General features: G+C 70.7%; 104 protein-coding genes, 3 tRNA genes and 1 pseudogene (2 of these 108 cut by a window edge). 52 read left to right on the forward strand and 56 right to left on the reverse strand.

Annotated features, from left to right (window positions below; translation table 11 throughout):
- The 3 genes from BN4251_RS08240 to BN4251_RS08250 form a co-directional block, all read left to right on the forward strand.
- Window positions 1-1353, forward strand: the 3' portion of a protein-coding gene (locus tag BN4251_RS08240) for a DEAD/DEAH box helicase (RefSeq protein WP_087484626.1). 249 nt of this gene lie to the left of the window's left edge; the window shows 1353 of its 1602 coding nt (coding positions 250-1602); its start codon lies beyond the left edge, outside the window; the stop codon is at window positions 1351-1353.
- Window positions 1350-1793, forward strand: coding sequence for a rhodanese-like domain-containing protein (locus BN4251_RS08245; RefSeq protein WP_087484627.1), 444 nt, complete (start codon window positions 1350-1352; stop codon window positions 1791-1793). Before BN4251_RS08240 ends, BN4251_RS08245 begins: the two co-directional genes overlap by 4 nt.
- 123 nt (window positions 1794-1916) lie before the next feature.
- Complete coding sequence (locus BN4251_RS08250) at window positions 1917-2813, forward strand: cation diffusion facilitator family transporter (RefSeq protein ID WP_483861826.1); 897 nt, start codon at window positions 1917-1919, stop codon at window positions 2811-2813.
- Between the two features lie 67 nt (window positions 2814-2880).
- Here the strand turns inward: BN4251_RS08250 and BN4251_RS08255 are convergent, their stop codons facing one another.
- The gene (locus BN4251_RS08255) at window positions 2881-3849 is read right to left on the reverse strand and encodes an MsnO8 family LLM class oxidoreductase (protein ID WP_087484629.1); all 969 of its coding nucleotides are present in this window, start codon (window positions 3847-3849) and stop codon (window positions 2881-2883) included.
- A 106-nt stretch (window positions 3850-3955) separates the two neighbouring features.
- On the opposite strand from BN4251_RS08255, the gene BN4251_RS08260 reads away from it, so the two are divergent.
- Window positions 3956-4960, forward strand: coding sequence for an LLM class flavin-dependent oxidoreductase (locus tag BN4251_RS08260; protein ID WP_087484630.1), 1005 nt, complete (start codon window positions 3956-3958; stop codon window positions 4958-4960).
- 71 nt (window positions 4961-5031) lie between these two features.
- Here BN4251_RS08260 and BN4251_RS08265 read toward each other — a convergent pair whose 3' ends face one another.
- From BN4251_RS08265 to BN4251_RS08275, 3 genes are read right to left on the reverse strand one after another with little or no spacing between them, the layout of a single operon-like run.
- On the reverse strand, window positions 5032-6360 hold the full coding sequence (locus BN4251_RS08265) for a TRAP transporter large permease (protein WP_087484631.1): 1329 nt from the start codon (window positions 6358-6360) through the stop codon (window positions 5032-5034).
- 2 nt (window positions 6361-6362) lie between these two features.
- Window positions 6363-6968, reverse strand: a complete 606-nt coding sequence (locus tag BN4251_RS08270) for a TRAP transporter small permease (protein WP_087484632.1) — start codon at window positions 6966-6968, stop codon at window positions 6363-6365.
- Window positions 6968-8068, reverse strand: coding sequence for a TRAP transporter substrate-binding protein (locus BN4251_RS08275; RefSeq protein ID WP_245810257.1), 1101 nt, complete (start codon window positions 8066-8068; stop codon window positions 6968-6970). The genes BN4251_RS08270 and BN4251_RS08275 overlap by 1 nt, the downstream gene beginning before the upstream one ends.
- A 325-nt stretch (window positions 8069-8393) precedes the next feature.
- Here BN4251_RS08275 and BN4251_RS08280 point away from each other — a divergent pair, with 325 nt between their 5' ends.
- Window positions 8394-9224 carry a CPBP family intramembrane glutamic endopeptidase gene (locus BN4251_RS08280; RefSeq protein WP_087484633.1) on the forward strand — a complete coding sequence of 277 codons (831 nt, stop codon included), beginning with the start codon at window positions 8394-8396 and terminating at the stop codon, window positions 9222-9224.
- Window positions 9225-9353: 129 nt separating this feature from the next.
- Here BN4251_RS08280 and groL read toward each other — a convergent pair whose 3' ends face one another.
- The 3 genes from groL to BN4251_RS08295 form a co-directional block, all read right to left on the reverse strand.
- Window positions 9354-10997 carry a chaperonin GroEL gene (gene groL / locus BN4251_RS08285; protein WP_087484634.1) on the reverse strand — a complete coding sequence of 548 codons (1644 nt, stop codon included), beginning with the start codon at window positions 10995-10997 and terminating at the stop codon, window positions 9354-9356.
- Window positions 10998-11290: 293 nt separating this feature from the next.
- On the reverse strand, window positions 11291-11887 hold the full coding sequence (locus BN4251_RS08290; protein WP_087484635.1) for a LytR C-terminal domain-containing protein: 597 nt from the start codon (window positions 11885-11887) through the stop codon (window positions 11291-11293).
- 62 nt (window positions 11888-11949) lie between these two features.
- Complete coding sequence (locus tag BN4251_RS08295) at window positions 11950-12273, reverse strand: DUF3263 domain-containing protein (protein ID WP_170931892.1); 324 nt, start codon at window positions 12271-12273, stop codon at window positions 11950-11952.
- A gap of 76 nt (window positions 12274-12349) precedes the next feature.
- Here BN4251_RS08295 and BN4251_RS08300 point away from each other — a divergent pair, with 76 nt between their 5' ends.
- A complete protein-coding gene (locus tag BN4251_RS08300; RefSeq protein ID WP_087484636.1) occupies window positions 12350-13057 on the forward strand; it encodes a uracil-DNA glycosylase in 708 nt (235 codons plus the stop codon).
- Between the two features lie 22 nt (window positions 13058-13079).
- Here the strand turns inward: BN4251_RS08300 and BN4251_RS08305 are convergent, their stop codons facing one another.
- Window positions 13080-13541 (reverse strand): hypothetical protein, encoded by a 462-nt coding sequence (locus tag BN4251_RS08305; protein ID WP_087484637.1) that lies wholly within the window; start codon window positions 13539-13541, stop codon window positions 13080-13082.
- A 299-nt stretch (window positions 13542-13840) separates the two neighbouring features.
- Here BN4251_RS08305 and BN4251_RS08310 point away from each other — a divergent pair, with 299 nt between their 5' ends.
- Window positions 13841-15097 (forward strand): variant leucine-rich repeat-containing protein, encoded by a 1257-nt coding sequence (locus tag BN4251_RS08310; RefSeq protein WP_087484638.1) that lies wholly within the window; start codon window positions 13841-13843, stop codon window positions 15095-15097.
- Window positions 15098-15452: 355 nt separating this feature from the next.
- On the opposite strand, the gene BN4251_RS08315 is transcribed toward BN4251_RS08310, so the two are convergent.
- Entirely contained in the window at window positions 15453-15719 is a 267-nt protein-coding gene (locus BN4251_RS08315; protein WP_087484639.1) for a hypothetical protein, read from the reverse strand.
- A 707-nt stretch (window positions 15720-16426) separates the two neighbouring features.
- Between BN4251_RS08315 and BN4251_RS08320 the strand changes: the two genes are divergently transcribed.
- From BN4251_RS08320 to BN4251_RS08360, 9 genes are all read left to right on the forward strand, one after another.
- Window positions 16427-16639 carry a helix-turn-helix transcriptional regulator gene (locus BN4251_RS08320; protein ID WP_087484640.1) on the forward strand — a complete coding sequence of 71 codons (213 nt, stop codon included), beginning with the start codon at window positions 16427-16429 and terminating at the stop codon, window positions 16637-16639.
- A gap of 185 nt (window positions 16640-16824) precedes the next feature.
- The gene (locus BN4251_RS18985; protein WP_425426202.1) at window positions 16825-17277 is read left to right on the forward strand and encodes an FDXHR family putative zinc-binding protein; all 453 of its coding nucleotides are present in this window, start codon (window positions 16825-16827) and stop codon (window positions 17275-17277) included.
- 131 nt (window positions 17278-17408) lie between these two features.
- The gene (locus tag BN4251_RS08330) at window positions 17409-17714 is read left to right on the forward strand and encodes a hypothetical protein (RefSeq protein WP_087484642.1); all 306 of its coding nucleotides are present in this window, start codon (window positions 17409-17411) and stop codon (window positions 17712-17714) included.
- Window positions 17711-18280, forward strand: a complete 570-nt coding sequence (locus tag BN4251_RS08335) for a hypothetical protein (protein ID WP_087484643.1) — start codon at window positions 17711-17713, stop codon at window positions 18278-18280. The genes BN4251_RS08330 and BN4251_RS08335 overlap by 4 nt, the downstream gene beginning before the upstream one ends.
- Complete coding sequence (locus BN4251_RS08340) at window positions 18277-19002, forward strand: hypothetical protein (RefSeq protein WP_087484644.1); 726 nt, start codon at window positions 18277-18279, stop codon at window positions 19000-19002. Before BN4251_RS08335 ends, BN4251_RS08340 begins: the two co-directional genes overlap by 4 nt.
- Complete coding sequence (locus BN4251_RS08345; protein WP_087484645.1) at window positions 18999-19280, forward strand: hypothetical protein; 282 nt, start codon at window positions 18999-19001, stop codon at window positions 19278-19280. Before BN4251_RS08340 ends, BN4251_RS08345 begins: the two co-directional genes overlap by 4 nt.
- Window positions 19277-19528 (forward strand): helix-turn-helix domain-containing protein, encoded by a 252-nt coding sequence (locus BN4251_RS08350; protein WP_087484646.1) that lies wholly within the window; start codon window positions 19277-19279, stop codon window positions 19526-19528. The genes BN4251_RS08345 and BN4251_RS08350 overlap by 4 nt, the downstream gene beginning before the upstream one ends.
- A gap of 3 nt (window positions 19529-19531) precedes the next feature.
- A complete protein-coding gene (locus BN4251_RS08355; RefSeq protein WP_087484647.1) occupies window positions 19532-20128 on the forward strand; it encodes a hypothetical protein in 597 nt (198 codons plus the stop codon).
- A gap of 977 nt (window positions 20129-21105) precedes the next feature.
- Complete coding sequence (locus BN4251_RS08360) at window positions 21106-22509, forward strand: tyrosine-type recombinase/integrase (protein WP_087484648.1); 1404 nt, start codon at window positions 21106-21108, stop codon at window positions 22507-22509.
- A gap of 13 nt (window positions 22510-22522) precedes the next feature.
- Here BN4251_RS08360 and BN4251_RS08365 read toward each other — a convergent pair.
- The 4 genes from BN4251_RS08365 to BN4251_RS08375 form a co-directional block, all read right to left on the reverse strand.
- A tRNA-Thr gene (locus tag BN4251_RS08365) sits at window positions 22523-22594 on the reverse strand.
- 83 nt (window positions 22595-22677) lie between these two features.
- Window positions 22678-23505: a DsbA family protein gene (locus BN4251_RS08370; protein ID WP_087484649.1), complete on the reverse strand. Its 828-nt coding sequence runs from the start codon at window positions 23503-23505 to the stop codon at window positions 22678-22680.
- Window positions 23506-23627: 122 nt separating this feature from the next.
- Window positions 23628-24200, reverse strand: a complete 573-nt coding sequence (locus BN4251_RS18685) for a hypothetical protein (RefSeq protein ID WP_245810258.1) — start codon at window positions 24198-24200, stop codon at window positions 23628-23630.
- Complete coding sequence (locus BN4251_RS08375) at window positions 24179-25600, reverse strand: serine/threonine-protein kinase (protein WP_245810259.1); 1422 nt, start codon at window positions 25598-25600, stop codon at window positions 24179-24181. Before BN4251_RS08375 ends, BN4251_RS18685 begins: the two co-directional genes overlap by 22 nt.
- Before the next feature lie 267 nt (window positions 25601-25867).
- On the opposite strand from BN4251_RS08375, the gene BN4251_RS08380 reads away from it, so the two are divergent.
- The 4 genes from BN4251_RS08380 (at window position 25868) to BN4251_RS08395 (ending at window position 31591) form a co-directional block, all read left to right on the forward strand.
- Window positions 25868-26545 (forward strand): AIM24 family protein, encoded by a 678-nt coding sequence (locus BN4251_RS08380; protein WP_087484650.1) that lies wholly within the window; start codon window positions 25868-25870, stop codon window positions 26543-26545.
- 34 nt (window positions 26546-26579) lie between these two features.
- Window positions 26580-28889: a circularly permuted type 2 ATP-grasp protein gene (locus BN4251_RS08385; protein WP_170931893.1), complete on the forward strand. Its 2310-nt coding sequence runs from the start codon at window positions 26580-26582 to the stop codon at window positions 28887-28889.
- Window positions 28882-29889 carry a transglutaminase family protein gene (locus BN4251_RS08390; protein WP_087484651.1) on the forward strand — a complete coding sequence of 336 codons (1008 nt, stop codon included), beginning with the start codon at window positions 28882-28884 and terminating at the stop codon, window positions 29887-29889. The genes BN4251_RS08385 and BN4251_RS08390 overlap by 8 nt, the downstream gene beginning before the upstream one ends.
- 235 nt (window positions 29890-30124) lie before the next feature.
- Window positions 30125-31591: an FAD-dependent oxidoreductase gene (locus BN4251_RS08395; protein WP_087484652.1), complete on the forward strand. Its 1467-nt coding sequence runs from the start codon at window positions 30125-30127 to the stop codon at window positions 31589-31591.
- A gap of 28 nt (window positions 31592-31619) precedes the next feature.
- Here the strand turns inward: BN4251_RS08395 and BN4251_RS08400 are convergent, their stop codons facing one another.
- Entirely contained in the window at window positions 31620-32831 is a 1212-nt protein-coding gene (locus BN4251_RS08400) for a pyridoxal phosphate-dependent aminotransferase (RefSeq protein ID WP_087484653.1), read from the reverse strand.
- Window positions 32832-32994: 163 nt separating this feature from the next.
- On the opposite strand from BN4251_RS08400, the gene BN4251_RS08405 reads away from it, so the two are divergent.
- From BN4251_RS08405 to BN4251_RS08420, 4 genes are read left to right on the forward strand one after another with little or no spacing between them, the layout of a single operon-like run.
- Complete coding sequence (locus tag BN4251_RS08405) at window positions 32995-35247, forward strand: alpha-galactosidase (RefSeq protein ID WP_087484654.1); 2253 nt, start codon at window positions 32995-32997, stop codon at window positions 35245-35247.
- Between the two features lie 39 nt (window positions 35248-35286).
- The gene (locus tag BN4251_RS08410; protein ID WP_087484655.1) at window positions 35287-36201 is read left to right on the forward strand and encodes a carbohydrate ABC transporter permease; all 915 of its coding nucleotides are present in this window, start codon (window positions 35287-35289) and stop codon (window positions 36199-36201) included.
- A 13-nt stretch (window positions 36202-36214) separates the two neighbouring features.
- Window positions 36215-37183, forward strand: a complete 969-nt coding sequence (locus BN4251_RS08415) for a carbohydrate ABC transporter permease (protein WP_245810260.1) — start codon at window positions 36215-36217, stop codon at window positions 37181-37183.
- A gap of 10 nt (window positions 37184-37193) precedes the next feature.
- A complete protein-coding gene (locus BN4251_RS08420; protein ID WP_087484656.1) occupies window positions 37194-38594 on the forward strand; it encodes an ABC transporter substrate-binding protein in 1401 nt (466 codons plus the stop codon).
- Between the two features lie 39 nt (window positions 38595-38633).
- On the opposite strand, the gene BN4251_RS08425 is transcribed toward BN4251_RS08420, so the two are convergent.
- Window positions 38634-39794: an ROK family protein gene (locus BN4251_RS08425; protein WP_087484657.1), complete on the reverse strand. Its 1161-nt coding sequence runs from the start codon at window positions 39792-39794 to the stop codon at window positions 38634-38636.
- Window positions 39795-39905: 111 nt separating this feature from the next.
- Here BN4251_RS08425 and BN4251_RS08430 point away from each other — a divergent pair, with 111 nt between their 5' ends.
- Window positions 39906-40583: a hypothetical protein gene (locus BN4251_RS08430; protein ID WP_087484658.1), complete on the forward strand. Its 678-nt coding sequence runs from the start codon at window positions 39906-39908 to the stop codon at window positions 40581-40583.
- 11 nt (window positions 40584-40594) lie between these two features.
- Here BN4251_RS08430 and BN4251_RS08435 read toward each other — a convergent pair whose 3' ends face one another.
- On the reverse strand, window positions 40595-41248 hold the full coding sequence (locus tag BN4251_RS08435) for a PH domain-containing protein (RefSeq protein ID WP_087484659.1): 654 nt from the start codon (window positions 41246-41248) through the stop codon (window positions 40595-40597).
- 64 nt (window positions 41249-41312) lie between these two features.
- On the opposite strand from BN4251_RS08435, the gene BN4251_RS08440 reads away from it, so the two are divergent.
- The 6 genes from BN4251_RS08440 (at window position 41313) to BN4251_RS08465 (ending at window position 48191) form a co-directional block, all read left to right on the forward strand.
- Window positions 41313-41945 (forward strand): hypothetical protein, encoded by a 633-nt coding sequence (locus BN4251_RS08440; RefSeq protein ID WP_087484660.1) that lies wholly within the window; start codon window positions 41313-41315, stop codon window positions 41943-41945.
- A 233-nt stretch (window positions 41946-42178) separates the two neighbouring features.
- Entirely contained in the window at window positions 42179-42811 is a 633-nt protein-coding gene (locus BN4251_RS08445) for a DUF47 family protein (protein WP_245810261.1), read from the forward strand.
- On the forward strand, window positions 42812-43828 hold the full coding sequence (locus BN4251_RS08450; RefSeq protein ID WP_087484662.1) for an inorganic phosphate transporter: 1017 nt from the start codon (window positions 42812-42814) through the stop codon (window positions 43826-43828).
- 102 nt (window positions 43829-43930) lie between these two features.
- On the forward strand, window positions 43931-44821 hold the full coding sequence (locus tag BN4251_RS08455) for a hypothetical protein (protein ID WP_087484663.1): 891 nt from the start codon (window positions 43931-43933) through the stop codon (window positions 44819-44821).
- Between the two features lie 127 nt (window positions 44822-44948).
- Window positions 44949-46589 (forward strand): phosphoglucomutase (alpha-D-glucose-1,6-bisphosphate-dependent), encoded by a 1641-nt coding sequence (pgm, locus tag BN4251_RS08460; protein ID WP_170931894.1) that lies wholly within the window; start codon window positions 44949-44951, stop codon window positions 46587-46589.
- 375 nt (window positions 46590-46964) lie between these two features.
- Entirely contained in the window at window positions 46965-48191 is a 1227-nt protein-coding gene (locus tag BN4251_RS08465; RefSeq protein WP_087484664.1) for a hypothetical protein, read from the forward strand.
- A 45-nt stretch (window positions 48192-48236) separates the two neighbouring features.
- Here BN4251_RS08465 and BN4251_RS08470 read toward each other — a convergent pair whose 3' ends face one another.
- Window positions 48237-48755 (reverse strand): arsenate reductase/protein-tyrosine-phosphatase family protein, encoded by a 519-nt coding sequence (locus tag BN4251_RS08470; RefSeq protein WP_087484665.1) that lies wholly within the window; start codon window positions 48753-48755, stop codon window positions 48237-48239.
- A gap of 157 nt (window positions 48756-48912) precedes the next feature.
- Between BN4251_RS08470 and BN4251_RS08475 the strand changes: the two genes are divergently transcribed.
- The 4 genes from BN4251_RS08475 to BN4251_RS08490 all read left to right on the forward strand — a co-directional run bounded on the left by BN4251_RS08475 (window position 48913) and on the right by BN4251_RS08490 (window position 52107).
- The gene (locus BN4251_RS08475) at window positions 48913-49398 is read left to right on the forward strand and encodes a GNAT family N-acetyltransferase (protein WP_087484666.1); all 486 of its coding nucleotides are present in this window, start codon (window positions 48913-48915) and stop codon (window positions 49396-49398) included.
- A 6-nt stretch (window positions 49399-49404) separates the two neighbouring features.
- The gene (locus tag BN4251_RS08480; RefSeq protein WP_087484667.1) at window positions 49405-50469 is read left to right on the forward strand and encodes an App1 family protein phosphatidate phosphatase; all 1065 of its coding nucleotides are present in this window, start codon (window positions 49405-49407) and stop codon (window positions 50467-50469) included.
- On the forward strand, window positions 50466-51026 hold the full coding sequence (locus BN4251_RS08485) for a GNAT family N-acetyltransferase (protein ID WP_087484668.1): 561 nt from the start codon (window positions 50466-50468) through the stop codon (window positions 51024-51026). Before BN4251_RS08480 ends, BN4251_RS08485 begins: the two co-directional genes overlap by 4 nt.
- Before the next feature lie 61 nt (window positions 51027-51087).
- Window positions 51088-52107: an aldo/keto reductase gene (locus tag BN4251_RS08490; RefSeq protein ID WP_087484669.1), complete on the forward strand. Its 1020-nt coding sequence runs from the start codon at window positions 51088-51090 to the stop codon at window positions 52105-52107.
- Window positions 52108-52214: 107 nt separating this feature from the next.
- Here BN4251_RS08490 and ppc read toward each other — a convergent pair whose 3' ends face one another.
- The 5 genes from ppc to BN4251_RS08515 all read right to left on the reverse strand — a co-directional run bounded on the left by ppc (window position 52215) and on the right by BN4251_RS08515 (window position 58477).
- Window positions 52215-55043 (reverse strand): phosphoenolpyruvate carboxylase, encoded by a 2829-nt coding sequence (gene ppc / locus BN4251_RS08495; RefSeq protein WP_087484670.1) that lies wholly within the window; start codon window positions 55041-55043, stop codon window positions 52215-52217.
- A 145-nt stretch (window positions 55044-55188) separates the two neighbouring features.
- Complete coding sequence (locus BN4251_RS08500; RefSeq protein ID WP_245810262.1) at window positions 55189-55986, reverse strand: amino acid ABC transporter ATP-binding protein; 798 nt, start codon at window positions 55984-55986, stop codon at window positions 55189-55191.
- Window positions 55979-56641 (reverse strand): ectoine/hydroxyectoine ABC transporter permease subunit EhuD, encoded by a 663-nt coding sequence (gene ehuD, locus BN4251_RS08505; protein WP_087484671.1) that lies wholly within the window; start codon window positions 56639-56641, stop codon window positions 55979-55981. Before ehuD ends, BN4251_RS08500 begins: the two co-directional genes overlap by 8 nt.
- Window positions 56638-57468: an ectoine/hydroxyectoine ABC transporter permease subunit EhuC gene (gene ehuC / locus BN4251_RS08510; RefSeq protein ID WP_087484672.1), complete on the reverse strand. Its 831-nt coding sequence runs from the start codon at window positions 57466-57468 to the stop codon at window positions 56638-56640. Before ehuC ends, ehuD begins: the two co-directional genes overlap by 4 nt.
- A gap of 85 nt (window positions 57469-57553) precedes the next feature.
- Window positions 57554-58477 carry a transporter substrate-binding domain-containing protein gene (locus BN4251_RS08515; protein WP_087484673.1) on the reverse strand — a complete coding sequence of 308 codons (924 nt, stop codon included), beginning with the start codon at window positions 58475-58477 and terminating at the stop codon, window positions 57554-57556.
- A gap of 288 nt (window positions 58478-58765) precedes the next feature.
- Here BN4251_RS08515 and BN4251_RS08520 point away from each other — a divergent pair, with 288 nt between their 5' ends.
- The gene (locus BN4251_RS08520) at window positions 58766-59563 is read left to right on the forward strand and encodes a GntR family transcriptional regulator (RefSeq protein ID WP_087484674.1); all 798 of its coding nucleotides are present in this window, start codon (window positions 58766-58768) and stop codon (window positions 59561-59563) included.
- A 115-nt stretch (window positions 59564-59678) separates the two neighbouring features.
- Here BN4251_RS08520 and BN4251_RS08525 read toward each other — a convergent pair.
- From BN4251_RS08525 to BN4251_RS08545, 5 genes are all read right to left on the reverse strand, one after another.
- A tRNA-Ser gene (locus tag BN4251_RS08525) sits at window positions 59679-59768 on the reverse strand.
- Between the two features lie 103 nt (window positions 59769-59871).
- Window positions 59872-60345 carry a peroxiredoxin gene (locus BN4251_RS08530; protein ID WP_087484675.1) on the reverse strand — a complete coding sequence of 158 codons (474 nt, stop codon included), beginning with the start codon at window positions 60343-60345 and terminating at the stop codon, window positions 59872-59874.
- A gap of 36 nt (window positions 60346-60381) precedes the next feature.
- Window positions 60382-62136, reverse strand: a complete 1755-nt coding sequence (locus tag BN4251_RS08535) for a potassium channel family protein (RefSeq protein WP_342744516.1) — start codon at window positions 62134-62136, stop codon at window positions 60382-60384.
- A gap of 127 nt (window positions 62137-62263) precedes the next feature.
- Window positions 62264-62932, reverse strand: coding sequence for a helix-hairpin-helix domain-containing protein (locus BN4251_RS08540; RefSeq protein ID WP_087484677.1), 669 nt, complete (start codon window positions 62930-62932; stop codon window positions 62264-62266).
- 19 nt (window positions 62933-62951) lie between these two features.
- Window positions 62952-63974, reverse strand: coding sequence for a LacI family DNA-binding transcriptional regulator (locus BN4251_RS08545; protein ID WP_087484678.1), 1023 nt, complete (start codon window positions 63972-63974; stop codon window positions 62952-62954).
- A 184-nt stretch (window positions 63975-64158) separates the two neighbouring features.
- Between BN4251_RS08545 and BN4251_RS08550 the strand changes: the two genes are divergently transcribed.
- Window positions 64159-65592, forward strand: a complete 1434-nt coding sequence (locus BN4251_RS08550) for a tagaturonate epimerase family protein (RefSeq protein ID WP_087484679.1) — start codon at window positions 64159-64161, stop codon at window positions 65590-65592.
- Window positions 65593-65642: 50 nt separating this feature from the next.
- Here the strand turns inward: BN4251_RS08550 and BN4251_RS08555 are convergent, their stop codons facing one another.
- Entirely contained in the window at window positions 65643-66152 is a 510-nt protein-coding gene (locus BN4251_RS08555; protein WP_087484680.1) for a DUF6328 family protein, read from the reverse strand.
- An 84-nt stretch (window positions 66153-66236) separates the two neighbouring features.
- On the opposite strand from BN4251_RS08555, the gene BN4251_RS08560 reads away from it, so the two are divergent.
- The gene (locus BN4251_RS08560; protein WP_087484681.1) at window positions 66237-67253 is read left to right on the forward strand and encodes a YdcF family protein; all 1017 of its coding nucleotides are present in this window, start codon (window positions 66237-66239) and stop codon (window positions 67251-67253) included.
- A 27-nt stretch (window positions 67254-67280) separates the two neighbouring features.
- On the opposite strand, the gene BN4251_RS08565 is transcribed toward BN4251_RS08560, so the two are convergent.
- On the reverse strand, window positions 67281-67898 hold the full coding sequence (locus BN4251_RS08565; RefSeq protein ID WP_087484682.1) for a biotin transporter BioY: 618 nt from the start codon (window positions 67896-67898) through the stop codon (window positions 67281-67283).
- 156 nt (window positions 67899-68054) lie between these two features.
- On the opposite strand from BN4251_RS08565, the gene BN4251_RS08570 reads away from it, so the two are divergent.
- Window positions 68055-69077: a zinc-binding alcohol dehydrogenase family protein gene (locus BN4251_RS08570; protein WP_087484683.1), complete on the forward strand. Its 1023-nt coding sequence runs from the start codon at window positions 68055-68057 to the stop codon at window positions 69075-69077.
- Between the two features lie 24 nt (window positions 69078-69101).
- Here the strand turns inward: BN4251_RS08570 and BN4251_RS08575 are convergent, their stop codons facing one another.
- Entirely contained in the window at window positions 69102-69857 is a 756-nt protein-coding gene (locus BN4251_RS08575) for a M50 family metallopeptidase (protein WP_342744517.1), read from the reverse strand.
- A 76-nt stretch (window positions 69858-69933) separates the two neighbouring features.
- On the opposite strand from BN4251_RS08575, the gene BN4251_RS08580 reads away from it, so the two are divergent.
- Window positions 69934-72201, forward strand: a complete 2268-nt coding sequence (locus BN4251_RS08580; RefSeq protein ID WP_087484685.1) for a family 78 glycoside hydrolase catalytic domain — start codon at window positions 69934-69936, stop codon at window positions 72199-72201.
- A 103-nt stretch (window positions 72202-72304) separates the two neighbouring features.
- Here the strand turns inward: BN4251_RS08580 and BN4251_RS08585 are convergent, their stop codons facing one another.
- From BN4251_RS08585 to BN4251_RS08620, 7 genes and pseudogenes are all read right to left on the reverse strand, one after another.
- A complete protein-coding gene (locus BN4251_RS08585; RefSeq protein ID WP_087484686.1) occupies window positions 72305-72508 on the reverse strand; it encodes a cold-shock protein in 204 nt (67 codons plus the stop codon).
- Between the two features lie 501 nt (window positions 72509-73009).
- A pseudogene (locus BN4251_RS08595) lies at window positions 73010-75489 on the reverse strand (ATP-dependent DNA ligase).
- 19 nt (window positions 75490-75508) lie between these two features.
- Complete coding sequence (locus BN4251_RS08600; protein ID WP_087484688.1) at window positions 75509-76498, reverse strand: IS481 family transposase; 990 nt, start codon at window positions 76496-76498, stop codon at window positions 75509-75511.
- Entirely contained in the window at window positions 76495-77247 is a 753-nt protein-coding gene (locus BN4251_RS08605; RefSeq protein ID WP_087484689.1) for an ABC transporter permease, read from the reverse strand. The genes BN4251_RS08600 and BN4251_RS08605 overlap by 4 nt, the downstream gene beginning before the upstream one ends.
- Entirely contained in the window at window positions 77244-78173 is a 930-nt protein-coding gene (locus BN4251_RS08610) for an ABC transporter ATP-binding protein (RefSeq protein WP_087484690.1), read from the reverse strand. Before BN4251_RS08610 ends, BN4251_RS08605 begins: the two co-directional genes overlap by 4 nt.
- Window positions 78170-78418, reverse strand: a complete 249-nt coding sequence (locus BN4251_RS08615; RefSeq protein ID WP_087484691.1) for an AbrB/MazE/SpoVT family DNA-binding domain-containing protein — start codon at window positions 78416-78418, stop codon at window positions 78170-78172. The genes BN4251_RS08610 and BN4251_RS08615 overlap by 4 nt, the downstream gene beginning before the upstream one ends.
- A gap of 155 nt (window positions 78419-78573) precedes the next feature.
- Window positions 78574-78759, reverse strand: a complete 186-nt coding sequence (locus BN4251_RS08620; protein ID WP_087484692.1) for a helix-turn-helix domain-containing protein — start codon at window positions 78757-78759, stop codon at window positions 78574-78576.
- A gap of 89 nt (window positions 78760-78848) precedes the next feature.
- On the opposite strand from BN4251_RS08620, the gene ku reads away from it, so the two are divergent.
- From ku to BN4251_RS08650, 6 genes are all read left to right on the forward strand, one after another.
- Window positions 78849-79736, forward strand: coding sequence for a non-homologous end joining protein Ku (gene ku, locus BN4251_RS08625; RefSeq protein ID WP_087484693.1), 888 nt, complete (start codon window positions 78849-78851; stop codon window positions 79734-79736).
- An 84-nt stretch (window positions 79737-79820) separates the two neighbouring features.
- Window positions 79821-80132, forward strand: a complete 312-nt coding sequence (locus tag BN4251_RS08630) for a putative quinol monooxygenase (RefSeq protein WP_087484694.1) — start codon at window positions 79821-79823, stop codon at window positions 80130-80132.
- A gap of 71 nt (window positions 80133-80203) precedes the next feature.
- Window positions 80204-80827, forward strand: a complete 624-nt coding sequence (locus BN4251_RS08635) for a TVP38/TMEM64 family protein (protein WP_245810264.1) — start codon at window positions 80204-80206, stop codon at window positions 80825-80827.
- A 154-nt stretch (window positions 80828-80981) separates the two neighbouring features.
- Entirely contained in the window at window positions 80982-83075 is a 2094-nt protein-coding gene (locus BN4251_RS08640) for a PTS sugar transporter subunit IIA (RefSeq protein WP_087484695.1), read from the forward strand.
- 4 nt (window positions 83076-83079) lie between these two features.
- Window positions 83080-84228, forward strand: a complete 1149-nt coding sequence (locus BN4251_RS08645) for a mannitol-1-phosphate 5-dehydrogenase (protein ID WP_087484696.1) — start codon at window positions 83080-83082, stop codon at window positions 84226-84228.
- Between the two features lie 46 nt (window positions 84229-84274).
- Window positions 84275-84547, forward strand: a complete 273-nt coding sequence (locus BN4251_RS08650; RefSeq protein ID WP_087484697.1) for an HPr family phosphocarrier protein — start codon at window positions 84275-84277, stop codon at window positions 84545-84547.
- Window positions 84548-84571: 24 nt separating this feature from the next.
- On the opposite strand, the gene ptsP is transcribed toward BN4251_RS08650, so the two are convergent.
- The 8 genes from ptsP to BN4251_RS08690 all read right to left on the reverse strand — a co-directional run bounded on the left by ptsP (window position 84572) and on the right by BN4251_RS08690 (window position 90631).
- Window positions 84572-86290 (reverse strand): phosphoenolpyruvate--protein phosphotransferase, encoded by a 1719-nt coding sequence (ptsP, locus tag BN4251_RS08655; protein ID WP_087484698.1) that lies wholly within the window; start codon window positions 86288-86290, stop codon window positions 84572-84574.
- Between the two features lie 84 nt (window positions 86291-86374).
- Window positions 86375-86866 (reverse strand): hypothetical protein, encoded by a 492-nt coding sequence (locus BN4251_RS08660; RefSeq protein ID WP_087484699.1) that lies wholly within the window; start codon window positions 86864-86866, stop codon window positions 86375-86377.
- Between the two features lie 320 nt (window positions 86867-87186).
- Window positions 87187-87274, reverse strand: a tRNA-Ser gene (locus BN4251_RS08665).
- Window positions 87275-87309: 35 nt separating this feature from the next.
- Complete coding sequence (locus tag BN4251_RS08670; protein ID WP_087484700.1) at window positions 87310-87930, reverse strand: hypothetical protein; 621 nt, start codon at window positions 87928-87930, stop codon at window positions 87310-87312.
- Window positions 87931-88021: 91 nt separating this feature from the next.
- The gene (locus tag BN4251_RS08675) at window positions 88022-88525 is read right to left on the reverse strand and encodes a hypothetical protein (protein WP_087484701.1); all 504 of its coding nucleotides are present in this window, start codon (window positions 88523-88525) and stop codon (window positions 88022-88024) included.
- 141 nt (window positions 88526-88666) lie between these two features.
- Window positions 88667-89383, reverse strand: a complete 717-nt coding sequence (locus BN4251_RS08680; protein WP_087484702.1) for a hypothetical protein — start codon at window positions 89381-89383, stop codon at window positions 88667-88669.
- Between the two features lie 13 nt (window positions 89384-89396).
- Entirely contained in the window at window positions 89397-90275 is an 879-nt protein-coding gene (locus tag BN4251_RS08685; RefSeq protein WP_087484703.1) for an ABC transporter ATP-binding protein, read from the reverse strand.
- Window positions 90272-90631 (reverse strand): GntR family transcriptional regulator, encoded by a 360-nt coding sequence (locus tag BN4251_RS08690; protein ID WP_087484704.1) that lies wholly within the window; start codon window positions 90629-90631, stop codon window positions 90272-90274. The genes BN4251_RS08685 and BN4251_RS08690 overlap by 4 nt, the downstream gene beginning before the upstream one ends.
- 157 nt (window positions 90632-90788) lie before the next feature.
- On the opposite strand from BN4251_RS08690, the gene BN4251_RS08695 reads away from it, so the two are divergent.
- Window positions 90789-91775, forward strand: a complete 987-nt coding sequence (locus BN4251_RS08695) for an MDR family oxidoreductase (protein WP_087484705.1) — start codon at window positions 90789-90791, stop codon at window positions 91773-91775.
- A 2-nt stretch (window positions 91776-91777) separates the two neighbouring features.
- Entirely contained in the window at window positions 91778-92761 is a 984-nt protein-coding gene (locus tag BN4251_RS08700) for an NAD(P)H-quinone oxidoreductase (RefSeq protein WP_170931895.1), read from the forward strand.
- Here BN4251_RS08700 and BN4251_RS08705 read toward each other — a convergent pair.
- A complete protein-coding gene (locus BN4251_RS08705; RefSeq protein ID WP_087484969.1) occupies window positions 92716-93585 on the reverse strand; it encodes an HAD family hydrolase in 870 nt (289 codons plus the stop codon). The genes BN4251_RS08700 and BN4251_RS08705 overlap by 46 nt on opposite strands.
- A 94-nt stretch (window positions 93586-93679) precedes the next feature.
- Complete coding sequence (gene serS / locus BN4251_RS08710) at window positions 93680-94951, reverse strand: serine--tRNA ligase (RefSeq protein WP_087484707.1); 1272 nt, start codon at window positions 94949-94951, stop codon at window positions 93680-93682.
- 44 nt (window positions 94952-94995) lie between these two features.
- Between serS and BN4251_RS08715 the strand changes: the two genes are divergently transcribed.
- Window positions 94996-96159 carry a diacylglycerol/lipid kinase family protein gene (locus tag BN4251_RS08715; RefSeq protein ID WP_087484708.1) on the forward strand — a complete coding sequence of 388 codons (1164 nt, stop codon included), beginning with the start codon at window positions 94996-94998 and terminating at the stop codon, window positions 96157-96159.
- 161 nt (window positions 96160-96320) lie between these two features.
- Here the strand turns inward: BN4251_RS08715 and BN4251_RS08720 are convergent, their stop codons facing one another.
- The 5 genes from BN4251_RS08720 to BN4251_RS08740 all read right to left on the reverse strand — a co-directional run bounded on the left by BN4251_RS08720 (window position 96321) and on the right by BN4251_RS08740 (window position 101333).
- The gene (locus tag BN4251_RS08720) at window positions 96321-97301 is read right to left on the reverse strand and encodes a universal stress protein (RefSeq protein ID WP_087484709.1); all 981 of its coding nucleotides are present in this window, start codon (window positions 97299-97301) and stop codon (window positions 96321-96323) included.
- Between the two features lie 106 nt (window positions 97302-97407).
- Entirely contained in the window at window positions 97408-98367 is a 960-nt protein-coding gene (gene pheA, locus BN4251_RS08725) for a prephenate dehydratase (RefSeq protein ID WP_087484710.1), read from the reverse strand.
- Between the two features lie 68 nt (window positions 98368-98435).
- Window positions 98436-100055, reverse strand: coding sequence for an HNH endonuclease signature motif containing protein (locus tag BN4251_RS08730; RefSeq protein WP_087484711.1), 1620 nt, complete (start codon window positions 100053-100055; stop codon window positions 98436-98438).
- A 318-nt stretch (window positions 100056-100373) separates the two neighbouring features.
- Window positions 100374-100880, reverse strand: coding sequence for a GNAT family N-acetyltransferase (locus BN4251_RS08735; RefSeq protein ID WP_087484712.1), 507 nt, complete (start codon window positions 100878-100880; stop codon window positions 100374-100376).
- Window positions 100881-100916: 36 nt separating this feature from the next.
- The gene (locus BN4251_RS08740; protein WP_087484970.1) at window positions 100917-101333 is read right to left on the reverse strand and encodes a GntR family transcriptional regulator; all 417 of its coding nucleotides are present in this window, start codon (window positions 101331-101333) and stop codon (window positions 100917-100919) included.
- An 84-nt stretch (window positions 101334-101417) separates the two neighbouring features.
- Here BN4251_RS08740 and BN4251_RS08745 point away from each other — a divergent pair, with 84 nt between their 5' ends.
- Complete coding sequence (locus BN4251_RS08745; protein WP_245810265.1) at window positions 101418-103403, forward strand: hypothetical protein; 1986 nt, start codon at window positions 101418-101420, stop codon at window positions 103401-103403.
- Here BN4251_RS08745 and BN4251_RS08750 read toward each other — a convergent pair whose 3' ends face one another.
- The 3 genes from BN4251_RS08750 to BN4251_RS08760 all read right to left on the reverse strand — a co-directional run bounded on the left by BN4251_RS08750 (window position 103404) and on the right by BN4251_RS08760 (window position 106116).
- Window positions 103404-104753: a glycosyltransferase family 2 protein gene (locus BN4251_RS08750; protein WP_087484713.1), complete on the reverse strand. Its 1350-nt coding sequence runs from the start codon at window positions 104751-104753 to the stop codon at window positions 103404-103406.
- Window positions 104750-105580 (reverse strand): DUF5926 family protein, encoded by an 831-nt coding sequence (locus BN4251_RS08755; RefSeq protein ID WP_087484714.1) that lies wholly within the window; start codon window positions 105578-105580, stop codon window positions 104750-104752. The genes BN4251_RS08750 and BN4251_RS08755 overlap by 4 nt, the downstream gene beginning before the upstream one ends.
- Before the next feature lie 80 nt (window positions 105581-105660).
- A complete protein-coding gene (locus BN4251_RS08760) occupies window positions 105661-106116 on the reverse strand; it encodes a hypothetical protein (protein WP_087484715.1) in 456 nt (151 codons plus the stop codon).
- Window positions 106117-106329: 213 nt separating this feature from the next.
- Between BN4251_RS08760 and BN4251_RS08765 the strand changes: the two genes are divergently transcribed.
- Window positions 106330-107379: a C2 family cysteine protease gene (locus BN4251_RS08765; protein WP_170931897.1), complete on the forward strand. Its 1050-nt coding sequence runs from the start codon at window positions 106330-106332 to the stop codon at window positions 107377-107379.
- Between the two features lie 33 nt (window positions 107380-107412).
- Here the strand turns inward: BN4251_RS08765 and glsA are convergent, their stop codons facing one another.
- Window positions 107413-108468 carry a glutaminase A gene (glsA, locus tag BN4251_RS08770; protein ID WP_087484717.1) on the reverse strand — a complete coding sequence of 352 codons (1056 nt, stop codon included), beginning with the start codon at window positions 108466-108468 and terminating at the stop codon, window positions 107413-107415.
- Between the two features lie 215 nt (window positions 108469-108683).
- Between glsA and pulA the strand changes: the two genes are divergently transcribed.
- Window positions 108684-112275, forward strand: partial view of a pullulanase-type alpha-1,6-glucosidase gene (gene pulA, locus BN4251_RS08775; protein ID WP_087484718.1) — the 5' portion only. 2567 nt of this gene lie beyond the right edge of the window; the window shows 3592 of its 6159 coding nt (coding positions 1-3592); it begins with the start codon at window positions 108684-108686; its stop codon lies off the right edge, out of view.

Genomic DNA, 112275 nt, shown 5'->3' on the forward strand with positions numbered 1-112275 from the left:
GCGCCCACCCGCGAGCTCGCCTCGCAGCTGGCCGAGTCGCTGGCGCCCCTCGAGCAGGCCGCCGGGCTGCGCAGCACCGTCGTCTTCGGCGGCGTGGGACAGAACCCGCAGGTGAAGGCGCTGGCCGGGGGCGTGGACGTGCTCGTGGCCTGCCCCGGGCGCCTGCTGGACCTGATGAACCAGGGCCACGTGGACCTCGGCGGCGTCGAGATCACCGTGATCGACGAGGCCGACCACATGGCAGACATGGGCTTCCTGCCGATGGTGCGCAAGATCCTCGCCAAGACCCCGCGCGACGGTCAGCGCATGCTCTTCTCCGCGACCCTCGACTCGGGTGTGAACAAGCTGGTCAAGGAGTTCCTGGACCAGCCCGTCACCCACTCGGCCGATCCGGCCACCAGCCCCGTGGGCACGATGGAGCACCACGTGCTCGAGGTCTCCTCGGCCACCCGATTCGACGTGCTGCGGGATCTCGCCGCCGCGCCGGGCCGAACGATCATGTTCACGCGCACCAAGTACGGCGCGAAGAACCTCGCCCGCAAGCTCAGCGCGCGCGGCGTGGACGCGGTGGACCTGCACGGCAACCTCTCGCAGAACGCCCGCACCCGGAACCTCGAGGCCTTCGGCTCGGGCACCGCGACCACGATGGTGTGCACCGACATCGCCGCGCGCGGCATCCACGTGGACGAGGTGGCGCTGGTGGTCCACGCCGATCCGCCTGTCGAGCACAAGGCGTACCTGCACCGCTCGGGCCGCACCGCCCGGGCGGGCGAGTCCGGCACCGTGATCACCGTGCAGACCCCGGAGCAGAAGCGGGACGTCAGCGATCTGATGCGCAAGGCTGGCATCACCCCCACCTACCACCAGCAGGTCCAGGCGACGAGCCCCGTGCTCACGGAGCTGGCGCCGGGCGAGCGCGTGGCCACGCACGAGCCGCGCCAGCCCGAGCCGGAGCTGGATCAGGCGCGCCTGAACGGCGAGCGTCGCAGCCGTGGCCGGTCCGGCGGGCAGAGCCGTTCCGGTGGCCAGAGCCGGCCGGGCGGGCAGGGCCGGTCCGGCGGGCAGGGCCGGGGCGGCCAGGGTCGCTCGGGCGGCCAGGCCGGCGGCGGCCGACGCGGCGGCCAGGGCTCGGAGAACCCCGCCGAGAGCACCGGCCAGGGACGCGGCGGCAGCCGTCGTCGCGGCCAGGGCTCCGGCTCGTCGGGTGCATCGAGTCAGGGCCAGCGTCAGGGCCAGCGTCAGGGTCAGCGCCAGGGCGCCCCGGCCCGCTACTCCACGAGCTCCGAGGGTGCCGGCAGCGGGAACTCCGTCGGCGGTGGCCTCGCCGCCTTCTCCTCCGGCCGCCGGCGATGAGCGACGCCGGCTCGTCCGGCCGTCGCCGCGGCGCCCCTGCACAGCACAGCATCGAGGAGATCCTCGAGGCCGCTCGTCGCGGGGTGCAGCGGATCGCTCCTGCTGAGCTGGCGCAGGCGCAGGCCGACGGCGCGCACGTGATCGACCTCCGCTCGGCCGCGACCCGCGTGCCCGAGGGGCACATCCCGGGCGCGACCGTGATGGAGCGCCTGGTGCTCGAGTGGCGGCTGGATCCGGGCAGCACGCACCGGATGCCGGCCGGACCCGAGCACGACGACCTGGTCGTGGTGGTCTGCAACGAGGGGTACTACTCCTCCCTCGCGGCCCGTGACCTCCGTGACCTCGGCTTCCACCGTGCCACCGATCTGGTGGGCGGCTTCCGCGCGTACCGCGAGGCCGGACTGCCGATCGAGACGGAGCCCACCCGCAGCGTGGACTGACGCGTGAGCTGAGCTCCCTGACGGCGGGGGCGGGCACCGACGAGGCGGAGACGCCGTCGGTCCCGTGCGGCGTCCCCCAAGACCGATCTGCGGAAGTTCGCGTGGCTGTCGATCGTCGCCGCGATCCTCACCATCGCCCTGAAGACCGGCGCCTGGGCGCTCACAGACTCCGTCGGACTGCTCTCCGACGCCGCGGAGTCGACGGTCAACCTGGTCGCCGCGGTGGTGGCGCTGATCGCGCTGACCGTCGCCGCGCGCCCCGCCACCGAGCGCTTCCTCTACGGCCGAGCGAAGGCCGAGTACTTCTCCGCGGCCGTCGAGGGCCTGATGATCTTCGTGGCCGCGGCGGTCATCATGGTCACCGCCGTCGAGCGGTTCATCAATCCGCGCCCCCTGGAGAACCTCGGCCTCGGCCTGGTCATCGTGGTGATCGCCTCGCTGATCAACGGCGGGGTGGCGGTGGTGCTGCTACGGGCTGGGAAGGCCCACAACTCGATCACGCTGCGGGCGGACGGCAAGCATCTGATGACCGACGTGATCACGAGCGCCGGCGTGCTGCTGGGCGTGGCGCTGGTGGCGCTGACCGGCTGGGAGCGGCTGGATCCGCTGATCGCCTTCGCGGTGGGCGTCAACATCATCGTCACCGGCATCGGCCTGCTCGGCGAATCCGTGTCCGGACTGCTCGACAAGGCCCTGCCGGACGAGGACCACGAGATCATCACCGAGGTGCTGCGCCGGCGCACCGACGGGACCGTCACCTTCCACGGCCTGCAGACCCGCGAGGCCGGTCAGCAGAAATACATGAACGTGCACGTGCTGGTGCCCGACGAGTGGACCGTCAAGCGCGGCCACGACTACATCGAGGAGCTCGAGGACGAGCTGCACGGCTGCCTGCCGGACCTCACGGTGCTCACCCACCTCGAGCCGATCTCCGACCCCGCCTCCTACGAGGACATCCCCGCGCAGCACGTGCCGATCCACGGCGACGACCACGATCCGACGCGGCCGCCCGAGGAGTGATCAGGCGCCGTGCTCGGTGCAGTGGTCCAGGGGATGGTCTCCGGCGCGGTGAAGGGCTGATCCACCCTCAGCGCAGCAGGGCCGCGAGGCGGGCGTCGGACGCGGCGAGCGCCTCGCGGTCGTATGTCGAAGCGCTCGAGAGGATCTCGTCGGCCCGGGTGCGCTCGACGAGCTGCTCGAGCCGGCGCCTCACCATTCCATCAGTGCCGGCGGCGGCGCGGACCAGACCTTTCTCCACCCTCGCCGCCTCCTTCTCGCTGGGGCGCGCGGCCCGGATCTGCTCGACGCTCTCGAGCGCCTCGAACAGCCCGGTGGTGCGGGAGCGGGCCATCGCCCAGACCTCGGGCAGGGCGAGCTCCCGCGCCTCTTCGGCGGTGTCCGCGATCAACAGGTCCAGCGAGAGGATCACCTCGGGGGCGCTGCCGCGGTGCGGCCTGAAGCGCCGACGGTAGCCAGCCAGGCGCTCCTCGAGTTCGGGCGAGTCCAGCATCGGCCCGCCGATCACCACCGGCAGCCCGAGGGCGGCGGCGGTGTCGATGCCGCTGCCGGTGGCCAGGACGAACACCGCGGGCGCCGAGGTCCCCGCAGGCTGCGCGGTGAGCGCGGCGGTGCCCTCGAGGTGCTCGCGCAGCTGGGCGATCTCGTGGGCGAAGGACTCCGTGCCGGCCTCGGTGCGTCCGAGCGCCTCACGCACCGGGGCGGTGAACCCGAGCGTCCGCCCGAGCCCCAGGTCGATTCGTCCCGGATACAGCGCCTCGAGCATCAGGAACTGCTCGGCGACCACGAGCGGGCGATGGTTGGGGAGCATCACCCCTCCCGAGCCCAGTCGGATCCGCTGGGTACGGCTGCCGATCGCGGCCAGCAGCACCGCCGGTGAGCCGCTCGCGATCCCCGGCACGGCGTGGTGCTCGGCGACCCAGAACCGTGCGTAGCCCAGGTGCTCGGCCTCGATCGCACGGTCCCGGGTGTGCCCCAGGGCGGCCGACGGCAGATGGCCGCGGCGGGTGCGACAACGATCGAGCAGGGAGAGCCTCATGCCCTGCAGAACGCCCCGGCGAGGCCGGAACTTCCCTGGACAGCGGTCAGGAACCTCTCACTCCGCCCCTCCCCCGCGCGCAGCGCCCATGACTAGCCTGAACAGCATGAACACTCCTCATGTGCCGCTGTCGCTGCTCGATCTCGTCCCCATCTCCGAAGGCATGACCACTCGCGAGGCGATCAATGCCTCGATGGAGGCGGCCCGGGCGGCCGACCGGCTCGGCTACGAACGGCTGTGGTTCGCGGAGCACCACAACACCAACAGCCTCGCCTCGAGCGCGACCTCGCTGCTGATCGACCGGGCGGCCTCGCTGACCGAGCGCATTCGGGTGGGCTCGGGCGGGATCATGCTGCCCAACCACTCCCCGCTCGCGGTGATCGAGCAGTTCGGCACCCTGGTGCAGTTCCACGGCGACCGCATCGACCTGGGCCTGGGTCGCGCCCCCGGCACCGATCAGCTCACCGCCCAGCTGCTCGCCCGCACCTCTGCGGAGCCCTCGGCCTTCCTCGCCGCTGTCGAGCAGATGCGGGACTGGTCCCGCGAGGAGGGCTCCGGGGACGTGCCGATCCACGCGGATGTCGCCCGCGGCACCGAGGTGCCGATGTGGATCCTCGGCTCGACCGCCAACGGCGCGCGCCTGGCCGCACAGCTGGGGCTGCCCTTCTCGGTGGCCTCCCACTTCGCGCCCTTCCAGTACCTGCATGCGCTCGACGTCTACCGCGAGAACTTCGACCCGGACGCCGACGCCGCACAGCTCGAGACGCCCCGCACGATGGTGGGCGTCAACCTCGTCATCGCCGACACCGACGAGGAGGCGCAGCACCAGTTCACCACCCTCCAGCAGATGTTCCTGGGCGTGGTGACCGGGCAGCGCAGAAAGATCCAGCCGCCGCGACCGCTCGAGGAGGTCGCCCCGGACCAGCTGATCTCGCAGGTGGATCAGACGCTGTCGATCCGGGCCGTCGGCTCGCCGTCCACCGTGGTGCGCCAGCTCGAGGAGATCGTCGCCGCGACCGGTGCGGACGAGCTGATCCTCACCGCCTACTACTTCGATCCCGCCGATCGGCTGCATGCGCTCGAGCTGCTCGCCCAGGCGTGGGGGCTGTGAGCAGACCGCTCCCGGCCCGGAGATGAGGAGGGGCCGTCGCGCATGCGCCACGGCCCCTCCCCACCTCTGGATCATTCGCTGGACATGCCCAGCAGATCCGGGATGAACAGAGAGATCTGCGGGACGAACACGATCAGCAGCAGACCGATCACCAGCGGCACGTAGAAGGGCAGCAGGCGTCTGATCACCGGCTCCACCTTCATCCGCCCCACCCTGGCGCCGACGAACAGGATCACGCCCATCGGCGGGGTGATCGTGCCCAGACACAGGTTGAACGTCATCATCAGGCCGAAGTGGATCGGATCCACCCCGAGCTCGAGGGCGACGGGCAGGAAGATCGGCGTGAAGATCAGGATCGCCGGGGTGGGATCCATGAACATGCCCACCATCAGCAGTGCCAGCATCATCAGCAGCAGCACGATGATCGGCGAGGAGGAGACGCCCAGCAGCGCGCTCGCGATGAACTGCGGGATGGTCGCGTAGGCGAGCACCCAGCCCAGCACACCGGAGACCGCGATCAGCAGCAGCACCACGGCGGTGGTGCGGGTCGCGGCGAGGATCACCGCGGGCAGCTTCTTCACGGTCAGCTCGCGGTAGATCAGGCCCAGCACGAGCGAGTAGACCACGGCGATCACCGCGGACTCGGTGGCAGTGAAGAACCCGGCCACCAGGCCGCCGATCACGATCACCATCATGAACACCGCCGGCACCGCGGCGAGCAGGGTGCGCACGGCCATGGCGAGGGTCAGCTCGCCGCGGGCGGCGCCGTTGTCGTTGCCCACCAGCTCGGGCCGACGCCTGGTCATCAGGTAGACCATCGCGATGCAGGCCAGCATCCACACCGCGCCCGGGCCGTAGCCCGCCGCGAACAGGGTCGCGACCGAGGTCGAGGAGACCAGCGAGTAGACGATCAGCGTGTTCGAGGGCGGGATCAGCATGCCCGACGGCGCGGAGGCCACGTTCACCGCGGCGGCGAAGGCCGGGTCGTAGCCCTCCTTGCGCTGGCGCGGGCCGAGGATGCCGCCGACGGCCGCGGCCGAGGCCACGGCGGCGCCGGAGACGGAGCCGAACAGGGCGTTGGCGACCACGTTGGTCTGGGCGAGCGAGCCGGGCATCCGGCCCACCAGCACCTTCGCGGCGTCGATCAGACGGGCGGCCACGCCGCCGGTGTTCATCAGCTGCCCCGCCAGGACGAAGAACGGGATGGCGAGCAGGGAGAACGAGTTCGCGCCCATGAACATGCGCTGGGCGGAGACGAAGACGGCCGGCTCGATGCCGATCACGGCGATCAGGGCGACCGCGGAGGGCAGCCCGATCGCGATCGCGATGGGGGCGCCGAGGGCGATGAGGATGAGGATGCCGACGATCAGGATGATCCCGGCGAGCATTGCGGGATCCATGATCAGCGCTCCTTCTCGGTGTCGGTGGTGGGCTCGGCCTCGGGGAGCGAGGACTCCTGCGAGCCCTGGGTCACCGCCGCCGCGGCGGCGGCGCCGGCGCGCTCCGCAGCCTCGTCGTCGGTCTCCTCGAGCGGGGCGAGCTCATCGCCGCGCACCGCCAGCAGGAGATCCTCGAGGGCGAGGAAGGCGATCATCACGCCGGCCACGGGCAGCGCGAGGTACATGTGGCCCACGGTGAACGGGAAGCCGGGGATCACCTGGTCCCAGGACATCGAGACACCGCGCAGACCGCCCCAGATCATGGCGAGGACGGCGAAGGCCAGGGTGCAGGCCTGCACCGCGACGACCAGCACCTGACGAACGGCGCCCGGGGCGCGCTGCGCGAGCACGTCCACGGCGATATGGCCGCGTTCGCCGAACACGAGGGTCGCGGCGAACAGGCTCAGCCACACGAACATGTACTGGGCGGTGACGGTGGTCCAGGGGCTCGGGTCACCGAGCACCTGGCGGGTGAACACCTGCCACACCACCACCAGCACGAGCACCGAGAACAGCACGATGCACAGCAGCTTCAGGGCGCTGAGCAGCCCCTGACGGATCGTCCACATCACGCATCCCCTCCCTCGGCGGCGGCGCGGATCGCCTCGTACAGCGCGAGGTCGTCCGGGTGCTCGAGGATCGACAGGCCCACCTCTTCGATGAGCGGGGCGAACACCTCCGGATCCGGATCGGTGATGGTCACACCGCGATCCAGCATCTGCGCGGTCATCTTCTCGGTCTCCTGCTTCCAGATCTCGACGAACTCGCTCTGGGTCTCCGCCCAGGCCGCGCGCAGCGCCTCGGCGTCCCGCTCATCCATCTCCTCGAGCAGGTCCGTATTGGCCAGCAGGAAGTCGAAGCCGATCAGGTGGTTGGTAAGGGTGAAGTGGCCGGCCACCTCGTAGTGGCGCTGGGTCACGTACGAGACCTCGTTGTTCTCGGCCCCGTCGAGCACACCGGCCTGGAGCCCGGTGTAGACCTCGCTGTAGGCCATCGGGGTGGGCACCCCGCCGATCGCATCGATCAGGCGCAGGAAGATCTCCGACTCCTGCACGCGGATCTTCAGCCCGGCCAGGTCCTCGACCGATTCGATCGGCCCCTGCGCGGTGTAGAGGTGGCGGCTCCCCTGGGTATAGCCGCCCAGCACGGTCAGGCGCATCTGCGGCTCGAGGGAGGCGAACAGCTCGCCCACGATCGCCTCGTCGAGCATCACCCGGTTCTGGTGGTCGATGTCGTCGAAGACGCCCGGCACGTTCATCGGCAGGAAGCGCGGCGAGGAGTTCTCGATCTGCGTGCCGGAGATGACGGCCATGTCGATGGCGCCGTCGGAGACCAGCTGCACGGTCTCCTGCTGATCGCCGAGCGAGTTGTTCGCGTAAACGCGGGCGCCGTAGCGCCCGTCGGTCGCCTCGGCGATGCGCTCGCCGAAGGAGACCAGCGAGCCGTAGCTGGGGTGGGACTCCGCCTGCCCCAGCGAGATCGACAGGACGCGGTCCACGCCGGTGACCGCACCCTCCTGGGTCGCGCAGCCGCCGAGCAGGGCAGCACCCGCGCCGAGCACGGGCAGGGAGCTCAGGAAGCGGCGGCGCCCCAGCCCTCCCCCGGCGTCAGGACGGGACCCGGCGAGCGAGCGTGAGGCTCTCCGCCGGCTGGACGATGGTGTTCGCACTGCATTCCTCCTCGAATGGGTCTCTCCGGGCCGCGACGACTCAGCGGCACGGAGTCGCGTGCGCGCTCACCGGGCCCGGCAGGGCGCGGCGCGCGGACGCTCCGTGGTCGAGGCGATGCGTGGCGGGGCCCTGCGCCGGGCCGCCGATCGACTCCTCGTCACACCATGAGGCATCGGCGCCCGGTCGCATCGCGATCGATCTCCGACAGCGTGCCAGCGAGCGGGAAACCGGTCTCACGCGTTGCCGTACGTTGCCGCGCCTCGATCTGGGTGCGCTGTGCGTGAGATGTGTCCCAGGTCTCGGGCGCCCTGTCATGCTGGGGGCATGGCCACCGCCCCCGCTGCCGCCGAGCGCCCCGAGCACACCGGCACGCCGCGGCTCGGCCTGCTCCCGGCGGCCGGGGTCTCCGCCTCGGCGTTCGCGCTGTTCGGTCTCCAGCTGGCCGGCTGGGGCCACGCGCTGCTCGCGCTGAGCCTGGTGGGGGCGTTCCTCGTCTCGCGAGAGCTCGGCAAGGATCTGTCGCTGATCGGCCTCGGGATCACGATCGTCTCGACCACCTCGGTGAAGGCCGATGTGGACTGGGACCGGTTCTTCACCATCGGCACCGTGCTGCTCCTCGCCGTCTCCGCGCCGCTGCTGGTGGATCGCCTGGTGCTGCGCCGACGGGCGATCCGCTTCCCCTGGCTCAACGGCGAGCGGTGGAACCGCTGGCAGATCGGGTACCTGATCGCCGTCCCGGTGCTGGGATGGCTGATCCTGCCCTACTACTTCATCTCCTCCGGCGCCTACGAGAACTGGCCCCACATCACCGACGGGGGCGCGCTCGCGCGCTTCTTCGTGGGCGTGAACTTCGTGGGCACGTGGGACGAGCTGTTCTTCATCTGCACCTGCTTCGCGCTGCTGCTGCGCCACTTCGGGGTATGGACGGCGAACCTGCTGCAGATGGTGATCTTCGTGTCGTTCCTGTGGGAGCTCGGCTATCAGGAGTGGGGGCCGCTGCTGACCGCGCCCTTCGCGCTGCTGCAGGGCTGGCTGTTCTCGCGCACCGGCTCGCTGCTGTACGTGCTGATCGTGCACCTGCTGTTCGACGTGGTGGTCTTCCTCGCGATCGTCCACGCGCACAACCCCGGGGTGATCCCGATCTTCCTGGTCTGAGCGCGGAGGAGCCTCGGATCAGCAGAGGGAACAGCAGAGCGCGCACGCGAACGGGCCCCGACCCTCCGGAGAGGATCGGGGCCCGTCGAGCGCTCGGGTGGGAGCGATCTGCTCAGGGGTTCACCCTGATCACATCATGCCGCCCATGCCACCCATGCCGCCCATGCCGCCCATGTCGTCGCCGCCGCCGGCCGGAGCGGGCTCCGGCTTGTCGGCCACGACGGCCTCGGTGGTGAGGAACAGGCCCGCGATCGACGCCGCGTTCTGCAGCGCAGAGCGGGTGACCTTGACCGGGTCGATGATGCCGGCGGCGACTAGGTCCTCGTACTCGCCGGTCGCGGCGTTCAGGCCGTGGCCGACGGTGAGGCCCTTGACCTTCTCCGCCACGACGCCGCCCTCGAGGCCGGCGTTGACCGCGATCTGCTTCAGGGGCGCCTCGATGGCGACCTTGACGATGCCGGCACCGGTGGCCTCGTCACCCTCGAGGGCGAGCCCGCCGAAGGTCTCGGCACCGGCCTGCAGCAGCGCGACGCCGCCACCGGCGACGACGCCCTCATCCACAGCGGCCTTGGCGTTACGCACGGCATCCTCGATGCGGTGCTTGCGCTCCTTGAGCTCGACCTCGGTGGCGGCACCTGCCTTGATGACGGCCACGCCGCCGGCCAGCTTCGCGAGGCGCTCCTGGAGCTTCTCGCGGTCGTAGTCCGAGTCGGAGTTCTCGATCTCGGCGCGGATCTGGGACACGCGACCGGCGATGCGGTCGGCGTCGCCCGTGCCCTCGACGATGGTGGTCTCGTCCTTGGTCACGACGATCTTGCGGGCCTGGCCGAGCTGCTCAAGACCGGCGGTCTCCAGCTTGAGGCCGACCTCCTCGGCGATGACCTGACCACCGGTGAGGATGGCCATGTCCTCGAGCATCGCCTTGCGGCGGTCGCCGAAGCCGGGGGCCTTGACGGCCACGGACTTGAAGGAGCCCTTGAGCTTGTTCACCACGAGCACCGCGAGGGCCTCGCCCTCGACGTCCTCGGCGATGATCGCCAGCGGCTTGCCGGCCTGGATGACCTTCTCCAGCAGCGGGAGCAGGTCCTTGACCGAGGACACCTTGGAGGAGAGCAGGAGGATGTAGGGATCCTCGAGCACGGTCTCCTGGCGCTCGGCGTCGGTGACGAAGTAGGGCGAGATGAAGCCCTTGTCGAAGCGCATGCCCTCGGTGAGCTCCAGCTCGAGGCCCATGGTGTTGGACTCCTCGACCGTGATCACGCCCTCCTTGCCGACCTTGTCCAGCGCCTCGGCGATGAGCTCGCCGATGGCCGGGTCAGCGGCGGAGATGGCTGCGGTGGAGGCGATCTGCTCCTTGGTCTCGATCTCGTGCGCTTGCGAGAGCAGGGTCTCCGAGACCGCGGCGACGGCCTTGTCGATGCCGCGCTTGAGCGCGATCGGGTTGGCGCCGGCGGCGACGTTGCGCAGGCCCTCCTTGACCAGGGCCTGAGCGAGGACGGTGGCGGTGGTGGTGCCGTCGCCCGCGATGTCGTCGGTCTTCTTGGCGACCTCCTTCACCAGCTCGGCGCCGATCTTCTCGTAGGGATCGTCGAGTTCGATCTCCTTGGCGATCGACACGCCGTCGTTGGTGATGGTGGGGGCGCCCCACGACTTCTCGAGCACGACGTTGCGACCCTTGGGGCCGAGGGTGACCTTGACGGCGTCGGCGAGCTGGTTCATTCCCCGCTCGAGACCGCGCCGGGCCTCCTCGTCGTAAGAGATGAGCTTGGCCATTGTGGAATCTCTCCCGTGTGGTGTGTGTCCACCCGACCCAGTGCCCGCGACGGACGAGAGCCGGCACCGTGTTCATGTCCCACGGCACCGTCCCCCTCACGGGGCCGGAATGTGTGTGGCCGACAGGACGGCGGACCGCCTGCCGAACGTGCACCCGCTGCGCGGGAGATCGGGCGCGCGAGGCGCTGTCACTCTCGATCATCGAGTGCCAGATCATCATAAGCACTCCACGGCGGAGAGTGCTAACTCTCCGCCGTGGGCGGACACGCTTCGGGCCGTCCGGCCCCGGGGGATCAGCCCTCGTCGCCCTCGCCCTCGGGGGCGTCGCCGGGCTCGGCCACGGCGATCAGGGTCACGGCGGCGTCGTACTCGTCGCTCTGACGCGCCTCGCCGGCGCCCACCCGCTCGGCGAGCGCCTGAGCGGTGTCGAGGTCCGCCTCGTCGCGGTAGAAGACCACCGGCTCCTGCTGGGGGTTGTCGGCGGTGGCGACGCTGACGTCCTCCCAGCCCTCGCCCTCGAGAGCCTCCTGCCAGCTGCCGGCCAGCCCGTTGATGCCGCCGGCGTTGACCACCAGCACCGGGGTGGACAGGTCCGGCTCCGGAGCGGGCTCGGACTCCTCCGCCTCGGTCTCCTCGGCGGCGGACTCCTCCTCGCTCTGCTCGGCGGCGCTGGTGGGATCCTCGGCGCGATCGTCGCCACCGCCGCCACCCATGCCGCCGATGAAGAAGAGCAGCACGACCAGCAGCACCGCGGCGGCGCCGATGATGATGATGTATAGCAGGTTCTCCCGCCAGAACGGCAGCTCGGCGCGGTGGGCGCCATGGAAGGACACGGCGTCCGCCTCGTCGTCGAAACGGTCCGGGGGGTACGGATACTGGGAATCAGCCACGGCCCCATTAAACCTGCTCCGCCGGGAGAGGGGGCGGAGCACACGCCCTGGAGAGGCCTGCCTCAGGCGACGCGGTGGTCCCCGTCGGCCTCCGCGGGGCCGTCCTGGGAGGTGCGCCGGTCGCGCAGCCGGTTGACCACCGACGGGGCGGCGCGCAGCGCGGCGGGATCGTCCAGCAGCGCGTTCAGCCGCACGTAATAGGCGACCTTGGACAGTCCGATCTCCTCGCGGATCGCCCGCTCCTTCGCGCCGACGTAGCGGAAGGTGCGGCCCTCGAGGGCGAGGATCCGACGGTCCCGCGCGCTGAGCCCGCCCTGCGGTCCCGGCAGTGAGGCATCGGACATCACGGCGGGTGTGTCGTCCGCGGGAGCAGGGTCGGTGGGCATGGTCTCCACAGTACGGGCCCATACCGCACGGGTCCGACGGACGCGCCGGGTCCGGGCCCGATGGGAGACTGGCCTCATGCCTGCGCCGCTGACCGATCTGCTCGCTCCGGACTGGGCCGAGGCCCTCGCCCCCGCCGAGCCCCGGCTCCATGAGCTGGGCGCGTTCCTGCGCGAGGAGGTGGAGTCAGGTCGCGGCTACCTGCCCGCGGGTGAGCAGATCCTGCGCGCCTTCACCCGCCCGCTGGCGCAGGTGCGCGTGCTGATCGTGGGCCAGGACCCCTACCCCACGCCAGGGCATCCGATCGGGCTGTCCTTCGCGGTGGAGCGGCACGTGCGGCCGCTGCCGCGCTCGCTGACGAACATCTTCACCGAGCTCGAGGACGATCTGGGGATCGCCCGGCCCTCCCACGGGGACCTGAGCGCCTGGGAGGAGCAGGGGGTGCTGCTGCTGAACCGGGTGCTCACGGTCGCTCCCGGGGAGCCGGCCTCCCATCGGCGCCGCGGCTGGGAGGAGGTGACCGAGCTGGCGCTGCGCGCCCTGGTGGCGCGGGGCGGGCCGCTGGTCGCGATCCTCTGGGGCCGTGACGCGCAGTCGCTGATCCCCCTGCTCGGCGAGGTGCCGCATATCGCCAGCGCCCACCCGAGCCCGCTGTCGGCCCGGCGCGGATTCTTCGGCTCCAAGCCGTTCTCCCAGGCGAACGCCCTGCTCGAGCGGCAGGGGGCGGCGCCGGTGGACTGGCGCATCCCGGACTCGGGGCGCGTATCGAGCCCCCGCATCTTCTGACCCGGGGGGCGCCGCACGGCGATCAGTCGGTGACCAGCATGACCCCGCCGTACACGGCGAGGAGCAGGCCGCCCGCCACGGCGAGCAGCCCGATCACCTCCATCGGGATCCAGAACACCGAGTGGGGGCCGTGGCGGCCGATCACCGTCCGGCCACGGGCCACGACGTCCTCGATCATCGCGTCGGCCTCCGCCCGATCCCGCGGCTGGACATTGTCGACCACGAGCGCGCCCCGGGCGGCCGCGGCCACCAGTCGCGGCCTCTCGACGGCCTCCCAGTCGGCGGCCTTCGACCTGGGCCGGGCAATGTTGAGGTGCCAGCCGTGCAGGGTCGTCAGCGCACCGCCGAGCACGAACCCCATCCCGACGGTCACCGGGACGGCCTGCTCGCCCACGAGCGCCCCGCCCGCCGCGCCGCCGAGCAGCCCGGCGCACAGCGCGATGTAGACCACCGCGAGGATCCCCCAGCCCTTCCAGATGACCATGCCGTCCTCCCCCTCCGACGGGGCACTGTGGGCGCCCGCCGTGCTCCTCCACCCCGCGACACATACCGCGCTGACCAGGGCGACGCTACCGGCGACGGCCCCCGAGCGACATGGGGAGAACTCCCCCTCACACCCCGACGGAACCGCGTGATCTGCGTCCGGTCAGCGGGCGCTCCTGTGCCCGTCCCGGGGGCGGTATGCCATTCTCGAGGGTCGGCACGACGCCTGCGCACGAGGCGGGGGCGGCGGCCGTCCAGCACCGACGGGCGGCCGACGACGCGTGACGAAGGGAGAATCCGGTGACAGGAAGTCGTTCAGCGGCACAGGAGGCCGGTGACCCGAGCACCAGCCCGGAACGGCTGCTCGAGCTCACCGAGAAGCACCCTCAGCTGCACAGGCTGATCGTCCTGAACCCCTCCTGCCCCGACGTGGCGCGGCAGTGGATCCTGGCCACGAACCCCTGGGCGAAGAAGGCCTACGAGCAGAGCCTGGAAGCTCCGGAGGATGAGAGCGGCTGCGCCGCGGACGAGATCGCAGACGAGGGCGCAGACGAAGACGATCTCGAGCCGACCGCCCTGCACCCGGTGGTGCCGGACGAGCCCGCCGCGCACGACGACCCCTCTCCCGCTCCCCCGCCCGAGCCTGCACCGGAGGATGCCGAGGCCGTCTCCGCCTGGGGCGACTTCGACGACGCCTCGCTGTGGGGGAGCTCCGCGGCGGCCGCATCGTCCCCTGAGCCCGCCGCACCGGACGCTCCGGCCTCTTCGTCTGCTCCATCTGCTTCATCCGCTCCGTCGGCGTCTTCGTCCGTGCGGATCTCGCAGGATGCGGGTGTGGTCCCGCTCGGTCCGGCCGCTGCAGAGCGTTCTGCCGCGCCGACGGCGGCATTCCCCGCCGTCGCAGCTCCTGCTGTCGCTCCCGGAGCGTCGGCGCCCATCAGCGCGGCGCCCGTCGGCCCGGCGCCGGCCGGTGCCGAACAGGAGGACGAGGGCTCCGGCTTCTCACGCCGCACCTGGTTCGCCTGCGGCGGCTGCCTGCTGCTCGCGCTGGTGCTGATGGTGGTGCTGGCCCTCGGCGGCCGTGCCCTGCTGGCCGGTGATGAGGACGAGTACCAGCGGGACAGCTCCACCACGGCGCAGGAGGCACCCTCCGAGGAGCCCGCCGAGGAGGAGACCACGGAGGAGCCGAGCCAGGACCCCGTCTCCCCCGCCCCCGAAGGCGCGCAGGAGATGACCGAGCTGCGCTCGCCCACCGGCAACATCTCCTGCCTGCTGGAGGAGGACACGGTCTCCTGCACCCTGGTGGACCGCGACTTCAGCGAGGCGGGTCTCGAGGACTGCGAGGACGGCCCCTTCTCGATCCAGGTGGCCGACGGCGATGCAGCGACCGCCTGCGGCTCGTCCTTCCTCAGCGACGGGGCGCAGACCCTCGAGTACGACGACAGTGCCGTCTACGGCGATATGGCCTGCACGAGCCACTTCGACGGCATGACCTGCTGGAACACCATGACCGGCAAGGGCTTCATGGCCAACAAGGTCACCTACGAGACCTTCTGAGGCGACTGAACTCGAGGACTCCGGGCACGAAGCAGCCCCTCACCACGCGGTGCGATGCACCGTGGTGAGGGGCTGTTCTCCTGAGAGCTGGAGACGGGAATCGAACCCGCAACCACCTGTTTTGCCAGAGAGGGAAACCTGGCGAAACCTGCACTTCCCCGGGATTCACGATGACCTGCATGTTCTAGCCCACACCCTCCCCCACCTCGAGGCACTCCGCGATCCAAAGCGGTGACGAAAGCGTTCACGCTCGAGTCGTCACCACTTTGGAGCCCACACGACTAGGCCCCTCCCGGCAGATCGCCGGGAGGGGCCTTGCTTGCGTTGTGGAGGAGTCCTGCTGCGGGCCTCGGGCCTACACCGCGCCCTGGAGTCGGTGGGCAAACATCTCCTGCCAGGCGACGGGATCGACCATCGTCTGACCGGACGCCGGATCTTCGCCGTCCCGGTCGATCATCCATGTGGAGAGGACTCCCCACGCCGCTGTGACGAGGCGACGGGGCAGAGGGTGGCCTCGGTGCCCGAGGAGTCGTACGGTGCCGTCCTGGTGGACGCGAGCACGGGCGTCCACGACGCCGAGGGGGATCACGATGGTGTGGGCGAGGGTGTTCTCAGTAGTCATGACGCCATCGTTGCTGCGGGCGTTCGCGCTGGTCAAGCCCCAGATTGACGCATGCCGAGGTGCGCCCGCGTCGCCCTGCTGCTGGCGTCGGCACCTCGGTTTGCGGTCGCCGCTGGACGTTGCGCGAGGCCCCAGCGGGGCGGGGCGCTCGAGGTTGGCACCCGTGCCTGTGTCTGCTGGAGTGCCAGGCCGTTATCGTTTTGTGATCCGCTTTTGCCCAGGCTTTGCGAGTCACCCCCACCTCGCACCCGTTCTATATAGGTAGAGGGACCTCACTGGGGCACTCCCTGCCGGGCTCCAAGCGGACCGAGGCCCCTACTGTTATCGCTTCGTTATCGCGATTTGACCGTTCCTTGCAGGAGTACCCCCACCTCCAACAGTGACTATCTAAGTAGAGGGCGACCTCACTGGAGCGCCCCCTACCGGACTCCAGGCGGACCGAGGTCTCTACTGTTATCGCTTCGTGATCGCGATTTGACCGTTCCTTGCAGGAGTACCCCCACCTCGGGCGGACTCTATATAGGTAGAGGGGGTCGCAGAGAGCCCCGGCCACTCCACCCACACCAGCGCTTCCGCACCAGCGGGGGCGCTTTTTCCATGCCCTCACGACAACGGACGCATGGCGTCCGTCCCCACGACTTGCTGCACACCAGGCCCCGGCGCACTCCAGCGCCCGGGGCCTTTCTCATCCCCACGGAAGGAACACCATGGATATCACCTACGCCCCTGCGGTCCGTGACCGCCTGCTCACCACGCCCCAGGTCTCCGACCTCACCGGGCTGGCCGTCGCCACCCTCCAGAACATGCGGTCCCGAGGCCAGGGGGAGGGTCCCCGCTTCGTCAAGATCGGACGCGCTGTGCGCTACCGGGAGTCAGACTGCCTGGAGTGGATCGAGGCCCTGGGATCGGAAGCCGCGTGAACATCGAGAAGCTGCACTCAGGCATCGCCTGGGACGAAACCACGGAGACCTACGCCGTCGCCCTCGGAGGCAACGTGCTGGGCCACTTCCCCACGCACCTCCAGGCGCTCCGTGCGCTGGAGAACGGCACCGGGCACACGCTGGGAGAGCCCGGCCCTACAGCCACCCGAGAGCAGATCGGGGCCATGCTCCAGGAGCCGCCCACAGGGACTCCCAGTGCTGTCCCCGCCCAGCGTTCCACGCCCTACAGGGAGGCGCTGTCCCGTCTCCGCGCTGAGTGCGAGGAGTGCGCCGAGGGCACCAGTAGGCCGGAGCACGTCGGACAGCTCTCCTGGCACGAGTGGGGTCACCTTCTGGACGGCGCTCCCACCGAGTCCCGGTGCACGTGCGGAACGAAGCTCCGGAGCGGTCCCCGGCTCTGGCACTGCGGAGGCTGTCACGAGACGTTCTCGGGCGAAGACGCATTCATGCGCCACCGTCGCGGGCCGGGCGATGCCCGCTACTGCCTGGAGCCTCGGAGCACTGGGAGGGAGCGGGACTGGTGGACCGCGCAGGGCGTCTGGCACTACGGACCCCGGCGCGACGTTCGCGGCCCGTCAGAGGCGAGCACTCCCACCGTCGTGCCCGTCGCCGCGTAGGCGGCACCTGCTCCACACCACAGGGAGGCAGGTGCTCCGCACCTACTTCCGTCGGGAGCGGACGCGGAGCGTCCGACTCCCTCGCCACCGAACTACCCGGGCGCGAGCATGCCCGGATTCAAGGAGTCCGCTTGGACATCACGACACACATCACCGCCTGGCGCGAGCGGGAAGCGCGACCGTACCGCGCCCATCTGCTGCACGTCCTCACCATCGCCCACGCCGACGAGGCGGGCGTCTGGGAGCCGAGCACGAAGGTCGGCCTACGACGAGCGCTGGCGCACCGTGACCAGCCCGACGGGGAGGCGTGCGAGGCCGAGGTGCGGACTGCACTGTCCCACTGCATCGCCCAGGGAGTCCTACGGGAGGACTCCACCATCACGCGGCTGATCCTCACCGGATCGGCTGCACCTACCACCACCGAGGAGAACCGATGAGCAAGAAGAAGCCGAGCACCATCGCCGGAGAGCGCCTGGCCGAGATTCAGGGTGCCGTCAAGGCCCACGAGGAGCGCGAGCAGGCGCTCGCCCTGGAGGTCGAGGAGCACCAGCGCAAGGCCGTCGCCGGAGACCTGGACTACGACGCCCTGCGGGCCATTCAGGCCGAGGCGGAACTGTCGGCAGAACGGCGATGGCTGGAGGTTCAGCGGCCCCACGAGGTCGAGGCGAGGAAGGTGCACGAGTCCTTCGTCCTCGCCGAGCAGATCGGTGACCCGCACGCCCAGCGCGAGGCCCTGAGCGTCAAGCGTGCCGCGACCGTCGAGGGCATCCGCTCTCTGCTCGCCGAGTACGCCGAGGCGGTCACCGCGTACAACTCCACTCTGACCGAGCACATCGGCACCGCCCGCCGCGCTGGGCTGATCGAGGAGCAGGCGGACCCGACGCTTCCCGTCCTCATGGGAGGCGGGGAGTACGGACACCCGCGCCGACTGGTGGTCGGGGGCGAGCACTTCGTCACCGTCACCGCGAACACCGACGAGATCATCCGGGAGGCCCGCCGATGAGCACCACCTCGAAGACCACTACCCCTGCCCTGCTGACCGAGGCGACCGAGGCCGAGGTCTCCGAGGCCCTGCTGCGCCACGCCACGAGGAACTACCCGGGCGCGGCCCTGGTGGAGCACCAGGGCGTCGTCCCTCCCGTGGGGCCGGAGCACGTGACCTACCGTCTCGGGGCACTGGAGGTGGAGGAACTGGGCTGGTCGGCCGGCGGGGCCAAGGTCTCCCAGCGGATCGACGTGTGGGCTCCCGAGATGGTGGAGCGAGGCGCGAGCACCAGCACGACCGGCGCCGCCCACGCGGACCTCGGGAAGATCGAGCAGAGGGTGCGACAGGCGTCTCTGAGCGACGGGACGACCGTCCTCTCGGGCGTCTACTCCGTCGAGGTGTTCCCCTTCGTGCCGCTGATCGAGGGGCGCGAGGAGCAGGCCGCTCGTGTGGCCCTCGGGGACAGGCACCGAGGCCGGAAGGTGACCGAGGTCGGCCCCGTCGAGGGCACCCCCGAGCACCGGCACCAGGTGGTCGAGCTCTCGCTCTCCACGGGCGGTGACGTGCGCGGCGCACTCCAGGAGCTGCGCGGGATGAGCACTGCTGCGGGCTACGTCGCCGAGGTCGGAGAGCTGGACCGCTGGGCCGATGCCATCGGGGACTCTGTCGCCGCCGCAACTCCCTCCAGGGAGCGCGTCGTCATCCTGGCCGGTGTGCTGCTGGAGTGGAGGGAGGCGTGAGCGTGGACCTGTTCCCCCGCGAGCGGCAAGTCCTGCGCGCTCTCCGCTTCCTCGTGGACGACGAGAGCAAGGTGACCGTCTCTCAGCGGGACCTCGCCACGGCGCTGGGCTGGCGACGACACAGCGGCATGCGGAACGACATCCGCTCGCTGGAGCGGCACGGGCTAGTCCGCGTGTATCGCAACGGACCGGATCACCAGCGCCGCCCCTGCACCTTCGAGGTCACCGCCCTGGGGCACGAGGTGACCGAGGCGGCACTAGAGAGGAGCGCGGCATGAGCGGGGCGACTACCGACATGCACCCCGGCGAGCGCCTGCTGCTGTACGTCCTGCGCGAGCTGGACGACGGCTCGGGCAAGGTCACCACGACGCACGGTGACCTCGCAAGGCGGTGCGGCTGGAGCGCACGGTACACGGTGCGTAAGCGCCTGCACGGACTGGAGGACCGGGGCCTGCTCACCATCGGCAGGAACGTGGACGAGTACGGCTCCACTCTCGCGAACACCTACACGCTCAGGAAGGGCTGATCCATGCTCACGAACGGTTCCCCCGCTGGGGCGAACGTCTATGACATCGACTGGAACGGGAGACCGGCGCGCATCGTAGACCGGGACCACCACCGGCACGTACCCGCGACCGAGGGCGACGGCTGGGACGTTCACCCCGAGGGCAACGGCTGGCGCATCATCGAGTATGCGCCCGTCGCCACCCCGGCACCCGAGGTGGACACGACGCCCGAGCCTGCGCCCGTAAGCCCTGCACCCGCGCCGCCGAGAGCGGAGGCGGCGACCACTCCGAGGCCGAGGGGAAAGACGCCGCGGAAGTTCGAGTTCAGGGAGGCGCTGCGGGGGCGGATCGGGAGCGGTGACCACCAGATCACCCGGACCGAATATGTGGCGCTGGGGATGCTGGAGACGTACGCCAACGCTGACCTCACCAACGCACACCCAGGGCACGCCCGCCTGGCCGATGACCTCGGCTACACCGGGGCCAACGCTCAGCGGACTGTGCGCGAGCTGCTGGCGTCACTCGCCCGGAAGGGGTACGTCGTCGTCACGCGCAAGGGTTCCAGCATCGGGGGCAACGTGCCGACGGCGTACAGGCTCACCCTTCCCGAGTGGGGGTAGAGGTCAGGGGCACCACGCCCCTCCCCCTGGTAATTCAGAGCACCGGGGGGGAGGGGCACCACGCCCCTAGGGTCAGGGGCGCCACGCCCCTAGGGTCAGGGGCGCCACGCCCCTCCTACCAGTGCACTACCAGTGCACTACCAGTTGGCCCCTGAGAATGACGGGCTGCGCCCCTAGCGGGGCTCGCCCGGCGGCGACCACCAGAGGAGGAATCGGGTAGCGCTAGCGCCTGGCGCAAGGCCTTGCCCTTCGCCTGGTCCTCGCCCTCTCTTCATCTGGTCTCTGCTCCAGGCGCTAGGACATGCCGCCCGCACGGCAGGTGCCCCGGCTGCCGCCGGGCACCGCCGATCCGGGATGCATCGCTAGCGTTAAGGGACCAGCACCAGGCGCTTGCCCTTGCCCCGGTCGCCGCCCTGCTCCACCTCGGTCCCCGCCAACATCTTTCTGTCAGCATGGTAAAAAGTTTGTGAAGGTTCTAGCCCACCTGCTCCCACCTGCACGGACGCCCTCTAGGTGTGCGATCCCGTCGACTTTGGAACCCGTAGCGATCCTGGCTTGCTGGGGCGCTCCGGGGGGAGGAATCGCGCCTAGGGGGTCATCCCCCTGGGGTGTGGGGCCGGCGGCGAGCGCGACGCCCTGCTGGACGTGCTCCAGGAGCCGTTTCCTGGCCCTCAGAGCGACCTCGGAACGCTCGTCCGCCGTCGGGTCCACCTTGCATCGGGAGGGCGCTTGAACGGGCGCACAGAGGCTCGAGCCCTCACGTCTGCGGAACGCTGGGACGGGTCAACGCTGGAGCGGAGCACGGGTGCATCTGGCCCTCGGGTCCACCTGCGCCACGCCGTCGCGTCTACGGCCCGGCGGGGCCATCGGCTGCACCCTGCTGCGCTCGCCGTAGGCGCGAGCCCACCTCGAGGCCGGCGACCTCGAAACCACTCGAGCACTTGCAATCCGTCACCGCTTTGGTCTAGTCTCGAGCCATGGCACGCACACCACTTCGACCGGGAAAGCCCGGCAACATCATCGTTACCGCCTTCGATGCCGAGGGCACCAAGCTCGAGTCCGGCCCCATCACGCGCAAGGTCCCGGGCGCGGACACCTACCAGGCACGCGCCCGAGCGGGCATCGCCGAGGGCGTCACCAAGCAAGTGCAGGGCTCAAGGGCGAGCACTCCCACGAAGGCGAAGCAGGCGCTCCAGGACCGCATCGACGCACTGGTGGCCGAGGCCGAGGAACAGGCCGAGGCGCGCAAATATGCGGGCGTCCCTCGGGAGTGGACGGCCTTTGCGAAGAACCATCGCGAGTACGTGCTCAGCGATGATGCGGACTACTCGGACGGCACCCAGCGCATCTATCGCGAGGCGCTGGATAGGTACTTCCTCGAGCCGGGGCACCGCTTCGACGGTCGCCGCCTGGACGACATCACGCACGGCGAACTGCGGGACTGGCTCCAGGACATCGCGAACACGCGGGGCAACGGTGCCGCACACACCGCAGGGTCTCTGCTGGGCGTCATCTACCGTCGCGCCCTCGCCTACGGCGTCGTGACCGCTGACCCTGCTGCACGCCTGGGGAAGGTCAAGCGCTCCCGTCGCACGGAGGACCGTCTGCGCCTCGAGGCCGAGGCGAAGGCGAAGGCCGAGGGCAAGGAACTGCGCGCAGAGACGGATCATCAGCGGGCACTCTCGAGGGAGGACATCGCCCGCCTGTTCGCTCACCTCGAGGGGAGCAAGGTCGCGAAGCGCAACAGCATGGTCGACATCGCCCTGGTGATGTTCGGGACGGGCCTTCGCATCGGTGAGGCGCTGGCGCTCACGTGGGAGCACGTCCATCTCAAGGGCTCTCGTCCATCCGTGACCGTCGCCGCCACGGTGGTCCGCAAGGAAGGGACGGGCCTGTACCTCCAGCCGCACACCAAGACGGCGAACGGTATGCGCACTGTCCCCATCGCCCCGGCGCTGGCATCGGTCCTCGAGGCCCGCAAGGTGAAGGATCGGGAGCGCGCTCGCCTCGAGGAGTCCTGGAATCCCCTGGGGCTGGTGTTCCCCTCGGAGCGTGGCACCATCCGCGACACGTCCAACATTCACAACAGGTTCCGCAAGGCGTTCGACCACGAAGCCGTGAGCCTCGAGTGGGCCACGCCCCACGCCTTCCGGCGCACCTACGCGACCAACCTCCTCCTCAACGGTGAGTCTCCCGTCGCCGTGGCCGCTCTGCTGGGGCACACCGATCCGGCGTTCACGCTCAAGACATACGGCGATTGGAAGAGCACCCCGGACATCGCCGGGACGGTGCTCGAGGGCCTATTCTCGGTCACCGCCGACACCAAAGCGGTGACGAAAGCGGTAACCGAGGGTCGGACAGTCGAGCAGATCGAGGCATAAAGCCTGGTCATCGAGCTGGAGACGGGAATCGAACCCGCAACCACCTGTTTACAAGACAGGTGCGCTACCGTTGCGCCACTCCAGCGGGGGACCGGCCGACGCATCAGCCGGTCCCGAGCAGTCTAGAGGCACTCAGCGGCCTCCGACGTCACCAGGACGTCGGAGTGCTCAGCCCTCGCCGCCATCGGAGGGTGCCGCCTCGCCGCCGCCGTCGGACGGAGCCGGGCCGCCGCCCGCGGCGAGCACCGCCTCAGGCAGGCCGCCCGGGGTGTTCCAGCCCTCGAAGGTGGTGCCGTCGATCTCGACGTACGGGGTGCCGCCGCCGGTCTCCTCACCGTGCGGATCGGAGACCTGACGGACCCACGGCTGGTAGGTCTTGGCGTCGATGTCCGCCTTGACCTGCTCGGAGGCGCCGGCCTCCTGGGCGAAGGCCCACAGCTGCTCGTTGCTCAGACCCTCGGTGCCCTGGGCGGGCTGGTTGGCGAAGACCAGCTTCTGGAAGGCGAGGGCGTTGGCCGGGTCATCCGCGTAGACGGAGACCAGGGCGTTGGCGGCGCGGGAGGAGAAGTCGCCGGACGTGGACTGGGCGTCCATGAAGCGGCGCGGCACGATGTGCACGGTCGCCTCCTCGTTCTCGACCATCGTGGCGAGGTCCTCGGCGTTGATCTCCTCGAAGCTGCCGCAGTGGGGGCACATGAAGTCGAGGTGGATCTCCACCACCGGGGCGCCGGAGCCCTCGGGCGCGCCGAGGGAGAGGTAGGGCTGCTCGGCGCTCATGCCCTCGGGCGTCGCGACGGGCCCGGCCGGCTGCATGGAGCGGTAGATCAGCACGCCTGCCCCGGCGACGATCGCAAGTGCGACGACGGTGATCGCGGCGATCACCACGGTGCGCACGGTGCGCTGACGCTTGAGCTCCGCCTGTCGCTGCTTGCGCAGCTGCTCTCGCTGCGCTTCGCGACGCTCTTGCGCTGACTGGGACGAACCGGACGCGGCCATTGATTCTCCTCGCCCCGCTCGGGGACTGCGGTAGGTGATGGATCGTGGAGAGTTTAACCGTCTGCGTCGGGACGGAGCCTCCGGGAATGGGGCACCTCACGCCCCGGTGACCGGGGCGGTCCTCACTGCCTCCACACGGCGATGTCGTCCAGGCGCGGGCCGCTGGGGAAGGGGAAGTAGTCCACCATCCCCTCGCGGGCCAGCAGGGTGAACGCCACGGCACCGAGCAGCAGCAGGAGCAGGCCGAGCACCACCGCGCCCCAGAGCATGTCCGGGGCGGCGGCGTCCAGCATGCGGTGCGCGCCGTTGCGGGTGGTGCGGCTGCCCAGCCCCACCCAGGTGATCAGAACGGTCACCGCCATCGCGGTGCCGAAGGCCGCGGCGTCGGGCGGCGGGGAGCCCTGCAGGAGGGTCCATCCGGCATCGAGCGCGATGCCCATCAGCAGTCCGAGGACCAGCGGGAACAGCGCCTGCAGCGCGATCTCGAGCAGCCCGAGCAGGAAGCGGAAGGGGCTCGCCATTCCTGCCCGCCACTGCGGCCCGGAGCCGGTGGCGCCGCGCATCCGCTGGGCGGCCACGGCATGATGCGACCGCTCCCAGGTGCGGGCGAGGGCGCCGAGACCCAGCAGCATCACCAGGGACACGTAGGGGGCGATCGCGGCGAGCGCCACGATCAGCAGATGACCGATCCACACCAGCAGCGGGCGGCGCGGGGGCGCAGCGGGCCAGGGGCTGGGGCCCCCTGCCGGGCCGACGGCGCCGGCCGAGTAGCCGGGCGGCATCTGCTGGGGCGGCGCCTGGTGGAACGGGGCGTGCTAGGCTGCTGCTGCCAGGGCATCTGAGGGGGCGCGGCCTGCTGCAGGGGCGCGTGCTGCGCGGGCTGCTGCTGCGGCGGCGGGGGCACCACGGGCAGCACCCTGGTGGGCTCGCCGGTCACGGGCAGAGCCTCGGTCGCCGGCTCGGCCGGCGTGGTGATGCGCGGAAGCACCTCGGTGGGCTGCTCCGGGGCATCTCCCAACGCGGGCAGCAGCTCGGTGCGCGGCTCCTGCGCGGCCGTCGAGTGATCCGTCGGCGCCTGTGCGGGGGCGTGCGGGGCCGTGGCCTCCGGGTTCTGCTCACCGCCGGCTGCGTGGGCCGTCGGCAGCACGGCGGTGTGCTGCTCTCCTCCGCGTGCGGTGGAGAGCACCTCGGTCTCGCCGGGATCGTCGTAGACGGTGAGGTCGAGCTCGGCGAGGCGCCCCAGCAGCTCCTCGGCCGAGGGGCGCTGCTCGGGCACGGACCGCAGCGCGGAGCGCAGCCAGGCCGCGAGCTCGGTGGGCAGGCCCTCGACGTCGATCTCCCCGCGCTCGGCGCGCAGGAACACGAGATCCGCCCGGCCGCTGCCGAAGGGTTCGCGCCCGGTCGCGGCGAAGGCGAGCAGCGCCGCCCAGGCCCACCAGTCCCCCGCCTCGCCGGTGTGGTCGGTGCGGATCACCTCGGGATCGAGATATGCGGCGGTGCCCATCACCAGCCCGGTCGAGGTCAGGCGGGACTCCTCGGCGGCGATCGCGATACCGAAGTCGATGATCACCGGGTCCAGGCGATCCCCGCCGGGGTCGAAGCCCACCAGGTCCCCCTCGGCCGCGCCGCGCAGCATCACGTTGCTGGGCTTCAGGTCGCGGTGGATCACCCCGGCGGCGTGGATGGCCTGCAGGGTCCGGCCCATCACCAGGCCGATCTCGCGCACCGCCTCGGGGTGCAGCCCGCCGTGGACCCGCACCGCGTCATCGAGCGTCGGCCCGGGGATGAACTCGGTGACCACGAAGGCGTCCGAGGAGTCGAGCTCCGCGTCCAGGATCCGCACGATGTTCTCGTTGCGCACCAGCTTCTGCGCGGCGACCTCTCGGGCCAGGCGCTCCCGGGCGCGCGGATCGTCCGCGATCTCATGACGCAGCAGCTTGATGGCCACATCATTGCCGTCGGCGTCGTGCGCGCGGTACACGATGCCCATCCCGCCCGCGCCGATCCGCCCGAGGATCTCGTAGCCGGACTCCTCGGCGAGCGCCGTCAGCCGCGGGTCACGGGATTCGCGGCGGGAGGTGCGGGAGGTGGCCATGGGCGCCATGCTACGAGGCGCGCGCCCCTGGACGCCTCCGCTTCACCGCTCCCCCACAGCCTTCCCACGCCGAGCGCACGCGGAGAGTCCTCGGCGAGCGCACGCGGCGAGTCCGCAGCGAGTCTGCAACGAGTCAGTTGCCGGAGGATGCCGGATGCGGACTGCCGCACGGGCCCGTGCCATGAGACGATCACCCTGCGGCGCGGTGGGCGTCGCAGTGCGGAGCGCGGATGCCCCGCATCCATGTCAGAGGGAAGGGCCAGCGCCATGCGTTCGAACCTGTTCGATGCCTCCAACCAGGAGCGCCAGACCAACGACCGGTGGGCGCTGCAGTCCAGCAAGATGCTGCGCTGCGCCCTGAACCCGCAGTCCCCGGAGATCATCTCCGCCGCGGGCGCGATGGTCGCCTACCAGGGGCAGATGGAGTTCTCCTATCAAGGCTCCGGCGGCGGCATGAAGCTGCTGAAGAAGATGGCCACCGGCGAGGGCGCCAACATGATGCGCACCAAGGGTCACGGCGAGATCTTCTACGCCCGCGAGAACAACGAGATCTTCCTGATCCAGCTCGAGGGCGAGGCCCTCACCCTGAACTCGAAGAACATGCTCGCCTTCGACAGCTCGATCCAGTGGGACATCAAGTCCCTCGGCGGCGCAGGCTTCATGGCCGGCGGCCTGTTCAACCTGTTCCTGCAGGGCCAGGGCATGGTCGCAGTGACCTCGGACGGCCCGCCGATGCTGCTGGACTGCTCCCAGCAGCCCACCTACGTGGATCCGCAGGCGGCGGTGTGCTGGTCGGCGAACCTCCAGCCGCAGATCAAGAACGACTTCAAGATGGGCTCCCTGATCGGGCGCGGCTCCGGCGAGTCCTTCCAGCTGGGCTTCCACGGCCCGGGCTTCGTGGTGGTCCAGCCCTCCGAGGGCCGTCCGGTGGTCAGCGCCTCCTGAGCACGCGGCGGGGGTCGGGCCCTACGATGAACCGGTGATCTCCTCACCCCCGCAGGCCTTGGTCGACGAGCTCGACGCTCTCGGCCCCGTGGGCCGACGGCGCGCGGCGACGTCGGCGGCGATGATGTTCGCCGGCGACGTCGCCGCCGCCGTGCCCCAGATCGACCCCGTCCCGCTGGTGCTGGACGCCGAGGACTGGTCCGAGCTCGCCGCCGGGCTGATCCAGCGGATGCGCCTGCTGGATGCGCTGTACGCGGACCTCTACGGGCCCCGCACGGTGCTGGCCACCGATGTCGCCCCGGTCGCGCAGCTGCTCCAGGATCCCGCCTATCTGCGGCCCGCCGTCGGCATCCCCACGCGCGGCGGCCGGCACCTGTTCTCCCTGTCCACCACGGTGGCCCGCACCGCCGACGGGTCGTGGACGGTGCTCGAGGACTCGGTGGACGTGCCCGACGGGGCCGGCACCGCGCTCGAGCTGCGCCGGGTCCTCTCCCGCAGCGCGCCCACGCTCTACCGCTCCACGCCGCTGCGGCGTCTGCATCCCTTCTTCGACACCGTCCGCACCTCCCTCCACCAGCGTCTGCGCTCCGAGGGACGGGCGGGTCGCACCGTGGTGCTGACCAGCGACACCGAGGATGCGCTGCAGGGCTTCGACCACAGCTGGATGGCGAACCTGCTGGGCGCCCCGGTGGTGTCCGTGGGCGATCTGCGCACCGGCTCCGGCACCCTCACCCTGCGCCTGCCCGGGCTGGACTCCGATCCGGGGGACGCGGTGGATGCGGTGCTGCGCCTGGTCCCCTCCGCGCTGCTGGATCCGCTGGATCTCGGGCCGACGCCGCTGGGCGGCGTGACCGGGCTGGTCGAGGCCGCGCGCTGCGGGGACGCCGAGATCCTCAACCCGCTGGGCGCGGGCCTGCTGGAGAACCCGGACCTGCTCTCCGCGCTGCCGGATCTGTGCCGCCAGCTGCTGCACGAGGATCTCCAGCTGCGGCCCGCCGCCGCCGGCGCCGAGCTGGGCACCTGGCCGGGCCTGGACCCGGACGGCGGCGAGGAGCTCGTGGAGCGTCCGGTGCGGATCCAGCTGCTGGTGATGAGCACCGAGGACGGCTACGAGGTGCTGCCCGGCGGGATCGCCACCACCGCCGATGACGGCCCCGCCGCCGTCAAGGACGTGTGGGTGGGCGTCCCGGAGACCTCCGCGGTCCCTGCCGACGAGCCCGAGGAGGAGCAGAGCACCGAGCGGCGCCCGGCCGCCTCCGCGCGCGGCGTGCTCACCGCGTACCCGGCGATGACCCGGTCCGTCGGCTCGGACCTGTTCTGGTTCGGCCGCTACCTCGAGCGGGTCGACTCGACCGCCCGGCTGCTGCGCACCGTGGTGGACACCGTCAACGATCTCGAGGCCGAGCCCAGCCCCTCCGCCCGCAGCGCCGAGACGGTGCTGCTCGAGGCGATCACCGAGATCACCACCACCTATCCCGGGTTCCCGCAGATCGACCTGCGCGACCGCGGCGCGGTGCGGGCGGAGCTGGCGAGCCTGCTGGGAGATGTGGGCAGGCCCGGTTCGCTCGCCCAGTCCTACACGGCCCTCGCCCACACCACCCGCACCCTGCGGGACCTGATCTCCGATGACGTGTGGCCGGTGATCACCCGGATGCGTCAGGACGTGCGCGCCCTGACGGGCCCGGAGGGCCGGCCGCTCGAGCAGGGCCTGACCGATGTGGTGGACGGTTGCCTGACCCTCTCCGGCGCCGTGGCCGATTCGATGCCGCGGAACCTGGGCTGGGATCTCACCGAGGCGGGCCGGCGCATCGAGCGCACGATGAGCCTGCTGGCGCTGCTGCGGGCGACGCTGGGCCATCGCCGCACCCGCTCGGCGGAGTCGCGGATCGCCGCCGCGCTCGCGCTGATCACCGAGTCCGGGGCGTCCTACCGCCGGGCCTACCACGCGACGGTCCAGCCGGAGCTGCTGGTCGAGCTGCTGCTGAACGACGCCACCCTGCCGCGCTCGATCGCCTTCCAGCTCGAGCGGCTCGGGGCGGCGCTGGATCGTCTGCCCGAGGTGACCCCCTCTCCCGAGCTGCGCGCCCCGCTGATCGCGCTGCGTGCGCGGATCGGCGCCTGGGATCCGCAGGAGCTGCTGCGGCCGACGGAGCAGCACGAGGGCAGCACCGGGAGCCCCGGGAGTGCTGGGAGCGCTGCGAGCGCTGGGAGTGCCGCGCCCACCGCCCTGCTCACCGAGGTCGAGGCCGCGGTCGCGCTGCTGCGCGAGCTCGCGACCGCGCTCGAGAACCGCTTCTTCCACCCGTCCGAGTCCACGTCGCGCTGGGGGGTCGACGATGTCTGAGACCAGCCACGATTCCACGCGCCGTCGCCCGCTGCTGCCGCTGCGCGAGAGCGAGGCCGACGCCGCTGCGCCGGTGCACTACCGGGTCCACCACCTGACCTCGTACCGGTACGCCAAGCCCGTCTCCCGCAACTACGGACGCGCCCACGTCGAGCCGCGGGCCACGCCCCACCAGCGGGTCCTCTCCCATGAGGTGAGGGTGGATCCGGCGCCCGCCCGGCTCACCGCCCACACCGACTTCTACGGGAACTCCTCGACGTACCTGCTGGTGGACGAGCTGCACGAGCAGCTGGATGTGCACTCCCACGCACGGGTGAGCGTCGCCGAGCGCCGCTACCCGATCGAGCCGATGTCCCGCCCCTGGGAGCAGTGCACCCCCGAGCACTGGGGCTCGCTGCTGCCGGACTCCGGGCTCGACTTCGTCCACCCCTCCCAGCGCATCCCCTCCGGCACCGCGGCGCGAGAGATCTCGGCCGAGGTGTTCCGTCCCGGCCGCGCGATCGGTGAGTGCCTGGCCGATCTCACGGCCCTGATCCACGGCGACTTCACCTACGATTCGGGCGCCACCACGGTCACCTCCACCCTGCAGGAGGTGCTCTCCGCGCGCCACGGGGTGTGCCAGGACTTCTCCCACGTCGGGGTGGCGGCGGTGCGGGCCGCGGGCCTGGCCGCGCGCTATGTCTCCGGGTACCTGCGCACCGCCCCGTCGGCCGCCGGAGCGCTCGGCACGGCACCGGCGGGCGAGCTGGTCGGCTCGGCCGCCTCCCATGCCTGGCTCAGCGTGCTCGTGCCGGGCACGGGCTGGGTCGACATCGACCCCACCAACCGCACCTTCGTGGACCAGCGCTTCGTGACCACCGCCTGGGGCCGGGACTACTCGGACGTCCCCCCGCTGAAGGGCATCGTGGTGGGACCGCCCGGGGCCACCAGCACCCTGTCGGTCTCCGTGGGCGTGGTGCCCGAGCCGCCCGAGGGCACCAGCCCCGATCCCGCGGCGTGACGCGGCCCCGGGGCGCGTCGCAAGGGCTGCCCGCCCCGCGCGGGAGCGCGCCGCCACATGCTCGCGGAATCTTCACGATTCCCGACGTCATGCCGCTCACATCAGCCCCGGTGGGAGGTAATTTCGCGTATAGAGTGGTGCGGAAATCCGTGCAGAGCGGAGCAGGCTGCGATCCCTCGCGCCGCTCCGGACAGCATCCCGACCCGGCGCCGCCGCGCCACGAGACCGAGGTGAGATGTCCTTCTCCCAGCAGCCCTTCCGTCTGGCCGTGATCGGCTCCGGCCCCGCCGGCGTCTACGCCGCTGACACCCTGCTGCGCTCCGCGCCGGTGAAGAACGGCGAGCTCGAGGTCGCGATCGATCTGTTCGACCGCCTCCCCGCTCCCTTCGGGCTGATCCGCTACGGAGTCGCCCCCGATCATCCGCGCATCAAGGGCATCATCACCGCACTGCACCGCATCCTGGGCCGGGGCGACATCCGCTTCCTCGGCGATGTCGAGTTCGGCACCGACCTCACCCTCGCGGACCTGCGCGCGCACTATGACGCGGTCATTTTCGCGACCGGCGCCCTCAAGGACGCCGACCTCGCCGTGCCCGGCGTCGAGCTCGAGGGCTCCTACGGCGCCGCCGACTTCGTGGCCTGGTACGACGGCAACCCGGACTACCCGCGCACCTGGGAGCTGGACGCCGAGTCCGTCGCCGTGATCGGCAACGGCAACGTCGCGCTCGACGTGGCGCGCGTGCTCGCGAAGTCCGCCGACGAGCTGCTGCGCACCGAGATCCCCGAGAACGTCCACCAGGGCCTGCAGGCCGCGAGCACGACGGACGTGCACGTCTTCGGCCGCCGCGGCCCCGCCCAGACGAAGTTCTCGCCGCTCGAGGCGCGCGAGCTCGCCCACCCCAAGGGCCTGCAGGTCGTGATGGATCCCCGCGACCTCGAGCAGATCACCGAGGCCGAGTGGGAGGCCATCAAGGCGGACAAGCGCACCGACCAGGTCGTCCAGACCTTCGTGAACTGGCTCGAGGAGCAGCAGCGTCGCGAGGCCGCCGGCGAGGAGCCGACGGACCGCGAGGGCAATCCCGTCTCCCGCCGCCTGCACATGCACTTCTGGCACCGTCCCGTCGAGATCCTCGGCGAGGGGGGCAAGGTCACAGGCATGCGCTTCGAGCGCACCCGCCTGGATGCCGAGGGCACCCTCGAGGGCACCGGCGAGTTCGTGGACTACGAGCTCGGCGCGGTCTACCGGGCCGTCGGCTACCACGGCTCCGAGCTGCCCGAGGTCCCGTACGACGCGAAGCGCGGCGTGATCCCCAACCAGTCCGGCCGGGTCACCGCCGCCGACGGGTCCGTGATCCCGGGCCTGTACGCCAACGGCTGGATCAAGCGCGGCCCGGTGGGCTTGATCGGCGCGACCAAGTCCGACGCGCTCGAGACCATCACCGCCCTGCTCGAGGACCTCGAGGCCGGTGCCGTCGCCGCCGCTCCCGAGCGGGACGGCGACGCGATCGTGCGCCTGCTCGAGGACCGGGGCGTGGAATACACGACCTGGGACGGCTGGATGGCGCTGGACGAGCACGAGAAGTCCCTCGGCGCCGCCGCGGTGGACGCCGACGGCGAGCCCCGCGCCCGCATCAAGGTGGTCGAGCGCGAGGAGATGGTGCGCGTCTCCCGCGACGCGGTGAACCAGCCCTCGCACGCCTGAGCCGAGCCCCCGCCCCGCGGGGCGGGCCTCAGCGGCGGATCGAGATGAGGTGGTCGGCGATGCGGTCCACCGCGTCGGCGATCACGTCGACCGAGGGCAGGGTCACCAGGCGGAAGTGGTCCGGGGTGTCGAGGTTGAAGCCCGTCCCCTGCGTGACCAGCAGCTTCTTGGAGCGCAGCAGGTCATAGGCGAACTGCTCGTCGTTCTCGATCGCGTACATCTCGCGGTCCAGGCGGGGGAACATGTACAGCGCCCCGGAGGCCTTCACGACGCTCACGCCGTCGATGGCGCTGAGCCCCTCGTAGGCGACGTCGCGCTGCTCGCGCAGCCGCCCGCCCGGCAGCAGCAGCTCGTTCACGCTCTGGTAGCCCCCGAGCGCGGTGGCGACCACGTGCTGGGCGGGCACATTGGGGCACAGCCGCATGTTCGAGAGCACGTCGAGCCCTTCGATGAAGCTCGCGGCGTGCTCCTTCGGGCCGTACAGCGCCATCCAGCCGGCGCGGAATCCGGCCACCCGGTACGCCTTGGACAGGCCGTTGAAGGTGATGGTGAGCAGATCGGGGGCGAGGCCCGCGATGTGGGTGTGCACGGCGTCGTCGTAGAGGATCTTGTCGTAGATCTCGTCGGCCAGGATCATCAGCCCGTGCTTCCGCGCGACCTCGACGATCTCGCGCAGCACGTGCTCGGGATAGACCGCGCCGGTGGGGTTGTTGGGGTTGATCACCACGATCGCCTTGGTGCGTTCGGTGACCTTGTCGGCGATGTCGCTGATGTCGGGCCACCACTGCTGTTCCTCGTCGCAGCGGTAGTGGACGGCACGCCCTCCGGCGAGCGCCACCGAGGCGGTCCACAGCGGGTAGTCGGGGCTCGGCACGAGCACCTCGTCGCCGTCGTCCACGAGCGCCTGGCAGGTCATCTGGATGAGCTCGGAGACCCCGTTGCCGAGGTAGATGTCATCCAGCTCCATGCCGGGCATGCCCTTGGTCTGGTAATACTGCGCGACCGCGCGGCGGGCCGAGACGATGCCCTTGGAGTCCGAGTAGCCCTGCGCGGTGGGCAGGGTCCGGATCATGTCCACCAGGATCTCGTCGGGCGCCTCGAAGCCGAAGGGGGCGGGGTTGCCGATGTTGAGCTTGAGGATCTTGTGGCCCTCTGCCTCCATGCGCGCGGCCTCCGCGGGGACCGGCCCGCGGATCTCGTAGCACACGTCGCGCAGCTTGGAGGACTGGGTGAAGATCATTCGGGGGCTCCTGGCCTGGTCGGGTTGGGGGCCAGCGTAGCGCTCCGCACCGGATCCTCTTCGCCCGGGGCGCTTGACGAGACACGGTTTAATTTCATAGTGTAAATAACGTCGTGGCACCGACGCCGCGCCCCGCACCCCGTTTCCGCCCTGGAGGTCGCCGATGTCGCCGCAGCAGAGCCCCGCCCCGCACTCCGTCCTCGCGCCCCGGCCGGGTGCGACGCACCGGATCCATCTGCGCGCCGCCGGCGTCTCGGTGGTCGTGGACGTCACCGACGGCCGCTCCCCCGCGATCACCCACTGGGGCGCGGCGCTGGGCACCCTCGGCGGCCAGGGGCTGGACGCGGTGTGCGAGGCGGCGGTCGATCCGGTGGTCCAGAACGCGGTGGACGTCCCGGTGCGCCTGGCGATCCTCCCGCAGGCGGCCGACGGCTGGCTGGGCCGCCCGGGCCTGAGCGGATCCCGCGAGGACGGCTCCGGCTGGTCACCCCGCCTGGTCACCGAGGCCATCACGCTGGATGGCCAGCCCCTGACCGGCCCGCACACCGAGTCCGGCCCGGGCCTGCTGCGCTTCGCGCTCGTCGATGCCGAGCTCGGGCTCGAGGTCTCCCTCGAGCTGGAGCTGCTCCCCACGGGCCTGCTGCGCCAGCGCGCCGCACTCACCAACACCGGCGCCACCCCCTACCTGCTCGAAGAGCTGACGCTCACCGTCCCGGTCCCCGCCCACGCGGACGAGCTGCTGGACTTCGCGGGCCGCTGGATCAAGGAGCGCACCCCGCAGCGGCGCGAGTTCACCGTCGGCGCGCACCTGCGCGAGAACCGCCGCGGCCGCACCGGCGCGGACTCCGCGCACGTGCTGCACGCGGGCCCGGCCGGCTTCGGCTTCCGCCGCGGCGAGGTGTGGGGCGTGCACACCGCCTTCTCCGGCAACCATCGCCACCTCGCCGAGCAGGTCAACACCGGCCGACGGGTGCTCGGCGGCGGCGAGCTGCTGCTTCCCGGCGAGCTCCGCCTGGCCGCCGGCGAGCGCTACACCGGCCCGTGGCTGTTCGCCTCCTACGGCGAGGGCCTGGACGAGGTGGCCTCCCGCTTCCACCGTCACCTGCGGGCCCGCCCGCACCACGTCAGCACCGATCGGCCCGTCACGCTCAACGTGTGGGAGGCGGTCTACTTCGACCACGACCTCGCCCGCCTGAAGGACCTCGCGGACCGCGCGGCCGCCCTCGGCGTGGAGCGCTTCGTGCTCGACGACGGCTGGTTCGGCTCCCGACGGGACGACACCTCCGGACTCGGCGACTGGGTGGTCTCGACAGAGGTGTGGCCCGAGGGACTGGCACCGCTGGTCGATCACGTGCGCGGCCTGGGGATGGAGTTCGGGCTCTGGTTCGAGCCGGAGATGGTCAACGAGGACTCCGAGACGGCCCGCGCCCACCCCGAGTGGCTCATGGCGCCGAGCCCCGAGCGGCTCCCGCTGCGCTCGCGCAGCCAGCAGGTGCTGAACCTGACCATCCCCGAGGCCTATGCGCAGGTGCGCGACCAGATGCTCGCGGTGCTCGGCAGCACCGAGATCGGCTACATCAAGTGGGACCACAACCGTGACCTGCTGGAATCCGCCACCCGCGCCACCGGCCGCGCGGCCGTGCACGAGCAGACCGCGGCGACCTACCGCCTGATGGACGAGCTGAAGGCGGCGCACCCCGGGCTCGAGATCGAGTCCTGCTCCTCGGGCGGGGCGCGCGTGGATCTGGGCGTGCTCGAGCACACCGACCGGGTCTGGGTCTCGGACTGCATCGACCCGCTGGACCGCCAGCAGATGAACCGCTGGACCGCGCAGCTGATCCCCCTCGAGCTGATGGGCAGCCACATCGCCTCCGGCGGCTCGCACACCACGGGCCGCCTGCACACCCTCGGCTTCCGGGCGCTGTCCGCGCTGTTCGGGCACCTGGGCATCGAATGGGACCTCGCCCGCGCCACGGAGGCGGAGCTCGCCGAGCTGCGCGAATGGATCGCCCTGTACAAGGAGCAGCGGGAGCTGCTGTTCACCGGTGACCTGGTGCGCGCCGACCGCGGGGACAGCGTGCTGTGGCTGCACGGCGTGGTCTCCCCGCAGCGCGAGCGCGCCCTGTTCACCCTCGCCGCCGTCGGCCGGTCCGATCAGTCCCAGCACGATCGGCTGCGATTCCCGGGCCTGGATCCCGCGGCCCGCTACCGCGTGCGCCCGCTGCTGCTCGGCGAGGGGCCGACGGGCCTGTCGCTGCCGCCGTGGTGGCGCCGCGCCGCGGAGCAGGACGGCCTGGTGGTCCCGGGCTCCGTACTCGAGCGCTCGGGCCTGGCCGCCCCGCTGATCAACCCCGAGCAGGGGCTGCTGCTCTCCCTCGTGCGCGAGGACGAAGGCACCCCCGCCGCGCACCGCTGACGTTCCACCCATCCCATCCCGACAGGAAAGAAGGAAGTCATGACCACCGCGACGACGTCGACGCGGTCGGCCCCACCACGCCGCAGGAAGAAGGACGACACGAAGCTGGCGCTGCTGTTCATCGCGCCCGCCACCGTCGGTCTGCTGGCATTCCTCGTGTGGCCGCTGCTGACCGGCATCTACTACTCCTTCACGGAGTACACGACCCTCACCCCACCGCAGTGGATCGGCTTCGAGAACTACCAGGCGATGTTCGCCGACCCGGTGTTCTGGAACTCGCTGAAGGTGACCGTGCTGTACGTGCTGATCAACATCGGCGTGCAGACGGCCGTGGCGCTCGTGATCGCGGTGCTGATGCAGCGCCTGACCCAGTCCACGCTGCTGCGCTCGCTGGTGCTGGCTCCTTACCTGGTCTCGAACGTGGTCGCCGCGATCGTGTTCCTGTGGATCCTGGACACTCAGCTGGGCATCTTCAACATCTTCCTGCAGTGGATCGGCTTCGACCCGATCGCCTTCTGGGCCAACGAGACCTGGGTGATCCCGACCGTCGCGCTGGTGAACGTGTGGCGCCACATGGGCTACACCGCGCTGCTGCTGTTCGCGGGCCTGCAGGCGATCCCGGGCCATCTCTACGAGGCCGCTCGTACCGAGGGCGCCGGGGAGATCACGCTGTTCCGTCGGATCACGCTGCCGCTGCTGCGGCCGATCCTCGCGCTGGTGCTGATCATGACCATCATCGGCAGCTTCCAGGTGTTCGACACCATCTCGGTGACCACCCAGGGTGGCCCGGCCGACTCCTCGCGCGTGCTGCAGATGTACATCTACCAGAACGCCTTCGCGGAGTACGAGTTCGGCTACGCCTCGGCGCTGTCCGTGGCGCTGCTGGTGATCCTGATGATCGTCACCTTCACCCAGTACTGGCTCACCCGTGCCGGTCAGTCGGACCTGGACTGAGAGGAGACCCGTGATGACCACAGCACCCCATCCCGTCACCGACGAGGTCCGCGAGCCCGGCCCTGCCGGAGCCCGCAGCGGCGAGCGCACCATCACCCGCGCGAGGCGCGGCATCCCCTGGGGCCGGATCCTGGCCTGGGTGGTGATGGTGATCTTCCTGCTGATCACCCTCTTCCCCTTCTACTGGATGCTGCGCACCGCGCTGTCCAGCAACACGGCCCTCGCCACGGATCCGGCGAGCCTGCTCCCGGTGGGTCTGAACACCGGCGGCTTCGAGCGTGTCTTCGGCATGCAGGATGTGGAGACCGCGATCGCGCAGGGCGGCTCCGGCGCGTCGATCAACTTCTGGCGCTACCTGCTGAACTCCGTGATCGTGGCGACCACCGTCACGATCGTGCAGACGTTCTCGTGCGCGATGGCGGCCTACGCCTTCTCACGCCTGCGCTGGCGCGGCCGGGAGACGGTGTTCCTGATCTTCCTGGGCTCGCTGATGATCCCGCAGATCTTCACCCTGCTGCCCAACTTCATCCTGATCAAGAACCTGGGCCTGGTGGACACCCTGCTGGGCATCATGCTGCCCACGCTGTTCATCTCCTCGTTCGCGATCTTCTTCCTGCGGCAGTTCTTCAACAACATCTCCCGCGAGGTGGAGGAGGCGGCGCTGATCGACGGCGCGAGCAAGGTGCGGGTGTTCTTCACCCTGGTGCTGCCGATGTCCAGCGCCCCGCTGGCCACCCTCGCGCTGCTGACCTACATGACCGCCTGGAACGAGTACTTCTGGTCGCTGATGGTGTCCTACACCGATCAGTCCCGGGTGCTCACCGTGGCGCTGGGGGTGTTCCGCGCGCAGGCACCGGGCACCGGCCCCGACTGGTCGGGCCTGATGGCCGCGACCCTCGTCGCAGCGGCGCCCATGCTGATCCTCTTCGCCCTGTTCGCGAAGAAGATCGTCAACTCCATCGGCTTCAGCGGAATCAAGTGAGGCGATCCAGATGAGCATCAAGAGCACTACGACGCCGCACCCCGCCCGTTCGGGGGCCGTCTCCCGCCGCCGTCTGCTGCAGGGCTCCGCCGCCCTCGCCGCGGGCGCGGCCGGCGCCGGGACCCTGTCGGCCTGCGGCGGCGCCCAGGCCCCGGCCGGGGCCACCGAGATCGACTACTGGCTGTGGGACGCCCTCCAGCTGCCCGCGTACTCCGCGGCGATCGACCGCTTCATGGAGCACAACCCCGATGTCTTCGTGCGGATCACCCAGCTGGGCTGGGACGATTACTGGACGAAGCTGACGGCGAGCTTCGTGGCCGAGGCCGGTCCGGACGCCTTCGCCGATCACCTCGCCCGCTTCCCCGAGTTCGTGCGCCTGGGAGTGATCGCTCCCCTGGACGGGCTCGGCCCGCTGGACGAGGTGCCGGCCGAGCGCTTCCAGGAGGGCCTGCAGGAGCTGTGGACCGGCCAGGACGGCAAGCGCTACGGCATCCCCAAGGACTACGACACCATCGCGATCATGTATGACAGGAACATGCTCGCGGAGGAGGGACTGTCCCCGGAGGATCTCGAGGGCCTGGACTGGAATCCGCAGGACGGCGGCACCTTCGAGCAGCTGCTGGCGCGCCTGACCCTGGACACCGAGGGCAGGCGCGGCGATCAGGAGGGCTTCGACCCCACCAGCATCGCCCGCTACGGGCTGGCCGCTGATCCCGGGATCGACTACACCGGGCAGACCAGCTGGTCCCCCTTCGCCCTCTCGACCGGCTGGACCTTCACCGACGAGGACACCTGGGGCCGTTCCTTCAACTACGACGACGACCGGTTCATCGACACCATGGACTGGTACTTCGGCCTCGTGGACAAGGGTTTCTTCCCCGCCTTCGGCACCTTCGGCGACTCCTCGCCCTCGCAGGCCCAGCTGCAGTCGGGCGCCTCGGCGCTCGCGACGGTGGGCTCGTGGATGATCACCACCTTCGCGAACATGGAGGGCATGGACCTGGGGATCGCGAACCTGCCCGCCGGGCCGGTGGGCACTCCGGTCTCGATGTTCAACGGGCTCGGGGACTCGATCTCCGCGCAGTCGGACAACAAGGAGGAAGCGGCGCGCCTGATCGCCTTCCTCGCCTCGGACGAGGCGCAGACGATCATCGGCGAGCGCGCCCCGTTCTTCCCCTCGACGGATGCGGGCACCGAGACCGCGATCGCGAGCTACGCGGAGGCGGGGCTGGACGTCACCCCGTTCACCGATCGGGTGGCGAACGGCGAGACCGGTCTGTACCCGCTGGTGGAGAACTCGGCCTCGATCTCCTCGATCATGCAGACGGCCTTCGACCAGTGCTGGATGCGGCAGATCGACGGGGCGGACTTCGCCTCGTTCAACGACCGCGTCAACGCCCTGTTCGACTGAGCGGCGGCTGAGCAGCGAGTTCGTCGGCCCCTGACACCCTCAGGGGCCGACGAACTCCTGGATCGCGAGCACCGCCGCACCGCGCGCCCACTGGTCGAACTCGGTGCTCAGCTCGCGGATCACCAGGCCGTGCTGGGCGGGGACGGTCGCCTCACGCAGGACCTGCTCGAACTCCGGATCGACCGCGCGCACCAGATCGATGTTCTCGCCGCCGAGCACGATCGCCTCGGGATCCACGAGCGCGACCACCGCGGCGACCGCGCGGGCGACGATGCGGGCCAGCTCGGCGCACAGCTCGAGGGCACCCGGATCGGCGGCGGCGAGCTTCTCCCGCAGCCGCGCCATCCCCTCGCCCGGGGCGAGCACGCCCCGCTCCTCGGCGCGGCGCAGCACCGCGCGGGTGCGGGCCGCATCGCCGAGGGTGAGCGGCGCGCCGTCGGGGCCGACGCCGACGGGGAGGCGCTCGGTGACCCCGGCGAGGTGCGAGTGCCCGGTGACCAGGCGCCCCTCGACCACGGTGCCGAGGGCGACGCCCGCACCGATCGTGAGCACGCAGAAGCTGCGATAGCGGCGGCCGAGGCCGAACCAGTGCAGCCCGTGCACCATCGCGGCGAGGTCGTTGTCGACCGCGACGGGCAGCCCCAGCCGCTGCTCGAGATGGTCGGCGAGGTCATGCGGCTGCGGCCAGCCGAGCATGGTCGAGCTGACCACGCGGCGCCGCTCGGCGACGCGCCCGCCGAGGCTCACGCCGATGCCGGCCACCCGGGGGTGTGCCTCAGCGAGGGCGGCTGCGGGTTCGGCGATGGCGTCCTCGACAGTCCCGGGGTCGGTGCCGCCGAGCGGGATCACGAGCTCCTCGAGGGCGTTGCCGCGCACGGTGGTGACCACGGTGTGGATCTCGTCGGCGGTGACCTTCACTCCGATGAAGCGCGGGCCGAGGTTCTCCTCGATGTCCAGGGGCTCCTGCGGCCTGCCCTTGCTGCGCGCGACCGGTTCGAGCGTGCGCAGATACCCCTCGCCCAGCAGATCGCGCGTGAGGCGGGTGACCGTGGGCGCGGACATCCCCAGGCGCGTGGTGAGGTCGCGGCGCGACCGGGGCCCGAAGCGCAGCAGGTCACGGTAGACCGCGCGGGCGTTCTCGCCGCCGAGCCCGCGGGCGACGCCGCTGGCCGTGTCGGTGCTCGTCGGATCCCCCTGCATCCGTCCAGCTTATCCGGGGAGGTGCAGCGGGCAGCACCGATCTGACATGCTTCCGGTGACAGTTGTTCCGGGCGCCCGCGGCGCCCGGCCCACGCCACGCAGGGGGACACCATGAGCGAGACCACCGCGACCGACGAGCAGGTCACGATCTACACCGCGTACGAGATCGACTTCATGCTCGGGCTGCGCGACACCGAGAACGGGCGGATCACCCGCGAGCAGGTGGGTCTGCGCCGCGCCCCCGAAGCCGCGCAAGAGTTCGTCACCGCGGCGGTCACGTCCGGTCTGCGGGCCCGCGGGAAGGTGGAGCGCTCCGAGGACGGCCAGTGGCTGCTGGGCGAGGAGGGACAGGTGGTGGCCTCCGCGCTGACCGCCGCCGACCGCTGGCTGGGGATCGCCCTGGCCGAGGGCGAGGCGATGCGCATGGCCTTCATCATCAAGGCGGGCGAGGCCATCCTCATGCTCACCCAGGACGAGCTGGACTCCTTCGTGGTCACCGCCCTGCCCGGCAGCCAGGAGGTCCCCGCGTCGGTCTCCGACATCGTGCTGGCGTTCCTCGAGGGCGGCAACGAGCGCACCGTCTCGCTGCGCCGCACCGACATCTCCGCCCCGCACGATCCGGTGCCGCTGATGTTCCACGTCGAGGCCGACGGCAGCTGGCGGGCCGGTCATCTCCCGCTCGACGCCGAGGGCATCCTCAGCATCTCGGAGGTGGATGCCGACGGGGTCCGCGAGACGACCCGCGCGCTGTGGGCCGACGGGGTCAGCCGCTCCCCCGCCTCCGCCTGACCAGAACCGCCTCAGAACGCGCGGCGCGCGGACTTCTCCTGCGCCCGCAGCTCGAGGCGCAGGGCGCGGATGTCCTGGCCGGAGGGCTGGGGCCAGGTCCAGATGTGGCGATCGAAGGCGGGCATCACCACCCGGGACCCGTCCCGCAGGCGCAGCGCCGCGGTGAGCCAGTGCACGGGGTGGACCACCCTGGACTCGATCGCCTGGACGTCCCGCCAGGCCACGTCGCGCGAGCGCAGCGCCCCCACCACGCGCAGCCCGTGCTCCGAGAGCTCCACCCGGGAGCGTGCGGTGGCGAGGGCGACCAGGGCGAACCGCAGCCCCAGCAGCGCGAGAAGCACGCCCAGCCCCGCGAGCGACAGCAGCACCAGCAGCAGGCCGAGCCCGGGCGAGCGACCGTCCTCGAGGCCGAGCACGAGCAGCAGGATCACCACCGTGCTGAGGAACGCACCGCCCAGCAGGAGGGCCGCGATCACGGCCCGGATCACGGTGTCCCGGGTCCCGGCCGCGGGCAGCAGCACGCGCGTCGCACCGCGCCGCACCTTCCCGCGGGTGCCGCGCCGCAGATCGGAGACCATTCGCTCGACGGTGGCGCTGCTGCGCGAGTAGTCGGGCAGGGCGGTGCGCGGGCCGCTGTCGGGGCCGAGCTGTCGCGGGATGGTCATGAGCTCACAGTAGTGCGGGCTCCGGGAGTGCGGCCTGCGGGGCACGGCGCGTAGTGTGCGGGCCATGTCCTCGAACGACTCCTCCCGCTTCCGTCGGCCCGCTCCCCTGTTCGACTCGGTCGCCGAGGCGATCCCGGGCGAGCCGGATCCTGCGACCTCCGCGGACCTGGCCCACGATTCGGCCCGGGCGCTGCTGGACGGGGTGTTCCACTCCTCGGATCCGGAGGTCGTGGCCCGTGTGGTGGCCCTCGCGGCCGATGACGGGCTGACGGATCTGAGCGCCCTGTGGTCGGGGGCGCCCGCGACCTCGCTGCCCGGTGCGCTGTGGAGGCTGTACGTGCTGCACACCTGGGCGGCGCAGGGCGGTGACGAGGTGGTGCGCCGCTACCGGGCCGGTTCGCGCACCGTGCCCGGGCTGCGCTATCTCTCCGGCTTCGCGGAGCCTCCCGAGGTCGAGCAGGTCCAGCGCACGATGGACGACATCCTGCGCGGCGCCTTCACCGGCGATCTGGCGCTCGCGCTGCGGCGGGCGGGGGCGGTGGCGACGATCGTCGCGCACGGCACCGCCCATCTCGCCGACGACGCCGCCGACGGCGCGGCCGGCGACGAGCGCACCCGGCAGGCGGAGCGGCTGCTGCGCACCGGCGAGGAGCTCACGGCCGCAGGTCACCACGCGGAGGCCGGGCGCCTGGACTGAGGCGCATGCCATCACGGGCGGGCCCGCGCTTGCACCCGGGGCGAGGTCGTGCCCTACGATGGTCGAGCGCCGGGCCGCGGTTGCCCCGGGCTCCAACATTTGCCGCTTCGAGCGGCCTTCGCGCCGACAGGCGCATCCCGGTCCGGCGCCTCGACGTGCTGTACTTGCCCGCGTCCGCTCGCACAGCGTGAGCGGCATGATGCGTCCCGGACGCGAGGAGGAGAACCGCAGTGGTGCCGTTCTTCTCGCGCCTCCTCCCCCATCGCAGCGAGCGACCGCTCTACGACCTCTTCGCCGAGCTGGCCGAGCTGCTGGTGCAGGCCTCGGACACCCACTCGAAGCTGCTGGGTCACGGCTACCGCGAGCGCACCCGCATCGCGCCCCGCCTCCATGAGCAGTCCACCGTGGCCGAGGAGCTGTGCCGCCGCATCGCCGAGCGGCTCGCCCAGTCCCTGATCACGCCCTACGAGGCCGAGCTGCTGTACGACTTCGCGCTGACCATCGCGGACACGATCGATGCGATGGAGCACACTGCGGAGCTGCTGGTCGCCTCGCGTCTGGGCCAGCTGCCCACCCCGCTGCTGGATGCCGCCAAGGGCATCGAGCGGGCTGCCGAGCTGACGGTGGCCGCGAGCTGGAAGCTGGACGGGATCCGGGAGCTCGGCGACTACTACGAGCAGGTGCGCCGGCTCACCCGGCAGGGCGAGCGGATGGTGCGCAAGGCGCTCGGCGAGATCTACACCCGCGGCGGAGCGACCCAGGAGCTGCTGCCCCTCCACGACGTGTCCGAGTCGGTCCGGCACACGATCTCCCTGCAGGAGCGGGTCGCCCGGATCGCCGATCTGCTGCGCGTCAAGGATGCCTGAGTGACCTCCGCCCTGCTGGTGACGGTGATCGGCCTCGCGCTCGCGATGGCGTACATGAACGGTTTCCACGACGCCTCGAACGCGGTCTCCACCACCATCACCACACGCACCCTGCGGGAGTCGACCGCGCTGCGGATGGCCGCGGTGCTCAACGTGCTCGGCGGTTTCCTGGGCATGGCGATCATCGCGGTGACGGCGCCCTGGGCGCTGCGGCTTCTGGGGCTGGGGCAGCTGGCGCAGGAGGTGGCGGACACCCCGGACCTGCTGGGCATGGCGCTGGTCGCGATGATGCTCACCACGATCCTGTGGGACCTGCTGACCTGGTACTTCGGGATGCCCTCCTCGACCTGGCACGCCTTCATCGGGGCGACCCTCGGCGTCTCCCTGGTGGTGGGAGCGGCGGCGAACTGGTCGGAGCTGGGGGTGCTGCTGCTGGTCTCGGTGGTGGGGCCGGTGCTCTCCGCCGGGCTCGCCTACCTGCTGATGCAGCTGATCCTGTCCCTGGGACGCAATGAGTGGCTCAAGCGGGGCCATCTGCGCTTCGCCCAGACCGTCTCGGCCGGGGCGGTGGCGACCGGGCACGGGATCAACGACTCGCGCCTGCCGCTCGCGGTGGTGGTCATCGCCTTCACCACGATCAGCGCCCCCGAGGGGTCCACCACGGCGGTGATGGCCGCGGTCGCGCTCGCGATCGGCGCGGGCACCCTGGTGGGCGGGCACCGCATCATCCGCACCCTGGGCCGGAACCTCACCGATCTCTCGGTCGCGCAGGGGCTCGCCGCGGAGACCTCCTCGGCCACCACCATGTCCCTCAGCCTCTTCGGGCTCGATGCCCCGGTCTCCACCTCCCATTCCCTCGCCTCGAGCGTGGTGGGCGCGGGCGTGGGCCGGGGCCTGCGCACGGTGCGCTGGCGCGTGGCCGGCCAGATCCTCCTGGTGTGGCTGGTGACCCCGCTCGCGACGGCGCTGCTGGGAGCGGCGCTGATCGGGGTGCTGCAGGAGCTCCCGACGGGCTGAGGCCTCCACCGCCGCGGGGCGCTCCCGAACGCTGTGCGGCGCTCGGCCGCCTGGCAGGATCGCCCACTATCCTGGCCCGGTCCCCGCCGAGAAGGAGCCCAGATGTCCGACGGTCAGTCCCCGACGCCCGCGCCGCGGAAACGTCCCAGCTACGGACTGCCGGGGCCCACGACCCCTCCGACGGGCCCTGCCGCTCAGCCGGGCTCTGCCCCTCAGCCCGGCTCTGCCGCTCAGACGGGCTCTGCCCCGGCCCAGCCCGATGGGTCCTGGGGCGGCTCCCCCGCCGGCGGGTCCTGGGGCGGCTCCCCCGCCGGCGGGTCCTGGGGCTCCCCGTCGGGCGGCGCCCCCTCGGGGAACGCCCCCGCGGATCCCTACGCCCCGCAGACGGGCCCGCTGCCCGGCTCGGTCAGCTCCGGCCACGGGTACGGCGCGGGCTACGGTCCCGGTCCCGGCCAGTCGGCGCCGCAGGCGCCCCGTCGGCACCGCGGCCTGTGGCCGCTGATCATCGGCCTGGTGCTGCTGGTGGGGGTGGCGCCCGTGGTGACGATCGGCGGTTTCCTCTGGTCGATCAGCTCGCTCGCGGGCGACGCGACGACCGGACCGGTCCCGATGGAGGGCGCCACCGCACAGATCGAGGTGCCGGCCAACGAGATGCTGATCGTGTACGTCCCCAAGGCCGACGAGGCGACGGCCGAGTGCACCGCCGAGGGTGCGGACCCCGGCGCGGTGACCACGGTGCCCAGCTCGAGCGACACCACCTTCGGCAACGGTGAGGAGTACGTCCAGGTGCTCGGCATCGCCGCGGTGCAGGACACCACCGTGACGGTCACCTGCACCGGGACCGATGCTCCTGCGCACCTGGGCCCGTACAGCATGGTCTCCATGGCTGGCCCGCTGCTGATCGGTCTGGTGGTCGGCGTGCTCGCGGGCCTGATCGGCCTGGTGCTCACCGTGATCGGCATCGTGAAGCTGGTGCGCTCGCGCCGCGCCTGAGCGCGACGGGCGGGCTGCACCGGCGCCCGCCCTCACCGTCTCAGCCCGCAGTCTCCGCCCGCGACGGGGCACCCGCCCTGACCTAGAGTATCGGCACGACCCCGAACTCGAGGATGGAGTGGTGATCATGCACCCCCGTGCAGGCCAGCAGGCACTGGAGGAGGACCTCGTCGACGTCGACGCCCTCCTGGACGCGTACTACGACCTCCATCCGGATGCGACGGACCCCGACCAGGCGGTCGCCTTCGGCACCTCCGGGCATCGCGGCTCCTCGCTCGATACGGCGTTCAATGAGGACCACATCGCGGCGACCACGCAGGCGATCGTCGAGTACCGCGCGGCCCAGGGCATCCGCGGCCCGCTGTTCATCGGCCGCGACACCCATGCCCTCTCCCGCCCCGCCTTCGACACCGCGCTCGAGGTGCTGGTGGGCAACGACGTCGCCGTCCAGGTCGATTCGCTCGACGGCTACACCCCCACTCCGGCGGTCTCGCACGCGATCCTGGTCCACAACCGCGGCCGGGCCGCGAACGATCCGGGCCGGGCCGACGGCATCGTGGTCACCCCCAGCCACAACCCGCCGCGCGACGGCGGCTTCAAGTACAACCCGCCTCATGGCGGCCCCGCGAACACCGACGCCACCGGCTGGATCGCCGACCGCGCGAACCAGCTGCTGAAGGACGGTCTGCGCGGCGTGCGCCGTCACGGACGACAGAAGGCCCTCCAGGACGCGGGCCGCTACGACTACCTCCACACCTATGTGAAGGATCTGCCCAGCGTGGTGGATATCGAGGCGATCCGTCGGGCCGGGGTGCGCATCGGCGCGGACCCGCTGGGCGGCGCCGCGGTGGACTACTGGGCCGAGATCGGCGAGATGCACGATCTGGACCTCACCGTGGTCAACCCCGAGGTGGATCCCCGCTGGTCCTTCATGACCCTGGACCGAGACGGGAAAATCCGCATGGACTGCTCGAGCCCGTGGGCGATGGCCTCGCTGCTCGAGAAGCGCGACGAGTACGACATCGCCACCGGCAATGACGCGGATGCGGATCGCCACGGCATCGTCACGCCCGACGGCGGCCTGATGAACGCCAACCATTATCTGGCCACGGCGATCCGGTACCTGTTCGCGCACCGGCCCGACTGGCCCGCCACGGCGAAGGTGGGCAAGACGGTGGTCTCCTCGAGCCTGATCGATCGCGTGGTGGGCTCGCTGGGGCGTGAGCTGTTCGAGGTGCCGGTGGGCTTCAAGTGGTTCGTGCCGGGCCTGATCGACTCCTCGGTGGGCTTCGGCGGCGAGGAGAGCGCCGGCGCCTCGTTCCTGCGCCGTGACGGCTCGGTGTGGACCACGGACAAGGACGGGATCATCCTGGCGCTGCTGGCCTCGGAGATCCTCGCGGTCACCGGCCGCTCCCCCAGCACCCTGCACCAGGAGCTGGTGGAGGAGTTCGGCGCCAGCGCGTATGCCCGGACGGACGCCCCGGCGGATCGTGCGCAGAAGGCGAAGCTCAAGGCGCTCAGCCCCGAGCAGGTCACCGCCTCCGAGCTCGCGGGCGAGCCGATCACCGCAGCGATCACCGAGGCGCCCTCGGGCGGCGCGATCGGCGGGCTGAAGGTCTCCACCGAGTCCGCGTGGTTCGCCGCGCGCCCCTCCGGCACCGAGGACATCTACAAGATCTACGCCGAGTCCTTCCGCGGCGACGAGCATCTCGCGCAGGTGCAGGAGGCCGCGAAGTCGCTCGTGGACGGCGTGCTCGCGAACGACTGACCCGTCCTCGAAGGGGCGCCGGGATCCACAGGGTCCCGGCGCCTCTGCGCGGTCCGGGGCGGACTTTCGGAAGGTTTCCTGCGGGCCGACGAGTGCCGCGCCCGGACACCCGGCCCCGTCCGCATCGCAGCGGTGAAGCCGCCGTGACCAGCGTTCCCACTGGTCACTGGTAAAGCATTGGTCAAGTCGGGGTCATCATTGCGTACGTCACGCTGTCGTGGCGCCCTGCACAGCCCCCTTGCGCGGCCCCTCCACCGGGTGAACGATGGGGTCGAAAGTAAAGGGCCGGTAGGGTAATCTGCTCCGTCGGACCCGCCCGAATTGATGCCGACCGCAGCCGCCGAGAGCTCGCGACCAGGAGAGGGGGCCAGCCGTATGCGACTGCGTTCGCGCCTGTGCGCCTGCTCCGCCGCCCTCGCCCTCTCGCTCCCGCTCGCCGGTGCGACCTTCGCGGAGACCTCCGACATGGAGACGACGGAGACCGAGACCGCGGAGTCCACCGAGACCTCAGAGCCCGTGGAAATCCCAGAGGCCACGGAATCCTCGCAGCCCGACGCCGAGACGCCCCCCGCAGACCCGCCGCCCGAGGAGCCCACGGAGCCCACGGAGCCCACGGAGCCCACGGAGCCCACGGAGCCCACGGAGCCCATCGTCGACGACCCTGCTCCCGAGAAGGAGTCCCCCGAGCTCGAGCCGACCGCCGCACCCACCGAGGACCCCGTCACCGACGACGAGGAGTGCCCGGACCAGGGAAGCCTCGCCCCCGTCCCCACCCTGCTCAGCAGCACCGTCCCCGAGGAATGCACCTCGGACGGTGCCGAGGACGACGGCAAGGAGCCCAGCCCATCGCAGGGCATCCCGCCCAAGGTGAGCAGCCCCGCCAGCACCCCGGCGACACCCACCCCGACCGGGGGGACCGACCCGACTGAGGGCGCGACCGGTAGCCCGACCACTCCCACGGAGACTCCCACCGAGGCTCCGACGGAGCCCGAGACCCCGTCAGGCGAGCCCTCCGAGGAGCCCCCCGAGCCCGACTCCCCGTCGGAGCCCGAGACCCCGTCGGAGCCCGAGGAGTCGGAGACTCCCGAGGAGCCCACGGAGAGCGCCCCGGGACCCGAGGAGCCCGCCACGAGCGAGCCCACCGAGTCGCCCGGGGAGGGCTCCGCCGCCCAGGACGAGCTCGACCCCGAGGCGGAGCGCCCCCAGGCCGAGGAGCCGGAGGCTGAGGAGCCTGCTCCCGAACCCGCCCCCGAGCCTGCCGAGCCCGCTCCCGCGCCGCAGGAGGAGCCCGAGCCCGAGCCGTCCTCGCCGCGGAGCACCCCCGAGGAGTCCGAGAGCGCCGAGGAGTCCGAGGTCAGCGGCGTCGTCGTGGATGAGCCGAGCTCACCGGCCCCCGCCCCGCAGCCCACCGTCGGCACCGCGGAGAGCGGCCCGGTGGTGCGCCTGTTCAACGCGATCACCGAGGACTCCGGATCGTCCTTCGGCCAGATGCGTCAGGTGCTGATCGCCGCGCTCGGCATCGGCTTCCTCACCACTGCCGGGTTCGTCGGCGCGACCTGGCACAGCCGCCGCAGCGGCAGCCGGCACGACATCGAGGGCTGACTCCCAGCGCCCGAGGCTCAGCGCTCGGCGCTCAGCACTCAACGCTCAGCGCTTCTCCAGCAGCTCCTTCGCGTACGCGATGATGCCCGGCACGCTCCGGCGCATCTCGAGGATCGTGCGATCGAACGCCCCCTGCCCCTCGTACCACGGGTCGTCCACGGCGATCTCGGTGGGTAGCGCCGCGGGATCCGCGCCGGGCTCGAAGCGCCGCCACATCCTGATCTCGGGCACCGCCGAGCCCTCCGGCGCCTGCTCGACCATGCGCCGCAGCCGCTGGGCGTGGTCGGCCGTCATCGGCAGCACCAGGTCCCAGGCGAGCAGCTCGGTCAGATGGATCGTGCGCGCGGTGTGCTCGAAGGGCCGCACATAGCCGGCGCGCTCGAGCGCGAGCTCGGTGCGGTCGTCCATCGGCATTCCCTCGGCCTCCCAGCTGGTGCCGGAGGATCCCACCTCCACCTCCCCGACCAGGCCTTCCTCCTCGACAGCGGCGCGCAGCATCACTGCGGCGGCCGGTGAGCGGCACACGTTCCCGGTGCACACGGTGAGCAGACGAATCGGCGACATGGCCCCATTGTGTCAAGGCCGGGGCCGTGCGAGCGAAGAACCGCCGAGGAACGTACACTGTCGGAGGGAGTGCATGCGGTGCCCCGTGCAACGCGAGCGCATGATCGCCAGGACGCGACGGCCCGTGACCACGCAACGACGGCTCAGGAGGACACCCATGGCCGACATCATCCGCGCGCACGACGACGACTGGTCGCTCGTGCGCGAGATCCGGCTCCGGTCCCTCAGCACGGATCCTGCCGCCTTCGGGCAGAGCTGGGAGAAGGAATCGACCTACGAGGACTCGGTCTGGGAGCAGCGCGTGCGCGAAGCCGCCTGGTTCCTCGCCGTCGAGGACGGTCAGCCGGTCGCCGTGGTGGCGGCCCGGCACGAGGAGGACTCGCCGGAGAACGAGCGCGAGCTCCAGGCCATGTGGGTCACCCCCAACTCCCGTCACGGCGGCATCGCCGCGAAGCTCGCCGAGGCGGTCTTCGACTGGTCCCGCGAGGACGGCGCTGACACGATCACCCTCTACGTGGGCCCGACGAACACCAGCGCCCGCTCGCTCTACGAGAGCCTCGGCTTCGTCGACACCGGTGACCGCTGGGAGATCGTCGAGGGCGATCCGGACAGCGCCTGGTCGAAGATGGCTCGCGGCCTCTGAGGGCCGGTGCGCGCCCTCTCCCGCCGCAGCGTTGAGCGCCCCCATTGGGCGGCGCGGCTCGAGGACCTCAAGAACTCCGTCGTCGGCAGCACCCTGCGCCAGCTGCGCTGGGACCTGAGGCTGCAGCCCTTCCACGGCTTCGGCTCCACCGAGCGCGTGCGGATCCTCGCGAAGGTCCTGTACGCCTCCCCCGGCACTCCCGCGGACTTCCACGACCAGCCGGTCCATGACCTGCGCACCATGGCCGTGCGCGGGTGGAGGAACTTCGCCGGCCAGGTGGCGCCGCACCGCTCCGTGCACGTGCTGCTGGGCGACCACCAGTTCACGGTGCGCGCGGACCGCGCCGGGATCGTCGATGCGACCTTCGACGTGTCCCTGCCGCCGGGACGCCACCAGGCGGTGCTGTGGACGGTGCCCGGCAACGAGGTCACCGCCGATGTCACCGTGTTCGCCCCGCGCGAGACGGTGGGCATGGTCAGCGACATCGACGACACCGTGATGGTGACCTGGCTGCCGCGCCCGCTGCTCGCCTTCTGGAACGCCTTCGTGGTCCACCAGTCCTCGCGCCAGGTGGTGCCGGGCATGCCGATGCTCTACCAGCGCCTGGTGCGTGAGCACGGCTCCTTGCCGATGGTGTACCTGTCCACCGGCGCCTGGAACGTGTTCCCCGTGCTCAAGCGCTTCCTGTACCGCAACGGCTATCCCGACGGGCCGCTGCTGCTGACGGACTGGGGCCCCACCAACACGGGCTTCTTCCGCTCCGGACCGGATCACAAGCACCGCGCCCTCGAGCAGCTCGCCGCCGAGTACCCCCACATGCGGTGGATCCTGGTGGGCGACGACGGCCAGCACGACCCCTCGATCTACGCGGAGTTCGCCGAGCGGCATCCCGACAAGGTCGAGGCGATCCTGATCCGTCAGCTCACCGAGCCCGAGCAGCTGCTCGCGCACGGTTCGCGCCGCCCGTTGGAGAGCTCCGCGCCGACGGGCGCCTCTCCCCTGACCCTCTCCGCTCCGGACGGCCACAGCCTGCTGCGAGAGCTGCAGCGCGCCGGGAGGATCTCCGTATGACCACGCGCTCCACCACCGCGTCGAGCCTCAGCTCCCCTGTTCTCCGCGCTGCGCGCGAGGACGATGTCAGCGCGCTCGTGGACCTGGTCCAGCTCGCCTATCGGGGCGAGGGCGGGTGGACCACCGAGGCGCACCTGGTGGACGGGCACCGCACCGATGCCGACGAGGTGCGCGCCATGCTCGCCGATCCGGCGGTGACGCTGATGGTCGCCGAGCTCGACGGCGAGGTGCTCGGCTGCTGCTACACGCGCCGCGAGCCCGCCGACGCCGACGGCGTCACCCGCGCGGAGCTGGGACTGTTCGCCGTGCACCCGCGCGCCCAGTCCCGAGGGCTCGGAGGCATGCTGCTCGAGGCCCAGGCCGAGGCCCAGCGCGATGCCGGGGCGCAGGTGCTGCTGATCCAGGTGCTGCAGTCCCGGCCGGAGCTGCACGCCTGGTACGAGCGTCACGGGTTCACCCGCACCGGCCACAGCGTGCCCTTCGCCGGGAATCCCGACTGGCTGAAGGTCGCGGACCTCGGGATGGACCTCATGGAGCGCCCGCTGGTCGCCTCCTGACCAGGATCTCCGTGGCCGATCGTCCTTCCGGGGGAGGTCGATCGCGCATTAGGCTCAGGGCATGAGCAACGATGCCTACACTCCCTCCCCGGCCCGTTACGATCGCACCGAGTACCGCCGTGTGGGCAGATCCGGTGTGCTGCTGCCGCCCATCTCGCTGGGCTGCTGGCAGAACTTCGGCGAGGACCGTGATCCGCTGACCCTGCGCACCATCGTGCGCCGTGCCTTCGATCTGGGGGTCAACCATCTCGACCTCGCCAACAACTACGGTCCCCCGCCCGGCAGCGCGGAGACCAACGTGGGGCGGATCCTCGCCGAGGACTTCCGCCAGCACCGCGATGAGCTGATCATCTCCACCAAGGCCGGCTACCGGATGTGGGAGGGCCCGTTCGGTGACGGCGGCTCCCGCAAGTACCTGCTCAGCTCGCTGGACCAGTCCCTGACGCGCCTGGGCCTGGACTACGTGGACATCTTCTACCACCACCGCGAGGATCCCGAGACGCCGCTCGAGGAGACGATGGGCGCCCTCGCCGATGCGGTGCGCAGCGGCAAGGCCCTGTACGCGGGCATCTCCAACTACTCCCCCGAGAAGACCCGCCAGGCGGCGCGGATGCTCGCCGACCACGGCACACCGCTGCTGATCCATCAGCCCTCGTACTCGATGTTCAACCGGCACGTCGAGAAGGGGCTGCTGGACGTGGTCGAGGAGGTCGGTGCGGGCATCGCGGCGTTCTCGCCCCTGCAGCAGGGGCTGCTGACCAACCGCTACCTCTCCGGCGTGCCGCAGGGCTCTCGCGCCGCGGGCCCCTCCCCCTTCCTCAGCGAGCGCCAGGTCGAGGACGCCGACTACCAGGAGCGGGTGCGCGGGCTGTCGAGGATCGCCCACGACCGCGGCCAGAGCCTCGCCCAGCTGGCGCTGGCCTGGGCGCTGCGCCACCGCCAGGTCTCCACCCTGCTGGTGGGGGCGTCGTCCGTCTCCCAGCTCGAGCAGAACATCGGCACGCTCGCGAACCTCGAGCTCACCGACGACGAGCTCGCGCGCATCGAGGAGTTCGCGATCGACGGCACCGCCGCCCGCTGAGCGAGCGGGCCCCGGCCCCGTCGGCCCGCCGCGACACGAGAAATGCGGCGGGAGGACCGATGCGCACACATCGATCCTCCCGCCGCATGACGTCGCCGCAGCCCGGCTCAGCCGGTGTTCTTCAGTCCCGCCGCGACACCGTTGATGGTGGTCAGCAGCGCGCGCTGCAGCTCGGGCGAGAGCTCCTCGCCCCGCTCGGTGGCGGCGCGGGCCCGCTGCAGCATCGCGACCTGCATGTAGGAGATCGGATCCAGGTAGCGGTCGCGCACGGCCAGGGTGCGCTTGAGGATCGGCTGGTTGTCCAGCAGGTCCAGCACGCCGGTGAGCCGCTCGATCTCCGCGACCGAGAGCTCGTACTCCTCGCGGATGCGGTCGAAGAGGTACCACAGGCGCTCGGGCACCAGGGAGTGCACGTAGTGCGCGGCGATCTGCATGTCCGTCTTCGCGAGCGTCATCTCGACGTTGCTGATCACGGTGCGGAAGAAGTGCCAGTTGCGGTACATCTCGTGCAGATCCGGCTCGAGCCCTGCCTCGCGGGCGGCCTTGAGGCCGGAGCCGGCACCGAACCAGCCGGGCACGATCTGGCGGGACTGGGTCCAGCCGAACACCCACGGGATCGCCCGCAGCCCGTCCAGGCCCTTGGAGGACGTGGTGCGCTTGGAGGGGCGCGAGCCGATGTTCAGGTCGCCCAGCTGCTCCACCGGGGTGGCGGAGACGAAGTACTCGGGCAGGTTCTCGTCGTCCACCAGGGTCCGGTACCGGGCGAAGGACGCGTCGGAGACCGACTGCATGACCTCGCCGAAGCGGTCGAGGGTCTGGGCCGGGGTGCGGGGCGCGGTGTGCAGGGCCGAGCCCTCGAGCACCGCGGCCAGCGACAGGTCCAGGTTCTCCTTGGCCAGCGAGGGGAGCATGTACTTGTCGGAGATGACCTCGCCCTGCTCGGTGAACTTGATCTCGCCCTCGAGCACGCCGTACGGCTGGGCCAGGATCGCGTCGTAGGTGGGGCCGCCACCACGGCCGACGGAGCCGCCGCGACCGTGGAACAGCCGCAGGGTCACGCCGTGACGGGCCGCCGCATCGCGCAGCGAGCGCTGCGCCTGGTGGATCTCCCACTGGGAGGTGATGACGCCCGCGTCCTTGTTGCCGTCGGAGTAGCCGAGCATGACCTCCTGGCGGTCGCCGCGCAGGCGCACGATCTCGCGGTAGGAGGGGTCCGAGAGCAGCTCGTCGAGGATCTCCCCCGCGTGACGCAGCTCGGAGACCTCCTCGAGCAGCGGCGCGAAGCCGATGTCGGCGCGGTTCTCCTCGCCGCCGGAGATGCTCACCAGGCCCGCCTCGCGCGCCAGCAGCGCGGCGGCGAGGACGTCGTCGGCGCCGTGGGTCATCGAGATGATGTAGGTCTCGATGACGGAGGTGCCGTAGAGGCGGTGGGCGTCCCGGATCTCGCGGAACACGTTGTAGGTGGTGCGGGTGGCGTCGTCGAGGATCGACTCGTCGTCGGTGATCGCGGAGCCGACCAGCGGGCGGCGGCTGCCGAGCTCGCGGCCCAGCACCGTGGTGCGCTCGGCGCGGCTGAGCTCCGTGTAGGGACGGTCCAGCTCCCCCACCCGGTCGAACAGACGGGCCAGCACCTCGTGATGCTTCTCGGAGTGCTCGCGCACGTCGAGGGTCGCCAGGTTCAGACCGGAGGCGGCCAGCACCTGCTGGGCGATGGCGAGGGCGCCGTCGGCGGCGCGCACGCCCCCGTGGCGTCGCAGCGACTCGCGCAGCACGTGGAAGTCGGCCTGCAGCTCCTCGCTGTCGCCGTAGTCCTCGCCGTGCACATGGGGCTCGCCGCTGCGGATCCGGGCGCGGGTGGCCTCCAGCTTGGAGCGCATCGCGCCGAGCTTGAGGCGGTAGGGCTCCTCGCGGTACAGCTCCTGCTGGACGGCGTCGACGTCGGAGTCGTGGGAGAGGTCCTCGGCGAGGCTCTCGCGCAGCTGCTCGTCGTCCCCGGTCAGCTCGCTCGAGACGGACAGCTCGAGGATCAGGTCGGAGATCGCCTCGATCGCGATGTCGATCCCGGTCTCGGCCTGCAGCTGCAGCACCTCGCGGGTGACCTGGGCGGTGACGAAGGGGTTGCCGTCGCGGTCCCCGCCGATCCAGGAGCCGAAGCGCAGCGGCACCTGGCCGTCGCGCAGGTCGGCGCCGTGCTGGCGCAGCTCCTCGCGGAGGTCGTCGAGCATGCCCGGCATGGTCTGACGGAAGATCTGGCGCAGGTAGTAGAGGGCGTTGCGCGCCTCGTCCTGCGGGGTGGGGCGCTGGCGGCGCAGCTCATCGGTCTGCCAGAGCGTCTCGATCAGCTCGGCCAGGTCGCGGTCCTGGCGGCGCCGCTCGGTGGTGCCCTCCTCGGTGTCCACGCCGAGGATGTCCGAGATGCGGCGCAGCTTCGTGAGCACCGCGCGGCGCGAGGCCTCGGTGGGATGGGCGGTGAAGATCAGGCGCACGTCGAGGGAGTCGACGGCCTCCTGCAGCCCCTTCGCGCCGAGCTCCTCGGCGACGGCGCGCACGGTGCGCGGGACCCAGGACTCCTCGGTGGGGCGCTCCTGCAGGGCGCGCACGCGGTAGACCTGCTCGGCGGCGTTGGCCAGCAGGAAGTACTGGCTGAACGCCCGGGTGAGGGCGGTGGCCTGCTCGAGGGTCAGCTCGGACAGGCGGGACTGGACGTCCTGCGCGCTGGCCTCGGAATCGGCGGACTTCGCCTCCTTGGTCAGCTGGCGGACCTGCTCGACGAGCTCGAGCATCTCCTGGCCGTGCTGATCGGCGAGGGTGCGGCCGAGCAGCGTCGACAGGCGTCGCACGGTCGCCCGCAGCGGGGCGTCGATATGGGGGTCGTCGCCGACGACGGGGAACTCGCTCGTCAAGGTCGGGACGGCGATGGCGTCGGAATCTGGCACGGGGCCTCCTGGGGTCGGCACGCCGGGCAGCGGCCGCCGACAGCATGCAGGGCGACCGCGTCGGCGCGGAACGAACGGGCACAGACTACAGCGCGGAGCCGTCGGCGCACCCTCGGGCGACAGTCCTCGGACTGCCGAGGTCAGCTCAGAGCACGGCGCGCAGGAAGTCCTGGGTGCGCTGGTTCTCGGGCTCGCTGAAGATCTTCTCGGGGGTCGCCTCCTCGATCACGGCGCCCTTGTCGAACATCATCACGCGGTTGGAGACGTCGCGCGCGAACTGCATCTCGTGGGTGACGATCAGCATCGAGATGTCGGTCTCGGCGGCGATGTCCTCGAGCACCGCGAGCACCTCTCCGACCAGCTCGGGGTCCAGCGCGGAGGTGACCTCGTCCAGCAGCAGGATCTCCGGATCCATCGCCAGGGCGCGCGCGATCGCGATGCGCTGCTGCTGACCGCCGGAGAGGGACGAGGGTCGGGCGTCCTTCTTCCAGGCCATGCCCACCTTCTCGAGCAGCGCCTCGGCCTTCGCCTCCGCCTCCGCCTTCTTCAGCCCCATCACGTTGACCGGTGCCTCGATGATGTTCTCCATCACCGTCATGTTGGGGAAGAGGTTGAAGTGCTGGAACACCATGCCGATGTCGGTGGTGGTGCGGCGCCGGCGCTTGTCCGAGATCCGCACGCGCTTGCCGCCCACCTCCTCGTACTGCAGCGGGGTACCGCCGATGTGGATGTACCCGCCGGTGAGCTCCTCGAGCGTCATGACCAGGCGCAGGATCGTGGTCTTGCCCGAGCCCGAGGGGCCGATCAGGGTGACGCGCTCGCCCTTGTCGACCGTGAAGTTGAGGTTGTCGAGGACGGTGTTGCTGCCGAACCTCTTGACCACGTCACGGAACTCGATGTGAGGGGTGCCGGGAGCACCCGGAGTCGCTGCGTTCTCAGGCAAGTTTCTTCTCCAGTCGTCGGATCAGGAGGGAGGTGGGATAGCTGGCGGCCAGGAAGATCAGGCCCGCCAGGGTGATCGCCTCGGTGTACCGGAAGTGGGTCGAGCCGTAGTTCTGGGCGACGTTCAGGAGCTCCGGGACGTAGATCACGAACAGGAACGGGGTCTCCTTGAACATGGAGATCGCGTAGTTGCCCAGCGCCGGCAGGGTGTTGCGGACCGCCTGCGGGACGACCACCGCCCGCCAGGTGCGCAGCCGCGGCAGCGAGAGCGCGGTGGCGGCCTCCCACTGCCCCTTGGGCACGGAGTCGATGCCGGCGCGGTACACCTCGGCCATATAGGTCGTGTAGTGGATGCCCAGCACCCAGATGCCGATCGCGAGGGAGGAATCGACGTAGGGCGAGAGCACCAGGTTCGCGAAGACCAGCTGCACCACCAGCGGGGTCATGCGGATGAACTCCACGATCCAGGTGACCGGGCCGTTGATGATCGGGGGCGTGCTGCGGCGGATGATCGCCACGATCAGCCCCAGCACGAGAGCGAGGAGGGTGCCCAGCACCGTCGCCACGAGCGTGATCTTGAAGCCCTGGAGGAGCAGGTCGGGGAAGACCGCGATCGCGTGCTCCCAGTCCCACCATGAGTTCGGTTCCGGATTCATGCCAGACCACCTCCTCCCATGGGTCCGGCCAGCTTGGCCTCGGAGTGGTCACGGACCACGCGTGCGGAGCGACCGCTGGTGCCGGGCGGTCGGAACAGCGAGCCCCAGGACTGGGACAGGGCCGGGCCGCGGCCGATGCGGTGCTTGGCGCGGACCTCGAGGCCGTTCATCAGGATCACGATCAACCAGGCGATCAGGTAGTAGGACAGCAGCGCGAAGCTGTAGGCGAACCAGGTGCCGGTGCGGTCACGCAGCTGCTCGACCTGGAAGAAGAGGTCGTACAGCAGCACGGTGTTCACGATCGCGCTGCCCTTGAGGAGCTGGATCCACAGGTTCGACAGGGACGGCAGCATGAGCGCCCAGGCCTGCGGGATCACGATGCGGAGCATGCCGCGGGCGGGGCTGAGGCTGAGCGCGCTGATCGCCTCGTACTGGCCCTTCGGTACCGAGCCGATCGAGCCGCGCACCACCTCGGCGGCGTAGGCGCCGTAGTTCAGGCCCAGGGCGAGCACGCCGATCAGCAGCGGCTCGAGCCGGAAGCCCAGGGGGTACGGCAGCTGCGGCATCACGAAGGCGAGCCAGAACAGCTGGACCACCAGGGAGGTGCCGCGGAAGAACTCCACGAACACCCGTGCCACGCCGCGCACCACCATGAACTTCGAGACCTGCGCGATCCCGAAGACGAAGGCGATCACGAGCGCCAGGGCGCCGCCGAGGACGGTCGCCAGGAGGGTCACCTGCACGCCGTCGAGGATCATCGGCATGCGGTCCCAGACCAGCTGGAGGTTAGGACCGAGGTCCTGGAAGAAGCCGATCACTCCATCCATCAGGGCATCACCTCTTCCACGTCGAGCGCCCCGGCGCGGCCCTCAGCGGGCCGGGCCGGGACGTCGAGTTCGTCAGAGCCGTGGATCACTGCAGCGAGGAGAGGTCACCGCTGCACAGGATCTCGGCGGTCATCTCCTCGGGCGGCAGCTCCTCCTCGGAGAAGCCGAACTCGCCGACGATGGAGAGGTAACGCTCGGGATCGGAGATGATCGCGGCGAGCTTCTCGTTGTAGGCGTCCAGCAGCGAGGTGTCCTCCTGACGGAAGACGGTGCCGCCGGCGCCGACCTGCTTCACGCCATCGATCTCCTGGACGAAGCTCTCGGTGACCTCGACGCCGTCGACGGTGTTGTCCGCCAGCCAGTTCAGCGAGATCGCGGTGAGGGCGAAGGCGTCGGCGTTGCCGGCCTTGAGCGCGTCCACGCCGTCCTGCGGGCCACCCACCTCGATGCTATCGAGGTCGAGAGCGGTGACGTAGTCGGACTCGACCGCACCGGACATGGTGGCGACGGTCAGGCCCGAGTCCACGAAGGAGTTCATGTCCACCAGGCCCTCGGGGTTGCCCTCGGGGACCATGAGCGCGGTCGTGTACTGGAACTCGGGCTCGCTGAAGGCGGCCTGGGCGCAGCGGTCGGGCAGGATGGACATGCCGGCGCTGACGGCGTCGAACTGGCCGGAGTTCAGCCCCGGGATGAGCGACCCCCAGTCGGTGAGCTTGCCCTCGACGTTGTCGATGCCGAGCTCGCCGAAGATCTCGCGGTGCAGGGCGACGGTCGCGCCCATCAGCTCACCGCCGTCCTCGAAGCTGTATGGGGCCTCGCCGGCGAAGCCGACGGTGATGGTGCCGGCGTCCTGCAGCTGGCTGAGCAGGTCGCCCCCGCCGCCGCCTTCTTCGCCGCCTCCGCCGCCCTCACCACCGGTGCTGGTGCGGCTGCAGGCGGCCAGGCCGCCCAGCGCTGCGGCCGAGAGGACCAGACCGCTCTTTCGGATGAAGCTTCGGCGGTTCTGCATGGAGATGCTCCCTTGCTCTGTGTCGTGCGCTCTGCGGTGACGGACGACACTACATGCTGTCCGACAATCCGCAGATCCGCATTCCGGATCACGGACAACGCTAACGCCCGGTCAGCCCCGGTTCCGGACGTCTGACCGCTTCGTGATGGTGTCGTGACCCGGGCTCGAGCGCCCTGGGCGCCCGGATGTGACGCCGATGACTCGCGCCGAGCGGGCGTGCATCGCTGCGGGGACGGATGATTAGATGACGCCCCGCGCGCACAACGCGCACGAGCACAGGAGGACGCGATGCCCCCTCGCCAGGAGACGGTCCGGCTGCCGCTGATGCAGCCCATCCGTCGTCCCTCGATCATCGATCAGGCCGAGCTCGAGCTGCGCAACGCCATCTACTTCGGCGATCTGCGCCCGGGTGACACCATCCCCGAGGTGCAGGTGTCCAAGCAGATGGGCATCTCCCGCTCCTCGCTGCGCGAGGCCTGCCAGCGCCTGGTGCGCGACGGACTGCTCACCCAGATCCCCGGCCGCGGACTGTTCGTCACCCGCATGGATGCGGTGACCATGTCCGATTTCATCGACTACCGCCTGGGTATCGAGATGCAGGCGGCCTCGATCGTCGCCGACCGGGTCGGCGCGCTGCGCGCGGACGGGGACGAGCAGGGCGCGCAGGATCTCCTCGCCCCGCTGCGCGAGAGCCTCGAGCGCACCCGCACGGCCCTCGAGGCCGAGGAGGTGATCGAGGCCGGCAACGCGGATCTCGAGCTGCATCAGCAGATCGCCGAGCTCGCGCAGAACCGCTTCCTGATCTCCTCGATGAGCACGATCGTGATCCTGACCCGCATGGGCAGCTTCTCCGACCCCCGTGGCTTCGGCGTGCGAGCCGATCTCACCGAGGTGCACGAGCGCCTGCTGGAGGCGCTCTCGGCGGGAGACGCCTCGCGCGCCCGCGCCGTGCTGCGAGAGACCCTGCAGGAGCTCGCCCAGCGCCTGCGCAGCGGCGGCGAGCAGCAGGACGTGGTGCGCGATCCCGATCTGCTGGAGTCCGACGGGCCGGAGTGGACCACCCTCGAGGACCCGGCGAGCACCTGAGCCCGGACCCGCCCCGGGCACGGGCATGCAGCACGCATGGAGCAAGCCTGAAGCGGGCATGCAGAAGGCCCCTCCCCCGCGGCACTGCCGCAGGCGAGGGGCCTTCTCCGTTCGGCGGAGACGAGAGGATTTGAACCTCCGAGGCGGTTTATCACCACCTACTCCCTTAGCAGGGGAGCGCATTCGGCCGCTCTGCCACGTCTCCTGGTGCCGACTCTCGCGCGGCACGCCGGTTCAGCATACGGGAGCGCGCGGGGAGCGCCAAAGCGAGAGCACGCAGATCACGTCACACTCGCACAACGCTCCGCTCAGAGCCCGAGCTTCTCCTGCAGCAGCGAGATGTGCTTGGGGGTTCCCACGCGGTACTTGACGAAGGTCAGGATGCCGTCTGAATCGATCGCGAAGGTGGAGCGGATGGTGCCCTCGACCTTCTTGCCGTACATGTTCTTCTCGCCCCAGGCGCCGTAGGCCTCCATCACCTGGTGGGACTCGTCCCCGGCGAGGGTGTAGGGCAGGCTCTGCCTCTCCATGAAGCGGTCGAGGTCCTCGATCGCGTCGGGCGAGATCCCCACCACGCGGTAGCCCGCATCGAGGAACATCTGGTGGTTGTCCCGGAGGTCGCAGGCCTGCTTGGTGCACAGCGAGGTGTTCGCGGCCGGGTAGAACCAGATCAGCGCCGGGGCGCCGCGCAGCTCGGAGAGGCTCACGCGCCCGCCGCCGGCGGTGGGCAGGTCGAAATCGGGGGCGGCGTCGCCGACGGCGAGCTTCACGGGGGCGGGCATGGGTCTCCTGGAGGTCGGGATGAGGGCGGCCCCAGCCTAGCCGCGCCGCTTGCGACGTCCCAGATAGAGCTGTCGGAAACGGTGCTCCGAGTGCCGATCGCCCAGCAGGAGCAGCTGCCCCGGCGCCGAGGGGATCGACTCGGTGTCGTAGCCCAGGGTGCCGTCCTCGTCGAGGACCGCGACGATGTGACAGCCGGTGCGTCGCCGCACCTCGTCGTCGCGCACCGAGCGGCGCACGAGCGAGGCCGGCCGCGGCACGAGGAAGAGCTCGTTGCCCTCGGCGACCAGGACGCGATGGCTCAGCCCGGCATGGTTCCACAGGTCGGTCGCGCCGATCGTCGCGTAGGAGAGCACGCTGTCGGCGCCTGCGCGATAGAGCGTGGCGACGTTGCGCTCGTAGGTGGCGCGGGAGACGACCTGCAGCTCCGGGCGCAACCTCTTGCAGAACAGCGTCAGATAGACGTTGAGGTCGTCGTCCCGCGGAGTGACCAGCACGGCCGAGGCTTGTTCCAGACCGGCCCGCCTGAGCACTCGCTGATCGGCGGCATCGCCCTCGATCACCGCGTAGCTCGCCGTGCCCTCGAGCACCGAGTAGGAGTTCTCGACACGACCCGGTGTCGCCTCGATGATCGTGTTGGGCACTCCTTCGTCGCTCAGGGCACGGGAGGCGGAGCGCCCCACCCGTCCCCCTCCCAGGATCACCACGGGGTCCTCGGAGAACTCCGAGCACTGGAACTGCTCGTCCCACTGCGCGAGATCGGCCTCCAGCCCAGCCAGCACGAGCACCGTCCCGTCGGTGATCCGCACATCCGGTGCCATCGGTCGCAGCCGGCCCTTGCGCATGATCGCCAGGATCCGCACCCGCGAGCGCAGCAGGTCCACCGCCTCACCCAGGGTGAGTCCCACCAGAGCGCTGCCACGGGCCGCCGCCTCGGCGATGATCGTGGTGCCGAAGCTGCCGATGGTATGGAAGCGCCCGGTGGAACCGAGCACGCGGGAGGCCATCTCGCGCCCCAGCACGGCACCGAGCTCGAGCACGTGATCGGCGCCGGCGAGGTCGAGCACGTCGACGGAGACCGGCTTGGACGCGGTCACGGCGATCGGCACGCGCGCCGCAGCCTGTCGCACGGTGAAGGCCACGTTGGTGTTCGCGGTGTCGGAGAGCGTGGAGACCACCATCCGTGCCCGCGATGCGCCGGCGCTGCGATAGGTCGCCGCAGAGTCGAGAGGCCCCACGACCACGTTCCGTCCCTGGTCGTGCAGCTCTCCGGCGAGGGTCGCGTCCTCGAGCACCACGACGGCCGGGACGCGCGAGCGTTCTGCCCGGGCGGCGAAGGTCTGCGTGACCGCGTCGGACCCCACCAGCAGCACGTGGTCGCGGAGCGCGGGCGGGACCCGGCGCGGGGTGCGGGCGGCGCGGCGTCGGTCCAGCCAGGGGGTGACCACGTACTGGATCACGAAGAACGGGAGCAGCACCAGCATGTAGACGACTCCGCTCAGGAGCACCCACAGCGAGAACAGGCGGCCCGCGTCCGAGGTGAAGGTGATGTCGCCGTATCCGAGGGTCGACATGGTGGTGATGGTCCAGTAGACGGCGCCGATCCAGGAGCGTTCGCCGGGCTCCAGCTGCGTCAGCGCCATGAAACAGATGGAATGGACCACGACCATCAGCACGCCGATCCCGAGGATCACCGCCCCTGCCCGTGAGCGTCGGCCGACGAACAGGAGCCGATCCGCACGTCGTCGTTCAGCAGGTGACCGACCCATCGCCGCCCTCTCCGTAGTCCTCATAGCGAGCCGCTCAGCCCCGGGACGTCGTCCCGGTGGGGCGGCTCTCCGGAGCACAGTAGGGCCCGATATCGGCCGGACGCACGTGCTGCGCGGGAGATGAGCAGTCCGTCACCGACTGCCCCGGTGCTCAGCTCTCCGGGTCCTGCTGCCAGGCGTGGGCGACGAGCTCGGCGAGCGCCTCGGTGTCGATCACGTCGAGGGAGCGCACCCACACGCAGGCCACGCCGGTGCGATGCTTCCCGAGCCTGCCCAGCAGCTCCTCGGAGCGCGGATGGCCCTGCAGCCCGTAGAGGGCGAGCTCGGCCCTGCGGGGGCTGAAACCGATCTGGAAGGTGTCCCCCTCGCGCCCGGTGGCGTAGCGATAGTGGACCTCGCCGTAGCCGATCATGCTGGGGCCCCACATCGTGGCCCGTTCCCCCGTGACCTCGTCGAACATCTCCAGCAGTTGTGCGCCTTCACGGCTGCGCCGGGCATCGAGGCCGGCGACGTACTGCGCCGGATCCACCTGCGTGGCATGGGTGACGATGTCCTTGGCGACCGTGCCGGTCGCGCCCTTGGTGAGGACCGTGCCCCGCGTCTGCGGAGCAGGCGGGTGCACGAGGGACGCGCCGTGCTCGGTGAGCACGGCCTGGAGGCGCCGACCGGCGGCGGGGCCCACGCCGTGCAGCTGCTGGAGCTCCGTCCAGTCGCGGCCCGCGAGATCGCCGACGGTGCGCAGCCCGTGCTCGGCCAGGGCCCCCGCGGCGGGGCGGCCAACGCCCGGGACGTCGACGATGAGGCTGCTCAGAGCCTGCATGGCTTCAGGATAGGCGGACTCAGACGAGCGCGTCTGCCCCATCGGGCCGGGCGATCGAGCCGCGGGGGACGAACTGCGTGGGCAGCGCGATGTGCGCGGGCGCGCCCACCTGTGCGTTCACAGTGCTCGACCCACCCGCGCCCGCTGCCCCGTGGAGCATGTCGATCGCGCGCACCCCCATGTCGTAGCGGGGCACGCGGATGGTGGCCAGGCCCGGCGTGACCATCGCGGAGAAGGGGATGTCATCCCAGCCCACCACGCTGATCTGGCCGGGCACGTCCACGCCGTAGCTGCGCAGGCGCTCCATCAGCGCGAGCGCCATCAGGTCGTTGTAGACCAGCACCGCGGTGGTGGCGGTCTGCAGCAGGGCCTCGGCCGCATCGCGGCCGCCGTCGGCGGTGGGAGGGAAGGCGCCGATCTCGCTCCATTCGAGCTCCGCCTCGGCGCAGAGCCGCTGGATCACGGTGCGGCGTGCCTGGTCCGAACGGCTGAGTGCTGGCCCGCCGGCGTAGCCGATCCGACGGTGGCCCAGGCGGCGCAGGTGCTGCAGGGCGGCGGGGATGCCGGGCTCGGGATCCGCGTGAACCCCGGGAAGGCGGGGCGAGACGCGGTTGACCAGGCTCAGGGGGGTCAGGCGGGAGGCCTCCTCGAGGGAGTTCTCGTCCATCCGGCTCGAGCACAGCACGATGCCGTCCACCTGAAGCGCGAGCGTGCGCACGAGCGGCAGCTCGCCCTCGGGCGACTCCCCCGCATCGGTGATCAACAGCTGGGCGCCCAGCTGGTGGGCGCGGGCCTGCGCCCCCTTGAGCACGGCCGGGAAGAAGGGGTTCTCGAGGTCGGGGACGATCACCCCGTACACCCCGGAGCGCCCGGTGATCAGGGCCCGGGCGGTGCGGTTGGGGGCGTAGCCGAGGGTGTCGGCGGCCTCGCGCACGCGTGCCAGCGAGTCGGCCCCCACCATCTCGGGGCGCTGGAAGGCGCGGGAGGCCGTCGCGACGGAGACCCCTGCCTGCTGGGCCACGTCCTTGAGCGTCACCGCCATGCTCTCCTCCGATTCACGCGCCAATTCTCCGCATCACACCCTCTGCAACTTTTGCACTCTCGCCCAGAGAGTATCCGAATCATCGGCTTCCCTGCAGGCGACATCTATGCAATCGTTTACGATACTCAGCGATGCGACCGCCGGGACAGCGCCTGTCCCGCACCCATCCGGAACGGAGAACCCCATGACCCTGCGCAACGACTCCCTCGAGGCGAGCATCCGCTACGACGGCTCGACCCGCTCGCTCCAGCTGATCGCCTCCGCGGCGGAGGCCCTCGGCTCCTTCGAGGGTGAGGCCGCGGCCTCCGGTGACGGACACGTGCTCACCGGCCCCCTGTCCACCGTGAACGCCAAGGCCCTGCAGGCCGCCTTCCCGGCACTGCGCCCGCAGAAGATCGGCGGCCACCGCACCTCCGTCGGCACCGGCGACCGCACGGGCCTGGCCACTCCCGGTCAGGCGCGCGCCTTCGCCGCCCAGGGCGCCGGCGTGATGCCGGTGCTCGCACAGCAGTCGATCCGCGAGATGGACCGCCTGGGCCGCAGCGCCCAGTCGGTGATGGACGACGCGGTCTTCGGCCTGGTCGAGGCGGGCTGGGACAGCGGCTTCGGCGCCGACTGCGACCACATCAAGACCACCGAGGGCATCGACCGGGGCCTCGAGGCCGGCTTCGTGATGTTCACCCTGGATCCGGGCGACATGGTCGCCGACGTCACCGCCGGCGTCACCGAGGCGGACGCCGCGGCGCTGCCCTGGGACCAGCTCGAGGACTCCCTCGAGGACCTCAAGCGGCGCTACGTGGGCATGACACTGGACGTCGGCCACAGCCGGATCGAGGTCACCGAGCAGGACGTCCTCACCGCCGCGGTGAAGTACGGCCGCGCCGTGGTCGAGGCGATGCGCCTGTACCGCCACGCCACCGAGAACGCCCGGCACGAGATCGAGATCGAGTTCGCGGTGGACGAGACCGCGTGGCTGACCACCTTCTTCGAGCACTTCTACATGGCCAGCGAGCTCAAGCGCCTGGGCGCCTCCTGGTTCAGCTTCGCGCCGCGCTACGTGGACGGCTTCGAGAAGGGCCTGGACTTCCTGGGCGACGCGGAGGAGCTGCGCACCAACCTCGAGGCCCATCACGCGATCTCCCAGCAGTTCGGCGGCTACAAGATCTCCCTGCACTCGGGCTCGGACAAGTTCTCGATCTACCCGCTGTGCGTCGAGGCCACCCAGGGCCTGGTGCACCTGAAGACCTCGGGCACCAGCTACCTGTGCGGTGTCGAGATCGTCGCCGCCCACGATCCGGAGCTGTTCTCCACCATCTGGGACATCTCCCGCGCCTCCTATGTCGAGGCCCGGGCGAGCTACCAGGTCTCCGCGCACGAGGACCGCACGCCCACCTCGCTCGAGGGCGTCGACTTGCTCGAGCTGATCCGCTCGAACGATGCCCGCCAGATCCTGCACGTGGGCTACGGCGACTCCCTCAACGGCAAGGACGCCGCGGGCGCCTCGATCCACGATCGCTTCCTCGCGGTCGTCGCGGCGAACCAGGCCCAGCACACCGACGTCCTCGCCGCCCACATCGGCAAGCACGTCTCCCCCTTCGCGTCCGGTTTGAACGCCTGATCCCGCCTCTCCTCGACGGCCGGTCCGTGCTGCGGCACGGGTCGGCCGTCTCAGCTGTGCACCCGTCGCGCCACCCGGTGCGGCAGCAGCACCAGCAGCCCTGCCATCAGGGTCAGCAGCACCAGCCCGACGGCAGCAGCGATCTCGCGGCTGAGCACCACGTCGATCACGAAGACCGCCACCGCGCTCAGCAGCACGCCGAGCAGCAGGATCGCGGTGCGCAACAGGGTGTTGGCGGTCTTGACCATCTCGTCCTTGACGCGCCGGCGGAACAGCCGCCGGTGCATGCCCACCGGTGTCAGCAGGAGGGCGACGATCAGCAGGGAGAGCAGCAGCAGTCCGACGTACCAGCCGACCTGCACCGCGTCGAGGTGCTCGAAACGGTCCTGGAAGGGCAGGACCACAAGGAAGGCGGCGAGGATCTGCGACCCGGTCTGGAGCACGCGGATCTCCTGGAGGAGCTCGTTCCAGTTGCGGTCCAGCCGCTGTGCCGAGGATTCCTCGCGGTCGTAGCGGCCGGAGCTCTCCTGCCCGGCCGGTGCACCGTCGTAGACGCCCATCTGCCCAGTCTAGGAGCAGGCACCTGCCTAGCCGCTCCGACGGCCGTGGCATGATGTGCGCCGACATGACGTGAGGAGTCGGGGATGCTGGGTGCGTTGTTCGGGACCGCTTTCTGGTGGGCGGTCTACCTGCTGGTCTTCCGGCGGGACCGCCGACGGGTGCGCAACGGGGTGCTGCTGCTGATCGCGCTGTACTCGAGCCTGTCGACGCTGGCCCGGCTGGTCACGACCACGCTGCCGATGGGGGACCTGCTGGTCCTCGCCGGCGCCGCGGTCGCGCTGCTGGGCGTGGTGGTGCTCGGGGTGTTCATGGTCTTCAACGGCCTGACCATGGTGCGCAAGGAGGGCCGCTCGCTGGGCAATCTGCTCTCGGGGGTGGTGGGGCTGGCCCTGCTGGGCGCGCCGGTGGCGGCCTCCGCTCTCGTGCTCACGATGACCCCGGCAGGGCTGGGTGCCGGGGCGCTGCTGGCCCTGCTGTCCCTCCACATGGGGCTGGCGTTCCTGGTGTTCTTGTGCGCCTCGGTGCCCTATCAGCTGTTCCCGCGGCAGCTCCGCACCGGCGGGATCATCATCCACGGCTCGGGGCTGGTGAACGGCAGGGTGCCGAAGCTGCTGCGCAGCCGGCTGGACCGGGCGGTGACGGAGCGGGAGCGCCTGCTGGCCCTGGGTGAGGATCCGCTGCTGGTCCCCTCGGGCGGGCAGGGCGAGGACGAGTCGCGCCCGGAGGGCGAGGCGATGGCCGAGTACCTCATCGAGGAGGCCGGCATCCCCGCCGAGCGGGTCCATACCGAGACCGAATCCCGCACCACCGAGGAGAACCTGCGCTTCTCGCACCGGATCCTCGACGAGGCCGGCCACCAGGCGCCCTATGTGGTCTCCACCAGTCGGTACCACGCCTTCCGCGCCGCGCTGCTGGCGCGCTCGCTCGGCTACGCCGACGAGGCGATCGGTGGGCCCACGACGTTCTACTACGTCCCCAGCGCCACCCTGCGCGAGTTCCTGGCGATCCTCTCGTATCGCAAGGTGTGGCTGGCGGTGTCCTTCCTGCCCTCGCTCGCCTTCGTGGCAGTGCTGGTGCGGGCGGCGACGCTCAGCGGCTGAGGCCGCCGGGCCGTGCCGCCCTCCAGCTCAGCCTCGCGAATCGAGCGCCCGCACGCCGCGCCAGGCGGCGGGGATCAGCACGGCGGCCATCGCGGCCTTGACCAGGCCGCCGGGGATGAAGGGCCACAGGCCCGCGGCGAGCACTCCACCGAGGCCCAGCTCGGCGCCCATCACGGCGTCGAGGATCATGGCGAGGTAGGGGACGCCGAACAGGAAGGGCACCGCGCTCGCGGCGACGAAGCCGACCATGGCCAGCAGCGGGGTGCGGTCCCAGGAGCGCTCGGCGAACCAGCCCGCCACGAAGGCGGCGGGCACGAAGCCGAGGAGGAAGCCGAAGCTCGGCGAGAGCACCGAGGCGGGGCCGCCGCTGAACTCGGCGAACACCGGGGCACCGGCGAGGCCGATGAGGAGGTAGGTCAGCAGCGCGGCCGCGCCGCGGCGGGAGCCCAGCGCCGCACCGACCAGGATCACGCCGAGGGTCTGCCCTGTGATCGGCACGAGCGGCAGCGGGATCGTGACCTGTGCGAGGAGGGAGACGACGCCGACGCCGGCGAGCACCAGGCCCGCATCCTGCAGGCGCGTGCGGTGCGGGGCCAGAACATCGGCCAGGACGGGGCGGCGGGCCGGGACGGCGATCGCGGACATGGGGCTCCTCAGGGACGGGACGGATGAAGCAGGGGCCAGCCTACGACGCGGGCGGAGTCCCTGTTCACGCAGTGATCTCCTTTTGCCCGTGCAGAGGCGATCTGCAAGCGTTGGCGTACAGGAAGCGGTAGTCGGGAGTCCGGGAGCAGAGCACTGATGAGAGCCGTCCACGTCACCACGCCGGGCACCGCGGAGGTCGTCGAGCTCGACGATCCCACCCCCGCACCGGGCGAAGCGCTGCTGCGGGTGCGCTTCGCCGGGATCTGCGGCTCCGATGTGCAAACGTTCCTGGGCACCCAGCCCTTCGCGTCCTATCCGCGGGTTCCCGGTCACGAGTTCTCGGCCGAGATCGTCGAGATCAACGGGGTCAGCGACCGCTTCTCCCCCGGAGACGTGGTCACCGCCGTCCCCTACTTCCAAGACGGCACCTGCTACGCGTGCCGGCGCGGGCTGCTCAACGCGTGCGAGCACAACGAGACGATGGGCGTCCATCGCGACGGCGCGTTCCAGGAGCTGCTGACGATGCCGCTGGACCGGCTGCACCGGGCCGACGGGGTGGATACCCGCGATCTCGCGCTGGTCGAGCCGTTCTCGATCGGCTATCACGCGGTGCGTCGGGCTCAGGTGGCCGAGGGCGAGCGCGTGCTCGTGATCGGTGCGGGCGCGATCGGGCTGCTGACGATGCTCTCGGCGCTCACGCGCGGGGCGCAGGTGTGGGTCGCGGACGTCGTCCCCGCGCGCCTCGGGGTCGCGGTCTCCATGGGCGCGCGCGGCACCTTCGACCTGCGCACGGCGAGCATCCCGGAGGCGGTCGCCTCCGCGACCGACGGCGACGGCTTCGACGTGGTGTGCGAGGCGACCGGCCTGCCCGTCTCCTTCACCAACGCGATCGAGGCCGCGGCCCAGGGCGCCCGGCTGGTGCTGATCGGCAACGGCACCCGAGAGGTCACCTTCAACCAGTCCGTGCTGATCAAGAAGGAGCTGGACGTGCTCGGCTCGCGCAACAGCCGGGAGGTCTTCGGGACGCTGGTCGACCTGCTCGAGCGCGGCGCGGTGGACGTCTCCCCGCTGCGCACCAGGATCGTGCCGTTCACGGAGGCGACGCAGGCTCTCGAGGGGGCCGCGGCCGGCGCGGGCGAGGACCTCAAGGTGCTGATCGAGTTCCCGCCCGCTCCCTGAGCCGGCCCCGTAGCGGGCGCCGACTCACAGCAGGTGCGGCCCCACGGCGGTCCACGCCCACCAGCTGGCCGCCGCGAGGACCAGGACGTATCCGAGGTTCCACAGCCAGCGCGGCACCCGGGTGAGCTGGGCGAGCTGCGCGGGATCATCGGAGCGCCCACCGCCGGTGATCACGGCCGCGAGGTGCCTCCAGGCCCCCAGCAGCAGGAACACGCCGGCGGCGAGGGTCAGCAGCGCGATCAGCGCCGCGCTCCCCCACCACCACAGCGCCCCCACCGCGGCGGCGGTGCCCAGCACCGCCGCCAGCGTGTGCAGGGAGCGTGTGAAGACCAGTGAGAGCACGAGCACCACGAGCGCGACGAACAGGGCGGAGCGGGCCCAGCCGTGCAGCGAGATCTGCACCAGCAGCGCGCCCACGATCGCGGGCGCGGGATACCCGGCCCAGGTGGAGGCCACCCGGCCGATCCCGCGACGCGGGCCGACGGTGACGGCGTGGCCGGACATGTCCGGGCTGACCACGAAGCCGGTGAAGCGCCGACCCATCAGGATCCCCACACCTGCGTGCCCGAGCTCGTGCACGATCGTCACCGCGAGGCGCGTCGGCCGCCACAGCGGCGGCAGCACCACCGCCGCCAGCGCGACGGCGAGCGCCAGCAGGAGCCAGGTGCCCACCTCGGGCGCGGCGTCCGGCGCAAGGCGGGCGACGATCTCCCGTCCGATCTGCTCGAGGTCCATCCGCTCATGGTCCCATCCGTGCTCCGCCGCCCCCTGGATGCGCACCTCGGCGTGATCCGGCGCACATCGTGCCAGACTGGCCGGACCCGTCGACGATGACCGAAGGACCTGGTGCCACCGCATGCCCGACATCGATCCCGCCCTCGCCCGGTGGATCACCGCCCCTGGCGAGGACCCGCAGAACCCGCTGCTGCGGCTCTCCTTCGAGCTGCCCTCACCGCCCCTCGCGGCACGGCTGTGGGTGACCGGGCTGGGCACCTTCCGCGCCCATGTCAACGGCACCGAGGTGAACCGGGGACGGCTGGATCCTGGGCTGACGGATCCGCGCCGCCGCATCCAGGTGATCGAGGCCGAGGCCGCACCGCTGCTGGTGCAGGGACAGAACGTGCTGGCCCTCGAGCTGGGGCGGGGCTTCCACGCGATGACCACGCCCAACGAATGGCGCTGGCATCTGGCGCCGTGGCGCGGACCGGTGCGCGCCTGGGCGCACCTGCGGCTCGAGCTGGCCGACGGCACGGTCACCGCGCTGTCCACCGGGGAGCACTGGCGCACGAGACCGGGCCCGGTGGTCTTCGACTCGATGTACGAGGGCGAGACCTTCTCCCCCACGGAGGACCCCGGCGCCTGGCTCCTGCCCGGCTATGACGACAGCGCCTGGGAGCCGGTGCTGGTGGCGCGGGATCACGTCGGCTCCCATCGCGCGGAGCGGGCGGCGGAGCCGCTGCTGGTGCGGCAGGTGCAGGAGCCCGTGGTGGAGCAGGAGGAGATCACCCCCGCTGTGCTCTCCTCCTCCCCGGAGCGGATCGTGCTGGACATGGGCCGGGTGATCGCCGGCTGGTGCCGCTTCACGCTCGCCGATCGGGTGGGCTCCGATGCTCCGCCGCTCGAGGTCGTGGCCCGGCACGCGGAGAAGCTGCGGGCCGACGGCACGGTGGACGATACGAACGAGCACGTCCACACCGATCGCTTCCAGCAGGATCGGGTGCTGCTGCACCCGGCCTTCGCGCGCTCCTTCGCGCCCCGCCACAGCTACAAGGGATTCCGCTACGTCCAGCTCGAGCCGGTCTCCGGCGACCTCGCCGGGCTCACCGTGACCGGGATCCTGGCCCACGCGGACCTGCGCGAGGTCAGCACCCTGACCTCCTCGGAGCCGTATCTGGAGCAGTTCGATGCGGCGATGCGCGCCTCGCTGCGGAACAACATGCACCACGTCCCCACCGACACCCCGATCCAGGAGAAGAACGGCTGGACCGGTGACGCGCTCACGGCGCTGTCGGCGATGACCACGAGCTTCGACATGCGCCGGATGCTGCGCAAGTGGCTGGCCGATCAGGTGGACGGGCAGCGGGAGGACGGCTCGCTCGCGGTGATCTCCCCGAACCCGGACTGGGGCTACGAGGAGCTCTCCCCCGCCCCGGAATGGACCTGCCTGCTGCCGGAGCTGCTGGACGAGCTGGTCACCGAGTACGGCGAGGTGGAGCTGGTGGCCGAGCACGGCCCGGCCGCGGCCCGGTATCTCGCCTACGAGCTGGGTCGGCGCGATGAGGAGGGGCTGATCTCGGGGGTGCTGGGCGACTACCTCACCCCGGGCAGCCCCGGCCCGGCCCCGGAGGACAAGCGGCTCAGCGCCACCCTGTTCGTGGCCCGCGCCCTGCGCGCCCTCGCCCACGCCCGCGAGCTCGCCGGCGACCAGGACATCGAGGGCATCCCGGCCCCGGAGGCGCTGCGCGCACAGGCCGCGACGCTCGAGGAGGCGGTGAACACCGTCTTCCTCGATCCCGCACAGGGCATCTACCGCGACCCGGAACCCGCGGGCGCCCCCTACCGCCAGACCAGCAACCTGTTGCCGCTGGTCTTCGGCACGGTCCCGCCCGAGCACACCCGCACCGTGGTGGAGAACCTGGTGGCCGACATCCGCTCCCGCGGCGACCATCACGACTGCGGGCACATCGGGGTGCGCTTCCTGCTTCCCGTGCTCTCCACGCACGGGCATGGCGCGCTCGCCTGGCGGGTGCTGAATGCTCCCACCGCCCCGGGGTGGAGGGCGTGGCTGGAGGCGGGCAACTCCACGTTCATGGAGATGTGGCACAGCCCCCGCTCCCATTCGCACTACTTCATGGGCACGCCCGCGACCTGGATCCATGAGCACGTGGCGGGGCTGCGGCGCGGGGCCGACGGATGGCGCGAGTTCGTGGTCGCGCCCGATCCGGACGTGCCGGTGGGCAGCATCGCGCTGTCCCGGCAGACGGACCGCGGGCGGATCGTGCTCGAGGTGGACCGCGAGCAGCGCACCCTGACGGTGTCGGTGCCCGAGGGATGCCGGGCACGGGTGGTGCTGCCCGGGCTCGAGCAGGTCTTCGAGGCCGGCTGCCGCACCCTGTCCTGGTGACGACGCTGTCGCCGACGACAGCACGGCGCCCGCCGCGCCCGGCAGATGCCGGACCCGACGGGCGCCGTGTTCATGCGACCGATCCGTGGATCAGCCGCGGAGCTCAGATGCCGCGGATGTTCGTGGCCTGCAGACCCTTGGGGCCCTGCTCGACGTCGAACTCCACGCGCTGGTTCTCCTCGAGGTCGCGACGGCCGGTGCCGACGATCGCGCTGAAGTGTGCGAACACATCGGCGGAGCCGTCCTCGGGGGCGATGAAGCCGTAGCCCTTGTCGGAGTTGAACCAGGTGACGATGCCAGTAGCCATGGCGATATTCCTTCGTTGTCGTGAACCACGTTCGTGGCCCGTGTATCCGTGACGACGGCGCCGCCGCGGATGGGGTGCGGCGCACAGCGCCGCCTGCACCGCCTCCGACGACGTGACGTCGCCGGTGCGGCTGATGTGGGGCCCGTGGGCCGTGGGGACCGGCGCGTCAGCAGGTGCGCTGAGGGCGAAGCCGGTGGGCTCCCCGGCGAGCGCGGCGATGCAGGGGTCGCCGCCGGCTCGGAGCCGGAAGAGGGAGGAGGTGGTGTGGGGTGACGCGTTCGCGTCGTCGTACGGGGGCAGTGCGGAGGAGGTGATGTAGTCCCAATTTCGTCGGAAGTGCTGCGCGACCGTCGTCGGTCGCCTCCGTGGGAGGCATCCTGCGCCGTGCGTGTCCTTGCTGATCCTGCCATGCGGCGGGTTCATGCGGAAGAACTCGAGAAGACTACGGCATGAACTCGCACGGGCGTGACGCGGTGTGACCTACCGGACCCCGCCCGCTTCTCATGCGTCCCAGCGGATCTCGTCGGCCTGCTTGTCGGGACGCCATCCGCGCCACACCGGGTGGCGCGGCCGGCCATCCTCGGTGCGCTCGGTGTGCTGGACCTCGCCCACCAGGTCCGCGCGCACCCAGTCGGCGTCGCGGCGGTCCGTGGCCGGGACGTCGTCGACGGGCGGGGTCTTCCGGCTCCGGGAGCGGAGGCGCTCGGCGATCTGCTCGAGGTCGCGATCGGTGAAGCCGGTGCCCACGCGGCCCGCGTAGCGCAGCGTCCCCTCCGAGTCCGGGACGGCGAGCAGCAGCGAGCCGATGCCCCCGGAGCGCGAGCCCTTGCCGCGCCGCCAGCCGATCACCACCACCTCCTGGTGCCGGGCGTTTTTGATCTTGACCCAGGTGCGCGAGCGCTTGCCGGCCTGATAGATGCCGCTCTCCTTCTTCGCCATCACCCCTTCGAGCTGGAGCTGCTGAGAGATCTCGATCGCGTGCTCGACATCGCCGTGGTCGGCATGGGGCAGCTGGACGTGCTCGCCCGCTCGGACGGTCTCGAACAGCGCCTCGCGACGTGCGCGATACGGGTCCCGCAGCATCGAGTCGCCACCGCGGACCAGAAGGTCGAACAGCATCACGTGCACCGGGACCTCCTCGCGGGCCCGCTCCACGTCCCGCGGACGGGTCAGCCCCAGGCGCTGCTGGAGTCGGGAGAAGGTCGGGCGGTCGCGGCTGTCCAGGGCCACGATCTCGCCGTCCAGCACCGTCTCCCCCGCAGCCCGCGCCTCGGCGTCCACGGCGTCGTGCAGCTCGCCCAGCTCGGGGAAGGTCGCCGTGAGGTCGTTGCCGCTGCGGCTGGTCAGGCGCACGGCCCCCTCGACGACGGTCGCGATCACGCGTACGCCGTCCCATTTCATCTCGAAGGCCCACTCGTCCTCGTCGCGGATGTCCTCGCGGCGCCCGAGGGCGGCGAGCATCGGGGAGATCGGCTCACCCATCTCGGCGGGATCGGAGGGGGCCGGGGCGTCCTTGCCGCCCTCCGTCGCGGGCTGGTCCTTCATCAGGTGCAGCAGCCAGTTCGCCTGGGCCTTCTCCTGCGCGGCGGCGGACTTCCGGGAGGAGCCCATGCCGCCGGTGTGGATGAAGGCGTAGCGGCGCGGTGTCCCGCCGAGGCCGCCGTCGGGCCGGCCGTGGCAGACCACGATGACCTCCCTGCCCTCGCGCCACTTCTCGATCTCGATGCTGCCGGTGTCCCAGAGGATGACCTCACCGCCGCCGTACTCCTGTTCAGGGATGGTGCCCTCGAACGTGCCGTATTCGAGCGGGTGGTCCTCGGTCTGCACGGCGAGCCGGTTCACGTCGGTCTCGAGCGGCGGGCCCTTGGGGACGGCCCAGGACACCAGCACCCCGGAGTGCTGAAGACGGAAGTCCCAGTGCAGGCGGGAGGCGTGGTGCTCCTGGATCACGAACATCGGCGCGCTCGCCTCGAGCGCCTCCTGCGCGTCGTGGGCGGCGTCGGCCCCCGAGCGAGCCGGCGGGACCGGCTCGGGGGTCTTCTCGGGGTCGCGCTTGGAGCGGTAGACCTCGAGGCGATCCCGGGCCTGCAGGGTGGATGCACCGCTCGCCTGCGCGGTGAGCCCGAGCGGAGCGATCGGATCCTCGCCGGCCTCGGCCCGCTCGAGGACCTCGTCCATCCCGAGATGACGGAGCTGGGGGTCCTCGACCTCCTCCCAGGTCCGGGGGGGGGCGCGGCGACGGTGGGCTCGAGCCGTCCGCGCAGCGAGTAGGGACAGATGGTGGTCTTGTGGCCGTTGTTCTGCGACCAGTCCACGAGCACCTTGCCGCGGCGCAGCGACTTCTTCATGTCGCTGACGACGTGGTCGGGGTGATCCTCCTCGAGGGCCCGCGCGAGCTGGTGGGCGACGGTCGCGATCTCGTCGGCCGTGCTGTCCCCGTCGAGCGGGGCGTAGAGGTGGATGCCCTTGGAGCCTGAGGTCACGGGGTACGTCTCGAGTCCCATGTCGGTGAGGATCTCGCGGCACCAGCCGGCCACCCGGGCGCAGTCGATGAGGTCCGCACCCTCGCCCGGGTCGAGGTCCAGGACCAGGCGGTCGGGGTTGTCGGGTTCGAGATCGGCGGTGAAGCGCCACTGCGGCGTGTGGATCTCCAGGGCGGCGAGCTGGGCCAGCCAGGCCAGCACCGCGGTCTCGTCGATCAGGGGGTAGGTGGAGACGCCGTCGCTGTGCTCGATGTCCGCACGCGGCACCCAGTCCGGAGCGTGGTCCTCGAGGTCCTTGCGGAAGAAGACCTTGCCGGGCTTGTCTGCGGTGCCGACCCCGTCCACCCAGCGCTTGCGCGTGGCCGGGCGCTGGGCGGCCTGCGGGACGAGCAGCGGGGCGATGCGGCGGTAGTAGTCGATCACCTCGCCCTTGGTGGTGCCCGTGGTGGGGTAGAGGACCTTGTCGAGGTTCGACAGCTTCAGCCTGCGCCCGTCCACCTCGACCCTCTGCTCACGACTAGCTGTACTGACCGGGGACGTTGGTCAATCGGGAGATGGGCGGCTGGTAGTCGCAGGCCGTGTGCGGCCGGTGGTGGTTGTAGTGGTGGAGCCAGTCAGCGAGTGCGTCGCGACGCTCCTGCTCGCTGGTGTAGCAGCGAGCGTAAGCCCATCCGTCGGCCATTGTGCGATGGAAGCGTTCGACCTTGCCTTTGGTTTGCGGCCGGTAGGGGCGGGTCCGCTTCGGGGTGATGGACAGCTCCTCGCAGGTGCCGCGCCACAGGTGCGAGCGGTAGGCACCGCCATTGTCTGATAAGACTCGTTCGACAGTGACGCCACGATCGGTGAACCACTCGACCGCACGGTGCAGCACAGCGACCGCAGTGGTGGCGGTCTCGTCGTCGTGGGCCTCGGAGTACGCCACTCGTGAGTGATCGTCGATCACGGTGTGGATGAAGGCGTACCCGAGCTTGGGATCGCGCCACTTGTTCTTCGGCTTGTCGGGGGTGGCGGAACGGTTCTTCTCTCCTTGGCGGCGGCCCACGTAGCGCCAGCCACCGCCATCGGGGATGTTCCCGAAGTTCTTCACGTCTACATGGACGAGGGAGCCAGGGTAGCGGTGTTCGTACCGGCGAACTAGCTCGCCAGTGGCGCGGTCGAGGTGAGCAAGTCGGTTCAATCGAGCCGAGCGCAGGATGCGGTGCACGGTCGATGGAGCGACACCGACGCGCACGGCGAGCTGAACCGGTCCTTCTCGCAGCCTCATTCGCAGGCTGATACAGCGCTTCGTGACCGCGAGCGATGTCTTGGTCGGTGAGTTCTTCGGGCGCGAGGACCTGTCCTGCATGGACTCGCCGGACAGATAGCGGTCTACCCAACGCTTCACGGTGGGCCACGACACCTGGAACCGGGCTGCGATCTCGCTGATCGGCCATCCTTCGTCGACGACGAGGCGGGCGACCTTGAGTCGGTGGCGAGGTGTGAGAGCGGCGTTCGCGTGCGTCGTCATCGGACCGGCTCCCACTGGAAGCGCCACCGGCCAATGAGAGCAGCGACGGCGAGTACAACGCACAGAAGAAACACCGGCATGATCATGGCGGCTAGTGGGTCGCCGTCCCACGCGTGTTGAGCGGCTTCGACGAACCAACGGACGGGTGAATATTTAACGATCTGCTGAATCGCCGACGGCATCGCTGCCAATGGCGTAAAGGCTCCGGATGTGAGCATGAGCAGGATCATGAGCACGTTCCCTATGCCCGTAGCGGCAGTGGCGGACGGATAGAGCGCAGCAAGCGCGCAACCCACTGCGAGGAAGGTGCTGAGCCCGATGAGGCACACGGCCAGGACACCTGGGACGTGGCTAGGCATGGGCACCCCGAAAACCCCGATCCCAATCGCCAAAGCGGTGAGCATGCCCGCAATACCTACGACGAAGTGCACGGTGAGGCTCGCTGCGATGAAGGTGGAACGACGCAGCGGCGTAAGACTCAGGCGTCGGAGTGCGCCCGTGTCACGAAGGGTCAGCATCGCCACGGGCACCTGGAGGACCCCGGTCATGGCGAGAACAAGAGAGGCGAAGGCGGGCAGGGTCGCATCGAGGAATCCCCGTCCACCGAACTCCGGTCGCGGATCGTTACCGAAGATCACACCCAAGGCCAGCACCAAAACCGGCGCGAAACCGAAAGAGAAGAACAGGCCTACAGGGTCGCGGCGCTGGGAGCGCCATAGGGCTTTGAGAAGGGCTCGATATGCGTTCATGCCGCCTGCTCCTCGGTGGTGATGTGTCGACCGGTGAGGGCCAGGAAGACGTCTTCAAGGCCGGGGGTCGTCGTGCTCATGCTCGTTACGGTGATGCGGTGTGCCGCCAGTGCAGCAAGGACGCCCTGCAGCCCGTCCGCAGTGCCGCGGATGGTCAGTTCCCGTCCCTCTGTTCGAGCGCTGGTCACGCCAGGAACTCCGTTGAGGTCGAACTCTGCGCTAGGCGACGCCGACAGGATGAGCTTCGCCGTGGTTTCGCCGGCGTGTTGCTGGATGAGGGAAGCCACTGTGTCCAAAGCAACCAACCGGCCGTGGTCGATGATGGCTACACGGTCGCATAGCCGTTCGGCCTCCTCCATGTAGTGGGTTGTGAGAACGACCGTTGCACCGCTATCGCGGACGTGCTCGACGGTGTCCCACATGTTTCGACGTGACTGAGGATCGAGAGCGGTGGTGAGCTCGTCCAAGAAGGCGAGCTGGGGACGGTTGATCAAGGCGAGGGCGACGAACACTCGTTGACGCTCCCCACCCGAGAGCCTGTCAACGCGGGCGTTGGCCTTGTCCTTGATCCCCAGATCCTTCAGCAGTTCGCGCCAAGGCCGCGGACGCTCGTAGAGGGCGGAGTAGAGCTCGAGGGCGTCCTGCACAGTGAGGCGAGGGGGCAGGGCCGCGCTTTGCAGCTGGACCCCAATTTGCTGAGCCAACGAGTGCTGGTCCTTGATGGGGTCGCAGCCGAGCACCTCGACGTGCCCAGACGAGGGGCGGTCCAGTCCTTCCAGGCAGTTCAACAGGGTCGTCTTACCAGCACCGTTCGGGCCCACGACCCCGAAGATCTCTCCTTCGCGGACCTTGAAGGAGACGTCTTCGAGGGCAGTGAAGCTGCCGAAGTTGCGGCTGACAGCCGCACAGCTCACGACATTCTTCATCCCTCATCACCCTCGGAGCCCACGGGGGCCTGATGGCTAGGCATCGCCTGCATGACGATCTGATCGAGCGTCTCCTGGCGCATCAAAGCGATCCCTTGGTTCGCGTCAGCGAGCAGGAGCAGGGTGTCGCCCGGGTGAATATCGAAGAGCTCCCGCGCACCCTTGGGGATGACGACCTGCCCCTTGGGGCCGACCTTGACCGTCGCGGCGTACTTGCCCGGTGGGGGCGTTTGATCCATGTCCATGCTGACCTCCTGGTTGGTGCCACAAGTATAACAAGTGACACCAACCAGGAGGTGACCTCACGGCATGTAGTCGATCAACGTGTCCGGTCAGTACAACTAGCCATGACTCCACTGTGCCCCCGATCACGTCATCCGTCACGGGACGGGCCGCTCGGTCAGCCCGGCGCCCCGGGCTCCCAGCGCAGCAGGTCCCCCACCTGGCAGTCGAGCACCTCGCACAGGGCCTCGAGCATCGAGGAGTACACCGCCTCGCCCCGCCCGTTCTTGAGGACCGCGAGGTTCGCGGCGGTGATGCCCACGCCCATGGCGACTTCATTCATCGATGAACAGCAGGAACCCATCACTTGTCGACAAGGATCGGCACGTGCTTCGACGCGTCCCCGACCGATCGGTCCTGGCCGGGGCGCTCGGCTCCGTGGTCTCATGAGCCATGCGCACGATATGGAGCGGTGAGATCACCTTCGGACTCGTGAACGTGCCGGTGAAGCTGCACGGCGCGACACGCTCGCACGACGTCTCCTTCCACCAGGTCCACGACGAGGACCACGGGCGGATCCGGTACCAGCGCACCTGTGAGGTGTGCGGGCGGGAGATCGACTACGAGCACATCGACAAGGCCTACGCCGAGGGCGACAAGACCGTCGTCCTCACCGACGAGGAGCTCGACTCCCTCCCGGCGGAGGACAACGACGAGATCGACGTGGTGCAGTTCGTGCCCGATGAGCAGGTCGAACCGATCCTGCTGGGCACCTCCTACTTCCTCGAACCCGTGGGCCGCTCCTCGAAGGCGTACGTGCTGCTGCGCCGCACGCTCGAGGACACCGAGCGCACCGCGATCGTCACGTTCACGCTGCGCACCAAGACCCGCCTCGGCGTGCTGCGCGTCCACGGCGATCTGCTCGCCCTGCAGACCCTGCGCTGGCCCAAGGACCTCAAGCAGGTCGACTTCGGCCCCAAGAAGTCGAAGATCAGCAGCAAGGAGCTGGCGATGTCGGCCTCGCTGGTCGAGCAGTTCAGCGCAGATTTCGACCCCGAGCAGTTCACCGACGAGTACCAGGCCCAGCTGCGCGAGCTGCTCGAGGCCAAGCTCGAGCAGAGCGAATCGGTCGACACCGAGGCGACCTTCGGCAAGGCGTCCGAGGGCGATGCGGAGGAGGGTGGCAAGGTGATCAGCCTGATGGACGCCCTCGAGCGCAGCGTCCGCAAGCGCCGCGGCGAGCAGGAGGAGACGACGCAGAAGCCCTCTCCCGAGAAGTCAGGCACCAAGAAGACGGGGTCGAAGAAGTCCGGCACGAAGAAGACGAAGAAGTCGGCCTGACCCCCTCGCCGTGCGGGACGGTCACGCGTCCCCGCCGCCGATCAGAGATGATGGCAGGGCACACCACCTCTACGAAGGAGAGCCATGACCGTCGTCGTCACCGCCGTGTTCTACCCCAAGCCCGGCAAGAAGCAGGAGCTCGCCGAGGCGATGCAGCGCGGCATCGCGGCCGTCCATGAGGAGCAGGGCTGCGAGCTCTACGCGATCCATGATGCCGAGGACGGCACCATCACGATGCTCGAGAAGTGGACCACCGTCGAGGACCTCGACGTCCATGGCGCCGGCGCCGCGGTCGAGATGCTCAACGCCGACATCGGCGAGCTGATCGAGAAGCCCACCCTGGTCACTCGCATGACCCCGATCGCCGCGGGCACCGAGGCGCAGGGCCTGCTCTGAGCACTCCCCCCACGAGCGAGTCCCGGGGCGACAGCACGCCCTGGGGCTCGATCCTGCGCAACATCGCGCTCGTGCTGGTGCTCGCGGCGATGCTGTGGCTCGCCCTCAACGTGCGCCTGCCCGAGCTCGGCACCCTGCAGGCCCGGATCGCGGGGATGGGCGTGTGGGGGCTGTTCGTCTTCATCGCCCTGTACGCGCTGGTGGCCCTCACCCCGATCCCCGTGACGATCATGGCGGTGACCGGCGGGCTCGTGTTCGGTCTGCCCGTCGGCACCGTGCTCTCGCTGGTCGGGGTGGTGATCGGCTGCTGGGGCGCGTACTGGCTGGCGCGCGGTCTGGGACGCGAGACGGTGCTGCGCCTGCTGGGCGGCCATGCACAGATGGTGCAGGAGCGCCTCGAGGGTGGCGGCTTCTTCGCGGTGTGCACGCTGCGGCTGCTGCCCGGGGTGCCCTACTGGCCGGTGAACTACGGCAGCGGGGCGCTGGGCATCCGCCACCACGAGTTCCTGATAGCCACCGCCCTCTCCTCGCTGCCCGGCCAGCTGTCCCTGGTCGCGATCGGGGCGTTCATCGCCGACCCCTCCCTGCTGCACGGCATCGCCGTCGGCATCTCCTGGGTCGCGGTGATCGTGCTGACGATCCTCTCACTGCGACGCTGGCGCACCGCCCGCCACGAGCAGGCCGCCACCGCCTGATCCCTGTGCCCGCAGGGGCCCGTCGTCCTAGACTGCTCTCACGCCGGCGGAGCAGCCTCCTGCGGGGCCGCTCCCCCGGCCGCAGCGCACCGACCGGTGCGTCCAGCCGCTCGACGGGGCCCCGGCTTCCGCCGACTGTCGATGAGGACACGTCATGAGCACAGCCACCGAGGCCACGCCCGGATTCAGTCCGCGCGTGGCACTGCAGAAGGTCGGCACCTCGCTGTCGAACATGGTGATGCCCAACATCCCTGCCCTGATCGCCTGGGGCATCCTCACCGCCTTCTTCATCCCCGACGGGTGGACCCCGAACGAGCCGCTCGCGAGCGTCGTGGGCCCGATGATCCACTACCTGCTGCCGCTGCTGATCGCGAACACGGGCGGCCGCATGGTCTACGAGGCGCGCGGCGCTGTGGTGGGCGTGATCGCCACGATGGGCGTGATCGGCGGCTCCGACTGGCTGATCGCCCAGGAGAACGCCGCGCAGCTCGAGAAGTGGCTCGCCGCCGGGAACGCGGAGGCCGATTTCGCCGCCCTCGGCCAGGTCCACATGTTCATCGGCGCGATGATCATGGCCCCGCTCGCGGCCTGGGTGATGAAGAAGCTCGACCGGCTGTGGCAGGACCACATCCCGGCCGGCTTCGAGATGCTCGTGAACATGTTCTCCGCCGGCATCTTCGGCTTCATCGCCCTGGTGGCCGGGTTCTTCGGGCTCGCACCGCTGGTGAACGGCCTGATGACGCTGCTGTCCAATGGTGTGGCGGCGCTGGTCAATGCGGGCCTGCTGCCGCTGGTGTCGCTGCTCATCGAGCCGGCGAAGGTCTTCTTCCTCAACAACGCCATCAACCACGGCGTCCTCACCCCGCTGGGCCTGTCGCAGGCCGACGTGGACGGCAAGTCGGTGCTCTTCCTGCTCGAGGCGAACCCCGGCCCGGGCCTCGGGATCCTGCTGGCGTTCACCGTCTTCGGCCGCGGGGCCGCGAGAGCCTCCGCCCCCGGTGCCGCGATCATCCAGTTCTTCGGCGGCATCCACGAGATCTACTTCCCCTACGTGCTGATGAAGCCGCTGCTGATCATCGCGGCGATCGGCGGCGGCATGGCCGGCGTGTTCGTCAACGTCCTGTTCGGCACCGGCCTGATCGCCCCTGCCTCTCCCGGCTCGATCTTCGCGATCTTCGGCGTCGCCGCCCGCGACTCCTACCTCGGGATCGCGCTCGCGGTGCTCGCCGCGGCGGCGGTGAGCTTCGCGCTCTCCGCCCTGATCCTGTGGCTGGGCAAGAAGGACGACGGCGACATCGCCGCCGCCACCGCCAAGATGGAGCAGATGAAGGGCAAGAAGTCCTCGGTCTCCGGGGCGCTCACCGGCGCGGGCGCAGGTGCTGCCGGTGCGGTCGCCGCGGCCGAGGCCTCGGACCACACCGGCCCGATCTCCCGGATCGTCTTCGCCTGCGATGCGGGCATGGGCTCCTCCGCGATGGGCGCGACGGTGCTGCGCAAGAAGGTGCGCGCCGCCGGCTTCGACGACATCGAGGTCACCAACAAGGCGATCTCGAGCCTGAGCGACGAGTGGGACGTGGTGGTGACGCAGAAGGAGCTCACCGATCGCGCTCGCCAGCGCACCGGCTCGGCCGTGCACGTGAGCGTGGACCAGTTCATGAACTCCCCGCGCTACGACGAGGTGGTGGAGCTGGTCCAGCAGCGCAACGGGGCCGACGACGCCGTGGCGCCCGAGGCAGCGGCCGAGCCCGCGCCGGCACCGCGCGGCCGGCACGCGGCGGAGGCTCCCGCCGAAGATGCTCGCGCAGCGGGCTCCGCCCCGGAGATCCTCTCCCCCGCGAGCATCGTCCTGGACGGCACCGCGAAGGACTCCGCCTCCGGCATCGACGAGGCCGGCGCCCTGCTGGTCGCCGCCGGCGCCGTGGACGAGAGCTATGTCGCCGCGATGCACGATCGCGAGGCGAGCGTCTCGACCTTCATGGGCAACGGCCTGGCGATCCCGCACGGTACCAACGAGGCGAAGTCCTCGATCCAGCGCTCGGCGATGTCCTTCGTGCGCTACCCGGGCGGGATCGACTGGAACGGCAATCCCACCACCTTCGTGATCGGCATCGCGGGCGTGGGCAACGAGCACCTGACGCTGCTGCAGAAGGTCGCGATGACCTTCTCGGACCCCGCGCAGGTGGAGCGACTGGAGAAGGCCACCACCACCGAGGAGATCCTCGAGATCCTCGGCGACGAGAAGGAGTGATCCGATGAGGGCAGTGCATTTCGGGGCCGGGAACATCGGTCGCGGCTTCGTGGGGCTGCTGCTGCACGAGGCGGGGTGCGAGGTGGTGTTCTCCGACGTCGCCGCCGAGCTCGTCGAGCAGCTGCAGCAGGCCGAGTCCTATGAGGTGCGCACCGTCGGCCAGCACCCGACCACCACCACGGTCACCGGATTCCGCGCGGTGAACTCCGCACAGGATCCCGACACTCTCACCGAGGAGATCGCCTCCGCGGATCTGGTGACCACCGCGGTGGGTGCGCCGATCCTGCGCTTCGTCGCCCCCGCCATCGCGGCGGGGATCGCCGCCCGGCCCGTCGGCTCCCCCCGCCTGGCGGTGCTGGCCTGCGAGAACGCGATCAATGCGACGGATCTGCTCGAGAAGGAGATCCGCTCGGCCTATCAGGGCGACGATCTCGACGATCGTGCGCTGTTCGCCAACACGGCGGTGGACCGGATCGTGCCGGTCCAGGCAGAGGGCTCGGGCCTGGACGTCACCGTGGAGGACTTCTACGAATGGGCGGTCGAGCGCGGCCCCTTCGCAGGGAACGAGCCGGACATCCCCGGCATCACCTGGGTCGATGCTCTGGGCCCGTACATCGAGCGCAAGCTGTTCACGGTCAACACCGGCCATGCCACCACCGCCTGGCACGGCTGGGCCGCAGGGCACGCGACGATCGCGGAGTCGATCGCCGATCCGGCGATCGCGCGCGAGGTGGAGGCGGTGCTCGGCGAGACCTCCGCCCTGCTGGAGGCCGTGCACGGCTTCAGCGGGGAGGAGATGGCCATCTATCGCCGCAAGGTGCTGGCCCGCTTCGCGAACACCTCGCTGCCCGATCCCGTCGAGCGGGTGGGCAGATCGCCGCTGCGCAAGCTCTCCCGCGATGACCGGATCATCTCCCCGGCCGCGGCGCTCGCGGAGCGGGGCATGGGGCACGAGGGGCTGCTCACGGCGCTGTCCGCAGCGCTGCTCTTCACCCCTGAGGGGGATGAGGAGGTGGAGCGTCTGCAGCACATCCTTCGCTCGTCGGATCCCGGTGCCGCGACCGCGGAGATCACCGGGCTCGACCCCGCCCATCCCCTCTTCCCGGAGGTGCGCTCCCGCATCGCCGGGGTATATTCCCCACACACTGAGTGACTCCGACGTCGCGCTCGCCGCGGCGGCTCATCGAAAGGCACGCACCATGGCAGAGCGCACCGTCAAGATCGCCAGCGCCTCCGGGCTCCACGCCCGCCCCGCCGGGATCTTCGCCCAGGCCGCGGCGGAGCAGCCCGCGACCGTGACCATCGAGAAGGCCGGCGGCAGCGCCGTGCAGGCCTCCTCCATGCTGATGCTCATGACCCTCGGCGCGGGGCAGGGCGACGAGGTCACCCTGCGCGCGGAGGGCGAGGGCGCCGAGGAGTCCGTCAACGCCCTCGCCGATCTCCTGGAGAAGGACCTCGACGCAGAGGAGTGAGCCGGCGACCCGCTCAGCGAGCCGTCACAGCCCCAGCTCTCCGAGGATCGGCAGTCCGGCGCGCACGGCGCTGACCGCATCCTCGGCGGTGCGGGCGGCGACGGCCCGGTCGGCGAGCTCGCGGGCCTGGTCGAGGGTCACGGTGGAGAGCACCTTCGCCACGGCGGGCAGCGAGCGGGGCGTCATCGACAGGCTGTTCACGCCCAGTCCCACGAGCACCACGGCGAGGCCGGGGTCGCCGGCCGCCTCACCGCACACGCCGACGGGCTTGTTCGCGCTCTCCCCGAAGGCCTCGGGATCCCCGCCCGCGGTGCGGGCACCGTCGCAGGTGGCCTTGACCAGTGCCAGCACCGAGGGCTGCCACGGGTTGTTGAGGTGGGCGAGGGAGCCGAGCTGACGGTCGGCGGCCATCGTGTACTGGGTGAGGTCGTTGGTGCCGATCGAGGCGAAGTCGCAGGCGCCGAGGTGACGATCTGCGGTCACGGCCGCTGCGGGGGTCTCGACCATGATCCCGGCGGGCTCGAGCCCGCGCTCCCGGCACAGGGAGACGAAGTCCTCGGTCTCGGTGACCGTCGCGATCATCGGAGCCATCACCCAGGCCTTCACGTCCGAGCTCTGCGCGGCGGCGGCGATCGCGTCGAGCTGGTTGGTCAGCACCGAGCGCTTCTCCCAGGAGGTGCGATAGGCGCGCACGCCGAGCGCGGGGTTGGGTTCCTCGGCGTCGGTGAGGAAGGGCAGCGGCTTGTCCGCACCCGCGTCGATGGTGCGCACCACCACCTTCTTGCCGGGGAAGTGCGTGAAGGCCTCCGCGTAGGCGGCGGTCTGCTCCTCGACCCCGGGCTCGTCCTCGCGGTCCAGGAACAGGAACTCGGTGCGGAACAGGCCCACCCCGTCGGCGTTCGCGGCCGCGGCGGCCGCGGCGTCCTTCGCCCCGCCGATGTTGGCCAGCAGCCGCACGCGCGTCCCGTCGCCGAGGACTCCTCCCCCGCCCTCGTAGGTGAGGGGGTTGCGCTGCAGCTCGGCCCAGGCCTCCGCGAAGTGCTGGTGCTCCTCGGTGACCTCGTCGGTGATGGTGCCGAGGCCTGCGTCGACGAACACCTCGGTGCCGTCGGCGAACTCGTGGATGCTCTTGGCGGCGACGATCGCGGGCAGTCCCAGCTGACGGGCCAGGATCGCGGTGTGCGACTGGGGGCCGCCGTCGGAGGTGATCAGCGCGATGACGCGCTCGGGATCGAGGGTCGCGGTGTCGGCCGGGGCGAGGTCGATCGCGGTGAGCACGAACGGCTCCTCGCTCTCGGGGATGCCCGGCGCCTGCTCGCCCCGCAGCTCGGCGACGATGCGGGCGCGCACGTCGCGCACGTCGGTGGCGCGCTCCGCCATGTAGCCGCCGAGCCCCTCGAGCATGGTGGCGACCTGGTCGCCGGCCTCCCACACGGCCCGCTCGGGGGTTTTGCCCCCGGAGTGGACGAGGCCCTGCGCGGTCTGGGTGAGGGAGGGGTCCGCGGCCATCTGGGCGGTCGCCTCGAGGATCTTCCTCGCCTCGCCCTGGGCCCGCTCGGCGAGGCGGCCGAGGGTGGCCTGCACCGCGCTCGCCGCGGCGGGGATGCGTGAAGCCTCGGCCTCGCGGTCCGCCCCCTCGGGCAGGGCCTCCTTCGCAGGCGGCTCCGCGACCGGCGGCGCCATCGAACGAATCGTCCCGATCACTCGGCCGGGGCTGACAGGTACACCGGTGTACTGGGCCATGACTGCGATCTCCTCGGATGGAGTCGGAAGGGCATCGTGGCCGTCATCGTACGCGGGCGTGCGATCACGCCACCAGATCCGGTGTCAGTCGGCGGAGCCCGGTGACTGCGGCGAGTCCGCGGAGGCCGGGCTCGGGGCCGACGGAGCGGACGGCGCCGACTGCGCCGAGGGAGCAGACTGGGCGGAGACCGGGGACGGCGCCGACTGGGCGGACACCGGCGAGGGCGCGGACTGCGCGGAGACCGGTGAGGGAGCCGACTGCGCGGACACCGCAGAAGGCGCCGAGGGTGCGGACTGCGCGGAGACGGCGCTGTTGGCCGTCATCATCTGCTCGGCCGGAGGCACATCGCCTGCCCCGCCCGAGGTCCCGTCCGCCTCCTCGGCGGCGCTGGGGGCGGAGAGGTTCGCGGTCTGTCCGGCAGGCTTCTCCGCCTCCTGCACGACCGACGTCTCCTCGACGCTCTGCTGCGCCTCCTTGATCGGACCGCCGGCGGTGACCGCGAACGCCACCCCGGGGATCAGCACCGCCGCGGTGCTGCCGGCGGCCACGGTCCAGAGGGTCTTCTTCGTGCTCATCGTGATCTCTCCTCGCTCTGCCCGCTGCACGGGCGCTGTTCGTGATGACCACAGAGAACAGGCAGTGGATGAGAACCGTGAAAGAGACCGATGAGGCTGTTCTCATGCAGCGCCGAGTCCTGCCCGGATCCTGACGTCTACGATGGCCCGCACCACGGATCACTGGGGCTAGCGTGATGAGCGGACAGGCGCAGAGCGCACCGAAGGCATCGGCGGAGACGGTGCGGCGCATGGAGAGCGGGCTCCACGCCCTGCGCACCAGCGGTGCGATGATCGCGGCCACCTTCCGGGCCGGCGCAGGGAGCGCTGAGCGCAGACGGCGGAGGGTGCGGGATTCGAACCCGCGGTACAGGGTCACTGCACATTGGTTTTCAAGACCAACTCATTCGGCCGCTCTGACAACCCTCCTCGTGCCCGAAGGCACCCGCGAGAGTCTACCGCTGTCAGGCGGCGCCGACCTGCTTCGCGTACTGATTCACGAACGTCGCCATCTCCTCGACGCTGATCTCCTCGGGCACGGCGGTCAGTGTGAGGACGCCGTCCTCGGTGCGCTGGTAGCAGGTCATGGAGCTGCCGGACTCATTGGTCCCGCAGCTGCCGGTGCCGGCGGCGACGTGGTCCGTCTCGATCTCGCCGACGAGGCTCTCGTAGTCGGAGCTGAGCACCGTCGAGTCGAGACTGATCAGGATGCTCTCCTGGGAGTGGGAGTACATGTGCGCGGGGCCGCTTCCGTCCATCAGCGTGAACTCGCCGATCTCCTGCGGGGGCTCCGCGACGGCGTCGGCCGGGATGACCGCGCCCTCGGCCGCGGGCCCCGGATCCGCTTCTTCATCCGCTCCGCCTGCGGCGTCCTCGGGGGCGTCCTCGTCCGCGGCCTCCGACGCCGCCTCGGAGGCGCGCTGCTCGGCCTCCGATGCCGCCGCCTCCGTCGCCTCCTCCTGGGGTGCCTCCTCACCGGTGAGGGCCGGGGTCGAGCTCTCTTCCTCCGGTGCACCTCCTCCGCAGGCAGCCAGCGCCAGGGTCGACAGGGCGAGGGTGGACAGGAGAACTGCGGTCTTCCGCATGGAGGGCGTCGTCGTTTCGAGAGATCGCGGGGGTCTCCTCCACCGTAGGCGATCGGGGACGACGCCGGGCCGCTGCCCGAGCAGCCCCGATCTACCGCGATGAGTTCGCGAGCCAGCGCCGATGCGCCTCGATCGCGGCCCGGGTGGGCGTGCGCAGCTCCGTCGCAGGACTTCCCCAGCGCAGGAAGTTCTCGCCGCGGTACACCGCCATGCGATCCGTGGTCGCGAGCGCGGTGATCCGGCGCCCGAGAGGTTCGTTCAGCACCACCACCGCGGCTCCCGCGGTCCAGTAGTCGGCGGTCTGCTGGATCACGGCGACCTCCTCCCACCGGATGCGGTGGGAACGAACGTAGTGCACGAGCGTGAGGCCCTCGTCGTCGACGGTGAACTGGAGGCGGGTGCCGATCAGCATGGCGGCGAGAGAGAAGAGCACGACCATCAGGCACACCCCCGCTCCCAGCACCCCGGCGACGGAGTCCAGCGTGAGCAGCATGGCACCCGCGCCGAGCACGAAGAGGCTCGAGAAGCCCACGACGCAACCCATGCCGGCCCGGATCCATCCGATCTTCAGCGCGCGGTACCTGACCTCGGCCATCTGTCCGTCCTCCCCAGGGATCCCACCCGACCCGTCCGCAGAAGAGGATACGGCCCTCGGCGCATCATCTCGGTGGCGGAGCTGCTGGACCCCGCGCCGTCGCCGGACTGACGCCCGGGACGGACGGGGGCCGGCGCACGCTCAGCTCACCTGTGTACGGCGCACCAGCACCAGCCAGATCGCCGCCGACAGCGCCCCGATCACGGCGATCACGACCATCCACGGCCCCCAGCCCATGGTGAGGAGATCCAGCAGGCCCCGTCCGAAGCCGTCGAGGAACAGCACTCCCGAGAGGATTCCCACGCCGATCAGCGCCAGGACGGCGCCGGAGATCCAGAGGAACGCCTGACCGAAGCGGAGGAAGGCCGCGGTGATCGCGGCGCCGAGGAACAGCACGGTGAGAATCAGCAGGAAGGTCTGCACCAGGGTCTGCCACGGTGCGCCGGTGCTGGTGTAGAACACGTCGAAGAAGCGGATGCCCAGACCGAAGCCCTCGGTCGCTTTCTCGATGGTCTTGCCGAGGGTGATCAGCGCCGAGTAGACGACGGCGTTGCCCAGGAACACCACGCTCAGCCCGGTGGCGAACTCCCGGCGGGTCAGACCCAGTCCGAGCGCGAGGGGGAAGTACTGCCCCATGGAGGTGAATCCGTAGCCGATCAGCGGACCGAACAGCGCGAAGATCGCCCCGTTCCACTGCAGCCCTTCGTACATTTCGGCCCGGGCCTCGGGGCCCTGGGAGCCGACGATCGCGCCGGCGGCGAGGATGATCGCGAGGGCGAAGGTGACCGCGAGCAGCGGCCAACCGAAGGCTTGCATCCGGTTGACCAGGTGCATGTCGATGACGTTGCGTGAGCGCATCTCGGAACTCCTCTCAGCGTGCCGCGGCCGTGGCTGCGGCAGTGGTGCGATGGACGATGTAGTTCTGCAGCGAGACGGGCGCGACCTGGAGCCCTGCGGCCCGGGCCCGCTCGGCGCCGCCGGGCTCTGCGTGGAGGGTGGCGGTGGCCAGCGAGCCGATCTCCTGAACGTGGAGCACATCGGCCCCAGCGGCGAAGGCCATGACCTCGTCGCGACGGCCGGAGACCTCGATCGCGGCGTTCTGCAGCGTCTCGGCCTCCTCGGAGATCGCGACCCGACCCTCGTCCAGCAGCACCACGTGCTCGAGGAGGTTGGCGACCTCGTCGATGTGGTGGGTGGAGAGGATGACGGTGCGGGGGTGGTCCGTGAAGTCGGCCAGCAGACGATCGAAGAACAGTCGTCGTACGACCGCGTCCAGGCCCAGGTAGGGCTCGTCGAAGAAGGTCAGCGGCGCTCGGGAGGCGAGGCCGAGGATGATGCCGACGGCGGAGAGTTGGCCGCGCGAGAGCTTCTTGATGACTCTCTTCTCGGGGAGTCGGAAGTCGGCGATCAGCTCGCGGGCCAGGTCCTGGTCCCACGCGGGGTAGAGGCTCTCGGCGATGCGCAGCACGTCCAGGGGGCGGAATCCGTCGGGGTACTTCTGGCTCTCCTGGATGAAGCACGTCCGAGCGAGCACCTGCGGGTTCTCCACGGGGTTCTGCCCCAGCACCCGCATCTCGCCGGAGCTGGCGAAGATCTGCCCGGTGAGCAGCTTCATGAGGGTGGTCTTGCCGGCGCCGTTGCGGCCCAGCAGACCATGCACCCGGTTCTCGGCGAAGGACAGCGAGGCGTCGTCGATCGCGACGACGTCGCGGAACTGCTTGGTGAGGTTGCGGGTCTCGATCGCGGTCATCGTGACGCCTCCTTCGTGATCATCTCGGTGAGTTCATCGGGGTCGATGCCCAGCTGTGCGGCTTCGCGCAGCAACGGGACGATGTAGGTGCGGGCGAAGTCGTCGCGTCGGCGCCTGCGCAGCAGCCCGGTCGCTCCGACGGTGACGAACATGCCCACTCCGCGGCGCTTGACCAGCACACCCGCATCGGCGAGGCGGTTCAGCCCTTTGCCTGCCGTGGCGGGATTGATGCGGAGGAAGGCGGCCAGTTCATTGGTGGAAGGCACCGGGGTGCCCTCCGGGTAGGTGCCGTCGAGGATCCCGTCCTCGATCTGCTCTGCCACAGCGATGAAGAGCGGCTTCGACTCGTCGAGCACGCCGCACCTCCTGTCGTCGAGGCCGCACCGCGGCTCCTTGGTTCATTACTCCACTAACTAACCATAGAACCAATGAACCGTCAAGGAGCCTGATCGATGTTCCGTCGTCACGGCGCATAGGGTGGAGCCCACCGCCCGCGAAAGAGAGGAGCGCCCCGTGCGCGCTGTGCTGATCGACTCCGAGGGCTCGGCCCCACGCCTGCTGGAGGACGCCGACGAGTCCCTGCTCAGCGGCGAGGTCGCCCTGGACGTGCTGGTCTCCAGCTACAACTACAAGGACGGGATGGCGATCGCCGGCAAGGGCATCGCCCGCACCCATCCGCTGATCCCCGGTATCGACCTGGTGGGGCGGGTGACCGACGTCGAACCCGGCACCGAGGGCCGCTTCTCCGCCGGCGACCTGGTGCTCCTGAACGGAGACGGCATCGGCGAGTCCCGTCACGGCGGCTTCGCGACCCGGGCACGGGTGCGCGCCGACGCGCTGGTGCGCCTGCCCGCGGGCCTCTCCCCCGAACGCGCTGCGGCGATCGGCACGGCGGGGTTCACCGCGATGCTCGCGGTGCTGCGCCTCGAGGACACGGGCGTGACCCCGGAGTCCGGGGATGTGCTGGTCACCGGCGCCTCCGGCGGCGCGGGCTCGATCGCGGTGGCGCTGCTCGCGGGGCGCGGGCACCGGGTGATCGCCTCGACGGGCCGCTCGCACGAGAACGCCGAGTACCTGCGCGAGCTCGGCGCGGCGGAGGTGATGGATCGCCGGGAGCTCTCCGAGGAGCCGGGCCGTCCGCTGCAGTCCCAGCGCTTCGCGGGCGCGATCGACGGGGTGGGCAGCACGACGCTCGCGAACGTCCTCGCGCAGACCTCCTGGGGCGGCACGGTCGCCGCGTACGGCCTGGCGCAGGGCCCGGATCTGCCGACGACGGTGCTGCCGTTCATCCTGCGCGGGGTGACGCTGGCGGGTGTGAACTCGGTCGAGTGCCCGCTGCCGCTGCGTGAACGGGCCTGGGACACCCTGGCCGCCGAGCTCGACATGGACCTGCTGGATGCGATGACCACGAGCATCGGCCTGTCCGAGACGATCGACTACGCGGAGCGGATCCTGTCCGGGCAGGTGCGCGGCCGCACCGTGGTGGAGGTGACCCAGTGACCATGCGCGCGATGACCATCACCGAGGACCACCGGCTCGAGCTCGCCGAGCTGCCCGAGCCCGTCCCCGCCCCCGGCGAGGTGCTGGTCGATGTGGTCGCCGCCGGCGTGAACCGGGCGGACCTCGCCCAGACCGCGGGACAGTATCCGCCGCCCCCGGGCGCCTCCGAGCTGCCGGGCCTCGAGGTGTCCGGGCATCGTCGCGACACCGGCGAGCCGGTGGTCGCACTGCTCGCGGGCGGCGGGTACGCGGAGGTCGTCGCAGTCCACGAGGACCTGCTGCTCCCGGTCCCGGACGGCATGGGCCTGGTCGAGGCCGCGGGCGTGGTCGAGGTGGCCGCGACGGTGATCTCGAACCTGGTGCTCGAGGCGGGCCTGCGCGAGGGCGAGACGATCCTGATCCAGGGCGGGACCGGCGGCATCGGCAGCGCCGCGATCCAGATCGCGCGGCACCTCGGGGCACGGGTGCTCACCACCGTCGGCTCCGACGAGGCGGTCGCCACGGCGCGTGAGCTCGGCGCGGACCTCGCCTGGAACCGCCGCACGACGGACCTGCTCGCGGCGGTCCGCGAGGCCGGCGGGGTGGACGTGATCCTCGACGTGGTGGGCGGCCAGGCGCTCCCCGATCACGTGAGGATGCTGCGCGAGAACGGTCGCCTGGTGATCATCGGGACGCTCGGCGGGGCCAGTGGCGAGCTGCCGATCGGGCTGCTGATGAGCAGGCGCGGACGCATCATCGGCACCACGCTGCGCTCGCGCCCGGTGGAGATGAAGCGCGGGATCCTCGAGGCGACGAAGCATCTGGTGTGGCCGCTGCTGGCCTCGGGCGAGCTGCGGATCCCGATCCAGGCGCGCTTCCCTCTCGAGCGCGCCGAGGAGGCCCACGCGGTGCTGCGGGAGGGTGGGCACCTCGGCAAGGTGATCCTCGAGGTGGGGACGGCTCAGGCCAGCAGCTTCTCCAGCACCAGCACGGTGCCGTCCTCGTAGATCGAGTCGGTGACGACGTCCGCGACGTCCTTCACGCCCTGCGGGGCCTGGCCCATGGCCACGCCCGCACCGGCCCAGGTGAGCATCTCGACGTCGTTGAAGCCGTCGCCGACGGCGACCGTGTGGGCGCTGTCGATCGCGAGCTTCTCGCGCAGCACCTCGAGGGCGCTGGCCTTGGAGATGCCGGGAGCGGCCATGTCCAGCCAGGCCGTCCAGCCGATCGAGTACTCCACGCCGTGCACGCCGGACTGGGCGACGACCTCGGAGAACTCCTGCGGCGAGAGGTCCGGGACGTGCACCACCACGCGCACCGCCTCGAGGCCCATCAGATCGTCGAGGTCGCTCTCGATCGCCTCGACGCCGAAGCTCGCGTCCTGGAAGCCGGCGGTGGAGCGGAAGGTGCCGTCGGCCATCTCGACGGCGTAGTGCGCATCGGGCGCGACCTCGCGCAGGGTGCGCAGCGCATGGCCGGGCTGGAAGATCTGGGTGTCGATGACGCGGTACCCGCCGTCGGCCTGCGGATCCATCTCGACGGTCACCGCGCCGTTGGAGCAGACCGCATAGCCGCGGGTGATGCCCGCCGCCTCGACGATCGGCAGGGTCGCGCCGAGCGAGCGGCCGGTGGCGATGACGACGGTGTGCGACTCCGCCGCCCGCTGCAGCACGTGGTGCAGCGACGGGGTCATCGCCCCGTCGTGGTCCACGAGCGTGCCGTCGACGTCGAGGCCGATCAGCAGCCGCTGCCCGGCGAGGCCGTCGAGGTGCTCGTCCAGGCGTGCGCGGGTCGCATCGCGGTCGGTGGTGGTGGTGGAGGAGGAGGTCATGGCCGGCAGTGTGGCATCGCTGCGGGACGAGCGGGTGAACGGCCCGTGACGAAGCGCCTCGAACAGTCGGCGGAAGAGTCCGGGAGCGGGCATCTCAGGCAGTGCCCCCCGCGACCTCGAAGATCTCGCGACCGCCGAGGTAGGGGCGCAGGCCCTCGGGCACCACGACCGAGCCGTCGGGCTGCTGGTGGTTCTCGAGGACCGCCGCGATGAACCGGGTGGTGCCGAGGGTGCCGTTGAGCGTGGCGACCGGGCGCAGCCCGTTCTCGGTGCGCTCGCGGATGTTCAGCCGGCGTGCCTGGAACTGGGTGGTGTTCGAGGTGGAGGTCAGCTCGCGGTAGGTCGACTGCGAGGGCATCCATGCCTCGCAGTCGTATTTGCGGGCGGCGGAGGTGCCGAGGTCGCCGGCGGCGGTGTCGATGATGCGGTAGGGCACGTCGATGCGCGCCATCATCTCCCGCTCCCAGTCCAGCAGCCGCTCGTGCTCCTCGTAGGAGTCCTCGATCCGGCAGTAGGAGAACATCTCGACCTTGTGGAACTGGTGCACGCGGATGATGCCGCGGGTGTCCTTGCCGTAGCTGCCGGCCTCGCGGCGGTAGCAGGCGCTCCAGCCGGCGTAGCGCAGCGGGCCGTCGCTGAGGTCGATGATCTCGTCCTTGTGGTACCCGGCCAGCGCCACCTCGCTCGTGCCCACGAGGTAGAGGTCATCGCCCTTGTCGAGGTGGTAGACCTCGTCGGCGTGCTCGCCGAGGAAGCCGGTGCCCTCCATCGCCTCGGGCAGCACCAGGGTGGGGGTGATCATCGGGGTGAACCCGGCCCTGGTGGCCTGGTCGATCGCGGAGTTCAGGATCGCGAGCTCGAGCTGGGCGCCGACGCCGCGCAGGAAGTAGAAGCGGGCGCCGGAGACCTTCGCGCCGCGCGCCATGTCGATCGCGCGGAGCCCTTCGGCGATCTCGAGGTGGTCCTTGACGGGGTGCTCGAACTGCGGGACCTCGCCCACGTGCTCGCGCACCACGAAGTCCTCCTCGAGCCCGGCGGGAGCGCCCTCGGCGAGGTTCGGGATCTCGCGCAGGGCGGCGTCACGCGCGCCGAGCGCCTCCTCGGCCTCGGCCTCGAGCCGCTTGACGTCGGCGGCGAGCTGCTTGACCTCGGCCAGCAGCGCCTGCTTCTCCTCACCCTTGGCCTGGGCGACCTTCTTGCCGAAGGCCTTCTGCTCGGCGCGGGCGGACTCGAAGGCGGAGGTGGTCTCGCGCCAGCGCGAATCCGCCTCGAGCACCGCATCGACGGTGGAGGGGTCGCGTCGGCGTGCACGCTGTGCTTCACGGACGACGTCGGGGTTCTCGCGCAGGAGCCGCAGATCGATCATTGCTCCAGGGTACCTGCGCACGCGCACGCCAGTACGCTGACGGAATGGACCTCACTCTGCTGCTGCTGAGCATCGCCTCGGTGGTCACCACCGCCGTCACCATCGCCCTGCTGGTGATCGTCCTGCGCAGGCTGGGACGCCACCGCCGCGAGCTGAACTCCCTGCGCGCCGCACAGCAGCAGCGTCCGGAGGCGTCCCCGCCGGGGCCCGATGCCCCGGCGGAGGAGGGCGAAGGGTCCGACGATCAGCGGCTGCGCCGCGTCGCGGTGGTGCTGAACCCCTCCAAGTTCGAGGGCACCGACTCCTTCCGCCGCAGCATCACCGAGGTGGTCGAGCGGATCGAGGGTGCAGAGACCGTCTTCTACGAGACCACCATCGACGACCCCGGCGAGGGCCAGGCCCGCCAGGCCGTCGAGGAGGGCGCAGATCTGGTCATGGCCGCCGGCGGCGACGGGACCGTGCGCATGGTCGCCTCGGTGCTGGCCGGCACCGATACCCGGATGGGCATCATCCCCGCCGGCACCGGGAACCTGCTGGCCCGCAACATCGAGATCCCGCTCGAGGACCCGTCGGCCGCGATGGTCGCGGCGCTGACCGGCACGGACCACCAGGTCGACGTGGGCTGGCTGCGCACCGGCACCTCCGCCTCCGCGGCCCGCTCCGCGCCCAAGCAGATCTTCCTGGTGATCGCCGGGTTCGGGGCGGATGCGGAGATGATCGGCTACACCGATCCGAAGATGAAGAAGCGGATCGGCTGGATCGCGTACATCTTCGGCGGCATCCGCACGATCCTGGGCCGCTCGGTGGACGTGGTGGTGCAGCTGCCGGACGAGTCCCGCCACGCCCACAAGGCCCGCACGGTGCTGCTGGGCAACGTGGGCAAGCTGCCCGGCGGCTTCGTGCTGATGCCGGATGCGACGATCGACAACGGCCGTCTCGAGGTGGTGGTCGCCGGATGGCGCGGCGCCGCCGGGTTCAGTCAGGTCGCCGCGCAGGTGGTCAACCCCAAGCTGATCCCGAAGTACGGGCCGAAGCTCTCCACGATGGAGCGCTACCTGACCCCCGGCATCCACGTCACGACCACGAAGGCGCAGCCCGTGCAGCTCGACGGCGACTCGGACGCCGAGGCCACGCACATGATCGCGACCGTCGATCCAGGCGTGCTGCGCCTGCGGGTGCCGGAGGGCACGGACCTCTCGCAGCCGTAGGCGGGCCTGCCCGACGGGCGCTTCGGTCCTACGACCGCTCCGCCTCCGGCGCGATGAGCTTCCCGCTGCGGGCGAGGCCGGGATCGGTGCCGTCCGCGAGGTCGAGCGCCTGCTGGAGCGTCTGGTCGATGCGGAGCCTGTGTCCCTTGCGCCCGCCGGGCTCACCGGCCGGGCCGATCCTCGAGCGCGCTGCGCACGCCCTCCATCCGGGAGTCCTCGAGCGGCGGGACCACCATGACGGGGCTCTCCGCGCCGTGCAGGGCGGCGCGCGAGACCGATCCCAGCAAGGCGCTCGCCACGGCGCCGCGGCCGCGGGAGCCGACCACGACCAGCTGGGCGGTGCGACTCGCCTCGCGGAGCAGCTTGCCGGGGTCGCCGAGGGTGACCTCCGCGGTGATCTCGAGGCCCGGGACGTGCTCGCGCACCCAGTCGGCGGCCTCGTCGAGCGCGCTCTGCACCGAGGTGCGGTGGTGCTCGGTCGCCTCGGCGGCGACGGCGGCCCCGGCCGGGGTCCAGAAGTCGTCGTGCGGGACGGAGAGGGCGACGAGCATCCGCAGCGAGGTACGGCGCTCTGCCGCTTCCTGCGCCGCGTGCAGCGCGGCACGCCGACCGTCGAGCGAGCCGTCGAGGCCCACGACCACGGGGCCGGAGGCCTTCTCGGTCTTCGAGGGCACGACGATCACGGGGCAGCGCGCGTGCGCGGGCAGCTCCGCAGCGACCGAGCCGAGCAGCCGGCCGAGGAAGCCGCCGCGCCCGCGGGCGCCGACGACCATCAGCAGGGCGCTGTCCGAGGCCTCGACCAGCGCGCCCACCGAGTCACCCTCGGCGGTGAGATACGAGACCTCTCCGGGATGGTCCATGAGCTGCGCGGCGGCGGCGTCGAGCACCGCCTGGGCCTGACGCTTCTTCACCTCCGCCTCGGGCTCCTGCGGGAGTGCGGCGTAGGTGACGTAGACGTCCAGCGGCGCCCGGTAGGTGGTGATGACGCTCAACGTCACGCCCCGACGGGTCGCGATCGCCGCGCCGTACTCGAGAGCCGCGACGGAGTGGGGCGACCCGTCGAAGCCGACGGCGACGCCGAGCCTGCGCGCACCGGGGTCGAAGGGGATGGTGGGCTGGTCCTGCTGGCCGTGGGAGTTCATGGTGCATCCCTTCACGGGGCTTCCGAAGTGGCGAGGACGACGCCCCGTCCTCGAGTCCGTCCTCGCACCTCCACCGTACCCCCGCAGCGGCGCACCGCACCGGGACTCAGGTCGGGGTGATCATCTCCGACAGCCGCGCGATCCAGTCGCGGGCGTCGTCGTAGGCGTGGTCCGCGAAGTCCTCGCGCACCTCGGCGCTCTGCCCGTCGGCCCGCGGGTAGGAGCCGAGGTAGTGCACCACGGGGCAGAGGCGGTGCAGGGAGCGCAGGGCGGCGGAGACGCGGCGATCTTCGATGTGGCCCTCGAGGTCGAAGGAGAAGGAGTACCGGCCCAGGAAGTCCCCGACGGGGCGCGACTCGATCCGGGACATGTTCACGCCGTTGGAGCTGAGGATCTCGAGCGCCTCGAGCAGTGCGCCGGAACGGTTGTGGGGCAGCTGGATGACGAGGGTGGTCTTGTCGGCGCCGGTGCGGGCGGGGATCCGACCCTCGCGGGTGACGAGCACGAAGCGGGTGATCGCGCCCTCGTAGTCCTCGATGCCCTCGGCGAGCACCTCGAGCCCGAAATGCTTCGCGGCCAGCGGCGAGCAGACGGCGGCGCGGCCGCGCGCCTCCTGCGCGGTCATGGCGGCGAGGTCCCGGGCCGCGGCGGCGGTCGAGGAGGCGGCGGCGATGTTCGCCTCGGGGACGCTGCGGCGCAGCCAGCCCTGCACCTGCGCCTGGGCGTGCGGGTGGGAGGAGACGGTGGTGAGCTCCTCGAGCGGGGTCCTCTCGCGGGCGGCGAGCACGAAGGTGATCTGCACGGTCTGCTCGGCGACGATGGTGATCGCATCGGTTGCGGCGAGCACGTCGAGGGTGCCGGAGACTCCACCCTCGACGGAGTTCTCGATCGGCGCCATCAGAGCGTCGATATCCCCCGCGAGCAGGTCGGTGGTGGCCGTGGCGACGGAGGCGAAGGGCACCAGCTCGGGTTCGGCGGAGCGGAACTCCTCGGGCGTCTCGGCGAGGGCCTGCAGGAGCGCCTGGTGGGTGAAGGTGGTCTCGGGACCGAGGAATCCGTACCGCATGCACGGAAGGGTACTCGGGGCTGCTCAGGCCGGCGCGCCCCGTCCGTCGCCGCTGCGGAGGCGGAGGGTCAGAACGGTGGAGGGGACTTCTTGAGCTCCTCGAGCCTGCGCTCCTCGTCGGTGAGCTCGACCTCGGGGTCCACCGGTCCCCACTCGTCGAGGAGGCGGTCGAGCTCGCCGCTGCGTTCCATCTCGTCCATGTCGACGAGCCACTGGTGATGCACCCATGATTCGGTGAGCACCTTGGCCAGGCGTGGGGTCGCGAGGTCGCGGGCAGGGGCCACCCGGGTGGTGATCAGGGGTGGGGAGCCGACGGTCCAGGTGGTGGTGCCGTCGGGTTCTCGGGTGGGGTCGATCCGCTTGGCGGTCTTGAGGTCGTGGTGTCCCCAGTGCAGTCGTTGGAGGTTGTCGAGGCTGGTGGGCCCGCCGCGGGAGGGGTGGACGTGGTCGAACTCCTCGATGTGGTCGTTCTCCGCGTCATCGGTGGTGGGGCGGGGGCATCCGGGAACCGCGCAGCGAGGGTTCTGCAGGCGCAGGTGCTCGACCATCTCGGCGGTGGGCCGGTACTTCTCCGCGGGCACGGGGAGGTAGCTGCCGACGATGGGGTTGGTGAAGATGCGGTGCCAGACGGGCTCGGCCGCGGCGAGGGCGCGGGCCATCTCGGCGGGCAGTGGAGTGATGCCGTCGTAGGTGGCGGGGGTGTCGTCCAGGCCCATCAGGGTGAGCACGGGGATGACGACGTTCACGCGGTGGCGGGGCGCGGGGACCTCCACACCGGCGGTGTCGAGCATTGTGCGCTGGAGGATCGCGTAGCGCAGCTCGGCGAGGCTCATCGCTGAGCCGTCGCGGGCGACCTCGCCGTCCAGGTCGAACGGGATCGGGGCATCGTTCTCGACGGCGCGACGCTGATCTCCCTGGACGGCGCGCGCGGCGGCGTCGAGGCGGCGGGCGAGGCCGAGGATCTCGGGGATCGGTCCCGTGATCCGCAGGCAGGCGGTGCCGTCGTCGCGCCCGTTGCCCTCGAGGCTCACGTCGCGGGTGTCCTCCGGGCGGGTGCGAGGAGTGCGGCACTCGAACCAGGCGACCAGCTGGCGCAGCTCGTCCCGGAATCTGTCCACAGGAATGGAGGCGAGATCCCAGGCGGCGATCTGCTCATCGAGCTGAGAACGCTGGAACGGGGTCAGATCGCGCACTGCCCGCAGGGTGCGCGAATGCCATTCCTGGGGCATTTCTCCGGCGGCGAGCCGCTCGAAGGTCCGGGGCATCTGCGTGACGGCGATATGTGCGTCGCTGATGCGCGAGACAGCGGCGTCGGTGGTGGTGCGCAGGGCGATCGCCACGGCGAGGCTGCGTTCTTCGCGGTCGTCAGCGAGGTCGGGATCGTCGCGATCCACCCAGAATCCGGCGAGGGAGAGGAGCTTCCGTGCGTACCGCCGGGAGGCCTCGCGCTCGTCGTGCAGAAGATCGACGATGGCCGCCGCATCGGCGCTGCCCGGCTCGACGTTTCCGCGCATGAGCAGGGAGGAATCGGTGAGCTCGGCGCGCGCACGCACTCGTGTCCGTGGAGGACCATCGAGGGTCCGGGCGGAGGCGGAGGCGGAACTGATCGCGGGCCCGGAGGTGGAGCTGGGCGCGGTCGCGACGCCGGCGGCGGGCGTCGCCGCTGCGTGATGCTCTGTCGCAGTCATCTCCCCCCCCCTTCGACAGTCCGTGGAGTCCGATGAGCCATGGCGCCGACGTCCGCGTCGATCGCGCCGCCGGGCGCACACATACTCCAAATCGAACACTGCTCCGATTTGCCCTCAAGCCTATCGGGCCACTCCACGCAGGACAACAGTGCGCGGCATATGGCGATAAATCTGTGGATAACTCGCAGTGTGGAGGAAAGGTGGGCGACAGGGTGTGGATGAATCTCGTGGATCCACATTCCATCCACATTTTCAGAATGCTCGTTGACGGCAGCGCCTCCCCGCGCAGAGGGTCGGTACATGACCCAGATCGACGAGCTAGTGCTCTCCGCGCAGCGGCAGGAGCCAGCGTTCGGCGCGCCGGGAGCCACCGGCCGGATGGGGCGCGCCCTCCCCCGTCGGGCGGGCGCCGATCCGCCGTGCGACCGCCTGCGAGGCGGTGTTCTCCGGAGCGATCAGCAGCACGGCCTCGGCCGCCCGAGGATCCCTGCGCGCACGCTGCACGATCGCCCCGGCCAAGGGCACCCCCAGGCCGCGACCTCGTGCGGGGGCGAGCAGCCAGTAGGTGAGCATCACCTGGTCACGTGCGAGACCGGGCGCGAGGCGGTGCACCCCTCCCCCGCCGAGCAGAGCGCCCGTGCGCGGGTCGAGCGCCGCGAACTCCTGCAGCGGGCCGTCCTCGCGCCAGCCTTCGCAGCGAGTGAGGAACTCGGCGAGCGAGGCAGCATCCCAGGCACGCCCGATGATCTCCTCGGCGAGCAGCGCGTCCTGGCTGGCGAGAATCGCAGCATGGTGCCGCGTCCCGAGATGCTCGAGGCCGAGCATCAGCGCAGGCGCTTCCCCATCACCGGTTCCGCCGCATCACGAGGCGGCCGTCGGGCCGCTGCCGTTCTCCCCCGCGAGCACGGCGCGCACCGTCGCGAGGATCTCGACGTCGCGGGCGCCGCGGGCACGGGCCGTCGCGACGGGGCCCGCGAACAGGGAGATCAGAGCCGCGTCCACCGGGCCGCCGCTCTCGCGCTGCATGCTCTCGACGTCGCGGCGGGCGATCTGCTGCGCGCCCGGCGCGATCGTGGTGCCCGCACCGCGGCGGGTGACGATGATCCGCGCCTCCTCGAGGAGCTTGTAGGCGCGGGCCACGGTGCCCGCGGCCAGGCCGAGATCGGCGGCGTAGGCGCGGATCGCGGGCAGTCGGTCGCCGGGCACCAGCTCGCCGGTGCGGACCTGCTCGACGATCTCGCGGCGCACCTGCTCATAGGGAGGCTGTGGAGAAGGCATGGAGACCACGATAGATCGTGAAGAACGCAGGGAGGGTCAGCGATGGGCGCCTGTGCGCGCAGGACCGCCCCGTAGCATCGGGATGTGCTCCAGGAACTGCTCACCCCCGTGCGCCGTGCGCTGCTCGTGGTGCTGCTCGGCGCCCTCCTGGCGACGGGAGCGCCGAGCGCGAGCGCCGACGATCCCGACGATCCGGTGCGTCTGGTCATCGCGACCGCCGGGCTCTCCTGGGAGGACATCGATCCCGAGACCACCCCGCATCTGCAGTGTCTCGCCGACCGCTCCGGGGCAGGTGCCATGAACACCACCTCGACCACCGTGGTCTCCACGAAGCGTCAGGGCGTGGAGACGCTGCGCTCCGGGTACCGGGGCCTCGCTGAGGAGGCGCCGCGCAGCAGCGGCATCCCCACCCCGGCGAAGGATCAGTGGGAGCAGCTCGGGGTGCCGGTGACCACCATCGACCTCGCCGACTCCGCCGACGCCGAGGCCGCGCAGGAGATCTCGGCGGCCGTCGAGGCGGGAGACATCGTCGAGGTCACCGTCCCGTCCCTGCCCGAGCGCGGAGACCCCGGCCGCACGGAGGCTCTCACGGCGCTCGACGAGTCCGTCGGCGCGACGCTCGAGGCGCTCGGCGGCTGCGAGAGCGCGGAGCTGCCGCGCACCCTGCTGGTCTCCGTCGCGGCCACCGATCCGGAGGACCCGGAGACGATCGAGCGCACCGGCGCGGTCGCCTCCCGCACCGTCGGCCTGCAGGTCGCGCTCGACACCGCCTTCCCCGGCCAGGCCCTCACCAGCGGTGCCACCAAGCAGAACGGCGTGGTGGTGCTGACCGACGTGGTCGCCACGATCCTCGCCTCCCACGACGTCTCCCCCGACGGCCTGATCCCCGGCCAGCCGTTCCGCGGCACCGACCACGACGCTCCGCAGCAGCTCGCCCTGGACCGCTCCCTCGCGGCCGCGAAGGTCGATGCCGCGACCGTGCCGGCGCTCGGCTCCTGGTTCGTGCTCGGCGTGATCGGGATCGTGATCCTGCTGGTCCCGCCGCTGGCCCGTCGGCCGCGCCTCGCCGCCGTGGGCCGGGTGCTCGCAGCGGTCGCGCCGCTCGCGCTCGCGGTGGGGATGTATGCCTCGCTGGTGCCGTGGTGGCGGGCCGAGCACCCCACCCTGGCGTTGACCGGGGTGGTGTGGGCGGGCTGCGCGCTGCTGTCCGTGCTGGTGCTGGCGGGGCCGTGGCGTCGCCATCGTCTGGGCCCCGTGGGGGTCTCCTCGGCGCTGGTGGCACTGCTGCTGCTGGCCGAGTCCGCCACCGGATCGCGGTTCCAGCTGGCCTCGCCGCTGGGTGCGCAGCCGATCTCCGGCGGGCGGTTCTACGGGCTGTCGAACCACCTGTTCGGGATGGTGCTGGCCGCCGCCCTGATGGCGCTGCTGTGCCTGTTCACCGTCATGGGCACGCCGCGCGCACGGGTGCTGTGGACGGTCGCCGTCGGCGCACTGGTCGCGATCGTGTGCGTCGCCCCGTCGATGGGCGCGGACTTCGGCTCGATGCTCGCCACCATCCCCACCTTCGGGCTGCTCGCACTGCTGGTCTCCGGGATCCGGCCGCGGCTGTGGCACGTGCTCGCCCTCGGTGCTGCGGGCGCGGTGACGGTGCTGGCGGTGTCCTTCCTGGACTGGCTGCGCCCCGCCGAGGACCGCACCCATCTGGGGCGCTTCATCGACGAGCTGCTCAGCGGCGAGCTGCTGTCGGTGATCATCCGCAAGCTCGCCCAGAACATCGCGATGACCACGGGGTATCCGGCGCTCGCGGTGGTGATGGTGCTCGCGGCGCTGGCGTCGGCGGCGATCCTGATGCCGGGCCGGATCCGCTGGAGGCGCCTCGCGGCGCTGGACCTCGAGCACCCCGCCTCGTACTGGGTGCGGGTCGCGCTCGTGGTCGGAGCCTGGGTGGGCTACGCGGTCAACGACACCGGGCCCGTGCTGATCGCCTCGATGTTCGGGATCTGGCTGTGCCTGCTGCCCGCGACGCTGCCCGCGCCGCAGGAGGCGGAGCCTCCCGACGCGTCGTCCTGATCAGCCGTTCTCCGCGTCCACCGCGGAGTGGACCACGAGCGAGGTGTACTCGTCGGGTGTGAGCGGGGTCTGCAGGGAATCGGGGATCTGCGGTTCGCCGGCGCCGAGGTGGGAGGCGATGATCACCGCGTGCAGCGGCGTGAAGCGGCCCTCCACGGGGGCGGCGCCCATGCGCTCGGCGAGCGCCTCCAGATCGGTCTCGGCGAGGAAGACGATGTCATCGGGCGCGAAATCTCCCTCGACCGGCAGGGCGCGCAGCAGGCCGTCGAGCTCCGTCGGATCGACGTCGCCCAGGGCTCGGGTCTCGTCGTCGGAGAACGCGCCGTCCACGGGAAGATCCGCGAGGGTGAGCCGACGCTCCTCGGCGCGCCCGGCGACCTCCTGCGCGGTCTCGCGCTCGGGCACGACGGCCCAGACCTTCTCCTCGTCGTGGTCCGTCGGCCCGGCCGGGAGCGGCGCCGGCTCGCTCGGAGGGGCCGACGGGGCGGCATCCTCGTACGCGGCGGGCTCCTCCGGGTCCAGCTCCGGGCTCAGGTGGCGTTTGCGGGCGAGGGCCCGCACCACGTCGCGCAGCTGAGCGGCGCGATGCAGCTGACCGCGCAGGTCCTTGCCGGTGGCGCGATGGTGGAGCTGGGCGGGGATCTCCTTGACCCAGAACCCGTTGCTCAGCGCGTCGATGGTCAGGGAGGTCTCCACGCCCCAGCCCGGTGCGAGCGGGAGGCACGCCTCCCAGGTCTCGCGGGTGATGCAGCGGGTGCCGGAGAGCGGCTGGACCGGCTCCCAGCCGGTGGCGCGCTGGATGCCGCGGCGGGCGGTGCGCACCACCACGCCCATCCCGGCGGCGCCCTCCTGCGGGGGCAGCAGCGCGATGGCCATGTCCACGCCCTCGTCGAGCACGGCGTCCACGAGCGGCTGGGCCGCCTCGGCGGAGCCGCCCATGTCGGCGTCGAGGAACAGCAGGGCGCGGGGGATGCTCTCGCCCTGGTCGATCACGGGCAGCGGGCCGGTGTGCCCGGGCTCGCGCGGCTCGGCGTGCAGCTCCTCGGAGAAGCCCTCGCCGCCGTCGGCCCGTTCGGCATCCTCGCGCATCGCGACCATCTGCGCGCCGGTGGCCATCGCCGCGGCCTTGCCGCGGTTGGTCTTGTGGCGCACCACGAGGGCGTCGGCCCCCATGGCGACCGCGGAGGTGGCGTCGGTGGAGCCGTCGTCGACGACCACCACCAGGTCCACGCCCGCGATCCGGCGGGCGGACTCGATGGTGGCCTCGATCCGCTCCGCCTCGTTCTTGGCGGGGATCACGACGGCGACCCGCTCGGGGCGGTGCGCCGTCAGCGGCCCCGCAGTGCTCATCGCAGGGTCACCTGACGTGCCACGATGCCGCCGCGGGCGCGACGCTCGAGGGCGGTCAGCGGCTCGGTGGAGGTCAGCGCCTCCTCGAAGCGGGTGCGGAACGCCTCCGCCTCGGCCTCCGCGGCCTCTGCGCCGGCGCCCTTGGGCAGGTCCCAGACAGGGATCGACAGGCCCTCGGCGCGGAAGGAGCCGACGTACTTCGCGCCCTCGCAGAGCGCGGACTCGCGGCGGGCGTGGAGGCGGGTGACCGCGTCGATCACCTTCTCCTCGTCGGCGTCGAGCACCCAGCGCACATGCTCCTTGGGGCCGGCGTCGACCCAGTAGGCGTGGGACAGGCCCGCGACGGGGCGGGTCTGCATGATGGAGTCGTTGGCCTGCGAGATCGCCTGCTCGATCTCCCCGGTGCGCTCGGCGCTGGGGTCGAGCCAGAACTCGAAGGTCTCCTGGACCTGGAGGGCGAAGTCGCCGCTGAGGTCGAGGATGTCCTGCAGGCGGGGCGCGTCCTCGTCGAGGGTGACGGTGGTGATGGGGCTGCCGGGCTCGAGCTCGGCGGCGAGCCGGATCGCCTGGCCGATGCCGCGCGAGAGGTCGCCTCCGGGGTAGCCGGCCTGGATGCCGACGGTGACGGTGCCGTCGGTGCGGCGCACGGCGGGCCAGGCCATCGGCAGGATCGTGGCGAGCTCGACGTCGAGGGAGCCGTACTCCTCGGTGGTCTTCACGGCCATCGTCGCGGCCGGGATCAACTGGCGCATCGCCACGAAGTCCTGCTCATTGGGCAGGCCCTCGAAGGGACGGCGGACGAGGTCGTTGCTCGAGGAGGAACTCATGGCCGGAAGTCTACCGATCCGGGGGCGTGATCGCGCCGACCTCCCGCAACGGGGGCGGCGCGGGTCAGCGGGTCAGCGGGTCAGCGGGTCAGCGAGGATTCTCCGCAGTCACTGTCCACCTCGACCTCGAGTCCGTGGAGGCGGATCGTGGTGACGCCCTTCCAGGAGTCGATCCGGAGCACGCCGCCCGCGGGGCCCGCCGTTTCGAAGCCGTAGGCCGAGCCTCCGGTGTACCCGGGGTCTCCGAGAGCGTCCAGCCCGTGCTCCTGCAGCACCGCGTCGAGGCGCTGTTCGCGCTCGGCCCAGCCGGGATCGTCTTCAGGGAGCGCCAGCTCGGTAGTCCATTCCCCCGGGCGCCAGCGACAGATCCCCTCGTCATCCTCGGCCAGCGCTTCGCCCGTCGGCCCCTCCCAGGAGAGGTCTTCGTCGAGTGCGACTGCCTCCTGCAGCTCGACGACGAGCGCGTCGATCTCTTCGCGTGCTTCCTCCAGCGGGGCTGCAGTGCCTCCGCCTGCCGTGCATGCGGACATCATCATGACGAGCACTCCTCCCCACAGTCCTCGGACAGACCACCTCTGCATTCGCCCCTCCTCAGGCTCGCACCCACGCTATCCACAGCCCGGGCTCGGCACCAGCGCTTCCCAGTCATTGTGGGCGGAGCGAGGACATGAGAGAGAAAGATGTTCTATGGGGCGGACACCACGAGCGTGCGGGACCATGCAGCGCGCTGCACGGACGGCGCCTCGAGGGTGCAGGACATCGCCGAACGGCTCCTGGCCGCCGTGCACGGCGTCCATTGGACCGGCCCCGACTTCGATCGCTTCGCCGTCGAAGCCCTGCGATCCACCGCTCTGATCACGGCGGCCGGAGCGGCGCTCACCGATCGAGCAGCCGAACTCCACCTTCACGCCGAGGAGCAGGACGGAGCAAGCACCCCCGATAGCGGCGCTGGGGAGAGCACCATCGCGGAGATCTCGCCCAAGACGTTCGCACAGCTGCTGCAGCGCATGGCGGAGGGTGATGGCGCCTCCGCAGAGGCGCTGCGCCTTCTGTTCGGCGCGGAAGGGAAGAGCACGTCCGAGGACCTCGGCGGCTATCTCGACCCGGAACAGATCGACTCCCGAAGCATCGACCTCGACGACATCAAGCAGTTCTCCGCTGCGGAGGATCTCAGCCAGGGACGTATCGGCAACTGCTGGTTCCTCGCCTCTCTTGCCGCTGTGGCGGAGCAGAACCCTGAAGTGATCCAGGAGCACATCCGTCTCGTCGAAGGCGACACCCCCGAGTCGGACTATTGGGAGGTCGATCTCTGGGACGGTTCGGAATGGGTCACGCACGAGGTCACCCAGGACGAGATAGTCCGAGACGGTGTACGGGACACCGATGGGGACATCACGTGGATGACCATCTATGAGCGTGCGGCCGTCGAGCATATGGGTGGCGAGTACGGAGACATCGAAAGGAACTTCGCCGGCAAGGGATTCGACATCGTCGCCGGTGACAACGGATCGATGTCGCTCAGCCTCAGCCTGGACTCGATCGAGTCGAAACTCGATGAAGGGCAGAGCGTCGTCACGAGCACCCCGCCGGCGATCCCGCTGATCGGCCCGGCGGACGATGTCGTCCCCGGCCATGTCTACGTCGTGGATGAAGTGATCCGGCCGACGGACGGATCCGAGCCGAGGATCAGGCTCATCAATCCCTGGGGAGACCCCCACGCGAGCAAGCCTGCGGTGCTCGAGCTGACGCAGAGCGAGTATCAGCGCAGTTTCGTCTCACATAACTCCCTCGCGCACTGAGCACGCCGCCCCCGCGTGCGCCCCGCCTCGCCCTCACACCACGTGCGTGCCGGCCTCCATCAGCTCGACGGCGCGCTCCTCGAGATCGAGCGGCAGGGTGCCGTCGAGCATGTGCAGGGCGAAGTCGTCGCTGAGGCGCTCGAAGAACAGCGTGCCGCGCACGGAGTTGCCGTGGAGGTCGAGCTGCGGGGCATAGCTGGCGACACCGAAGCGGGAGGGCAGCGCGGCGATGATGCCACCGCCGACGCCGGACTTCGCCGGCAGACCCACCTCGCTGACCCAGTCGCCGGCGTTGTCGTACATGCCGCAGGTGAGCATCACCGAGAGCACCTGGCGGGCGGCGACGCGGGAGAACACCTCCTGGCCGGTGAGCGGGTTGGTGCCGCCCGAGGCGAGGGTCGCGGCCATCACGGCGAGATCGGTGACGGTGGTCAGCACCGCGCAGCCTTCGATGTAGCCCGCGACCACCTCGGCGGCATCCTCGGTCATCGATCCGGCCGCGCGCAGCATGTAGGCGAGCGCCAGGTTTCGATCGGCCATCGTCATCTCGGTGTCACGGGTTTCGGTGTGCAGGTCCAGCGGCCTGCCCGCGGCGCCCTCGAGCACCGTGCGCAGGCGCTGGGTGCGCTCGCCCTGGGTGGCGCCGAGCATCGCGTGCGTGCGGATCGCGCCGATGTTCACCAGCGGGTTCTTCGGCTTCTTGGTGTACGGGTCGAGGCTGAGGGCATTGAACTCCTCCCCCGTCGGCTCCTCGTCGACGACGGATTCGACGTACTCCACGCCGTGCAGATCGATCGCCGCGCCGTAGGCGAAGGCCTTGGAGATCGACTGCATCGGGAAGGCGTGGCCGGTGCCCGAGGCGGTGATCTCGCCGTCGATCGTGCAGACGGCGACGCCCAGGTGGTCCTCCCGGGCGCCGGAGAGGAAGGACAGCTCGGGGATGTCGCCGTCCTCCTCCGCGCTGCCGGAGATGCCGCGGTCCAGGAGCACCAGGTCGCCGGGGTCGTGCGCATCGGCGACATCGGAGGTCCGCGCAGAGGCGAGGGCGGTGGTGAGTCGATCGAGGTACGTGGTCAGTGCGCTGGTCACGCCTCGACGGTACAGCCCCCACCGACCTGAAAGTTCTTGCAGGTTTCACCGGGCCACTTGAGCATCTGACCTGCGTTGCCTACGGTGGTGCCGACGCTCACTGCACAGCTGCAGTCAGCGTTATGCAAGTTCTTGCAGGCCGGTGCTCCGCATTGCCTGCTTCCCCCCCCCGTCGGCCCCGGTCGACGCCGTTGCCCGGACAGAGGAGTCCCCGCATGTCGATCCCGCGGTCCGCCCGCCCGATGAGAACCCGTCTGCTCGCGATCGCCGGAGCACTGGCGATGGGCACGGCGACGGTGCTGGGCACCGCCCCGCTCGTGCACGCCGTCGGCCCCGGGCAGCCGGTGCTCACCGGCTCCCTGCAGGACGAGCTGGGCTGCGGCGAGGACTGGGACCCGACCTGCGAGGCCACCGCCCTTTCCCCCACCGACACGGCCGGGCAGTGGGAGTCGACCTTCGAGGTGCCTGCCGGGCAGTTCGAGGTCAAGGCCGCGATCGGCGGCGGCTGGGATGAGGCCTACGGCCTGGACGGCGGGGAGGACAACATCCCGCTGGCCGTCGCCGCGCCCACCCAGGTGACCTTCCGCTTCGATGCGGAGACCTCGCGGCTGTCCGTCGCACTGGCTGAGCAGGGCGGGGCGTACACCGAGGCGGACGACGAGCTCGCCGCGGCCCCCTACCGCCACCCCGGCGGCGGCCAGACCTTCTACTTCGTGCTCACCGACCGCTTCGAGAACGGCGATCCGAGCAATGACACCGGCGGCCTCGAGGGAGACCGCCTCGACCACGGCTTCGACCCCACCGATAAGGGCTTCTACCAGGGCGGGGACATCGCCGGGCTCCACTCCCGCCTCGACTACATCGAAGACCTGGGGATGAGCGCCATCTGGCTGACCCCGTCCTTCACGAACAACCCCGTGCAGGGCGAGGGCGCCGACGCGAGCGCCGGCTACCACGGCTACTGGATCACCGACTTCACCACCATCGACCCGCATCTGGGCACCAACGAGGAGCTCAAGGCGCTGATCGAGGACGCGCACTCGCGCGGCATCAAGGTGTACTTCGACATCATCACCAACCACACCGCGGACCTCATCGACTACGAGGAGGGCGAGTACGGCTACGTCGACCAGGCCACCGTCCCCTACCTCGACCAGGACGGGAACCCGGTGGACGTCACGGCGCTCGCCCAGTCCCCGGACTTCCCCGCCTTCGATGCGGAGACCTCGTTCCCCTACACCCCGGTCCGCTCGGAGCAGAACCGAGTGATGGTCCCTGAGGCGCTCAACGACGTGACGATGTACCACAACCGCGGCAACTCGACGTGGGAGGGCGAGTCCGTCACCTTCGGCGACTTCGATGGCCTCGACGACCTGATGACCGAAGACCCGCGCGTGGTCGAGACGATGACGGACATCTACACCACCTGGATGGACTTCGGGATCGACGGATTCCGCATCGACACCGTCAAGCACGTCGATTTCGCCTTCTGGCAGACCTTCACCTCCGCCCTGGTCGACCACCAGGCCGCGACCCCGGCCGGGGACCAGTTCTTCACCTTCGGCGAGGTGTACGACGCCGACGCGACGCTGCTGTCCCCCTACGTGCGGGACACCGAGATGGACTCGGTGCTCGACTTCGCCTACCAGGCCTCCGCGACCAACTGGGCCAAGGGCTACACCGCGCAGGGCATGGCCGGGCTGTTCGCCGCCGACGACCACTACACGACCGCAGACTCCTCCGCCGCGGACCTGCCCACCTTCCTGGGCAACCACGACATGGGCCGTATCGGGAACCTGCTCAGCAGCTCCGACCGGCTCGACGAGCGCGCCGCCTTCGCGCACGAGACCATGCTGCTGACCCGCGGCCAGCCCGTCATCTACTACGGCGACGAGCAGGGCTTCGTGGGCGACGGCAACGACAAGGACGCCCGTCAGTCGATGTTCGCCAGCCAGGTGCCGTCCTACCTCGACAACACCCTGATCGACGGCACCCCGTACGGGAGCGGCGAGCACTTCTCGACCGAGGCGCAGCTGTACCCGCTGATCAGCGAGCTCGCCACACTGCGCGGCGAGACGCCTGCGCTGTCCACGGGCGCGCAGATCGAGCTGTACGCCGAGAACGGCGCCGGCGTCTACGCCTTCTCCCGCGTGGACCGCGACGAGAAGATCGAGCACCTGGTGGCGCTGAACAACGCACCCGAGGAGCGCACCGTCACCCTCACCGCCCTCACCCCGGGCGCGAGCTACTCGCCGCTGTACGGCGACCACACCCCGGTGACCGCCGCGGCCGACGGGACCCTCGAGCTCACGATCCCCTCGCTCGGCGCGGCGGTCCTGGTGGCCGATCAGCCCGTCGCGCCGGCCGGTGACGCGCAGGAGATCACCCTGGATCTGGCCGACGGCGGGAAGGTCGAGGGACACGCCCCGATCTCCGCGACCGTGGCCGCGGACCGCTGGGCCGAGACCTCCTTCAGCTGGCGGGCGGCCGGTGAGACGGCGTGGACCCCGCTCGGCACCGCCGAGGACGACACCCCGCGCATCTTCCACGACGTGGCGGACCTGCCCGTCGGCACACTGATCGAGTACCGCGCCGTCTCCACCGACGCGAGCGGCGAGCGCGTGGCGGACTCCGTCACCGCGGTGGTGGGCGCGGACCTCTCCGCGACCGGTTCCCAGGACGGGGACACCGGCGAGGTCGATGAGCAGTCCGTGACCCTGCCCGGATCACACAACGCGGCGATGGGCTGCGCGGGCGATTGGCAGCCCGACTGCACCTCCGCCCAGCTGGGCCTGGACGCCGACTCCGGCAAGTACACCGGCACCTTCGACGTGCCCGCCGGCGACTACGCCTTCAAGGTCGCCATCGGCGGCAGCTGGGACGAGAACTACGGCGCAGGCGGCGTGCCCGGCGGCGGCGACATCACCTACACCCACGACGGCGGGCCGCTCACCTTCTGGTACGACCCGGTCACGCACGTCGTGCAGAACAGCGCCCAGGGCCCCTTCATCACCCTCCCCGGCTCGATGAACGCCGCGCTCGGCTGCCCCGAGGACTGGATGCCCGGGTGCATGCGCACCTGGATGCAGGACGCCGACGGCGACGGGATCTACACCTTCTCCACCGAGGACCTGCCCCGCGGGTCCTACGAGGTGAAGGTCGCCCATGGGGGATCGTGGGCGGAGAACTACGGCGTGGACGGCGTGCTCGACGGCGCCAACCACACCTTCTCCACCCAGGACGGAGAGATCGTGACCTTCAGCTACGACCTGGCCACCCATCAGCTGACCATCGAGGCCTCCGATCCACTGACCGCGGGTTCCGGCAAGCAGCTGGCCCACTTCGTGGACGCAGGCACCGTCGCCTGGCCCGCGAACCTGGTCAACGACACGAGCGATGTCCGCTGGGAGCTGTTCACCGCACCGGACGGCGGGATCTCCGTCGCAGGCGACGAGGTCACCGGCGGGCAGAGCCTCGGCGAGCTGACCCTGCGCGAGGGCGGCCTGGACGAGACCGAGCTCGAGGGCCGTGCGCATCTGCAGGGCTTTCTCGCCCTCGACCTGCCGGAGCTGGACCGTGAGGTGCTCGAGCAGGCGCTGCGCGGCGAGATCGTGATCGCCCAGCACGGGGCCGACGGGATCGAGGTCCACACCGGGCTGCAGATCCCTGGCGTGCTCGATGACCTCTACGCCGAGGACGCCTCCGCTCAGGAGCTCGGCGTGAGCTGGCAGGACGGCGTGCCGACGCTGGCTCTGTGGGCACCGACCGCTCAGACGGTGACCCTGCAGCTGCACGGCGCGGCCGAGT

This window comes from Brachybacterium massiliense, from assembly GCF_900184245.1.
GTDB lineage: Bacteria > Actinomycetota > Actinomycetes > Actinomycetales > Dermabacteraceae > Brachybacterium > Brachybacterium massiliense.

Excerpts from the sequence above, each read along its gene's own strand:
- BN4251_RS08245 (WP_087484627.1), top strand. The coding sequence starts at position 1,350 with ATGAGCGACGCCGGCTCGTCCGGCCGTCGCCGCGGCGCCCCTGCACAG.
- BN4251_RS08255 (WP_087484629.1), bottom strand. The coding sequence starts at position 3,849 with ATGAGGCTCTCCCTGCTCGATCGTTGTCGCACCCGCCGCGGCCATCTG.
- BN4251_RS08260 (WP_087484630.1), top strand. The coding sequence starts at position 3,956 with ATGAACACTCCTCATGTGCCGCTGTCGCTGCTCGATCTCGTCCCCATC.
- BN4251_RS08265 (WP_087484631.1), bottom strand. The coding sequence starts at position 6,360 with ATGGATCCCGCAATGCTCGCCGGGATCATCCTGATCGTCGGCATCCTC.
- BN4251_RS08270 (WP_087484632.1), bottom strand. The coding sequence starts at position 6,968 with ATGTGGACGATCCGTCAGGGGCTGCTCAGCGCCCTGAAGCTGCTGTGC.
- BN4251_RS08280 (WP_087484633.1), top strand. The coding sequence starts at position 8,394 with ATGGCCACCGCCCCCGCTGCCGCCGAGCGCCCCGAGCACACCGGCACG.
- groL (WP_087484634.1), bottom strand. The coding sequence starts at position 10,997 with ATGGCCAAGCTCATCTCTTACGACGAGGAGGCCCGGCGCGGTCTCGAG.
- BN4251_RS08295 (WP_170931892.1), bottom strand. The coding sequence starts at position 12,273 with ATGCCCACCGACCCTGCTCCCGCGGACGACACACCCGCCGTGATGTCC.
- BN4251_RS08300 (WP_087484636.1), top strand. The coding sequence starts at position 12,350 with ATGCCTGCGCCGCTGACCGATCTGCTCGCTCCGGACTGGGCCGAGGCC.
- BN4251_RS08305 (WP_087484637.1), bottom strand. The coding sequence starts at position 13,541 with ATGGTCATCTGGAAGGGCTGGGGGATCCTCGCGGTGGTCTACATCGCG.
- BN4251_RS08315 (WP_087484639.1), bottom strand. The coding sequence starts at position 15,719 with ATGACTACTGAGAACACCCTCGCCCACACCATCGTGATCCCCCTCGGC.
- BN4251_RS08320 (WP_087484640.1), top strand. The coding sequence starts at position 16,427 with ATGGATATCACCTACGCCCCTGCGGTCCGTGACCGCCTGCTCACCACG.
- BN4251_RS18985 (WP_425426202.1), top strand. The coding sequence starts at position 16,825 with ATGCTCCAGGAGCCGCCCACAGGGACTCCCAGTGCTGTCCCCGCCCAG.
- BN4251_RS08335 (WP_087484643.1), top strand. The coding sequence starts at position 17,711 with ATGAGCAAGAAGAAGCCGAGCACCATCGCCGGAGAGCGCCTGGCCGAG.
- BN4251_RS08340 (WP_087484644.1), top strand. The coding sequence starts at position 18,277 with ATGAGCACCACCTCGAAGACCACTACCCCTGCCCTGCTGACCGAGGCG.
- BN4251_RS08350 (WP_087484646.1), top strand. The coding sequence starts at position 19,277 with ATGAGCGGGGCGACTACCGACATGCACCCCGGCGAGCGCCTGCTGCTG.
- BN4251_RS08355 (WP_087484647.1), top strand. The coding sequence starts at position 19,532 with ATGCTCACGAACGGTTCCCCCGCTGGGGCGAACGTCTATGACATCGAC.
- BN4251_RS08360 (WP_087484648.1), top strand. The coding sequence starts at position 21,106 with ATGGCACGCACACCACTTCGACCGGGAAAGCCCGGCAACATCATCGTT.
- BN4251_RS08370 (WP_087484649.1), bottom strand. The coding sequence starts at position 23,505 with ATGGCCGCGTCCGGTTCGTCCCAGTCAGCGCAAGAGCGTCGCGAAGCG.
- BN4251_RS08375 (WP_245810259.1), bottom strand. The coding sequence starts at position 25,600 with ATGGCCACCTCCCGCACCTCCCGCCGCGAATCCCGTGACCCGCGGCTG.
- BN4251_RS08380 (WP_087484650.1), top strand. The coding sequence starts at position 25,868 with ATGCGTTCGAACCTGTTCGATGCCTCCAACCAGGAGCGCCAGACCAAC.
- BN4251_RS08390 (WP_087484651.1), top strand. The coding sequence starts at position 28,882 with ATGTCTGAGACCAGCCACGATTCCACGCGCCGTCGCCCGCTGCTGCCG.
- BN4251_RS08395 (WP_087484652.1), top strand. The coding sequence starts at position 30,125 with ATGTCCTTCTCCCAGCAGCCCTTCCGTCTGGCCGTGATCGGCTCCGGC.
- BN4251_RS08400 (WP_087484653.1), bottom strand. The coding sequence starts at position 32,831 with ATGATCTTCACCCAGTCCTCCAAGCTGCGCGACGTGTGCTACGAGATC.
- BN4251_RS08405 (WP_087484654.1), top strand. The coding sequence starts at position 32,995 with ATGTCGCCGCAGCAGAGCCCCGCCCCGCACTCCGTCCTCGCGCCCCGG.
- BN4251_RS08410 (WP_087484655.1), top strand. The coding sequence starts at position 35,287 with ATGACCACCGCGACGACGTCGACGCGGTCGGCCCCACCACGCCGCAGG.
- BN4251_RS08415 (WP_245810260.1), top strand. The coding sequence starts at position 36,215 with ATGACCACAGCACCCCATCCCGTCACCGACGAGGTCCGCGAGCCCGGC.
- BN4251_RS08420 (WP_087484656.1), top strand. The coding sequence starts at position 37,194 with ATGAGCATCAAGAGCACTACGACGCCGCACCCCGCCCGTTCGGGGGCC.
- BN4251_RS08425 (WP_087484657.1), bottom strand. The coding sequence starts at position 39,794 with ATGCAGGGGGATCCGACGAGCACCGACACGGCCAGCGGCGTCGCCCGC.
- BN4251_RS08430 (WP_087484658.1), top strand. The coding sequence starts at position 39,906 with ATGAGCGAGACCACCGCGACCGACGAGCAGGTCACGATCTACACCGCG.
- BN4251_RS08435 (WP_087484659.1), bottom strand. The coding sequence starts at position 41,248 with ATGACCATCCCGCGACAGCTCGGCCCCGACAGCGGCCCGCGCACCGCC.
- BN4251_RS08440 (WP_087484660.1), top strand. The coding sequence starts at position 41,313 with ATGTCCTCGAACGACTCCTCCCGCTTCCGTCGGCCCGCTCCCCTGTTC.
- BN4251_RS08455 (WP_087484663.1), top strand. The coding sequence starts at position 43,931 with ATGTCCGACGGTCAGTCCCCGACGCCCGCGCCGCGGAAACGTCCCAGC.
- pgm (WP_170931894.1), top strand. The coding sequence starts at position 44,949 with ATGCACCCCCGTGCAGGCCAGCAGGCACTGGAGGAGGACCTCGTCGAC.
- BN4251_RS08465 (WP_087484664.1), top strand. The coding sequence starts at position 46,965 with ATGCGACTGCGTTCGCGCCTGTGCGCCTGCTCCGCCGCCCTCGCCCTC.
- BN4251_RS08470 (WP_087484665.1), bottom strand. The coding sequence starts at position 48,755 with ATGTCGCCGATTCGTCTGCTCACCGTGTGCACCGGGAACGTGTGCCGC.
- BN4251_RS08475 (WP_087484666.1), top strand. The coding sequence starts at position 48,913 with ATGGCCGACATCATCCGCGCGCACGACGACGACTGGTCGCTCGTGCGC.
- BN4251_RS08485 (WP_087484668.1), top strand. The coding sequence starts at position 50,466 with ATGACCACGCGCTCCACCACCGCGTCGAGCCTCAGCTCCCCTGTTCTC.
- BN4251_RS08490 (WP_087484669.1), top strand. The coding sequence starts at position 51,088 with ATGAGCAACGATGCCTACACTCCCTCCCCGGCCCGTTACGATCGCACC.
- ehuD (WP_087484671.1), bottom strand. The coding sequence starts at position 56,641 with ATGAATCCGGAACCGAACTCATGGTGGGACTGGGAGCACGCGATCGCG.
- ehuC (WP_087484672.1), bottom strand. The coding sequence starts at position 57,468 with ATGGATGGAGTGATCGGCTTCTTCCAGGACCTCGGTCCTAACCTCCAG.
- BN4251_RS08515 (WP_087484673.1), bottom strand. The coding sequence starts at position 58,477 with ATGCAGAACCGCCGAAGCTTCATCCGAAAGAGCGGTCTGGTCCTCTCG.
- BN4251_RS08520 (WP_087484674.1), top strand. The coding sequence starts at position 58,766 with ATGCCCCCTCGCCAGGAGACGGTCCGGCTGCCGCTGATGCAGCCCATC.
- BN4251_RS08530 (WP_087484675.1), bottom strand. The coding sequence starts at position 60,345 with ATGCCCGCCCCCGTGAAGCTCGCCGTCGGCGACGCCGCCCCCGATTTC.
- BN4251_RS08535 (WP_342744516.1), bottom strand. The coding sequence starts at position 62,136 with ATGAGGACTACGGAGAGGGCGGCGATGGGTCGGTCACCTGCTGAACGA.
- BN4251_RS08540 (WP_087484677.1), bottom strand. The coding sequence starts at position 62,932 with ATGCAGGCTCTGAGCAGCCTCATCGTCGACGTCCCGGGCGTTGGCCGC.
- BN4251_RS08545 (WP_087484678.1), bottom strand. The coding sequence starts at position 63,974 with ATGGCGGTGACGCTCAAGGACGTGGCCCAGCAGGCAGGGGTCTCCGTC.
- BN4251_RS08550 (WP_087484679.1), top strand. The coding sequence starts at position 64,159 with ATGACCCTGCGCAACGACTCCCTCGAGGCGAGCATCCGCTACGACGGC.
- BN4251_RS08555 (WP_087484680.1), bottom strand. The coding sequence starts at position 66,152 with ATGGGCGTCTACGACGGTGCACCGGCCGGGCAGGAGAGCTCCGGCCGC.
- BN4251_RS08560 (WP_087484681.1), top strand. The coding sequence starts at position 66,237 with ATGCTGGGTGCGTTGTTCGGGACCGCTTTCTGGTGGGCGGTCTACCTG.
- BN4251_RS08565 (WP_087484682.1), bottom strand. The coding sequence starts at position 67,898 with ATGTCCGCGATCGCCGTCCCGGCCCGCCGCCCCGTCCTGGCCGATGTT.
- BN4251_RS08570 (WP_087484683.1), top strand. The coding sequence starts at position 68,055 with ATGAGAGCCGTCCACGTCACCACGCCGGGCACCGCGGAGGTCGTCGAG.
- BN4251_RS08580 (WP_087484685.1), top strand. The coding sequence starts at position 69,934 with ATGCCCGACATCGATCCCGCCCTCGCCCGGTGGATCACCGCCCCTGGC.
- BN4251_RS08585 (WP_087484686.1), bottom strand. The coding sequence starts at position 72,508 with ATGGCTACTGGCATCGTCACCTGGTTCAACTCCGACAAGGGCTACGGC.
- BN4251_RS08600 (WP_087484688.1), bottom strand. The coding sequence starts at position 76,498 with ATGACGACGCACGCGAACGCCGCTCTCACACCTCGCCACCGACTCAAG.
- BN4251_RS08605 (WP_087484689.1), bottom strand. The coding sequence starts at position 77,247 with ATGAACGCATATCGAGCCCTTCTCAAAGCCCTATGGCGCTCCCAGCGC.
- BN4251_RS08610 (WP_087484690.1), bottom strand. The coding sequence starts at position 78,173 with ATGAAGAATGTCGTGAGCTGTGCGGCTGTCAGCCGCAACTTCGGCAGC.
- BN4251_RS08615 (WP_087484691.1), bottom strand. The coding sequence starts at position 78,418 with ATGGACATGGATCAAACGCCCCCACCGGGCAAGTACGCCGCGACGGTC.
- BN4251_RS08620 (WP_087484692.1), bottom strand. The coding sequence starts at position 78,759 with ATGGGTTCCTGCTGTTCATCGATGAATGAAGTCGCCATGGGCGTGGGC.
- ku (WP_087484693.1), top strand. The coding sequence starts at position 78,849 with ATGCGCACGATATGGAGCGGTGAGATCACCTTCGGACTCGTGAACGTG.
- BN4251_RS08630 (WP_087484694.1), top strand. The coding sequence starts at position 79,821 with ATGACCGTCGTCGTCACCGCCGTGTTCTACCCCAAGCCCGGCAAGAAG.
- BN4251_RS08640 (WP_087484695.1), top strand. The coding sequence starts at position 80,982 with ATGAGCACAGCCACCGAGGCCACGCCCGGATTCAGTCCGCGCGTGGCA.
- BN4251_RS08645 (WP_087484696.1), top strand. The coding sequence starts at position 83,080 with ATGAGGGCAGTGCATTTCGGGGCCGGGAACATCGGTCGCGGCTTCGTG.
- BN4251_RS08650 (WP_087484697.1), top strand. The coding sequence starts at position 84,275 with ATGGCAGAGCGCACCGTCAAGATCGCCAGCGCCTCCGGGCTCCACGCC.
- ptsP (WP_087484698.1), bottom strand. The coding sequence starts at position 86,290 with ATGGCCCAGTACACCGGTGTACCTGTCAGCCCCGGCCGAGTGATCGGG.
- BN4251_RS08660 (WP_087484699.1), bottom strand. The coding sequence starts at position 86,866 with ATGAGCACGAAGAAGACCCTCTGGACCGTGGCCGCCGGCAGCACCGCG.
- BN4251_RS08670 (WP_087484700.1), bottom strand. The coding sequence starts at position 87,930 with ATGCGGAAGACCGCAGTTCTCCTGTCCACCCTCGCCCTGTCGACCCTG.
- BN4251_RS08675 (WP_087484701.1), bottom strand. The coding sequence starts at position 88,525 with ATGGCCGAGGTCAGGTACCGCGCGCTGAAGATCGGATGGATCCGGGCC.
- BN4251_RS08680 (WP_087484702.1), bottom strand. The coding sequence starts at position 89,383 with ATGCGCTCACGCAACGTCATCGACATGCACCTGGTCAACCGGATGCAA.
- BN4251_RS08685 (WP_087484703.1), bottom strand. The coding sequence starts at position 90,275 with ATGACCGCGATCGAGACCCGCAACCTCACCAAGCAGTTCCGCGACGTC.
- BN4251_RS08700 (WP_170931895.1), top strand. The coding sequence starts at position 91,778 with ATGCGCGCGATGACCATCACCGAGGACCACCGGCTCGAGCTCGCCGAG.
- BN4251_RS08705 (WP_087484969.1), bottom strand. The coding sequence starts at position 93,585 with ATGACCTCCTCCTCCACCACCACCACCGACCGCGATGCGACCCGCGCA.
- serS (WP_087484707.1), bottom strand. The coding sequence starts at position 94,951 with ATGATCGATCTGCGGCTCCTGCGCGAGAACCCCGACGTCGTCCGTGAA.
- BN4251_RS08715 (WP_087484708.1), top strand. The coding sequence starts at position 94,996 with ATGGACCTCACTCTGCTGCTGCTGAGCATCGCCTCGGTGGTCACCACC.
- BN4251_RS08720 (WP_087484709.1), bottom strand. The coding sequence starts at position 97,301 with ATGAACTCCCACGGCCAGCAGGACCAGCCCACCATCCCCTTCGACCCC.
- pheA (WP_087484710.1), bottom strand. The coding sequence starts at position 98,367 with ATGCGGTACGGATTCCTCGGTCCCGAGACCACCTTCACCCACCAGGCG.
- BN4251_RS08730 (WP_087484711.1), bottom strand. The coding sequence starts at position 100,055 with ATGACTGCGACAGAGCATCACGCAGCGGCGACGCCCGCCGCCGGCGTC.
- BN4251_RS08735 (WP_087484712.1), bottom strand. The coding sequence starts at position 100,880 with ATGCTCGGCCTCGAGCATCTCGGGACGCGGCACCATGCTGCGATTCTC.
- BN4251_RS08740 (WP_087484970.1), bottom strand. The coding sequence starts at position 101,333 with ATGCCTTCTCCACAGCCTCCCTATGAGCAGGTGCGCCGCGAGATCGTC.
- BN4251_RS08750 (WP_087484713.1), bottom strand. The coding sequence starts at position 104,753 with ATGAGCACTGCGGGGCCGCTGACGGCGCACCGCCCCGAGCGGGTCGCC.
- BN4251_RS08755 (WP_087484714.1), bottom strand. The coding sequence starts at position 105,580 with ATGAGTTCCTCCTCGAGCAACGACCTCGTCCGCCGTCCCTTCGAGGGC.
- BN4251_RS08760 (WP_087484715.1), bottom strand. The coding sequence starts at position 106,116 with ATGATGATGTCCGCATGCACGGCAGGCGGAGGCACTGCAGCCCCGCTG.